This window comes from Bacillus sp. TL12, assembly GCF_022625245.1.
Taxonomy (GTDB): domain Bacteria; phylum Bacillota; class Bacilli; order Bacillales; family Bacillaceae_G; genus Bacillus_A.
Genome location: NZ_JAJJBY010000021.1, coordinates 1 through 83,615, shown reverse-complemented (window position 1 = coordinate 83,615; position 83,615 = coordinate 1). Strand labels below are relative to the sequence as shown.

Annotated in this window: 89 protein-coding genes, 1 pseudogene, 1 riboswitch and 1 other annotated feature; of the genes and pseudogenes, 27 read left to right on the top strand and 63 right to left on the bottom strand. The window is 36.5% G+C overall.

Annotated features, from left to right (window positions below; genetic code table 11):
* Positions 1 to 187: 187 nt before the first annotated feature.
* Positions 188 to 346 (top strand): YqbF domain-containing protein, encoded by a 159-nt coding sequence (locus tag LOK41_RS18540; RefSeq protein ID WP_174102422.1) that lies wholly within the window; start codon positions 188 to 190, stop codon positions 344 to 346.
* A 116-nt stretch (positions 347 to 462) separates the two neighbouring features.
* Here LOK41_RS18540 and LOK41_RS18535 read toward each other — a convergent pair whose 3' ends face one another.
* Positions 463 to 1,263 carry a nucleotidyltransferase domain-containing protein gene (locus LOK41_RS18535; protein ID WP_241817765.1) on the bottom strand — a complete coding sequence of 267 codons (801 nt, stop codon included), beginning with the start codon at positions 1,261 to 1,263 and terminating at the stop codon, positions 463 to 465.
* 90 nt (positions 1,264 to 1,353) lie between these two features.
* A complete protein-coding gene (locus LOK41_RS18530) occupies positions 1,354 to 1,662 on the bottom strand; it encodes a YuzD family protein (RefSeq protein WP_017150168.1) in 309 nt (102 codons plus the stop codon).
* Between the two features lie 208 nt (positions 1,663 to 1,870).
* Between LOK41_RS18530 and LOK41_RS18525 the strand changes: the two genes are divergently transcribed.
* Positions 1,871 to 2,107: a NifU family protein gene (locus tag LOK41_RS18525; protein WP_000431179.1), complete on the top strand. Its 237-nt coding sequence runs from the start codon at positions 1,871 to 1,873 to the stop codon at positions 2,105 to 2,107.
* Positions 2,108 to 2,197: 90 nt separating this feature from the next.
* Here LOK41_RS18525 and yutH read toward each other — a convergent pair whose 3' ends face one another.
* Positions 2,198 to 3,199, bottom strand: a complete 1,002-nt coding sequence (gene yutH / locus LOK41_RS18520; protein ID WP_241817764.1) for a spore coat putative kinase YutH — start codon at positions 3,197 to 3,199, stop codon at positions 2,198 to 2,200.
* A 119-nt stretch (positions 3,200 to 3,318) separates the two neighbouring features.
* Between yutH and LOK41_RS18515 the strand changes: the two genes are divergently transcribed.
* On the top strand, positions 3,319 to 3,810 hold the full coding sequence (locus tag LOK41_RS18515) for a phosphatidylglycerophosphatase A family protein (RefSeq protein WP_174102418.1): 492 nt from the start codon (positions 3,319 to 3,321) through the stop codon (positions 3,808 to 3,810).
* Between the two features lie 395 nt (positions 3,811 to 4,205).
* On the opposite strand, the gene LOK41_RS18510 is transcribed toward LOK41_RS18515, so the two are convergent.
* The 3 genes from LOK41_RS18510 to LOK41_RS18500 all read right to left on the bottom strand — a co-directional run bounded on the left by LOK41_RS18510 (position 4,206) and on the right by LOK41_RS18500 (position 8,450).
* Positions 4,206 to 4,691, bottom strand: coding sequence for a GNAT family N-acetyltransferase (locus tag LOK41_RS18510; protein ID WP_241817763.1), 486 nt, complete (start codon positions 4,689 to 4,691; stop codon positions 4,206 to 4,208).
* Between the two features lie 413 nt (positions 4,692 to 5,104).
* Complete coding sequence (locus tag LOK41_RS18505) at positions 5,105 to 7,678, bottom strand: FtsX-like permease family protein (RefSeq protein WP_241817762.1); 2,574 nt, start codon at positions 7,676 to 7,678, stop codon at positions 5,105 to 5,107.
* Positions 7,662 to 8,450 carry an ABC transporter ATP-binding protein gene (locus LOK41_RS18500; RefSeq protein ID WP_241817761.1) on the bottom strand — a complete coding sequence of 263 codons (789 nt, stop codon included), beginning with the start codon at positions 8,448 to 8,450 and terminating at the stop codon, positions 7,662 to 7,664. Before LOK41_RS18500 ends, LOK41_RS18505 begins: the two co-directional genes overlap by 17 nt.
* Positions 8,451 to 8,668: 218 nt before the next feature.
* Here LOK41_RS18500 and LOK41_RS18495 point away from each other — a divergent pair, with 218 nt between their 5' ends.
* Positions 8,669 to 9,253, top strand: coding sequence for an NAD(P)H-dependent oxidoreductase (locus tag LOK41_RS18495; RefSeq protein WP_241817760.1), 585 nt, complete (start codon positions 8,669 to 8,671; stop codon positions 9,251 to 9,253).
* Positions 9,254 to 9,515: 262 nt separating this feature from the next.
* Here the strand turns inward: LOK41_RS18495 and gabP are convergent, their stop codons facing one another.
* The 8 genes from gabP to LOK41_RS18455 all read right to left on the bottom strand — a co-directional run bounded on the left by gabP (position 9,516) and on the right by LOK41_RS18455 (position 18,742).
* Positions 9,516 to 10,925: a GABA permease gene (gene gabP, locus LOK41_RS18490; RefSeq protein ID WP_277818681.1), complete on the bottom strand. Its 1,410-nt coding sequence runs from the start codon at positions 10,923 to 10,925 to the stop codon at positions 9,516 to 9,518.
* 385 nt (positions 10,926 to 11,310) lie between these two features.
* Positions 11,311 to 12,657 (bottom strand): aminotransferase, encoded by a 1,347-nt coding sequence (locus LOK41_RS18485; RefSeq protein ID WP_481748824.1) that lies wholly within the window; start codon positions 12,655 to 12,657, stop codon positions 11,311 to 11,313.
* Positions 12,658 to 12,697: 40 nt separating this feature from the next.
* Entirely contained in the window at positions 12,698 to 14,155 is a 1,458-nt protein-coding gene (locus LOK41_RS18480) for a CoA-acylating methylmalonate-semialdehyde dehydrogenase (RefSeq protein WP_241817758.1), read from the bottom strand.
* Between the two features lie 165 nt (positions 14,156 to 14,320).
* Entirely contained in the window at positions 14,321 to 15,907 is a 1,587-nt protein-coding gene (locus LOK41_RS18475) for a PucR family transcriptional regulator (protein WP_241817757.1), read from the bottom strand.
* Between the two features lie 142 nt (positions 15,908 to 16,049).
* Complete coding sequence (locus LOK41_RS18470) at positions 16,050 to 16,580, bottom strand: iron ABC transporter substrate-binding protein (RefSeq protein WP_241817756.1); 531 nt, start codon at positions 16,578 to 16,580, stop codon at positions 16,050 to 16,052.
* A gap of 148 nt (positions 16,581 to 16,728) precedes the next feature.
* Positions 16,729 to 17,493, bottom strand: coding sequence for a TIGR01457 family HAD-type hydrolase (locus LOK41_RS18465; RefSeq protein ID WP_241817755.1), 765 nt, complete (start codon positions 17,491 to 17,493; stop codon positions 16,729 to 16,731).
* Positions 17,494 to 17,592: 99 nt separating this feature from the next.
* Positions 17,593 to 18,225, bottom strand: coding sequence for a helix-turn-helix transcriptional regulator (locus LOK41_RS18460; RefSeq protein WP_241817754.1), 633 nt, complete (start codon positions 18,223 to 18,225; stop codon positions 17,593 to 17,595).
* 76 nt (positions 18,226 to 18,301) lie between these two features.
* The gene (locus tag LOK41_RS18455; RefSeq protein ID WP_241817753.1) at positions 18,302 to 18,742 is read right to left on the bottom strand and encodes a DUF86 domain-containing protein; all 441 of its coding nucleotides are present in this window, start codon (positions 18,740 to 18,742) and stop codon (positions 18,302 to 18,304) included.
* Positions 18,743 to 18,889: 147 nt separating this feature from the next.
* Here LOK41_RS18455 and glpX point away from each other — a divergent pair, with 147 nt between their 5' ends.
* Both glpX and LOK41_RS18445 read left to right on the top strand, forming a co-directional pair.
* On the top strand, positions 18,890 to 19,861 hold the full coding sequence (gene glpX / locus LOK41_RS18450; RefSeq protein ID WP_241817752.1) for a class II fructose-bisphosphatase: 972 nt from the start codon (positions 18,890 to 18,892) through the stop codon (positions 19,859 to 19,861).
* Between the two features lie 16 nt (positions 19,862 to 19,877).
* The gene (locus LOK41_RS18445; RefSeq protein ID WP_003208880.1) at positions 19,878 to 20,144 is read left to right on the top strand and encodes a DUF3055 domain-containing protein; all 267 of its coding nucleotides are present in this window, start codon (positions 19,878 to 19,880) and stop codon (positions 20,142 to 20,144) included.
* Between the two features lie 151 nt (positions 20,145 to 20,295).
* On the opposite strand, the gene LOK41_RS18440 is transcribed toward LOK41_RS18445, so the two are convergent.
* Entirely contained in the window at positions 20,296 to 20,472 is a 177-nt protein-coding gene (locus tag LOK41_RS18440) for a hypothetical protein (protein WP_241817751.1), read from the bottom strand.
* A 394-nt stretch (positions 20,473 to 20,866) separates the two neighbouring features.
* On the opposite strand from LOK41_RS18440, the gene LOK41_RS18435 reads away from it, so the two are divergent.
* Entirely contained in the window at positions 20,867 to 21,367 is a 501-nt protein-coding gene (locus LOK41_RS18435) for a S4 domain-containing protein (protein ID WP_174102406.1), read from the top strand.
* Positions 21,368 to 21,403: 36 nt separating this feature from the next.
* Here the strand turns inward: LOK41_RS18435 and LOK41_RS18430 are convergent, their stop codons facing one another.
* Positions 21,404 to 21,706 carry a YutD family protein gene (locus LOK41_RS18430; RefSeq protein ID WP_174102405.1) on the bottom strand — a complete coding sequence of 101 codons (303 nt, stop codon included), beginning with the start codon at positions 21,704 to 21,706 and terminating at the stop codon, positions 21,404 to 21,406.
* Between the two features lie 118 nt (positions 21,707 to 21,824).
* On the opposite strand from LOK41_RS18430, the gene LOK41_RS18425 reads away from it, so the two are divergent.
* Positions 21,825 to 22,403 carry a YhcN/YlaJ family sporulation lipoprotein gene (locus tag LOK41_RS18425; RefSeq protein ID WP_241817750.1) on the top strand — a complete coding sequence of 193 codons (579 nt, stop codon included), beginning with the start codon at positions 21,825 to 21,827 and terminating at the stop codon, positions 22,401 to 22,403.
* 40 nt (positions 22,404 to 22,443) lie between these two features.
* Here the strand turns inward: LOK41_RS18425 and LOK41_RS18420 are convergent, their stop codons facing one another.
* Complete coding sequence (locus tag LOK41_RS18420; RefSeq protein WP_241817749.1) at positions 22,444 to 23,178, bottom strand: MerR family transcriptional regulator; 735 nt, start codon at positions 23,176 to 23,178, stop codon at positions 22,444 to 22,446.
* 451 nt (positions 23,179 to 23,629) lie between these two features.
* Between LOK41_RS18420 and LOK41_RS18415 the strand changes: the two genes are divergently transcribed.
* The 4 genes and pseudogenes from LOK41_RS18415 to LOK41_RS18405 all read left to right on the top strand — a co-directional run bounded on the left by LOK41_RS18415 (position 23,630) and on the right by LOK41_RS18405 (position 25,704).
* Positions 23,630 to 24,409 (top strand): YhfC family intramembrane metalloprotease, encoded by a 780-nt coding sequence (locus LOK41_RS18415; RefSeq protein ID WP_241817748.1) that lies wholly within the window; start codon positions 23,630 to 23,632, stop codon positions 24,407 to 24,409.
* 91 nt (positions 24,410 to 24,500) lie between these two features.
* Positions 24,501 to 25,046 carry a histidine phosphatase family protein gene (locus LOK41_RS18410; protein ID WP_241817747.1) on the top strand — a complete coding sequence of 182 codons (546 nt, stop codon included), beginning with the start codon at positions 24,501 to 24,503 and terminating at the stop codon, positions 25,044 to 25,046.
* Positions 25,042 to 25,208: pseudogene (locus tag LOK41_RS29135) on the top strand (YoaP domain-containing protein); the annotation flags it as partial. The gene LOK41_RS18410 and the pseudogene LOK41_RS29135, both read left to right, overlap by 5 nt.
* Positions 25,209 to 25,227: 19 nt before the next feature.
* Complete coding sequence (locus tag LOK41_RS18405; protein WP_241817746.1) at positions 25,228 to 25,704, top strand: YbaK/EbsC family protein; 477 nt, start codon at positions 25,228 to 25,230, stop codon at positions 25,702 to 25,704.
* A gap of 205 nt (positions 25,705 to 25,909) precedes the next feature.
* On the opposite strand, the gene LOK41_RS18400 is transcribed toward LOK41_RS18405, so the two are convergent.
* Complete coding sequence (locus LOK41_RS18400) at positions 25,910 to 26,239, bottom strand: DMT family transporter (RefSeq protein WP_241817745.1); 330 nt, start codon at positions 26,237 to 26,239, stop codon at positions 25,910 to 25,912.
* A gap of 59 nt (positions 26,240 to 26,298) precedes the next feature.
* On the bottom strand, positions 26,299 to 27,195 hold the full coding sequence (gene lipA, locus LOK41_RS18395) for a lipoyl synthase (protein WP_000166377.1): 897 nt from the start codon (positions 27,193 to 27,195) through the stop codon (positions 26,299 to 26,301).
* A gap of 190 nt (positions 27,196 to 27,385) precedes the next feature.
* Between lipA and LOK41_RS18390 the strand changes: the two genes are divergently transcribed.
* Positions 27,386 to 28,384, top strand: a complete 999-nt coding sequence (locus tag LOK41_RS18390) for a M23 family metallopeptidase (RefSeq protein WP_241817744.1) — start codon at positions 27,386 to 27,388, stop codon at positions 28,382 to 28,384.
* 72 nt (positions 28,385 to 28,456) lie between these two features.
* Here the strand turns inward: LOK41_RS18390 and yunB are convergent, their stop codons facing one another.
* From yunB to LOK41_RS18375, 3 genes are all read right to left on the bottom strand, one after another.
* The gene (gene yunB, locus LOK41_RS18385; protein ID WP_241817743.1) at positions 28,457 to 29,194 is read right to left on the bottom strand and encodes a sporulation protein YunB; all 738 of its coding nucleotides are present in this window, start codon (positions 29,192 to 29,194) and stop codon (positions 28,457 to 28,459) included.
* Between the two features lie 248 nt (positions 29,195 to 29,442).
* Positions 29,443 to 29,745, bottom strand: coding sequence for a YunC family protein (locus tag LOK41_RS18380; protein WP_026594181.1), 303 nt, complete (start codon positions 29,743 to 29,745; stop codon positions 29,443 to 29,445).
* 67 nt (positions 29,746 to 29,812) lie between these two features.
* Complete coding sequence (locus LOK41_RS18375; protein WP_347269334.1) at positions 29,813 to 31,204, bottom strand: bifunctional metallophosphatase/5'-nucleotidase; 1,392 nt, start codon at positions 31,202 to 31,204, stop codon at positions 29,813 to 29,815.
* Positions 31,205 to 31,591: 387 nt separating this feature from the next.
* Here LOK41_RS18375 and zwf point away from each other — a divergent pair, with 387 nt between their 5' ends.
* Both zwf and LOK41_RS18365 read left to right on the top strand, forming a co-directional pair.
* The gene (gene zwf / locus LOK41_RS18370; protein WP_241817767.1) at positions 31,592 to 33,067 is read left to right on the top strand and encodes a glucose-6-phosphate dehydrogenase; all 1,476 of its coding nucleotides are present in this window, start codon (positions 31,592 to 31,594) and stop codon (positions 33,065 to 33,067) included.
* A gap of 28 nt (positions 33,068 to 33,095) precedes the next feature.
* A complete protein-coding gene (locus LOK41_RS18365; protein WP_241817742.1) occupies positions 33,096 to 33,707 on the top strand; it encodes a cyclase family protein in 612 nt (203 codons plus the stop codon).
* Between the two features lie 192 nt (positions 33,708 to 33,899).
* On the opposite strand, the gene gndA is transcribed toward LOK41_RS18365, so the two are convergent.
* Positions 33,900 to 35,309 (bottom strand): NADP-dependent phosphogluconate dehydrogenase, encoded by a 1,410-nt coding sequence (gndA, locus tag LOK41_RS18360; RefSeq protein WP_241817741.1) that lies wholly within the window; start codon positions 35,307 to 35,309, stop codon positions 33,900 to 33,902.
* Positions 35,310 to 35,638: 329 nt separating this feature from the next.
* Here gndA and LOK41_RS18355 point away from each other — a divergent pair, with 329 nt between their 5' ends.
* The 3 genes from LOK41_RS18355 (at position 35,639) to LOK41_RS18345 (ending at position 39,361) form a co-directional block, all read left to right on the top strand.
* Entirely contained in the window at positions 35,639 to 36,370 is a 732-nt protein-coding gene (locus tag LOK41_RS18355; RefSeq protein ID WP_241817740.1) for a GntR family transcriptional regulator, read from the top strand.
* Complete coding sequence (gene gntK, locus LOK41_RS18350; RefSeq protein WP_241817739.1) at positions 36,363 to 37,898, top strand: gluconokinase; 1,536 nt, start codon at positions 36,363 to 36,365, stop codon at positions 37,896 to 37,898. The genes LOK41_RS18355 and gntK overlap by 8 nt, the downstream gene beginning before the upstream one ends.
* Before the next feature lie 116 nt (positions 37,899 to 38,014).
* The gene (locus tag LOK41_RS18345) at positions 38,015 to 39,361 is read left to right on the top strand and encodes a GntP family permease (RefSeq protein ID WP_241817738.1); all 1,347 of its coding nucleotides are present in this window, start codon (positions 38,015 to 38,017) and stop codon (positions 39,359 to 39,361) included.
* On the opposite strand, the gene LOK41_RS18340 is transcribed toward LOK41_RS18345, so the two are convergent.
* Complete coding sequence (locus LOK41_RS18340; protein ID WP_241817737.1) at positions 39,354 to 39,698, bottom strand: transposase; 345 nt, start codon at positions 39,696 to 39,698, stop codon at positions 39,354 to 39,356. The genes LOK41_RS18345 and LOK41_RS18340 overlap by 8 nt on opposite strands.
* A gap of 304 nt (positions 39,699 to 40,002) precedes the next feature.
* Here LOK41_RS18340 and LOK41_RS18335 point away from each other — a divergent pair, with 304 nt between their 5' ends.
* Both LOK41_RS18335 and LOK41_RS18330 read left to right on the top strand, forming a co-directional pair.
* Positions 40,003 to 40,332 (top strand): PadR family transcriptional regulator, encoded by a 330-nt coding sequence (locus LOK41_RS18335; RefSeq protein WP_241817736.1) that lies wholly within the window; start codon positions 40,003 to 40,005, stop codon positions 40,330 to 40,332.
* Entirely contained in the window at positions 40,332 to 41,057 is a 726-nt protein-coding gene (locus tag LOK41_RS18330) for a VanZ family protein (protein ID WP_241817735.1), read from the top strand. Before LOK41_RS18335 ends, LOK41_RS18330 begins: the two co-directional genes overlap by 1 nt.
* Positions 41,058 to 41,221: 164 nt before the next feature.
* Here the strand turns inward: LOK41_RS18330 and sufB are convergent, their stop codons facing one another.
* From sufB to LOK41_RS18255, 15 genes are all read right to left on the bottom strand, one after another.
* A complete protein-coding gene (gene sufB, locus LOK41_RS18325; protein WP_001118827.1) occupies positions 41,222 to 42,619 on the bottom strand; it encodes a Fe-S cluster assembly protein SufB in 1,398 nt (465 codons plus the stop codon).
* Between the two features lie 48 nt (positions 42,620 to 42,667).
* Complete coding sequence (gene sufU / locus LOK41_RS18320; protein ID WP_000009522.1) at positions 42,668 to 43,099, bottom strand: Fe-S cluster assembly sulfur transfer protein SufU; 432 nt, start codon at positions 43,097 to 43,099, stop codon at positions 42,668 to 42,670.
* On the bottom strand, positions 43,089 to 44,309 hold the full coding sequence (gene sufS / locus LOK41_RS18315; RefSeq protein WP_174102388.1) for a cysteine desulfurase SufS: 1,221 nt from the start codon (positions 44,307 to 44,309) through the stop codon (positions 43,089 to 43,091). The genes sufU and sufS overlap by 11 nt, the downstream gene beginning before the upstream one ends.
* On the bottom strand, positions 44,309 to 45,601 hold the full coding sequence (gene sufD, locus LOK41_RS18310; RefSeq protein WP_241817734.1) for a Fe-S cluster assembly protein SufD: 1,293 nt from the start codon (positions 45,599 to 45,601) through the stop codon (positions 44,309 to 44,311). Before sufD ends, sufS begins: the two co-directional genes overlap by 1 nt.
* Before the next feature lie 15 nt (positions 45,602 to 45,616).
* Positions 45,617 to 46,402: a Fe-S cluster assembly ATPase SufC gene (gene sufC, locus LOK41_RS18305; protein WP_017153244.1), complete on the bottom strand. Its 786-nt coding sequence runs from the start codon at positions 46,400 to 46,402 to the stop codon at positions 45,617 to 45,619.
* A gap of 236 nt (positions 46,403 to 46,638) precedes the next feature.
* Entirely contained in the window at positions 46,639 to 47,445 is an 807-nt protein-coding gene (gene metQ, locus LOK41_RS18300; protein ID WP_241817733.1) for a methionine ABC transporter substrate-binding lipoprotein MetQ, read from the bottom strand.
* 128 nt (positions 47,446 to 47,573) lie between these two features.
* Positions 47,574 to 48,386 carry a methionine ABC transporter substrate-binding lipoprotein MetQ gene (metQ, locus tag LOK41_RS18295; protein WP_241817732.1) on the bottom strand — a complete coding sequence of 271 codons (813 nt, stop codon included), beginning with the start codon at positions 48,384 to 48,386 and terminating at the stop codon, positions 47,574 to 47,576.
* 22 nt (positions 48,387 to 48,408) lie between these two features.
* The gene (locus LOK41_RS18290; protein ID WP_241817731.1) at positions 48,409 to 49,074 is read right to left on the bottom strand and encodes a methionine ABC transporter permease; all 666 of its coding nucleotides are present in this window, start codon (positions 49,072 to 49,074) and stop codon (positions 48,409 to 48,411) included.
* Complete coding sequence (locus tag LOK41_RS18285) at positions 49,067 to 50,092, bottom strand: methionine ABC transporter ATP-binding protein (RefSeq protein WP_241817730.1); 1,026 nt, start codon at positions 50,090 to 50,092, stop codon at positions 49,067 to 49,069. The genes LOK41_RS18290 and LOK41_RS18285 overlap by 8 nt, the downstream gene beginning before the upstream one ends.
* Positions 50,093 to 50,414: 322 nt before the next feature.
* Positions 50,415 to 50,524: riboswitch (SAM riboswitch) on the bottom strand.
* Between the two features lie 125 nt (positions 50,525 to 50,649).
* Entirely contained in the window at positions 50,650 to 50,994 is a 345-nt protein-coding gene (locus tag LOK41_RS18280; RefSeq protein WP_241817766.1) for a hypothetical protein, read from the bottom strand.
* Between the two features lie 151 nt (positions 50,995 to 51,145).
* Positions 51,146 to 51,454, bottom strand: a complete 309-nt coding sequence (locus LOK41_RS18275; RefSeq protein ID WP_241817729.1) for a thioredoxin family protein — start codon at positions 51,452 to 51,454, stop codon at positions 51,146 to 51,148.
* A 3-nt stretch (positions 51,455 to 51,457) separates the two neighbouring features.
* Positions 51,458 to 51,802 carry a toprim domain-containing protein gene (locus LOK41_RS18270; protein WP_000263236.1) on the bottom strand — a complete coding sequence of 115 codons (345 nt, stop codon included), beginning with the start codon at positions 51,800 to 51,802 and terminating at the stop codon, positions 51,458 to 51,460.
* Positions 51,803 to 52,021: 219 nt separating this feature from the next.
* Positions 52,022 to 52,405, bottom strand: a complete 384-nt coding sequence (gene gcvH / locus LOK41_RS18265; protein ID WP_174102381.1) for a glycine cleavage system protein GcvH — start codon at positions 52,403 to 52,405, stop codon at positions 52,022 to 52,024.
* Between the two features lie 41 nt (positions 52,406 to 52,446).
* Positions 52,447 to 52,812, bottom strand: a complete 366-nt coding sequence (locus tag LOK41_RS18260) for an arsenate reductase family protein (protein WP_241817728.1) — start codon at positions 52,810 to 52,812, stop codon at positions 52,447 to 52,449.
* A gap of 308 nt (positions 52,813 to 53,120) precedes the next feature.
* Positions 53,121 to 53,648 (bottom strand): hypothetical protein, encoded by a 528-nt coding sequence (locus tag LOK41_RS18255; RefSeq protein WP_174102379.1) that lies wholly within the window; start codon positions 53,646 to 53,648, stop codon positions 53,121 to 53,123.
* Positions 53,649 to 53,790: 142 nt separating this feature from the next.
* Here LOK41_RS18255 and LOK41_RS18250 point away from each other — a divergent pair, with 142 nt between their 5' ends.
* Entirely contained in the window at positions 53,791 to 54,438 is a 648-nt protein-coding gene (locus LOK41_RS18250; RefSeq protein WP_241817727.1) for a phosphatase PAP2 family protein, read from the top strand.
* Between the two features lie 82 nt (positions 54,439 to 54,520).
* Here the strand turns inward: LOK41_RS18250 and LOK41_RS18245 are convergent, their stop codons facing one another.
* From LOK41_RS18245 to LOK41_RS18165, 17 genes are all read right to left on the bottom strand, one after another.
* Positions 54,521 to 55,534 carry a PTS sugar transporter subunit IIC gene (locus tag LOK41_RS18245; RefSeq protein ID WP_241817726.1) on the bottom strand — a complete coding sequence of 338 codons (1,014 nt, stop codon included), beginning with the start codon at positions 55,532 to 55,534 and terminating at the stop codon, positions 54,521 to 54,523.
* A gap of 20 nt (positions 55,535 to 55,554) precedes the next feature.
* Positions 55,555 to 56,505: an L-lactate dehydrogenase gene (locus LOK41_RS18240; RefSeq protein WP_481748823.1), complete on the bottom strand. Its 951-nt coding sequence runs from the start codon at positions 56,503 to 56,505 to the stop codon at positions 55,555 to 55,557.
* A gap of 217 nt (positions 56,506 to 56,722) precedes the next feature.
* The gene (locus tag LOK41_RS18235) at positions 56,723 to 56,971 is read right to left on the bottom strand and encodes a spore coat protein (RefSeq protein WP_174102375.1); all 249 of its coding nucleotides are present in this window, start codon (positions 56,969 to 56,971) and stop codon (positions 56,723 to 56,725) included.
* A gap of 13 nt (positions 56,972 to 56,984) precedes the next feature.
* Positions 56,985 to 57,170 (bottom strand): hypothetical protein, encoded by a 186-nt coding sequence (locus tag LOK41_RS18230; RefSeq protein WP_006096499.1) that lies wholly within the window; start codon positions 57,168 to 57,170, stop codon positions 56,985 to 56,987.
* A gap of 205 nt (positions 57,171 to 57,375) precedes the next feature.
* Entirely contained in the window at positions 57,376 to 59,727 is a 2,352-nt protein-coding gene (locus LOK41_RS18225; protein ID WP_241817725.1) for an immune inhibitor A domain-containing protein, read from the bottom strand.
* Between the two features lie 408 nt (positions 59,728 to 60,135).
* Positions 60,136 to 61,563, bottom strand: coding sequence for a S8 family peptidase (locus tag LOK41_RS18220; RefSeq protein ID WP_241817724.1), 1,428 nt, complete (start codon positions 61,561 to 61,563; stop codon positions 60,136 to 60,138).
* A gap of 69 nt (positions 61,564 to 61,632) precedes the next feature.
* The gene (locus LOK41_RS18215) at positions 61,633 to 62,070 is read right to left on the bottom strand and encodes a thiol-disulfide oxidoreductase DCC family protein (protein WP_241817723.1); all 438 of its coding nucleotides are present in this window, start codon (positions 62,068 to 62,070) and stop codon (positions 61,633 to 61,635) included.
* The gene (locus LOK41_RS18210) at positions 62,033 to 62,974 is read right to left on the bottom strand and encodes an HTTM domain-containing protein (protein WP_241817722.1); all 942 of its coding nucleotides are present in this window, start codon (positions 62,972 to 62,974) and stop codon (positions 62,033 to 62,035) included. The genes LOK41_RS18215 and LOK41_RS18210 overlap by 38 nt, the downstream gene beginning before the upstream one ends.
* Before the next feature lies 1 nt (position 62,975).
* Complete coding sequence (locus LOK41_RS18205) at positions 62,976 to 63,560, bottom strand: DUF5819 family protein (protein WP_241817721.1); 585 nt, start codon at positions 63,558 to 63,560, stop codon at positions 62,976 to 62,978.
* 69 nt (positions 63,561 to 63,629) lie between these two features.
* The gene (locus LOK41_RS18200; protein ID WP_241817720.1) at positions 63,630 to 63,968 is read right to left on the bottom strand and encodes a hypothetical protein; all 339 of its coding nucleotides are present in this window, start codon (positions 63,966 to 63,968) and stop codon (positions 63,630 to 63,632) included.
* 43 nt (positions 63,969 to 64,011) lie between these two features.
* Positions 64,012 to 64,350, bottom strand: a complete 339-nt coding sequence (locus LOK41_RS18195) for a hypothetical protein (protein ID WP_241817719.1) — start codon at positions 64,348 to 64,350, stop codon at positions 64,012 to 64,014.
* A gap of 603 nt (positions 64,351 to 64,953) precedes the next feature.
* Positions 64,954 to 65,640 (bottom strand): CPBP family intramembrane glutamic endopeptidase, encoded by a 687-nt coding sequence (locus tag LOK41_RS18190; RefSeq protein ID WP_241817718.1) that lies wholly within the window; start codon positions 65,638 to 65,640, stop codon positions 64,954 to 64,956.
* 111 nt (positions 65,641 to 65,751) lie between these two features.
* Complete coding sequence (locus tag LOK41_RS18185; protein WP_241817717.1) at positions 65,752 to 65,940, bottom strand: hypothetical protein; 189 nt, start codon at positions 65,938 to 65,940, stop codon at positions 65,752 to 65,754.
* Between the two features lie 457 nt (positions 65,941 to 66,397).
* On the bottom strand, positions 66,398 to 68,182 hold the full coding sequence (locus LOK41_RS18180; protein ID WP_241817716.1) for an acyl-CoA dehydrogenase family protein: 1,785 nt from the start codon (positions 68,180 to 68,182) through the stop codon (positions 66,398 to 66,400).
* A 66-nt stretch (positions 68,183 to 68,248) separates the two neighbouring features.
* Complete coding sequence (locus LOK41_RS18175) at positions 68,249 to 68,401, bottom strand: hypothetical protein (RefSeq protein WP_241817715.1); 153 nt, start codon at positions 68,399 to 68,401, stop codon at positions 68,249 to 68,251.
* A 91-nt stretch (positions 68,402 to 68,492) separates the two neighbouring features.
* Entirely contained in the window at positions 68,493 to 69,668 is a 1,176-nt protein-coding gene (locus tag LOK41_RS18170) for an acetyl-CoA C-acetyltransferase (RefSeq protein ID WP_241817714.1), read from the bottom strand.
* 21 nt (positions 69,669 to 69,689) lie between these two features.
* The gene (locus LOK41_RS18165; RefSeq protein WP_241817713.1) at positions 69,690 to 72,071 is read right to left on the bottom strand and encodes a 3-hydroxyacyl-CoA dehydrogenase/enoyl-CoA hydratase family protein; all 2,382 of its coding nucleotides are present in this window, start codon (positions 72,069 to 72,071) and stop codon (positions 69,690 to 69,692) included.
* A 238-nt stretch (positions 72,072 to 72,309) separates the two neighbouring features.
* On the opposite strand from LOK41_RS18165, the gene LOK41_RS18160 reads away from it, so the two are divergent.
* Together LOK41_RS18160 and LOK41_RS18155 are read left to right on the top strand one after the other, a co-directional pair.
* On the top strand, positions 72,310 to 72,456 hold the full coding sequence (locus LOK41_RS18160) for a YuzL family protein (protein ID WP_174102368.1): 147 nt from the start codon (positions 72,310 to 72,312) through the stop codon (positions 72,454 to 72,456).
* 413 nt (positions 72,457 to 72,869) lie between these two features.
* Positions 72,870 to 73,709, top strand: coding sequence for a D-alanyl-D-alanine carboxypeptidase family protein (locus LOK41_RS18155; RefSeq protein ID WP_241817712.1), 840 nt, complete (start codon positions 72,870 to 72,872; stop codon positions 73,707 to 73,709).
* A gap of 23 nt (positions 73,710 to 73,732) precedes the next feature.
* Here the strand turns inward: LOK41_RS18155 and LOK41_RS18150 are convergent, their stop codons facing one another.
* Complete coding sequence (locus LOK41_RS18150; RefSeq protein WP_241817711.1) at positions 73,733 to 74,650, bottom strand: proline dehydrogenase family protein; 918 nt, start codon at positions 74,648 to 74,650, stop codon at positions 73,733 to 73,735.
* A gap of 486 nt (positions 74,651 to 75,136) precedes the next feature.
* Here LOK41_RS18150 and LOK41_RS18145 point away from each other — a divergent pair, with 486 nt between their 5' ends.
* Positions 75,137 to 75,664, top strand: a complete 528-nt coding sequence (locus tag LOK41_RS18145; protein ID WP_241817710.1) for a GNAT family N-acetyltransferase — start codon at positions 75,137 to 75,139, stop codon at positions 75,662 to 75,664.
* A gap of 268 nt (positions 75,665 to 75,932) precedes the next feature.
* Here LOK41_RS18145 and LOK41_RS18140 read toward each other — a convergent pair whose 3' ends face one another.
* On the bottom strand, positions 75,933 to 76,178 hold the full coding sequence (locus LOK41_RS18140) for a YusU family protein (RefSeq protein ID WP_174102364.1): 246 nt from the start codon (positions 76,176 to 76,178) through the stop codon (positions 75,933 to 75,935).
* Between the two features lie 115 nt (positions 76,179 to 76,293).
* Positions 76,294 to 76,596, bottom strand: coding sequence for an MTH1187 family thiamine-binding protein (locus LOK41_RS18135; RefSeq protein ID WP_241817709.1), 303 nt, complete (start codon positions 76,594 to 76,596; stop codon positions 76,294 to 76,296).
* A gap of 188 nt (positions 76,597 to 76,784) precedes the next feature.
* Here LOK41_RS18135 and LOK41_RS18130 point away from each other — a divergent pair, with 188 nt between their 5' ends.
* Both LOK41_RS18130 and LOK41_RS18125 read left to right on the top strand, forming a co-directional pair.
* On the top strand, positions 76,785 to 77,414 hold the full coding sequence (locus LOK41_RS18130) for an adhesin (protein WP_241817708.1): 630 nt from the start codon (positions 76,785 to 76,787) through the stop codon (positions 77,412 to 77,414).
* Positions 77,415 to 77,549: 135 nt separating this feature from the next.
* Entirely contained in the window at positions 77,550 to 78,308 is a 759-nt protein-coding gene (locus LOK41_RS18125) for a TrmB family transcriptional regulator (protein WP_241817707.1), read from the top strand.
* Positions 78,309 to 78,332: 24 nt separating this feature from the next.
* Here LOK41_RS18125 and LOK41_RS18120 read toward each other — a convergent pair whose 3' ends face one another.
* Positions 78,333 to 78,509: a hypothetical protein gene (locus tag LOK41_RS18120; protein ID WP_241817770.1), complete on the bottom strand. Its 177-nt coding sequence runs from the start codon at positions 78,507 to 78,509 to the stop codon at positions 78,333 to 78,335.
* A gap of 74 nt (positions 78,510 to 78,583) precedes the next feature.
* Positions 78,584 to 79,756, bottom strand: coding sequence for an MFS transporter (locus LOK41_RS18115; protein WP_241817706.1), 1,173 nt, complete (start codon positions 79,754 to 79,756; stop codon positions 78,584 to 78,586).
* Positions 79,757 to 79,981: 225 nt separating this feature from the next.
* On the opposite strand from LOK41_RS18115, the gene LOK41_RS18110 reads away from it, so the two are divergent.
* Complete coding sequence (locus LOK41_RS18110) at positions 79,982 to 80,230, top strand: PepSY domain-containing protein (protein ID WP_241817705.1); 249 nt, start codon at positions 79,982 to 79,984, stop codon at positions 80,228 to 80,230.
* Positions 80,231 to 80,343: 113 nt separating this feature from the next.
* On the opposite strand, the gene LOK41_RS18105 is transcribed toward LOK41_RS18110, so the two are convergent.
* A complete protein-coding gene (locus LOK41_RS18105) occupies positions 80,344 to 81,657 on the bottom strand; it encodes an APC family permease (RefSeq protein WP_241817704.1) in 1,314 nt (437 codons plus the stop codon).
* Between the two features lie 65 nt (positions 81,658 to 81,722).
* Positions 81,723 to 81,960 (bottom strand) — a binding site (T-box leader).
* Positions 81,961 to 82,217: 257 nt separating this feature from the next.
* On the bottom strand, positions 82,218 to 83,054 hold the full coding sequence (locus tag LOK41_RS18100) for a hypothetical protein (RefSeq protein WP_241817703.1): 837 nt from the start codon (positions 83,052 to 83,054) through the stop codon (positions 82,218 to 82,220).
* Between the last annotated feature and the right edge of the window lie 561 nt (positions 83,055 to 83,615).

Here is an 83,615-nt window from a genome sequence, read left to right as displayed (position 1 = left end):
ATATCAGGTGAACTCTTTTTTTATTACTAACTAAATATCTCTAATCAACAGCATGCCTTATCTGTTAATCACTTACAACTTTCACTACCAAAATCCTTGATTCACATTCCATGTATCTAAATCCATTTTATGGATATTATAGTAATAAATCTTTAATTTGTATCGTTCAATAACGGAGGTATGCATAATGTATTATGTTAAATTAATTAAAGGGCAATCCTTCTATGCTTTTGATCATCGTTTCTTATTAGATCAAGAAGAGCAAGTTACACAAAGGATTTTTAAATACCTGTGCAAAAATGAGTTTTTTGAAGTACGTAAAGACGAGGATATTTCCACAGCGTAATAGTGACTAGCTAAGTAGTGTGTACGTTAAGAACCTTTATCTACAAATCGACCTCTGTAGTATGTAGTAACTACAGAGGTCTTAATATTTTATCTCTTTAATAAATTTTGCATAAACTAAGCCTCCCACTTCCTCCGGCACTCCTTTATCCCACTAAGCAAATACTTCTTCGTCATATCTGCCCGTTTCCAAATGGAAATCGTTCGTTTCATCGCCTTATTATGACGTATCCGCTCTACCTCTTGTAACAAAGGCATCCATTTTCCAGAGGACGATTCCATCATATATTGTAATCCTTCATCTTTCGAAACAATCGTTTCATGCTCTAACGTATACAAAATACGGCCCATTGTGACAACAGCTGATTCTACCCATTCTTCGATTAGAAACAAGTATGGTTTTGACGCCTTTTCACTCCAGTACTGCTCTACGTTATATTTCATTGTTTCTACAACCTTACTCCATGGGACCTCAAACGGAAGTTCACTTGCTTCTTCTCCGGTCACAGTAATTCCACGGTTCTTCAGCGTCCACCATGTCACATCATTCACATCCCAGTGACCTACGTTAACTTTCCCGTCAGCACAATAGACATACTGCGGTATCTCTTGGTTTCGCTTCCCTAAATCAGCAAACGAGATATACATACCGTCCATCCGTTTTCCGAGCTTACTTTTACTCAATCTTTTATGTAAGTCACTTATTTGCAACTTCTCAAATTCACTGACTGTCTCTCTCGTTACCGTTACAAAATCAACATCACTCGTACCAAACTGGAATGCCCCTAGAGCGATTGAACCGTATACATATACCCCTACCAATTGTTCATTAAAAAATATGTCTTGCAGTCCATTCACATATTGATCCATTAGGTCCTTTACTTCTTTTGGTAATTCTTGTTTCACTATACCCTCCACATCCATCCCCCTTAATAAAATTACCTTTAATAACTATTTTTTCCATATAAATATATAAGAAAAGCCTTTGCAATCACAAAGGCTTCTATATTATAAATATTTCTCAATTTCTTCATATACGTCTTTCAAACGAGGATTTCCTTCTCCAACGATTTCACCGTTTACAAGCACAACTGGATAAAATAAATCCTCTTCAATTACACGCTCTGCAAAAGCTTGCTTCTCAGCATCTTCTTGCTCTTCTTGAATATCAATGTATTCAAACTTGAATTTATCATCTTGTCCTTCATATTTGCGACCAATTGCCGCTTGTAGCCATTCAAATGTTTCCGTTGAAGACGGCATTCCAACGCAGCTCGCACAAATTACTTTTGCCCCATATACTTGAACATTAACCATTATTTCTCCCCCACTTCTCTGTTCTAACAGTACACCTAGATGACTTACCTTATAAGCACATCTCTTTACAAGTTTAATTCTTGTCCCCTATACTGAAAAAACACGTTGTAAACATGATACAAAATTTTGACAATAAAACAAGAACAGAAAAAATAGATTTTCCCCTGTATCTTGATTATAATAAAATGGATGAAAGGAGTCGATAAAAATGGAAAACCCAAATATGCAAGAACAAGTACTAGAAGTATTAGATAAATTACGCCCGTTCTTACTTCGTGATGGCGGTGACGTTGAGTTAGTAGATATTGAAGAAGGTATTGTAAAACTACGCCTTATGGGTGCATGCGGTAGCTGCCCAAGTTCTACAATCACACTAAAAGCTGGTATCGAACGCGCACTACTTGAAGAAGTACCAGGCGTTATCGAAGTAGAACAAGTATTTTAATTTGAAAGCGGAAGCGGCTCGTTTAGAATCGCTTTCACTAAATATTTATAAAAAAGAGACCAACATTGGTCTCTTTTTTATAAATTTCTATTAAGACAACCAATCCAATTTTCGAATCCCAAGCTTATCGACAGGCAAACGTAAGAGTTCATAAAAATGCTTCATAAATTGCTCTGAACGGTTCACATCGTGTAAAATATCTTCTAAGTGATCTCGGTACATACTTTTTTGTTCTTCATTTTCCGTCAAATAGTACTGTTCTACCGTTTCAAAGTAGCGAAGCGGAAAGAGAAGACGCGCAAATAAGAGACGCCACCCAAAAGAAGAAAGCGGATAATTTTTCTCATAATCTGTTACAAACTGAAAAATTGTTTGTTCCCAATCTTGCTTCTTTTCCATCGATACATATCGAATCCATTCTGCCAAATCTCTACTTGGATGATCATATACCCAATCGATGGGAATTTTTAATTTATTCGTTTGTTGCCATAATAAAGGGGTGAAACGTTCTTGGCAGATCGTTGCCGCATCAGCAAGCTGAGGTGTATCATCTATTTCTGTATCAACGACATATTGAATGGCATTTTCAGCAATGCCTAAATAATATGGAAAAGACTCCATAAATAGTTGATCAAATACATCTGACGGCTGATTCATAAGTTGTGATTGCCAAAATCGCTCTAATTGATCCAGCCTTTTTTCCCATAATGCCTTCCATTCACCGATGCGACTTAGTTGTTCTATTTCTTCAGGAAAAAAAGCGCCGCGTTTATGGAATAAGGAAAGCTCGCTACCTAACGAAGTAGCATGTCGATCGAGCAAACGCATACCTTTTAATAAACAGTAATTTTTTTCTTCTATCTCACTTACATAGTAGCCGTGCACTGTCGGAACAAAAGTCGCTACAGTAATATCCCCTTGCTGGTTCATATAATCGCTTAATTTTTTCATTTCAACGAGTACATCTTCCTCCATATTCCCAATCGGAAGAAGTACATAAATTTTATTGCGAATCCAAAAGCTTTTATAGGGGCCAAGGGGGATTAATTCTTTGACATGCATTTGATAATGCTCATAAATATGCTGAATCATCATAGTCGCCACCTATGGTTTTTCTTTATATATATGAGCTTGTGCTCGCCTTTCATTCCTATGCACATGATAAAGCAACAAAACGTATACAAATAATAAAAAGAAAAAAAGGTGATAACATGAAAAAATCAAATCAACTACAAGAAAGAGCATTACAACTACTACAAGAACGCGGTGTAACAATCGATGATATTGCGGAACTTGTTCATTTTCTTCAAAAGAAATACCATTCAAAATTAGAGATGTCCGAATGTCGTTACAATGTAGAACGTGTATTATCCAAACGCGAAGTACAAAATGCACTCATTACAGGAATTGAATTAGACGTCCTTGCTGAAAAAGGAATGTTAAGCAAACCATTACAAGATATCGTAAAGCGCGATGAAGGCTTATATGGAGTCGATGAAGTAATCGCACTTTCAATTGTAAACGTGTATGGCTCTATCGGTTTCACAAACTTTGGATACATCGATAAATTAAAACCAGGTATTTTAGAATACTTAAATGATAAATCATCTGGAAAAGTCCATACATTCCTTGATGATATTGTGGGCGCAATCGCTGCCGCTGCATCTAGTCGCTTGGCTCATCGCGCTGAGCATGCAGAATGAGGTAAAACCGTAAACAAAAGAACCCATCTCTTTGTAAAGAGGTGGGTTCTTTCGTTTACATAAATTGTAATTCGTCATACAATTTATGTAAGTTCGAATATTAAAAAGGAGTGTGTCCTGATGTCTAAAAAACAAATCTTTTCTTGGCTTTCTCTACTTTTCGCGTTGGTTGCCTTCAGCACATTCTTTCTATGTCTCTCATGGTCAGGGCGCCTTACCCCTTCACTAGAAGCCACCATTATTATAAGTAGTATCTTATCTATCCTTTTAGCACTCATTGGAGAAAAAGGATTGGTTCGTGCAATAAGCGGAACATGCTCTTTCGCAATACTCTCTTACATTATTTTTTTCGGTTATGTTATACGCTTAATTTGGACAGGGCCATAAAAAAATTGTTAAAAACGAGATTCATCTAAATCATACTCCATGAGCAGGAACTCTCTTCCCCTGCTCATAAACGAAATCTTCTTTCGAAATCCAACATTCTCATACAATGCAATCGCCCTTTTATTAAAAGTAGCAACACTTAAACGGATTCTTTTCGGCTGAAACTCTTTCAAAGCAAATTGGAGGCCAACTTGAAAAAAAGACTTCCCCATCCCTTTCCCTGTTAGCCCTGGCTTCATACCAAGTCCAATATCCACGGTATCTTCTCCTACGTATAACTTTGCAGCCCTTCCTCCTGGAACTTGTGCATTTTCTCCAAAACAAAAGTAGCCAATTAGTTCTCTATGCTCATTACAGCAGCCATAGTATGTTCCACCTAATAGTTCTTCTATTACCTCTTTACTTCCCGAAAAGCTGTATAACGAATACGGTTCCTCATACTGCCACGTATTGATTTCTTTTGCTTCTGCCCCTGTTAGTTTGTGTATATCCATCTCTCTTCTTCCTTTCTAAAACTACTTACTAACAAAGTTCTACATAAATCCCGAAATTCACCTTCTATTTTTGAAAAGTTTGTAAATTTTTAAAATACAAAATCAGAAAACTTTTTCTACATTCGCGATATCGAAAAAACAACAGATGAAACGTTGTATAACACTTTATCCCGCACTAACGGGCAGTAATACTCCCACCTCAAAATCCGGCGGGAGCAAAGAAGTTAGGTGGGAGATAAACTGCCCGTAAAGGCCCGATTGGTTCAACTAATAATCAGTGGGGAATGAGGAAAACCCCCACTGATTAAAGTTTCACTTTATTGAATGAACTTCCGACGTGGATAAAAGAAGCAAAGGAGAAACGAGTTTTATTATAAACATACTAAGAAAGACCGCTGTAAAAGCGGTCTTTCTTACGCTGATAATTCTTTAAGCGTGTCACTTAGTTTAAATCTTCTTAACTGGAATGAAGCAATCATAGCTGCACTTGTTCCGAGTATAACACTTGCTATTGCCAGTAATAGCACTTGATTATATGGAATTGTAATAACTGTTAATTCTAAACTTGATAATACAATATAACTGAAAATCACTCCGCCTCCAATACCTATGATTCCAGCTATCGCACCAAGCAATGCACCTTCTAACCACACAATTCTTCGCATTTGCTTAGGGATCGCTCCTACGGCACGAATCATACTAATCTCAGCACGTCTTTCATGTAAGCTTGCAACAATCGCATTCATTAAGCCAATACCTGAAATAATGAAGATGATTACTACTAATAAACGAATTAACATAACCATTTGAGATAAGAGCTGCTCTTGTTCTTTTAACAAATCGGTACTATTTATAACCTCGACATTCTCTTTCCCTTTTGTTATCTGTGTTACTTTCTTCTTAATTGTTTCAAAAGGTACCTTAGAGTCCGTCATAATTTGAATCGATTCATAGCCTTTTATACTAAACATATTCCGTGCCCATTCTTCATTTACAAAAACGTAAGAACCTCGAAGTCGTAAGTCTTTCTCTATAATAGAAACAACTTGAATTTGCTGTTTTTCTTTCCCTTTTCCCTGTACTTCGATTGTGTCATGTAATTTAACCCCTAAATTTTTTGCTGTATCTTTTGTAATGACTCCTTCACCATTTCTTAGTGGCGTACTCAAGCTTTGTCCAGAAATAACTTTCATCTGTGTTACTTTCTGAAATGAAGTAATATTAGTACCTACAACTTCCATTGCTTCATAATCATACTTATTTTTCCTCATAAACTCGTACCATTCTTGATTTGCCTTTTTAAAGTCATAATTTACAAGTTTAGATGTGAAGTCAGGGGCTGCTCCGACAATTTCTTTTACTCCTTCAACCTTTTGTATCTTTTCTAACCAATGAAATGGTAGACTTTCAATCCCTTGTGATTCCATTGGAACACGAATGACTAAATCTGCTGGTAAATTCTTTTGTAATCCTTTTTTCGTTCCTTCATACATCGCATTCACATACATCGTTCCAACTAGCGATAACATAAATCCAAATGCTAGAATCGCGACTGACACCGCTGCCTTTTTACGATAACGAATCACATTTCTCCCACTAATCGTTGTCTCAATACGAAATATCATTTGAAATGATTTTGCAATAACTGGCGTAATAACACGAATACATAACGGAATTGCAAACAACAAACCTACTGCAAATAACAGTGCTCCTATCGCACTTGGATTAAAACCAATATATTCTTCAGTAAATCCACCACTTAAACCAATTCCAGCACCCACTATTAAAATAACGAGACTGAAAACACTCCATTTCCGTTCTTTCTTTTGATTACTTGGAATTCCTGGTCTTAATGCTTCAACAGGAGGGATTTTTCTTACCATAAATGCTGGTATGATCGCACCTACTACAGACATGACAATTCCTAATAAAAATGTAATGAGTAAAATCTCACCTGAAATAGAAAACGCTTCTTGACCTGTACTTTCTACATTCATCCACTTGTTAATAACAGAAGCTGCGAACTGATGTGTACCAGCACCAAGAACAACTCCTGCCAATGAACCAATCGCTCCAATACATAACGCTTCTAATAAAACAACAAGAATGACCTGGTTTGGATTACTACCAAGTGCACGTAATAACGCCCATTGCTTAAAACGACTCCTTACAGATAAGAAGAAACTTCCCATAATTAAAAGCGCTACAACAAATAAAGCAATCCCGCCTAAGCTAAAGATTAATGGCTTCATCACATTTAATCTTTCAAATGCTTTATCTACATATGTACGCTGATCTATTTTGATATTTTCTAATTTCTTATTGACATCATTAGCAATCATTGTCTTTACATTAACATCCGATGTTTTTACTTGAACAAGATTAAATTGATTTTGTAAATTTAATTCCTTTTGCATCCAAGCAATCGGAAAGTATGCACTATGCCCCATTGCTGCCATCAATGGTGGATTCAAAACCCCTACAACTTTAACACTTTTTTCACCATGCGGTGGGAAAGGTAGGCGAATCATATCTCCGACTTTTATATTTTCTCTATCTGTATACCCTTTTGTAAGTGTTACCTCCGCTCCTTCTTTCGGGTATCGCCCCTCTATAACTTTATAAGCATGCATATCTGGAGAACCTTGTTCAACGCCCCAGTAAGACGGTTTGCCAGAAAGCTCTTTATGATTTTGTAAAGGATAAGGAATAAGTACTTTTGATATTTTTTCTACACTTTCAAGACCATTCAGCTCTTTTAAATTTTCATCTTTTAAGTACATATCATTTTTGATGTAACCAAATTGCAAATTATAATCCCCGTAGCGACTTACAACTTGCTCTTTAACACTTTGTTCTACAGATTGGTTCCCAAGTAGAAGCATCGTTGCTAACATAACACCTAGTGCAGCACCAAGAGCGATTAACATGTTCCTTAGCCAATTCTGTCTAATAGACTTGGCCGCATATTTAATTATCCAAGACATCGCTCTTATCACCTACCTTAAAGTGTCTATTCATAATGTCTTGAATGTGTGTGACTTGCTGCGGCATATGGCGGAATTTCCACCCCTTACTTTCTATATGTTCATGGATAACTTCACCATCTAATAAGAAAATAACTTTATCTGCATGAGCAGCTACAAATGGATCATGCGTTACAACAACAGCTGTTTGTCCTAATTCATCACAAGCATTCCGAAGAGCTGCAATGATATTTTTGCTATTTTCAGAATCTAATGCCCCTGTTGGCTCATCTGCTAATATAATCGCTGGTTCATTCGCAAATGCCCTCGCAATCGCAACCCTTTGCTGCTGACCACCTGATAATTGCGATGGTAAATGTTTTTCCTTTCCTTTTAAACCAACAAGCTCTAATAACCGATTTGCTGCCGTAGTAGCTTTCTTCTGCGGGACATTATCTAGTAATAACGGTAATCCGACATTTTCTTCTGCATTAAATACAGGTATTAAATTAAACTGCTGAAAAATAAAACCGATTTGATGTCTCCGAAACAACGCGAGTTCTTTTTCTTTTAATGATGAAATTTCTGTACCATCTACTCGAATGCTTCCCGCCGTTGGAATATCCAAACCTCCAAGCAACTGTAAAAGAGTTGTTTTCCCCGACCCACTCGCTCCCATAATGCAAACGAAATCACCTTTTTGAATTTTAAGATGAATTCCCTTTAATATCTTTACTTTACTATCGCCAATCTCAAAAGATTTTTCTAAACCTTCAATTTCAATGATATCCATTTCATATCCCCTTCTTTTTCTATTTTTCTATCTATATATTCTAGTTAGAACTCGAAACCCCTACTATTATGTATTTTTTTGTCATATATACTATTTTTTTGATTTTAGAAGATAAATTGTTTGACTCTAAACAATAAAGTAACCATAATGGTTACACGAATAATTTATTAAAAAATTTGAACAAACTATCAACATATCCACAAATAGGAGGAACAAAGATGAAACATTTAATCGTTTATGCACATCCAAATCCACAGAGCTTCAATCATGCGATTTTAGAAACTGTAAAAGGTGAATTAGAAGAAAAAGGTCATGAAGTACGCGTTCGCGATTTATTTGAATTAAACTTTAATCCAGTATTAAGTGCGTCTGATTTCGTTTCATTTTCAAAAGGAAGTACGCCAGCTGATATTCAAGCAGAACAAGAACACATTACTTGGGCTGACAGCATCACATTTATTTATCCAGTTTGGTGGGCTGGTCTTCCAGCAATCTTAAAAGGATATGTTGACCGCGTGTTTAGCCACGGCTTCGCCTATGCTTACGGTGAAAATGGTATCGAAAAATTATTAAGTGGTAAAAAGGGATTATTATTATCCACAATGGGGAATTCAAAAGAAGCTTATACAGCAAGCGGTATGTTTGATGCGATGAAGAAAACAACTGATGCTGGAATCTTTGATTTTACAGGAATCGAAACGTTAGAGCACACATTCTACACAAGTGTTCCTGCTGTGGATGACGATGTGAGAAAACAATATCTTGAAGAAGTGAAGGAAGTTGTAAATCGTTTGCTAGTGTAAATATAGTTTTTAAATTAAAACGACACTCACAATGAGTGTCGTTTTAGCATCCACATATAGCTAGTACGAACAAGAAAAATAGAATAATGACGAGGGATATTCCGAGGTTAAATTTAATTGTATAATCCATATCCTTCTCCTTCTCTATTTCCATGCAAATCCGTTTTTATTTTCCAACACATGAGTCGCTACTATAAAAAATAAAAGGTTACCTACACTCGTTCTCTCCTCTTATTTTCAATCGGTATATAATAAACGATAATTATGTGTTAATTGTTTCAGAATTTTTTATTTCGCTAGCATCTATTTCTGTTTCACTTACTTTGTTTTTGTTGAAAAGAAAATATGAACCTACAACCATAATAGCAATGAGCATAGTAAGCGCTAATTGGGAACGCATGGATTCAATAAACGCCATAGCCACTAAAATAGCAACAATACCTAGTATCGTCACATAGGTCAGATAAGGAAATAACCACATTTTAACCTTAAGTAATTCAGGATTTTTACGTTCTACCTTTTTGCGCATCCGTAAATGTGAAAAGGCGATGACGAGATAAACCAATAATGCAATTCCTCCTGAAGCATTAACTAAAAATAAGAACACTTTATCTGGAGAAATGTAATTAAAGATTACACCTATATAAGCAAAAAACGTTCCAAATAAAACAGCATGAACCGGTACACCATTTTTATTTAACTTTAAGAATGCTTTTGGCGCATCTCCTGTTTTAGCCATTCCATATAACATACGTGAGTTCGTGTATAATCCAGAATTCAAACAAGAAAGGACAGCGGTTAATACGATAAGATTCATGATTTGAGCTGCTGCTGGTATCCCTACATGTTCAAGAACAGCGACAAATGGACTTTTTAAAAGATTAGCGGAATTCCATGGGAGCAATGTAACCACAACCGCAATCGAACCAATAAAAAATACAAGAATTCGCCAAATGACACTGTTAGTAGCAATTCGAACTGCTTTTGACGGCTCAGCCGATTCACCCGCAGCCATAGCTACAATCTCAGTACCCATAAAAGAAAAAATCACAACTGTAATCCCCAAAAGGATCGTACTGATTCCATTTGGCATAAATCCGCCTTGACCAGTCAAATTAGAGAGTCCTGGTGCTTCAGTTCCTGGCACTAGCCCGAAAATAACAGAAAGGCCAAGACCAAGAAATAAAATAATGGCTACAACTTTAATAAGTGAAAACCAATACTCAAATTCGCCGAATGATTTGACAGAATAAATATTAGTGAGGGTTAATAACACCGTTAATATTAGGCTCAAAAGCCAGGCTGGAATATCCGGAAACCAATATTGAATATTTGCCGCCCCCGCTGTTGCTTCAATAGCAATAACAATAACCCAAAAGAACCAATATAACCAACCTATAGTATACCCAGCCCATGGCCCAATCGCTTCACGTGCATAAGTAGAAAAAGAACCACTAGTCGGATTGCTGGAAGCCATTTCTCCTAGCATTCTCATAACAAAAACAACAAGCAGTCCAGCAAGTGCATAAGATACGATAGAACCAGGCCCGGCAGAATGAATAACCGCACCGCTTCCCATAAATAACCCTGCCCCTATAACTCCTCCGATAGAAATCATAGTAATATGACGAATTTTCAAATCCTTTTTTAAGTGACTCTCGTTATGGTTCAATATTTCACGCCCCTTTGTTACATACTATTTTTCTTCCAAGTTAACTGATTCGATTTTTTCAATATCAAAAAATATTCACGAATTATTTGTTATAGAAGGTATACTTAGATATTCATCGACAGTATAAACATTGTACACATCAAAGCTAATTGAAATATAAACGAATTAAAAATAACTAAATATTCAATCAATTATAATCAAAAAAATATTAACACAGCAAAGTATATATTGAAACCTGAATCAGTGGAGACTCCCTCTCCACTGATTACCAATCCCGACAAACCTAGCTTTGACAGATCTTTATCTCCTCTATAGCGTTTGTCGCATAAAAACAAATATATATTTTTCAGTTATTTTCATTGAATCGCTGCTTCATTTTGGAATATTATAACTGAATTATAGCTTCCTTTATAGTTTTGACAATAAAGGAAAAGTCATCCTCTGTAATACTTAATGGTGGAGAAAGTTGTAAAATATTATTGTATCCCGCAACTGTGTCACCATTTTTACCAATGAGGAGACCTTTTTCTTTACAGATGCCCATAACTTTATTTATCTTATCAACAGCAATCGGTTCTTTCGTTTGCTTATCTTCCACTAGTTCAATACCTAAAAGAAGCCCTTTCCCGCGAACATCTCCTACATTAGGATGCGCCTTTATATCCTCTAGTTCATGTAATAACCGTTCACCTAGTTTTCTAGAGCGTTCGATAAGATTTTCATTTTCCATAATTTCTAAGTTCTTTAAAGCTAATGCGCAAGCGGCAGGATTTCCTCCGAACGTATTCACATGACGGAAGCGATCATAATCCTCACTCCCTACATAAGCTTCGTAAATCTCTCTTCTAACCGCTGTTGCCGACAACGGAAGATATGCACTTGTAATACCTTTCGCCATTGTAATAATATCCGGCTTGATGCCATAGTGCATATACCCGAATGGTTTTCCGGTCCGTCCAAATCCGCAAATAACTTCATCACAAATGAGTAGTGCACCATGTTTTTCACAGATTTCTTTTACTCTAGTCATATATCCATCGGGAGGCATTAAAATTCCCCCTCCAGTAATAATCGGTTCCATAATGACCCCGGCTACTGTTTCGCTTAACTCCCATGTCATGACACGATCGATTTCCTCGGCACTTGCTAATGTATTTACATCATCTGGATTACGGTACGTATCTGGCGGTGCTACATGAAGAAAACCTTGCCCCAATGGCTCATATTTATACTTTCGTTGCGCTTGACCAGTTGCCGCTAGAGCTCCCATTGAATTACCATGATAAGCGCGATAGCGAGATATAAACTTATAACGTCCATGATTACCCTTTTGATGGTGATATTGACGGGCAATCTTAAATGCGGTTTCATTCGCTTCTGATCCACTGTTAGAGAAGAAAATCACGTAATCATCGCCCAGCCATTCATTCAACTTTTCGGCCAATTTAATGGCTGGAATATGACTTTGTGATAAAGGGAAGTATGGCATTTCTTCAAGCTGTTCAAAAGCCGCTTTCGCCAGTTCTCTTCGGCCGTATCCAACGTTCACACACCAAAGGCCGGACATACCATCCAAATAACGATTTCCATCAATATCCGTTACCCATGCTCCTTCTGCTTTTGTGATAATTAAATTCGATGAGTTAGGAGCTGCTCCCCTCATCGCATGCCAAAGATACTTTTCATCCGTTTTTTGTAAATCCTTTGTTTGTTCCGTTGTTTGCACAATCATCATCCCCCATTCCATCTAGTTATGAGTTTAATTTACTTGTTTAATAACGAGCAGTAAGCATTTTCTTACGAGTATAAAACTCTACGCCATCTTTTCCATTTGCATGTAGATCGCCATAAAAAGATTTTTTATAACCTGAAAATGGGAAGAATGCCATCGGAGCCGGTACTCCAAGATTAACACCAAGCATCCCTGCATCAATTTCTTCACGGAATTCACGAATTGCTTTCGCGCTATCACTATACAAACACGCACCATTTGCAAATTCAGATTTATTTGTAAGTTCAATTGCTTCCTCTAAGCTTTTTACTCGAACAACGGATAATACAGGAGCAAAAATTTCGTCTTGCCAAATTTTCATTTCTGGTTGTACGTTATCAAAAATTGTAGGTCCCACAAAATACCCTTGCTCATTTCCTGCATCTTTTCTTCCATCACGTATAAGTGAAGCCTCTTCATTTTCACCTATTTCAATATAGTGGATCGTACGCTCTTTATGGGACTTACGAATGACTGGTCCGAGGAACACGTCTTCCTCTATACCATTTCCCATTTTAATTTCATCAGCCGCTATCTTAAGCCTATTTATTAGCTCATCTGCAATATCTCCAACTGCAACGACAACTGAAGCTGCCATACAACGTTCACCTGCTGATCCAAATGCAGCACCGATAATATTGTTTACAGCGTTATCCAAATCAGCATCTGGCATAACAATAGAATGGTTTTTTGCTCCTGCAAGAGCTTGTACACGTTTGCCGTTAGCCGCTGCTGTTTTATATATATACTCCGCTACAGGTTGAGAACCAACGAAGGATACCGCCTTCACATCCTCATTATCAAGAATGCCATTCACAACATTATGCGCACCATGTACTACATTTAATACGCCATCTGGAAGACCTGCCTCTTTAAACAGTTCAGCTAAGCGATTAGCCAACAACGGTGTTCTTTCAGATGGTTTTAATACAAACGTATTTCCACATGCAATTGCGAGTGGGAACATCCAGCATGGAACCATCATAGGAAAGTTAAATGGTGTTATTCCTCCAATTACTCCGATTGGATAACGATACATCCCTGACTCAACACCAGTAGCAATATCTGGAAGCTGTTCTCCCATCATTAAAGTTGGTACACCTGCGGCAAATTCAACACATTCAATTCCCCGTTGTACTTCGCCGTAAGCTTCCGTATAACTCTTCCCATTTTCTAAAGTAATGAGTCTAGCTAACTCTTCCCATTTTTCAACTAATAGCTGTTGATAGCGAAATAGAATACGAGCACGCCGAGGTACAGCAACCTTTCTCCATGTTTTAAATGCTTCTTTAGCGGTTGCAACAGCTCTATCTAAATCTTCTCTATTTGAAAGCGGTACACGAGCAATAACCTCTCCTGTTGCTGGGTTTGGTATTTCTTCAACCTGCTTGCTTGTTGATTCTATCCACTGTCCACCGATATAATTTTTTAATGTCTGTACATCTTTTGTTACTGTCATAGTGAATCCCCCTATTCTGAAATAAACACCCCTATGCGTTTATTATATTAGTAAGAGAAAGCGCATTCAGTAGACAATATGTAAATTTATACACATAAATTTCACTACATTTTGTGTAACATAAAATGAAAAAGAAACCACAAAATAATGGTTTCTTCTTTATCTTTATTTGGAAGCAAATAAATATTCATGCGCAGTAATGGCAAATTCTATCGCTTGTCGTTTATAAGGATTCATAAAATCTTTTCCTAATAGCTCTTTTAACTTTTGGAGTCGTTGATAAAGGGTCTGACGAACAATATATAAACTAGTTGCAGTTTCTTGCTTAGAACCATTGCATTTCAGATAGACTTTTAATGTTTCCATTAACTTTCCATTATTTTGCTGATCATAAATCAGTACAGGCTCTAAATAATCAGAGATAAAATCGGCAAGTACTCCTTGTTCGTTTGCAATTGATATAAGCCGAAAAATATATAAATCTTCATAAAAGTAACTAAAGCACTCCTTTGGCATTTTCTCTTGAATGATTAACGCCTCTTGTGCCGTGTGATAACTCTTCTTTACATCACTTAACTGATCACTAAACTTTCCAATACTAAATTTAATTTGGGCGAACTTTTGATCCTCAACCAATTGGTTTAGTATATCATTTATTCCCGCTTCGATTCTCGGTCTCCAATCATGATTTTTTCGCTTGTTTAACAATATAAAAATCATTTGATTTTTCCTTATAGTAGATAAAAGAAAGAATCCATGTGATTGAAAAACGGTGCGAAAAAGTATTTTTAAATGGGTAATTTCTGAGTTCTCCCCCTCTAATTGATCAACTTTAAAGAGCAAAACAACACATCCATTTGGATGAAGAGTAGAATCAAAATCAGAGAGGTATCTGTATAGTCTCTCTTCACTATGTGATCCTTCTAACCATTTTTGAATCCATTCTGTTTCCTTCGTCTTTCTACGTTCTTCAACATATAATACACGTAACATGTTTTGTGCTAATGCTGTAACACTACGCCCTAAAATAAGTGATTCAAACTCTGTAATTGGATCTGATTCCGAAATTATAATTAAATCGGCGAATTTTTGATTCAAGGCTTGTATAGGTTGACTTACAATATTCATATTCCTTTCTATATTTTTCTCTTTCAAAATTTGAAGAATTTTATCCCGTTCTTTTGATGTTTTTTTTGATATCATTTGTGTTTCACCTTGATTTGGAATAAACAGAACTGTCATTTTCAAATAATTATGTAGTAACTTTAAGATTTTCTGCTCCGAATTCGATGTAAGAAGTAGCTGATTTAACTGATGAGAATACTCTTCCAAATCCGAAATCATCTGGTAATGTTTTTTTATTAAAAGAGTATGTAAGTCTTGTGTAATGTCAACAAATCGCACCTTATTATCAAAAGCAATTAACGGAAAATCATGTTGATTAGCTAATTCTATAATTTCTTCTGGAATGCTCGGTATATATGTTCCTAATTCAATACAAAGTCCAGCCGCCTTAGAATCTATAAGCTGTTTAAAAAATGAAAGAAACATCGCTTTATCTTCTTTCCATCCAATCCCTGTGGAGAGAATAAGTTCATTTCCATTTAAAAGCTGTTCAATTTGATCTATTTCCATAACATGAACCCATTTCACAGTTTTATAAAGTCCAGATTTTCCTGCCACTACTTTTGCATTTCTAAAATTTCTATTCCCTAATATCTCCAGTACCGATAATTTAATGTTAGAGTTCATTGTTACTTTACACCTCTTTAAGTCTTAAACATTTTTTATTCTCTAATAAAATTCTACGTTTCTCTTATAATACATGTTTTCAAAAATATTAGGAATTTTCAAATACAAAATTTTAAAAATCCACCTTGTGAGGTGGATTTTTTCATTTTATGGTAAGCTTAGGAAGATATCTTTGTAGAATGTTTTCTAGTTCACTCATATCTTCTTGCCTGATGAGTAAGTTCACATTATCATGCCACTTTTCTTGCCCACGATATAAGAAGATATTTTCTTTCGGATTTTCCCATGTGGATGTTTTATAACCTTTTAATTCTGCATAAGAATAGTAATTCATCCCATCAATAACTCCCTTTTCATACACCTTGACGTCTTTAATTAGATGAATCACGAAAAGCATCATAAAACAAATCGCTACCATGTAAGCTCCTATTTTGAGTAAAAATAGTTCGAAGCTATCAATTTCTCCATCTATATACCGAACGTATGTGAGTATAAGTTGTATAAAGAAATAGGCTGGACCAAGCAATGTGAACCAACGGCTTTTTTTACGTGGATAAGTAGCGATGAGCTCTCCAATACCATCTTGCACACTTTTTATTTTATATATTTTCCATATGGCAAAACCTAAAATACACAACGCTAAAACAAGGATAATAATAGACATTATATACAATTCAATCCCTCCTATCTCTATTGCATATAGCTATCAATAACATAACCACTTTATATACTAATAAATTAATTTTACCTTTTATATCCATATATCAAATATGCAATTATGCATAAAAAAACAGGCAACCTAAAAGATTGCCTGTCCACGATTACATTTTCTCAATCCACTCCGTTAAGTTATACACAACATGTGTTGGCTGCACATCATATTCTGTTAACTTCTCCACAGATGTGACTCCAGTGTGGACAAGGAGTGTGTGCATACCAGCGTTTATCCCTGCTAAAATGTCAGTATCATAGTTATCCCCAACCATTAAAGCTTCTTCTTTTGCTATGCCAAGTACTTTTAATGCTTGCTCCATAATAATGGATTCTGGTTTGCCGATGAAAATTGGTTCTACACCTGTGGATACTGTAACAACAGATGTTAATGAGCCGTTCCCTGGTAATAAACCGCGCTCAGTTGGAATGGCAATGTCTCCATTTGTTGAAATAAATGTCGCGCCATTACGCACTGCAAGACAAGCTTTCGCTAGCTTTTCATATGTAATTTCGCGATCTAATCCCACAACAACGAAGTCAGGATTTTCATCCACAAGCTTAAATCCTTTTTCCACAAGTGCATCATGCAACCCTTCTTCACCAATCATATAAACAGACGCATCTTGTTTACGTTCATAAATAAAGTTCGCTGTTGCCATGCTCGTTGTAAATACTTGTTCTGGCTTAGCTGGAATATCGAAACGAACAAGCTTTTCGGCTACTTGTTCTGGTTTACGAGTTGAATTATTTGTTACAAACAAATAAGGGAGACCGCGCTCCTGCAAGGCTTTTACAAAATCACTCGCTTCTTCAATTTGTTCTTCACCGCGATACATTGTACCGTCTAAGTCGATTAAATAACCTTTATACATCTATGTCCCTCTCCTTTTGTCCTATCGTTCATACACTTCTTATATTAACCACTTTTCCCAAAGAAAAAAAACGCTTCTTCTAAAAGCGTCCCATAACGTTCATTTTTTCTCTTGTATGTGATACGAACAGTGACAGTCACCATCGCACATATTTGATAATACCTTCACATTTCCATCAGAAAACAACCGCTTATACATCTTTTCTTCCTCTAAACAAAGCTGTGGATATTTTTCAGCAACAGCCTTTAATGGACAATTTTGTTTTTGTAATATGTATGAGTTTTCTTCCTCCTGCTTCACTTGTACCATATATCCATTCTTCTCTTGAATAACGGCAACTTCCCGAAGCTTCTGCCATACATTTTCTTGGCGACTGATTCGCTGTTGTAATTGCTCCTCCATCCGATTCGTCCTGGTCTTTAAGATAGCATTTACAAGTGTTTCATCACCAATTTTCTCTAAATCCTCTAACACACCTAAAGCAAATTGCTTATAATCTTTTGGAAATAAATCTTCTCCTTTTTGACTTAGGCCGTATACATATGTTGGTCTTCCCACATGTTGACGCACCATTTTGGATTGAATAACTTCTTCTTTCTCAAGCTTACTTAAATGCCGACGTACTGCCATCTCCGTAATCTCTAAAGATTCAGCTAATGATCCAACGGTTTGTTCACCATTTCTTTTTAAGATCTGCACAATCTCTTCCTTTGTTGTACGAGCTTGCCCCATTGCTCACCCCTTCTTCCTATTGACCTATGCTAAAAAGTAGAAGATCCCCAAAAGGTAATTGGGGATCTTCTTACATTTATTCTGCTACGAATGCAGATACAGGTCCTAATTCCTTTTCTAAATAACGACGAATATTCGCAGGGTATTTCTGTACCACAGCGAGTTGTCTTTGAATCGTTGTATATAATTCCTCATGGTTCATTTGAATATAATCTTGCATAAGCATTTTACGAAGAAGAATCACCTCTTTAATTCCTTTTCCTTCTTCATCACTTATGACTTTTTCATCCATTAAAATATCAATAATATCTTCATAACTTCCTGGATCACGCATAATAAATCCATCTATCATTGCATTTCCAACATCTAATATGCAATCCATGATAAGATGCGACATACGCTCTAATGCGTAATATTCAAAAGGCGTTTCATATTGCTGCTTCTCTTGAAATGTATCTACTGCTTGTTCTAAACATGTTAACATTTGTTCTATTTTTTTTCTGTCTACAAAGTACATGAATGTCACCCACCTAGAAATAAAAGCATTTATATTTCAATTGTAACCGTTTCCCTTGAAAAAATCGACAATTTTTCGAATTCACCTTTTCCTCGTTATTTGTTATAGTTATAACTGTATGATTTTTGAAATTGGAGGAATGTCACCTTGGAACGTGAACTCGCATTAGAAATTGTCCGTGTAACAGAAGCAGCAGCCTTGGCATCCGCGCAATGGATGGGCCGCGGAAAGAAAAACGAAGCAGATGATGCAGCAACTACAGCTATGCGCGATATGTTTGATTCAGTAAACATGGCAGGTACTGTTGTAATTGGTGAAGGAGAACTTGATGAAGCACCAATGTTATATATTGGTGAGGAACTAGGAACAGGTAACGGTCCAGAAGTTGATATTGCCGTTGACCCACTAGAAGGTACAAACATTGTTGCAAAAGGTCTTGCAAACGCAATGGCAGTTATCGCAATCGCAGATAAAGGAAACCTTCTTCACGCTCCGGATATGTACATGGAAAAAATCGCGGTTGGTCCAAAAGCAGCTGGTAAAATTAGCTTAGATGATCCAATTGAAAAAACAATTGAAATTGTAGCAAAAGCAAACAATAAAAAAATTCGTGACCTAACGGTTATCATCCAAGAACGTGAACGTCATCAAGATATTATTGACCGTGTTCGTGCAAAAGGTGCACGTGTAAAACTATTTGGTGATGGTGATGTTGGTGCGTCAATCGCAACAGCTCTTCCTGGAACAGGTATCGATTTATTCGTTGGTGTTGGCGGCGCTCCAGAAGGCGTTATCTCTGCAGCAGCACTAAAATGTCTTGAAGGCGAAATGCAAGCACGCTTAGTTCCAATGAATGAAGAAGAAGAAGCACGTTGCCGTAAAATGGGATTAGAAGATCCTCGCCAACTTCTTATGTTAGATGACTTAGTATCTGGTGATGACGCAATCTTCTCAGCAACAGGCGTATCTGCTGGCGAGTTATTAGATGGTGTAAAATTCCTTGGCGGAGATTTAGCAGAAACATATTCTATCGTTATGCGTTACAAAACAAGAACAGTACGCTTTATTAAAACGCATCACCATTTAGATCATAAGCCTCACTTAAACTTAGATATTTAAAAAAGGAGCCATGTGTATGGAAGAACGTTTCTTTCTTTACGACGACACAGTCGATACAAAAACACGTTTCGTTAGCTTTATGGGAGAAAATGAGCGTCACGATTTAGCGCTTTTATATTCCGATCGTCATTACGGTAAAACAATTGTCCTTGATATGCAGCGTAATAAATTCGCAATCATTGGTACTGACGATTTAAACGAACCAGGCTACTTAGAGCACGCTTTTTCTGTCTCTGAAGAAATTGCAGAAGAACTACGCTCATTCTTATTCGAACTTATATAAAGTGAAACTTTAATCCGTGGGAGGCTTTATCCCCCACGGATTATTAGTTGAACCAATCGGGCTTTTACGGGCAGTTTATCTCCCACCTAAGCTTTTTGCTTCCTCTAAATTTCAAAGTAGGAGTATTACTGCCCGTTAATGCGGGGTAATATTATGCACCAGCTATTACAGTAGCTGGTGTTTTTATATATAAATACAAATTGAAAAACTGACATACAACCATTTTTTTAGGTGGGAAGAGAGCGTCCAGCGATGGATAGAAGCGGTCAGTGCCTTTTTTGGCCCCATGCCTAGTGAGAACAAAAGGAGAAAGTTCTTTTATTTTCATAGCCGCGACTTAGGTGCTTGAAATCGACATGGATATATGTTGGAAAATTAAGTTGATATATGTAATGAATTTTGAATATTCTATCTTTTGTGTTATACTTATGAGCAAATCTATTTGGAAGAAAGGACGTCTACTACGTATGCCGACATTTACTTTGTAATGGATCAGCAATTGAATAGCATTACTCTCAAAAAAGCTATGCGCTTTATCAAGGGAGTAGTCTGTTCATTTCCCATTACAAAGGAACGTAACGCATCTGTAGTATGATGTTGTACGGAGGTTCCTCTTAAGGGAACCTCTTTTTATTTTTATCTATTTCTTCCCTATTCATACTGCAAGACATCCAAATAGCTGTATTACGTTCCTTTACCCAATATATACGAGGTGAAGGAAAATGCAGAAAGTACAACTTTCTTGGAATTTATATGAAAATGAATTTGAAACGACAATCGAAAAACATTGTAAAAATTGCGGGCATACCACCCTTTTTATTGATACAAATATTCGCAGGCATAACGCAAATGGAAAGAACATTTACCGCTTTGCTATTTATAAATGCCCGAAAGGCCATACGTGGAATAAAAAACTTCACATTTATAAATCGTTTTCTGATCATGTGGAAACGATTGATGTATTTCAAAAAGATGAAAACGAAATGACCTCTACCATTTCCATTATGCAATATAAAGAAAATGGTACTACAGAAATAACCATTGTATTAGAAACAGTCCTTGGCTCCCATCGCATTGACAAAGCTTTATCAACATATATTTCAGATTGGAGTCGTACTTTGATTGTAGACAGAATAAAGAACGGACACATTCAGTTAAACGGACAGAGAATGAAACCAAATACAATGCTTTCTGAAGGTGACCTTATTTCAATTTGCTTGTAAAAAAACTCCTCTTACATCTACGTAAGAGGAGTTTTTTTACTTCTTCACTTTTCGCAATACAAAGTGTGCACAACCAAAATTACAGTACTCATATAAGTACTCCGATAAAGTGCTAATTTTCGTATCATATGTCGCACGTTGATTACTATCATCAAAAAATCCGCGTAATCTGAGTTGATCGTATCCCCAGTCACCAACGATATAATCATATTTATTTAAAATTTCTGCGTAGCGCTCTTTAAATGCTTCTTCACGAAAACCGTCACGATAGTCTTTAATTACTTCGTACTGAACATTATTGATGTTTACCGTAGCATGAATCTCTTGCTTTTGCTCCATCACTAACTTCCTTTCTAAGCATTCTTCTTTTTATCGTATCACAAAGCCTAACAACCAACAATTTCAAATACAAAAAATTGAAAAGTAGTACATGCTATGGAGAAGGAGGTGATACATCGTGAAAAAACAAATAATACTCTTTCTTCTCACCCTTTCCTTATTTGCAGGTTGCCAAACAGCAAATAAAGCAGAAATGGAACGTGAGGAAGGCAGCCGTGTTCTTGTTTCCAATAAAAACGACATGTATCATACAGAAAATACAAACACAAGGCTCACGAGAGTCGGCTACTCCTCTAAACAAAAAGACGAGGTATCTAACAAACAAGTAGGCGCAATTAACCGTGAGAAAGTAGCAGAAATGATTACAAACATGACCGTACAACTCCCTGACGTCACAAATGCCGCTACGCTTGTAACTGATGATGAAGTATTTGTTGTATACCGCCCAAATACTTCAGACCCTGCGTTAGTAGCAGATCAAGTATATAAAACGGCCCTATCCATCGTTCCTCGCTATTATAAAGCATATGTATCAACAGACCAAAAATTGATTACACAAATTCAAGGGCTGCAATCTGGTACATTAAACAATAAGGAATATGAGCAAAGCCTTGATATGTTAAAACGCGAAATGAGCAAAAATCCGCATTTAAATAATAGTCAAAATGCTACACTAAATGACATGATTAAAAAATAAAAAAAGATGGCGGCTGCCCACTTAGGGCAACCCCATCTTTTTATTTTTTACGGTTATCTGCGTATATTGCCATTGCATCACACATAAACTGTGCTAATCCTTCTCCAAACTGATCAATATTTTTTGTAAAACGTTCATCATCGACATACATTTGTCCTAACCCTTTAAACGCCTCTAATGAATATTGACCAAAGTTTTGCAAATAATCATACCATACTTGGATCGCTTCTTGTGCCTCTTTAGAATCAGGTGCACCGTGCCGAAGTGTAGCAAGATTTCTATAAATGTTATTAAACTCTTCTTGCTTTTCCTTAGACATACCAGTAGCTGCTTTATTTGCCTTATCCACAGCTTCGTCTCCCCATCGTGCACGTGCTTCCTCTTCATATGGGTTATGACTAAAATCAAATCCTTCAAATTTTTCTTTATTCGTCATTTCAATCTCTCCTTTTGTATGCAGAATCGTCTTATCAATTGTCGCAATCACTTTATCTAGTCGAGTGCGCTTTTCAAGTAACATTTTCCGGTGCAACGTAAGCGCCTCTTGCCTGTCAAAAGAAGGACTATTGATAATTTCTTTAATCTTCTTTAAAGGGAAGCCAAGCTCTTTAAAAAATAAAATTTGCTGTAATAGCTCTAAGTTTTCATTGGAATACAGACGATAACCGGACTCTGTCGTTTCGTCTGGGGTTAAAAGCCCAATTTCATCGTAATGATGTAGTGTGCGCACACTAATACCAACTAAATCGGCTACTTCTTTTACTCTCATTGTCATTATTTCGCCTCCCTTAATACATACAATAAAGTATTACGCAACGTGAGAGTCAACAGAAAAAATCCTTTTTTAATACCTATATTTTTGTTAAGGTAAACGATTCCCCTAATTCCCTGTATAATATATATAAATCCATTTTGATTTGCTGGCATATAAGTTTCGGCTATGAAGAAAAAAGGTACTGACTGCTTCTACGCACAGATTGATGCTCTCTCCTATCTAAGAAGAAGGGGTTATGTTGTTTTTATCCATTTTGTTTTTCCACCATATCATTCGTGGCTATGAAAACAAAAGAAGATCTCCACTCATTTCCTCCTATTGTTCTTATATGACATGGGGCGAAAAAAGGCACTGACCACTTCTACGCATGGTCGGATCTCCTCTCTCCCCTAAAAAAGGGGTATAATTTAGATTTATATAAGAGTACATACATTAGAAAGTGGTGAAAAATATGATTTCAAATGCGGTAATTACTAGTATGATTTTGCAACTGACGATTTCGGTTCTCGTCCCCATTATCGTGCTTATTTATTTTCGAAAAAAATATCATATAAACTGGAGAGTTGTTGGTATTGGTGTTCTTATCTTTATCGGATTTGCGCAAATCCTTGAAACACCTTTTCACGTATTTATGCTTGGGAACCCTACGACATCTGAGTTATTAAAAAATCCATTTCTTTATGCCCTATACGGTGGACTCACTGCCGCTATCTTTGAAGAAGCAGGGCGATTCATTGCCTTCTTCTACTTACTGAAGAAATTCCGGGAATATAAAGATGGTTTAGCGTACGGAATTGGACACGGAGGAATTGAATCTATTTCAATTGGAGCGCTAGCTAGTCTGCAAACTCTATACTTTGCTATTTCAATTAACAATGGGAGTTTTTCAAAACTTATTGAAAAGGCCCCTCAACTCAGTCAATTGCAAGATTTATTACTTAGTACTCCTTCCTATCTCTACCTACTTGGTGGCTTAGAAAGAATCTTAGCTCTTGTCTTACAAATCGCCTTCTCAATGCTTGTATTATACGGCGTTAAACATAAGAAATATATTTTTGTTATATATGCCGCCTTGTTCCATGCATTTATAGACTTCTTTGCAGCTCTTTATCAGAAACAAGTTATCAATATATTTGTTGCAGAAGGAATTACTTTTATTTGTGCAGTTGCCCCCTTCATTCTCATTCGTAAAATGAAAGACAAACTGACAATTGAACCAGAAAAAAACTAAGCCTACTTGAGCTTAGTTTTTTTGTATAGAGGATTTTTTTTCCTTTTTGTCGAAGTATGTATCGTCAACTTGAACAAATGAGGGATGAATTTTGAAAAAGGTTATTGTTGTACGTCACTGCTCAGCTACTGGACAAGAGAGAAATGCAGCGTTAACAATTGCAGGCGAGGAACAGGCGCAATTCCTTGCTGATGTTCTTATGCAGAAGAACTTGCAAATAGAGTCCATTATTTCAAGCCCTTTTACCCGAACGATTCAATCTATTGCACCATTTGCATTGCGCGCAAATTTGCCAATTAAAGAAGACGAAAGATTAGCAGAGCGCATATTGAGCAATGCTCCATTAGACGATTGGCTACAAAAACTAGAATATACGTTTACAAATATAGATATTGCCTTTTCAGGTGGAGAGTCAACAAAGCAGGCGATGGACCGCGGTGCATCGCTTATTCAAGATATTTTACAACAAGAACAACAAGTAACATTACTTGTTACACATGGAAATTTATTAACACTCCTTTTAAAATACTTTGACAATCGGATTGGTTTTAGGGAATGGCAGAACTTAAGCAACCCTGATATTTATGAAATTACAATCGATGAACAAACGACAATCCACAGATTGTGGGGGACATAATATCCCTTTTGAATGCATTCAGTTGACATCGCGAGAAGATGCACAACATGCTCCTTGTGCCTTCACAACATACGGAGCTTTTTACAATGGGAAATTTTGACACATGAAATTTTAAGTGCGAAAAAATTTGAAAAAGTGATGTTGAATATGCAACAAATATAGAAAGGGGTATCACCAAAATATGTACGAAGAAATTATCTCTTTATTACATAAAACAAATGCTTCCTACGAAAAATTTGAGCACGAACCTGTTCTCGATTACGAGACAGATCGAGTCGTTCGTGAACGTCTCGGCTTGCAAGGGGCTCCAAGTAAAAGTTTATTTTTAAAATCAAAATCTGGATCCTATTACGTGTTCTTCACACTGGAAGGAACTCGTTTCGAGAGAAATGAAATGAAAGAACTCACTGGAGAACGCCTATCAATTTGTTCACCTGATGAACTAAGGGAACAAACAGGCTGTATTCCCGGATGCGTGGCACCATTTGGTTATTCACAGGATGTAACGATTATTGTGGATCATTCCATCTATGTCTATGACAAAATTTTAATTACACCTGGTGTTCCAGAATTTACAATTGAATTATCCACAGAAGAATTAAAAAAGATTTTATCCACATGTCAAAATACTGTTTTAGAATATAGAAAAACAAATTGAAAAATCCAGGTAAAACATTTCTTTTAGATGGGAGAGAGCGTCCTGCTGTGGATAGATGCGGTCAGGACCTTTTTTCGCCCATGCCATGTGAAAACAAAAGGAATTAACAAGTGGAGATTCCCCTTTTATTTTCATAGCCACCGCTTGTGTGTCAGCAAATCCATATGAATTTATATCGAAAAGAGAGCTAAATTTAGCTCTCTTTTTAGTGAGCACCCGATCCCGACATATTCAGTACGATAACCCCACCTATAATAAGAGCAATTCCAAGAGCAGTTTGCCATGTGAAGACATCTTTCCAAATAAGTACACCAATTAATGCTGTTAAAGCTGTTCCTACTCCTGACCAAATGGCATAAGCCGTACTCAGTTGGATGTGTTGCAGCGATTTTGACAGAAAGAAAAATGCTGAGGCAAAACCTAATACTACTCCTATGCTTGGAAGCACTTTTGTAAAACCATTTGATACCTTTAACATCGTTGTCCCAAATACTTCACTTACAATCGCAATCGCTAAAAATAAAAAAGCCTTCATAAGATTCCCCCTAAAAAAGAATCCCTCTTAGCATTCTCACTAAGAAGGATTTTTTACAATTATTTTGCTGCTGCCGTATTTTCTTTCGCAGAACGTACTTGCTCATCTGCATGATAAGAAGAACGAACAAGTGGACCAGCTTCACAGTGGCTAAACCCTTTGCTAAGTGCAATTTCTTTTAGCTCTGCAAATTCTGCCGGTGTGTAGTATTTAATAACTGGTAAATGCTTTTTAGATGGTTGTAGGTATTGTCCAAGCGTTAAAATATCCACATTGTTCGCACGTAAGTCGTCCATTGCTTCAATTAAATCTTCTCTTGTTTCACCTAGTCCCACCATAATGCTAGATTTAGTTGGAATATCGGGTTGCATTTCTTTTGCACGACGTAAAAACTCTAATGAACGAGGGTATTTTGCTCTAGCGCGAACTCGGTCAGATAATCGACTTACTGTTTCAATGTTATGGTTCAAAATATCTGGTTTTGCATCCATTAACATTTTTAGGTTTTCCTCTACCCCGCCCATATCAGATGGTAACACTTCAATAGACGTGAATGGATTTTTACGGCGAACAGCGCGTACTGTTTCAGCAAAAACAGCTGCTCCGCCGTCTTTTAAATCATCACGTGCAACCGCTGTTATAACAACGTGTTTTAAGCCCATGTGTACTACAGAATCTGCTACACGTTCTGGCTCTTGTAAATCAAGCTCTGTTGGTAAGCCTGTTTTAACCGCACAAAAACGACAAGCACGTGTACAAACCGCACCTAAAATCATAAATGTTGCTGTTTTTCTTACTGCCCAACATTCATGAATGTTCGGGCATTTTGCCTCTTCACAAACGGTATGAAGCTGCTTAGAACGCATCATTTTCTTTAAGCCTGTATAGTTTTCATTTGTATTTAACTTAATTTTCAACCATTCGGGCTTGCGCTTATATTCTGTTTGTTTTGTCATGTTATCAACTCCGCACAATATGAAATAGTTTACCGTGTTCGCTTCTTTCAATGTAACATATCTATTCTAACGTATGAAAGCGATTTGCTCAAATGAAGATTCCAAGAATTTTTACCAATGATTTACTATAATGAAATATCTCGTATATCCCACACTAAAAAGAGTGATGTTGTGAAAGGAGTTTATTTTCATGCTTCGAAAGATTGCCCTATTTCTTTCTATTTGCTTTTTTCTCGGGCAAGGTATTGCCTATGGTGAAGTGGATCAAAATCAAATTTATGAACAGCGCATGACATTATATAAGGAAACTGAACAAAATACTAATATCCCATGGTATTATGTAGCCGCAATTGATCAATATGAACGTAACATTCGTAGCGTAAGAAAAGATATTCCGAAAAAACCTGATGCCGTCATATCCATTTACTTTAAACCAGAAATGTGGTCTGGCCCTGCCAATGCCACTTATAATGATACATTGCCCCATACGATTTCTCTCTTTGGCGGGATTGGTTTAGATGGCGATAAAGACGGATTTTCAAATGCAAATAACGACCGAGATCTTTTACACACAATGGCAACTATTATAAAGAAGCAAGGGACTTCAGAAGACCGTATTAAAATTATGCTGTGGGAATATTATAGACGCGCAAAAACGGTTGAATTAATTACCGAGTATGCTCGCATCTATAAGCACTATGATCGCATTAACTTACAAGGAAATGCTTTTCCTCTTCCTGTTTATAGCGATAATAGCTACCGTAGTACATTCGGTGCTGGTCGCAGCTTTGGCGGAAGACGTATTCATGAAGGCACCGATATTTTTGCAGGACATGGCGTACCAGTAAGGTCTACCTGCTATGGCATTATCGAAACAAAGGGCTGGAATCGCCTCGGTGGCTGGCGCATCGGTATTCGCGATTTATATAACAATTATCATTATTACGCACATTTAGGCGGATTTTCGAAAGACATACAACTTGGGCAAATTGTCGAACCAGGAAAAGTCATTGGCTTCGTTGGTAACACAGGCTACGGCCCTCCTGGCACATCTGGGAAATTCCCTCCGCACTTACACTTTGGTATGTATAAAGACAACGGCTATACAGAATGGGCTTTTGATCCATATATGCATTTAAGTTTGTGGGAGCGAAAAGAACGCGCGAATTTAAAAAACAACCGTAGCTAATTGCTACGGTTGTTTCCTTTTAGATTCTATAATGTTTTTTCAAACTTACTTATCCGTAATAGTATATATCTGTTAATCATCCGCTTTCTTTCCTTTACTATCTGGCACAACAACTCCACCGCTTCCATAATAAGATGGTACCTCTCCTTGTACAATTCGTGTCGCAATTGGGATATGCTGTTTTACCTTAACTTCTTTTGTGTGAAAGGGAATAATCACCTGCAGCGTCACATCAACTTCCATGACCACTTCAATTGCCGTATTGTTAATGCCGTGCGGTTTTACATTTTGCTTAATATCCGTATTCACATGGCCGATTGTTGTAAAATCAATCGGAATATCTGGTCCTAAATTACCAAGGAGTGCATTATCCGTTATACGTCCAAGAGGAACAGACATCGACACCCCGGTCTCTTCTGGAAGACCGAGCGCCTTCATATCCCCCTTCTCCACTTGATGCAAATATTTCTCTATGTATGCAGTAGTTGATGTTAAAATCTCATTTACTTGCTTTGTATTTAAATCGATTGTGGATACTTTTCCATTCTTATCGTTTTGTACTTTCATTAATGAATCCACATCAAACCCTTCCTTAAGCCGATCCTTTACCGCCTTCGTCATGACAACCGTTGCCATTTTATGTGTCTGCACTTCCCCATACTTAATCAATGTCGGCTGAATACTTTTATTCACAATCCAGAAACCTTGTAAAGTTAACAATAAAAAAATGATAAATGAAATGAGTAGTACATGCCGAAAAGGAAGCGGCCCTTTTCGAAACCGCGAAGCTTTTGGACGAAATGTACGCATAAGAAAACCCTCCTTCTATTATCATTTCTATGCAAGAAAGAGGGACGATATATATAAATCCAATTTGATTTTCTAACATATACATTGTGGCTATACAAAATAAAAAGAGACTTCCACCCATTCTCCTTCTGTTTTCACATGGCATGGAACTAAAAAAGGAACCGACCGCTTCTATCTACCGGCGGATCCTCTCTACTACCTAAAAGGAATGAGTTTATGTCGGTCTTTCAATCCGTATTTATATATGCTTATATCATTTTTAATAGTGCATCTTTTCCAATTGTTCCTGCTGGAATGCCTAAAGCCTCGGCCCCAGTCGTAACCGATTCAAGCGGTGCTTCAAGCAGCTGTTCAATTGTTCTCACACCAACTGCGCGACCAGCAATAATTCCTCGGTCTCCTAATTTCTCATTTAAGAGACCGACATCTAAAGCGCCACACATAATATATCCTTTATCGCTCATAACAGCCAGCAAATTTGTTTTTGGGAGCTTTACACTAACCGCTATAAACGTATAGTTATCAATTATAATCGGTTCCACATTCACCATAGTTCACACACTCCTCTCTTTCTTATCTTTATGAAAAGAGAAAAATGAGTGTTACAGGTTAACTAGCCTATAGTTTAATGGAAGATGTATAAGTTATTAACATCTCTGTTAACACATCTCGTAACAGTTCTGGCATATAATATTGTTTTTCAGAAAGTGTGGATAGTTCTGGGTATAAGTACCCGAACGTAAACATATCAATCGTTCCAACAGTATATATGCGATCTAATTCTAAAGACTCCCCATTAATGAGCACATCTTTAAGCAAAATTTTATTTCCAGGAATCGTATCCGGAATAACTTCTATACCATCATAAATCATTTTCCCCATCACTTTCCCACGGAAACCGAGCCCTTTTACTTCAAGCTCTTCCATACTGGGACGACGTGCTTTTAAAATAACTTCCCGTAATGTTTTTCCTTTTACTTTTATTGCACATGGATTAATTGGATGTGGACAAATGCGGTGGATATCGCCTCGTGTGACAATCCCTTCTTTTAACCCTTCTAATAATACCCCTGCATTCACCATGCCAACTTCAGCATTACACCACTCTTTTAATGCGCTTGCCAGTATACTAGAAAATGGTGTTTCCTTAAACCAATCAATTGGTAAAGGTTCCTTCAGCTCAACCACAGGTTCTGCCATTATATTTTCACTTTCTTTTTGCAACATTTCAATTGTGGATAACGGTTTACTATAAGCACTTAAACGCTCTGTTTTAATCGCTCTACCATCCTTTTTCAACAACTGCCCTGTTTCCTTATCCACAGTAAGCTGAACATGGCCGACGTAACGCCCCCACTTTTCACAACAACAAAGCAAAGTTCCATTCACGAGAACACCACGCTCAAACAGATGATGTGTATGTGCTCCTAAAATTACATCGATATCATAATTCTCCGCCATATACTCATCGGCAGTTTTCCCAAGATGAGAAAGTACAACTGTAATATGCGCTTTATCTCTTACTTCTGCTAAAATGGATTCTAAATGCATCATCGGATCTTCAATATGCCAATCTAACATTTTATAGAACTCCGGATAGGCTACTGTTAAACCGATCAAAGCTATCGTAATTCCTTCTGTAGTTGTATGAAGTTTATACGGCTTCGCCCAAGTAGGACGCACGCCCTCTTTTTCAAATAAATTCGCTACGAGCACCTCAAATCCAGCATGATCATATAAATGGTTTAAATGCTCCTTCGCTAATGTAATCCCTTCATTATTTCCAATCGTTACATAATCATATAACGCCTCGTTTAATAACTTCGTATTCCCCAGTCCATTTGTCGCTTCCGTAATACTATGAAAACGATCCACGTGATCGCCGATATCTAACGTTAAAACAGACTCCCCAGCTTCCTGTCTTCGCTTTTTCTCTTCGAGTACAAACCGAGAAATTTGTGGCCAATTTTCAAAATGACTATGTATATCGTTTGTATGATAAAGGTGGATGATTGTTTCTTTATTGATATCCAGAGAAAAAAACCTCCTCTCAGTTCCTTACTGCATTTTACGCTATACGCGTGCAATAATCCTGTAAATACTTTTCGCCTTTTCTTGCTATTTTACATTGTACTGCGATTTCATGAAAATAGAAAAGATTCCGGGTTAAAAACTAAGTAGTTCTTGTGGAAAAAATTTAAAATAACACATAAAAGTAAGCTTCAAATATCCCCCAACTACAATTTTTAAATAACCTATGAGATAATCTCCTTACATACTACATATTGTAGAGATGTTTTCTTTCAAATTGTGTTAAAATTTTGTGTGATACTATTCAATATACATTAATAAAGGTGAGGGTACCCAGTGAATAATAACGACAATACATATTGCACTATGGTTATATTTGGAGCAACAGGAGATTTAGCGAAGAGAAAATTATTCCCTTCTATATATAACCTATATAAAAAAGGACAGCTCTCTAAAAATTTTGCTGTTGTTGGTGTAGCGAGACGTGAATGGAGTGACGATGTATTTCGTGAAAATGTATTATCCTCTATTCAAGAGTCAAAAATTGAACCAGGGAATGATTTAGATGAATTTTTAACTCATTTCCGCTACTTAGCGTTTGATGTTACGAATACTGCTTCATACCAAGATTTGAATGCATTAATTACTAACCTTGAAGAACAATTCCATATTCCAGGAAACAGAATGTTTTATATGGCGATGGCTCCTGAATTCTTTGGAACAATTGCTTCTTACTTGAAATCAGAGGGCGTGACAAATTCAAGCGGCTGGAATCGATTGATTATTGAAAAGCCTTTTGGACATGACTTGCCATCCGCGCAAAAATTAAATGAAGAACTTCGTCACGCATTTGCAGAAGATGAAATTTATCGTATTGATCATTATCTAGGAAAAGAAATGGTTCAAAACATTGGCGTTATTCGTTTTGCAAACGCAATATTTGAATCATTGTGGAATAATAGATACATCTCTAATATTCAAATTACATCCAGTGAATCTTTAGGTGTAGAGGATCGTGGAGGTTACTATGACAATTCCGGTGCCTTAAGAGATATGGTACAAAACCATATGTTACAAATGGTTGCTTTACTGGCAATGGAACCGCCAATTCGTTTAACAACAGAAGAAATCCGAAGCGAAAAAATTAAAGCATTACGTGCACTTCGACCAATAGCAGTAGAAGAAGTGGATCAATATTTTGTGCGAAGTCAGTATGGTACAGGAACAATCAACGGAAAAGAAGTTCCTGGGTACAGAAGCGAAAATAAAGTGGATCCAAACTCAAGAACGGAAACATTTGTGGCGGGTAAATTATTAATAGACAATTTCCGCTGGTCTGGTGTGCCGATCTACATTCGTACAGGTAAACGCATGCAAGAGAAATCAACAAAAATCGTTATTCAGTTTAAAGAATTGCCAATGAATTTATATTCTAAATCAGAAAACAGCGTTCATCCGAACCTGCTTATTATTCATATTCAGCCGGATGAAGGAATTTCTCTTGTTTTAAATGGTAAGAAAATCGGTACTTCTGAAAAGACGACACCATTTAAACTTGATTACTGCAATGACTGCGTAGACAGAGTAAATACACCAGAAGCTTATGAGAAGCTGCTATATGATGCAATTCAAGGCGATGCAACAAACTTTACTCACTGGGATGAAGTAGCTTTATCATGGAAATTTGTTGATGTTATTTCTAAAGCATGGAAGCAGGATGTATCAACCGATTTACTTACTTATGAATCAGGATCAATGGGACCTCAAGCTTCTGATGATTTGCTTGCAGAAAACGGCTTCCATTGGTGGCCAATTTCAGATGATAGTGACTACTCAATCTAATCATAGCAAAGGCGAAAGGAGAATTTTTATGAAGAAAGTATATGACATTACAGTACCTATTTACGAAGGAATGCCTGTATATAAAAATAAACCGGAAAAACAGCCTCAACTTTCTAAAGTTACAAACGGCCATGTAACAGAATCCACATTAAAAATGGATGCTCATACAGGAACGCATATTGATGCGCCTTTGCATATGATCAATGACGGAGACACGTTTGAAACACTTGATATCGAGAAATTAGTGGGCGAAGCAAAGGTTTTTGACCTGACACATGTTGAAGGCGGCATTACTGCTGAAGACCTGAAAGATTTTGATATTCAAAAAGGGGATTTTGTATTACTTAAAACAAAGAACTCCTTCGATGAAGAATTTAACTTTGATTTTATTTATTTAGCTGAAAGCGGTGCGAAGCTGCTTGCTGAAAAAGGCATTCGTGGTGTCGGTATTGATGCATTAGGTGTTGAACGTGCACAAGAAGGCCATCCGACTCATAAAACACTATTTGCACACGATATTATTGTAATCGAAGGATTAACATTTAAAGAAGTAGAAGCAGGAACATACTTTATGGTCGCAGCTCCATTAAAACTAATGGGTACAGATGCAGCACCAGCGCGTGTGTTATTATTTCAATAAAGTGAAACTTTAATCAGTGGGGGTTTTCCTCATCCCCCACTGATTATTAGTTGAACCAATCGGGCCTTTACGGGCAGTAATACTCCCACCTAACTTCTTTGCTTGCACCGAATTTTGAGGTGGGAGTATTACTGCCCGTTAATGCGGGATAAAAAAATGGACCAAGATTTCAATCTTGGTCCATTTTTTATTTTATATCCATTTCGTATGGAATGTACCTTCTTTATCTACTCGTTTATACGTATGTGCTCCAAAATAATCGCGCTGCGCTTGTAACAGGTTTGCAGGTAGTGTTGCAGTACGATAGCTGTCATAGTAAGAAATCGCCGCTGAAAATGCAGGTACCGGAATACCTTGTTGTACAGCCAATGAGATAATTTGACGTAATCCGCCTTGGTATGACTCCACAATTTCTTTAAAGTATGGGTCAAGTAAAAGGTTCGATAAGTCAGTGTTCTTCTCATAAGCTTCTTTAATGTTCTGTAAAAAGGCTGCACGAATAATACATCCGCCTCTCCAAAGCATAGAAATGCTGCCAAAATCAAGGTTCCAGTCATATTCCTCAGAAGCTGCCTTTAATTGCGTGAATCCTTGCGCATAAGAACAAATTTTACTCATATATAAAGCTTGGCGCACTGCTTCAATTAATTCTGCTTTTTCAATTCCAAGCGCTGGTTTATCTTTAGGGCCAGATAATAATTTACTTGCATGCACACGCTCTTCTTTTAAAGCAGAAATACAACGTGCGAATACAGATTCTGTGATAATCGGAAGAGAAATACCTAAATCAAGTGCACTTTGGCTTGTCCATTTCCCTGTGCCCTTTTGTCCCGCAGTATCAAGAATAACATCCACTAATGGCTTTCCAGTTTCTTCATCTTTCTTCGTGAAAATGTCTGCTGTAATCTCGATTAGATAGCTGTTCAGTTCGCCCTTATTCCATTCAGCAAATATTTCGTGAAACTCTTCTGCAGTCAAATCAAGTGTTTGTTTCAAGAAGAAATATGCCTCACAAATTAACTGCATATCTCCATACTCAATACCATTGTGAACCATCTTTACATAGTGACCTGCTCCATCCGGTCCAATATAAGAACAGCAAGGTTCACCATTCACTTTTGCAGAAATATTTTCAAGCATACCTTTCACTTTTTCATATGCATCCTTCTGTCCGCCCGGCATAATAGACGGCCCCTTCAATGCACCCTCTTCTCCGCCTGACACACCTGCACCAATGAAATTGATTCCTTTTTCGGCAAGACGTTTATTTCGGCGAATTGTATCGACAAAGTATGTATTACCGCCGTCAATTAAAATATCACCTTTATCAAGGTAAGGAAGCAGCGAATCAATTGCTTTATCTGTAATTTCCCCTGCGTTAACCATTAATAAAATTTTTCTAGGTGATTCAAGTGCATTAACAAACTCTTCAACCATATGAGTACCGACCAAGTTTTTACCGCTGTTTTCCTCAATGATTTCATTTACTTTTTCCTTTGAAATATCATATAGGGCAACAGAATACCCTCTACTCTCAAAATTAAGTGCAAGGCTTTTTCCCATAACGCCCACACCAACAACTCCAATTTGTTGCTTTGGCATATTTCATCTTTCCTTTCTATGCTGCATGTTGTCTTGACTATATTATAATATATAAGCCTAAGTGAAACTTTAATCAAGTAATATATTTTGTTAATTTTAATATGAGATTCAGTCGAGATCTGTAAACCTAGATCATAAGGACATTGCAACGATTTTTCCTTCAGTGAGGGTTTTCTTCATCCCCCCTTAAACCAGGCTATGCCCTGCACGTTTTGAAGGTTGGATTTTATTACCGATTTCCCCATAAAATAAAAGCGCTTGCATAATTAAAAATCCGAGTTATAATACTTGTATACAAGTATACTTGATTAACATAAGAAGGTGAAGTTATGGCGGAATCAATGGAATTTCTTTATCCTGGAAAATGGCTTTCAAAAGCTTCTACTGGTGATCGTGTTGCAAGCGAACTGAGAATGCGTATTATTTCAGGCAAAATTGAAAGCGGTACCATTCTATCGGAAAATAAATTAGCTGCCGATTTTTCTGTAAGTCGGTCACCCGTTCGTGAAGCACTAAAAGTATTGGCTTCTGAGAATATCATTCGCTTAGAAAGAATGGGTGCCGTTGTCATTGGTTTAACCGAAAAAGAAATCGAAGAAATATATGATGTCCGTTTACTCATAGAAACGTTTATCTTTGAACGGCTTGTAAAGATGGACACGAATGAGTTAGTAAGGGAACTGAATAAAATTATGGAAATGATGAAAATCGCCATCAAATATCATGATGCTGATGAGTTTTCTTATCAAGATGTCTTATTCCATGAAACGATTATTCGCGCCATTCAGCATTCCTATATCTTGATGATTTGGAATAATTTAAAGCCTGTTATGGAAGGCTTCATCCTTTTATCAATGCGTACCCGTTTCAAAGAAAAGTACGAAGACTTTGAACGGATTATCAAAAATCATGAGCTTTATATAAAAGCAATCGAATCAAAAGATCGAGCCCTCATGATTGAAGCCTTACATCAAAACTTTGATGATGTTCAAGGGAAAGTTGAAGACCTCTGGATGTCACAACAAATGTTATCTAAAGGAGTAGAGCAAGAACATGAATAGCTATATGTTAGGTATAGATATTGGTACAACAAGTACCAAAGCAGTATTATTTACTGAAAAAGGCGAAGTCATCCAAACAGAGAATATTGGTTACCCACTTCGCACACCGGATATATCCACAGCGGAACAAGACCCAGAAGAGATTTTTCAAGCTGTTTTGCAATCGATTTCAAATATAACGAAACATCATTCAGATAAAAAACCATCGTTTATTTCATTTAGCAGTGCCATGCATAGTGTCATTGCCATGGATGAAAATGACCAACCGCTGACACCTTGTATCACCTGGGCAGATAATCGCAGTGAGGCCTGGGCACATAAAATCAAAGATGAACTGAATGGTCATGAAGTTTATAGAGGAACAGGTACACCTATTCACCCCATGTCACCATTAAGTAAAATTACTTGGATTGTGAATGACCATACTGAAATCGCTGTTAAAACGAAAAAATATATCGGAATCAAAGAATATATATTTAAAAAATTCTTTGATCAATATGTTGTCGATCATTCCCTCGCTTCATGCATGGGTATGATGAATTTAAAAACACTAGATTGGGATGAAGAAGCTTTAAAAATTGCTGGTATAACACCTGCTCAATTATCTGAACTCGTACCAACTACCAAAATATACAGCAACTGTAATCCAGATGTAGCGAAAAGAATTGGTATCGACCCACAAACACCGTTTGTCATTGGTGCTAGTGATGGAGTGCTTTCGAATCTAGGTGTGAATGCAATTAGAAAAGGCGAGATTGCGGTCACAATCGGGACAAGTGGTGCCATTCGAACCATAATTGACAAGCCGCAAACAGATAAAAAAGGAAGAATATTCTGCTATGCCTTAACGGAAAAGCATTGGGTAATTGGTGGACCGGTAAACAATGGCGGAATGGTCCTTCGCTGGATTCGCGATGAACTTGCCTCATCAGAAGTAGAAACTGCGAAAAGACTAGGAATTGATCCATACGATGTATTAACGAAAATTGCTGAACGTGTGAGACCTGGTGCAGACGGATTATTATTCCATCCATACCTCGCGGGTGAACGTGCGCCATTATGGAATCCAGATGTACGCGGCTCATTCTTCGGTTTAACGATGTCACATAAGAAGGAACATATGATTCGCGCAGCCTTAGAAGGCGTTATTTATAATTTATACACTGTATTTTTAGCATTAACCGAATGCATGGACGTTCCTGTAACTAGGATTCAAGCAACAGGAGGTTTCGCAAGGTCTGACGTTTGGCGACAAATGATGTCCGATATTTTCGCATCTGAAGTCGTTGTTCCAAAAAGCTACGAAAGTTCCTGTCTAGGTGCATGTATATTAGGTCTCTATGCCACGGGAAAAATCGATTCTTTTGAAATCGTTTCCGAAATGGTTGGCAGCACCTACAAACACACACCAAAAGAAGAAGCAACAAAAGAATACAGACAATTACTACCGATATTTATCAATCTATCAAGAGCATTAGAAGACGATTATACACGGATTGCCAATTATCAAAGAAGCTTAATAAAGTGAAAATTTTATCAGTGGCCCCCCACTCCTCATCTCTCTTTGAATCTTGAGGTCGGGGCTTACTGCTCAAAAATAAGGGGATAAACACAAATAAAGCTAATATTAGGGGGGAAGTTACGATGCCATTAGTCATTGTAGCAATTGGGATTTTAGCATTACTTGTATTAATCATGCGCTTTAAATTAAACACATTTATTTCATTAATTATTGTATCGTTCGGTGTTGCTTTAACACTTGGAATGCCACCAGAAAAAATTGTAAAAACCATTGAAGCAGGTTTAGGCGGCACACTTGGCCATTTAGCACTCGTTTTTGGACTTGGTGCGATGTTAGGCAAATTGCTCTCAGATGCCGGGGGCGCACAACGCATTGCTATGACTCTTGTGAACAAATTCGGTAAAAAGAACATTCAATGGGCTGTCGTGACTGCCTCATTTATTATCGGTATTGCATTATTTTTTGAAGTAGGATTAGTATTATTGATTCCGATTGTATTTGCCATTTCAAGAGAACTAAAAGTTTCGATCTTGTATCTCGGTATTCCGATGGCAGCAGCTCTATCTGTAACACACGGATTTTTACCGCCACATCCAGGACCAACCGCTATTGCTGGTGAACTTGGTGCAAACATTGGTGAAGTATTACTTTACGGTTTTATTATAGCTATTCCAACAGTTATTTTAGCTGGACCTGTATTTACTAAAATTGCGAAAAAGCTAGTACCTGAAGCATTCAAAAAAACCGGTAATATACGCTCTCTAGGTGAACAGAAAGTATTTAAACTTGAAGATACGCCTAGTTTTGGAATCAGTGTTTTTACCGCTTTACTACCTGTTATTTTAATGGCAATCGCTACGATTATTACTTTGCTGCAAAAAACAATGGGATTTGAAGATAATAGTTTACTAGCAGCTATCCAGTTTATTGGGAATGCGGATACTGCTATGTTGATATCCTTATTAGTTGCTATCTATACAATGGGATTAGCAAGAAATATTCCAATCAAAAACGTGATGGAATCTTGTACAACAGCTATCTCAAATATTGGGATGATGCTCTTAATCATTGGTGGAGGCGGAGCCTTCAAACAAGTATTAATTGATGGCGGTGTTGGTAACTATGTAGCCGAATTATTCAAAGGAACTTCATTATCACCAATCTTGCTTGCATGGATTATCGCTGCCATCTTACGTATTTCCTTAGGATCTGCTACAGTTGCTTCATTAACGACTGTCGGTTTAGTGATGCCAATGTTAGGTAACACAGACGTTAACCTTGCTTTAGTTGTCCTTGCAACAGGAGCTGGTAGTTTAATTGCTTCACACGTGAACGATGCTGGTTTCTGGATGTTCAAAGAATATTTTGGTTTAAGCATGAAGGAAACATTTGCAACATGGACCTTACTTGAGACTATCATTTCCGTATCCGGATTAGGATTTACTTTATTACTAAGCTTATTTATATAGTTACTTTTTGAACTCCACGGTAACGGGCGAAACGTAAACCGTGGAGTTCTTTGCTTTTGGAAAAACTAAGTTCCACAGTCGAAGATCTCACGAACCGCAAAATTTTTCCTCTATAGGATAAGCGCTGAATCCTCAATCTATGGTAGGTTTCCTCGTGGACAGAGATACGTAAAACGCGATCCGTTTTTTCCGCATGAGGAAAAACACCTAAAAACCATCTATATGTAGCGTTTTGTTTGACTTGTTTACATGTGAAACGAACGGAGCGGAACCCTTCAACATATTGAATCAACAAAATTTTTACGATAATGAGTGGATCTACAGAAGGACGCCCCACAGGAGATTAATAGAAGGGTTTCACTAATTTATAAACAATATTCCAATTCATTTCTTTTTCAATACGAACCAAATGATGGTCTTGGTCATACATAGCTTCATAAAATTTACGGTTTTTTGTAATCTCGAGATTTTGTTGATTATAAAACATAAAAAACGCCACCTTTCTTCTTATTCTTCTAAAAAAGGAGACGTTTTTAAAGTGTTTTATTTAAAAATCGTATTGGCAGAGTTGTTTTTCAACACTCTACTTGTAACACGACATATGTCGTGTTACAATTTCATTATAAGGTGGTGACCATAAAATGGATAAAGAGATATTAAAAGGAAGTATTGATATTTTACTTCTTTCTATCATTAGACAGCATGACACATACGGCTATGAAATCATTCAAAAATTAAAAGAGAACAGCAATGATTTATATAATATGAGCCAAGGTACGCTCTATCCAGCCCTAAAACGCTTGGAGCAAAAAGAACTGATTAGCTCTTATTGGGGAGAGTCTGAAACTGGTATGAAACGAAAGTTTTACAGCATTACTGCAAATGGCAAAAAGGTATTAGCGGAAAAACTCACAGCATGGGATTCTGTTACAGCTTTAATTAAAGTTTGCGGGAAGGGAGCTTTAAGTTGATGACGATTGAGGAATACATAAAGCTTATTATAAAAGAAACACACTTACCAAAAAGTGAAAAAGAAGAACTATACCTTGAACTATACGACCACCTGACAAGCCTACAACAAGAGTTTATCCATCAAGGAACATCAGTAGAGGAAGCAACGCAATTAGCCATTCAAAATTTTGGAGAGGCCAATGTATTAGGAATAGAAATTAAGAAAGTGATGAGTCCTTCTCATAAATACATAAAGTGGCTTGGCTGGGGACTGTTTGTTCCCTATTCATTCATCTTAGTATTTCAACTTTTATTAAGCAGACCGCTTTTTGATTACTTCCGCAATGTAACATACTCCTTAGAAACAGGTAACTGGAATGCGATTAACCATCTAGTAAATGTAATTCCTTTTGCAAGCACATTCAAATATATTATAAACTTCAATCATTATAATCTAGATATATGGCTCATGAACACGATAGGGAATATTTTAATATTTATTCCTTTCGGTTTTTTCATTCCTCTCTTATTCCCGAAAATAAACAACTGGAAGTTAACTTGCAAACTTTTTATTAAGATCGTTTTCTTTATCGAATTACTGCAATTATTAACTTTTACTGGTATCTTCGATGTAGATGATATTATTTTGAACACCACGGGCGGATTAATCGGCTATAGCATTTACATCGGCATGAAAAAATTATGGATTCGCTATAAACGCATCAATAAAGCCACCTCATTTTGATGATGAGGTGACTTTTTATGTGTCCAATATGGTTGAAGGGTCTTTATATCGTGTCGAAGCGCCGATAAATGATCCATTTGTGCCGATATATCGTAAAAAACGCTGACATATTTGCCGCCAATAAAAAAAGCGCCCTGCTAAGCAGGGCGCTTCCACTTTAAATATTAACCAATAGAACCTTCCATCTCAAACTTGATTAGGCGGTTCATTTCAACTGCGTATTCCATTGGAAGTTCGCGAGTAAATGGCTCGATGAAGCCCATTACGATCATTTCTGTAGCTTCTTGCTCAGAAATACCGCGGCTCATTAGGTAGAATAATTGTTCTTCTGATACTTTAGATACTTTCGCTTCGTGCTCAAGTGAAACGTAATCGTTTTTGATTTCGTTGTAAGGAATTGTATCAGATGTAGATTGGTTATCCATGATTAACGTGTCACACTCGATGTTAGAGCGAGAGTTTTTCGCTTTTGGTCCGAAGTGTACGATTCCACGATAAGTTACTTTACCACCATGTTTTGCAATCGATTTAGAAACGATTGTTGAAGATGTGTTTGGTGCTAAGTGAATCATTTTCGCACCAGCATCTTGGTGTTGGCCTTTACCAGCAATCGCGATAGATAATGTTAAACCACGAGCGCCTTCGCCTTTTAAGATAACTGCTGGGTATTTCATCGTTAATTTAGATCCGATGTTACCGTCAATCCATTCCATCGTTGCGTTTTCTTCACAAACCGCACGTTTTGTAACTAGGTTGTATACGTTGTTCGCCCAGTTTTGGATTGTAGTGTAGCGGCAATATGCATCTTTCTTAATGATGATTTCTACTACCGCACTGTGAAGTGAGTTAGTCGTGTAAACAGGTGCTGTACAACCTTCTACGTAGTGTACGTGTGCGCCTTCGTCTACGATAATAAGCGTACGCTCGAATTGTCCCATATTTTCAGAGTTAATACGGAAATACGCTTGAAGTGGTGTATCAACTTTAACACCTTTTGGAACGTAGATGAATGATCCACCAGACCAAACTGCAGAGTTTAATGCAGAGAATTTGTTGTCTGTTGGTGGGATTACTTTTCCGAAATGCTCACGGAAAATGTCTTCGTTCTCTTTTAATGCGCTATCTGTATCTTTAAATACGATTCCTAGAGCTTCTAGGTCTTCTTTCATGTTGTGGTATACAACTTCAGATTCGTACTGTGCAGATACACCCGCTAAATATTTTTGCTCAGCTTCTGGAATACCTAATTTATCAAATGTAGCTTTAATTTCATCAGGTACTTCATCCCAAGACTTCTCAGATTTCTCAGATGGTTTTACGTAGTACGTAATTTCATCGAAATCTAAGTCATTTAAATCGCCGCCCCATTGTGGCATTGGCATTTCGTAGAACTTATCCAGTGATTTTAAACGGAAGTCTAACATCCACTGTGGTTCTTCTTTCATACGTGAAATCTCTTCAACGATCTCTTTTGTTAAACCGCGTCCAGCACGGAAAATCGAAACGTCTTTGTCCTTGAAACCATATTTATAATCGCCGATATCTGGCAGTTGCTTCGCCATGTTGGTGTGTCCCTCCTTAGATAACCTCGTTTTTAGGAACCTTTAACATTACTTATCTTCGTTTAAGCCCTTTTCTAACGCTTTCCACGCTAATGTTGCACATTTAATACGTGCTGGGAACTTGCATACGCCTTGTAATGCTTCAATATCTCCTAAATCAACGCTGTCATCATACTCTTTTCCTAGCATCATGTCAGAGAAAATTTTAGAAAGCTGAAGTGCTTCTTCAATTTTCTTTCCTTTTACTGCTTGTGTCATCATTGAAGCTGAAGACATTGAGATTGAACATCCTTCGCCTTCAAACTTCGCCTCTTTTACAATACCTTCTTCTACTTTCATCGTAAGTTGAATACGATCGCCGCAAGTTGGATTGTTCAAGTTAACAGTAACACTATCTTCTAACACGCCATGGTTACGAGGATTTTTGTAATGATCCATAATAACTTGACGATATAACGTATCTAAATTATTAAATGACATTTGTGAAATACTCCTTTGTCTTGATTAGCGATTCAACAAATGTATCAATTTCTTCTTTTGTATTATATAAATAGAAGCTCGCACGTGCTGTTGAAGAAGCTTTTAACCACTTCATAAGCGGCTGTGCACAGTGATGTCCTGCGCGAACCGCAATACCTTCTACATCTAATACCGTTGCTACATCGTGAGGATGTACGTCTTCGATATTAAATGTAACAAGACCAGCGCGATGCTTTGGACCATAAATTGTAACGCCATCTACTTCTGATAGTCTTTCTAAAGCGTATTGCGCTAATTCATGCTCATGCTTTTCAATATTATCAAGACCGATTTCTTCTAAGAAATCAATTGCCGCACCAAGTCCGATTGCATTACCAATAATCGGTGTACCTGCTTCAAACTTCCACGGAAGCTCTTTCCAAGTAGATTCTTGTAAATCTACGAAATCAATCATTTCGCCACCAAATTCAATTGGCTCCATATTGTTCAGCAATTCTTTCTTACCATATAATACGCCGATACCTGTAGGTCCGCACATCTTATGAGCAGATAATGCGTAGAAATCACAGTTTAAATCTTGTACATCTACTTTCATATGAGGTGTACTTTGCGCACCATCAACGACCATGATTGCACCGTTTTGGTGTGCGATTGCTCCGATTTCTTTTACAGGGTTAATCGTTCCAAGTACGTTAGACACATACATGATAGAAACGATTTTTGTATTCGGTGTAATTGTTTGACGAGCATCTTCTATCGAAATTGTCCCATCTGGTTGAAGTGGAAGATATTTTAAAGTTGCGCCTGTTTTCTTCGCAACTTGTTGCCACGGAATGATGTTACTATGGTGCTCCATGTAAGAAATAACGATTTCATCGCCCTCTTTTACATTTTCAAGACCATAGCTAGCCGCTACTGTATTTAATGCAGTTGTCGTTCCGCGCGTGAAAATAATCTCTTCCATTGATTTCGCGTTAATAAACTTGCGAACTTTCTCACGTGCACCTTCATACGCATCGGTAGCTTTCGTACCGAGCGTATGAACACCGCGATGCACGTTAGAATTGTATTCTTTATAATAACGTTCTAACGTTTCAATCACTTGAATTGGTTTTTGAGAAGTTGCTGCACTATCGAAATAAACAAGTTGTTTGCCGTTCACTTTTTGATCAAGAATTGGAAACTGTTTGCGTATTTCATGAATATTCATTAGCGAACTTTCCTTTCAATTACCTCAACAAGCTGTGCTTTTACTCCTTCAATTGGAAGCTCATTTACTACAGGTGCTAAGAATCCATGGATGACTAAACGTTCTGCTTCGCGTTTTGGAATACCACGGCTCATCAAGTAGTATAGTTGTACTGGATCTACGCGACCTACTGAAGCCGCGTGACCTGCCATTACATCATCTTCGTCAATTAAAAGAATTGGGTTCGCATCACCACGAGCTTTTTCGTCTAACATAAGAACGCGAGAAGATTGTTGTGCATTTGATTTAGATGCACCGTGTTCAATCTTACCAATTCCGTTAAAGATAGATGTTGCACTATCTTTTTGTACACCGTGTTTTAAGATGAAACCTTCAGAGTGTTTACCGAAGTGAACAACTTTCGTTGTAAAGTTTTGTGTTTGGTTACCACGGCCAATTGTTACTGTTTTCGTATCAGCAAATGATCCGTCGCCCATTAAGTTCGTAACGTTCTCTGAAATTGTGTTTCCATCATTCATAAGGCCTAGAGCCCAATCAATGCGGCCGTCGCGTCCTACAATGCCGCGGCGGTTAACGTAAGTTGTTACGTCTTTTGCTAATAGATCAACCGCACCGAATTTCACTTGTGCGCCTTGTTCCACGATTACTTCTGCTACGATATTTGCAATACCTTTAGCATTTTCATTTGCAACGTAGTTTTCTACATAAGTTGCAGTACTGTTCGCATCAGCTACGAATAATACGTGGTTATATACGTTAGCTTCTTCGCCGTCTACTAAGAATACAGCTTGAAGTGGAGTTTCAAGAACAACGTTTTTCGGAACATATACGAATGCACCGCCGTTGATTAATGCAGCATGAAGTGCTGTTAAACGATGCTCGTCTACCTTCACACCGTCTTTCATTAAGTACTTTTGTACTAATTCAGCATGCTCAGTTGCAGCTGTTACGATGTCTGTAAAGATAACACCTTTTTCTTTTGCTTCGTCTGCTAAAGAAACGAATGCAGTAGTACCAGTGCGTTGTACTAATACGCTGTTATTTTCATCGATTAAGTTTTTCACTGCTTCTGGAAGTTCAGTTAAAGAACTTACAGACTCTTGCTTAGCAGTTTGACCTTTTCCGATAAAGTCCCATTTATCGATTTTTGTTTTATCAGGCGTTGGCATTGGAAGTTCAGTTGCTTGTGCAAGAGCTTGTAAGCGGAACTCAGTCAACCAAGCAGCTTCGTTTACTTCGCTAGCGCGCTGACGGATTGTTTCTTGATCGAAAGGTAATGTACCGATTGTCATGTTTATGCTCCTCTCTTACGCTTCTTGCTCTGCTGTTTCGTCTTCAATACCTAATTCTTTTTTAATCCAGTCGTAACCTTCAGCTTCTAGACGTTGTGCAAGCTCAGGGCCACCAGATTTAACAATACGACCGTTCATCATAACGTGAACGAAGTCTGGAGTGATGTAGTTTAATAAACGTTGGTAATGCGTAATCATTAGGCAACCGAACTCTTCGCCGCGCATTTCGTTAATACCTTTAGATACAACTTTTAGTGCATCGATATCAAGACCAGAGTCGATCTCATCTAAGATTGCGATTTTTGGCTCGATCATCATTAATTGAAGAATTTCGTTACGTTTTTTCTCACCACCAGAGAAACCTTCATTTAAGTAACGTTGTGCCATTTCTGGATCCATTTCTAGGAATTCCATATTTTTATCTAATTTACGGATAAATTTCATAAGAGAAATTTCATCGCCTTCTTCGCGACGTGCATTAATTGCAGAACGTAAGAAGTCAGCGTTTGTTACTCCGCTAATTTCACTTGGATATTGCATTGCTAGGAATAGACCCGCTTGTGCGCGCTCATCTACTTCCATTTCTAATACATCTTCACCGTCGATGATGATGCTCCCTTCTGTTACTTCATATTTTGGGTGACCCATAATTGCAGAAGATAAAGTTGATTTACCCGTTCCGTTAGGTCCCATAATTGCGTGGATTTCTCCACCTTTTACTTCAAGGTTTACACCTTTTAAAATTTCTTTCCCATCGATTGATACATGTAAGTCTTTAACCGTTAATGTAGAACCAGCCATCTCAATACCTCCATTAATCCTCTATATACATTTTAAAAATTCCTAAAACATTCACATTCTCATTTTATTCTCATTCTAATTTTATATCAAATAAAATAATATCGCAAACGCTGAGAAAATGTAACAATTTTTTCACAAATGTATATAAGTATTTCCCTCACATCCTATTATGATACACCTTTCTTCTTATTTATATAAAGAAAAAAGGGCTGGAAATTTCCTAGCCCCTTTCATGCCTACTCATTTACCGGGAGTACCGCTCCCTTATATTCTTTATTAATAAAATCTTGAATTTCTTTTGAATGTAACACTTCTACTAATTCCTTAATTTCTTTTTTCTTTTCATCGCCTTTACGAACGGCAATAATATTTGCATACGGAGAATCTGATCCTTCAATTGCAATTGCATCTTTTGTAGGATTTAATTTTGCGTCAATTGCATAGTTTGAATTAATGAATAAAGCATCACCTTCATTATTTTCGTATAACTTTGGTGAAAGCCCTGGCTCAACATCTGTTTTAAACTTCAAGTTCTTGGGATTCTCCACAATATCTTTGACTGTCGCCTTAACGATATCTACACCATCTTTCAGTTTAATGACGCCACCTTTTTGCAATAATGCAAGCATACGGCCGCGTTCCGCTACGTTATTACTCATAATAACAGTCCCACCATCCGGAAGGTCTTTTAAACTTTTATATTTTTTAGAATAGATTCCCATTGGCTCTAAATGGATTTTCCCTGCATTTACAATTTTATATCCCTTTTCCTCGATCTCCTTATCTAAATAAGGAATGTGTTGAAAATAGTTGGCATCAATGTCTTTATCGGCTAACGCTTTATTAGGTAACACATAATCTTGGAATGTTTTAATTTTTAGTTTGATTCCTTTTTTCTCTAATATTGGCTGTGCTTTTTCTAAAATAACAGCATGCGGCACATTAGAAGCTCCAACAACCAGTGTACTTTCATCTTTCCCACCGCAAGCTGCTAACGCAAGTGCAAATATTGTTATAAAAACTGATAGTATGATTTTCTTCATATGACGGCACCTTCTTTTTTGTAATTTTCAGAATAAATATCGTATACGGATCTTTTTCTTATCATTCGATTTCTTACTTCCAAAAGGAAAAATAAGAGCTGGCATTTACCAGCCCTTATGAAAAACAATTATTCTTTCACAGGAACAACTGCCCCTTTATATTCTTTATTAATAAAGTCCTCAATCTCTTTAGAATGTAACACTTCTACAAGTGCTTTAATTTCTTTTTTGTCCTTATCACCTTTACGAACCGCAACTACGTTTGCATACGGAGAGTCATTTCCTTCGATCGCAATCGCATCTTTCTCTGGGTTTAATTTTGCGTCAATCGCATAGTTTGAGTTAATTAAAACCGCATCGCCTTCTTTATTGTTATACACTTGTGGCAATAAGCCAGGCTCAATATCTGTTTTAAACTTCAAATTTTTTGGATTTTCCGCAATATCTTTTGTAGTCGCTTTAACAGGGTCTACACCATCTTTAATTTTTAAAACGCCCTCTTTTTGTAAAATCGCTAAACCACGTCCATGGTCGGCAACAGAGTTACTCATAATAATTGTCGCTCCGTTTGGAAGTTCTTTTAAACTTTTATATTTTTGAGAATATACACCGATTGGTTCTAAATGAATTTTCCCTGCCACTTCAAACTTGTAGCCCTTATCTTTAATCTCTTTCTCTAAATACGGAATATGCTGGAAGTAGTTCGCATCTAACTCTTTATCTGCTAAAGATTTATTTGGCAATACATAATCTTGGAATGGTTTGATGTCCAATTGGATACCTTTTTTCTCAAGTAACGGTTTTGCTTTCTCTAAAATCTCAGCGTGTGGTACATTAGAAGCTCCGACAACAAGTTTTTTTTCATCTTTATCTTTCCCACCACAAGCAGCTAGCCCAAAAATTGACGTTGTAATAAGTGCTGTAAGTAATAATTTTTTCATTTGAAACACCCTCCCATTTTAATTATCGTTTATCAATTCGAATTGTTACACGATCACCAATCCACTGAATTAAAAATACAACGAGTAATACACAAATTGTTGCAACGATTGTTACATCGTTATTCCCACGCTGAAATCCTTCTAAATAAGCAAGTGTACCAAGACCACCAGCTCCGACAACACCAGCCATTGCTGTATAGCCTACAAGTGCAATTGTCGTTACTGTAATACCAGAAGTTAACGCTGGTAATGATTCAGGAATCAATACTTTCCAAATAATCGTACTCGTTTTTGCTCCCATTGCTTTTGAGGCTTCAATAACCCCTTTATCAATCTCGCGAAGTGCAATTTCAACCATCCTTGCATAAAACGGTGCCGCTCCAATGATTAAAGCCGGAAGTGCTGCACTTGCTCCAAGAATTGTTCCAAGGAGAATCTTCGTAAATGGAATTAATAAAATAATTAAAATGATAAATGGAATGGAACGAAAGATATTTACAAACGCTCCAATTACAGTATGAATCGCTTTGTTTTCCCACAAGTTATCTTTAGATGTCATAAAGAGTAATAATCCTAAAATAAGGCCAAAAACAAATGTAGCAAGCGCTGCGATTGCCGTCATATATAATGTTTCACCTGTCGCTTCTAGCATTTTACTCCAATCAACGTTCGCTAATAACTTATCCATGTGCAATCACCTCCAGCTCTACTTGTTCTTGATGGATTCCTGCTATCGCTTGCTGGATTGCTGCTTCTGAACCATTTAAGTGCACAATTAAATTCCCGTAAGATCCATTGTTTGTTTGAGCGATATTCCCTTGCAAAACACTTACTTCTAGATCCTCTCGCCTCATTAACCTTTGAAGCACCGGGCGTTCTACAGAATCTCCAATAAACTGTAAACGAATGACTTTTCCATCTGGATATTTTTCTAATAAGCTCTCAATCGTTTCATTTGTATCTTCAGAATCCGTAAGCTGTTGTACAAAACGTTTTGTAATCTCCTGCTGCGGGTCACGGAATACCTCTAGAACAGGACCACTTTCTACAATTTTTCCTTTTTCCATGACCGCAACGCGATTACAAATCTTGCGAATTACATGCATTTCATGTGTAATCAGCACAATTGTTAAGCCAAGTCGTTTATTAATATCTAATAGTAAATCTAAAATTTGATCTGTTGTTTCTGGATCAAGTGCTGATGTCGCTTCATCACATAAGAGCACTTTCGGATTGTTTGCTAATGCTCTTGCAATCCCAACGCGCTGCTTTTGTCCACCGCTCAATTGAGATGGATATGCATCGCCCCTTCCTTCCAATCCAACCAGATGAATCAACTCATCCACACGCTTTTTTCGCTGCTCTTTATCGACACCTGCAATTTCAAGTGGAAAAGCGATATTTTCACGTACAGTTCGTGACCAAAGTAAGTTAAAGTGCTGAAAAATCATTCCGATTTCTTGTCTTGCTTTTCGAAGTTCATTTCCAGTAATTGCTGAAATAACACGATTCGCTATCGTAATCTGTCCAGAAGTTGGTTTCTCTAATTGATTAAATAATCTAATTAAAGAACTTTTACCAGCGCCACTATATCCGATAACACCAAAGATCTCGCCTTTTTCTATTTTTAAATTGGCATCATCTACAGCAGTGACATCACCGCTTTTTGATTTATATATTTTCTTTACGTTTTCCAATAAAATCATGATGTTCACCCCTTTTTGAATTAAAAAGCGCAAGCGGCTTGCTCAGAACAAGAGGACGCCCGAACCCCTGACGTAGAGGCGCTCTTTGCCTCATAGGAAGGGGTGAAACGACCGACTGTTCTAGCCGTTGGAGCTGGATTGCATAAAAAGCGCAAGCGGCTCGTTTAGATTTACTCCACAATTTTTTATTTTTCATGCAAGAAATCTATCGCTATCGCTCCTCTTATTATTCGAATGTCCTCCTCATTCAAACAACAAAAAAACCTTTCTGCTTTTAGAATGAGCAGAAAGGTTTATATGCGTATATCAACATGATCCCTTCCTCTCATCTCTCAAAGCATTTGCTTTGCAGGAATTGGCACCATTTCAATATAAAAATTGACGGTTGCCGGGCTTCATAGGGCTCAGTCCCTCCACCTCTCTTGATAAGAGAAATCAGATTTAATTTTCGTCTGATTTAAAATTTATGAAATTGTCTATATTTTATGAACTAAATTGTATCAACATACATCCACTATGTCAACAAAAAAATTCTTAAAAAACGAAACTTCAGACTATTAAGCACCTACTGGCATTGGCTTACATATATGAAATACAGATTCTAATAATAACATCGTACGATACGTTCCGTTATATTGCACACGTCCGCTGTGTAATAGTGTTTGCAACCGAACCTTTCCAGTAACTAATCGTCTTAAATCTTCTTCCTGAAAACAAATAAGTTGCTCCGTTCCCTGTGTCTCTTTCAAAAGCTGTATATACTCTCTTGAAATTTGAAGTGAGCAATACTCATCTCCAAAACGAAAATTAATCGTTTTTTCTCCTTGCCGAAGAAGCGGTTCTAGATGATATTGGCTATTAGCATACGTTACAAATGATTGAAGCAACGAATATAATCCCATTCTAGTCACATCCTTCATCTCACTTTCTACTAATACCATTCCATCTTCCCAAACAGCAATCCTGTTACTTTCTCTCGACAAATAACGTATCCCTTCTATCGTTCAGGCATATTTCCCAAGAAATATGTCGAGGCGGCAAAAACTTTGCCGCCTACTGTAATTCTGTATATAAATATTCCACCGAATGAAATGCATATATTTTCTTCACAAGTGTTCCAAGCTCAAATATGAGTAAACAAGGTACACTTTCTATCTCATACTCTCGCGCTAAATGTGGCGCATAGTTTAAATCCAGCATTCCTATTTCCAACTCAGATATAGTCGCTTCTACCACTGTTAACATCTTCTTTGCTAATTGACATGTTCCACACATTGGTGTATATACATATAACACTGTTTTTTCTTGGTCTGCTATTAGAGCTGTAGCTTCAGCACTTGTCCAGTCAATCACTTCTATCATTCCTTACCGTAAATATTCTGTATAAACGTCAATGTCAGCTCCCCATAATACGTTCGCTAAATGATTAGAAGGAGCAGTCGCCACTTCACGGTACGAACGATCGATGTAAATATGCTCGGCCTGCGGGAATTCTTTTCGAAATTGTTTTCTAAGTTTTTCACCTGCAGCATCAGCATCCACTAGCACATATACTTCTTTATCAAAAAACTGATCAATGAGCTCATCCATTTTCGACAAACCAATTGTACCATTTGTACAAACAATTTCCACTGGTTCACGAATAATAGATTCAATCTTTCTTCTATCTGATTTTCCTTCGACAATAATGACTTTCTCTACATAGACCATATGTCATCACCCGATCACCATATACTATAAAACAACCTTACTTTAGTATATAGTATATTCGATATTTTCATGTTGTTTCCTGTTTATTTTTGCAAAGAAAAGCGGGGCGGCTCGCTCAGAATGTGAGGGGGATGGAGCTTCTGGCGTAGAGGCGCTCTTTCGTTCCACAATACAAAACAAAAAGGACAGCACACAGGCTATCCTTTTTGTTGACTAGAATTAGTCTTGGTTTGTCATTTCTGCATATTTTTCTGCAGATAATAACTTTTCTAATTGGCTTTCATCAGAAAGTTCAATTTTAACCATCCATGCACCTTCGTACGGAGATTCGTTAACAAGCTCCGGTTGGTCACTTAATTCTTCGTTTACTGCTACAACTTTACCACTTACAGGTGCGTATAATTCAGAAACTGTTTTAACAGATTCTACGCTTCCGAATGGCTCGTCAGCTTCAAGTGTTGCACCTACTTCAGGAAGTTCAACGAATACGATATCGCCTAACTCGCTTTGTGCAAAATGAGTAATACCGATAACAACTTGGTTGCCTTCAGCTTTTACCCATTCGTGTTCTTCAGAGTAACGTAAATGATTTGGAATGCTCATGACTGTACCTCCAGTGAATGTATTAATTATGTAAAAATACCTTATTGGTACTTTTTCCACACACTTTCAAACTGCTCTTCGTTAAAACCAAGTGTTACATTCGTGCCATCTGTTACGAGTGGACGTTTAATCAACATGCCATCAGATGCTAAAAGTTCGAACATTTCGTCCTCACTTGCTTCCTTTAACTTATCTTTTAAGCCAAGTTCACGGTAACGCATTCCACTTGTATTAAAGAATTTTTTTAATGGCAATTCACTTTTCGCATGTAAATTACGCAAATCTTCTTTTGACGGTGGATTTTCAACAATATGAATCATTTCATATGCTACATCGTTTGCCTCAAACCATTTTTTCGCTTTTTGACATGTGCCACACTTTGGATATGAATAAAATGTTACTGTCATAAATTCACCTACTTTTTGCTAACCTTTATCTTTATCATATAGAAAACGTTTTATTATTTCAAACGATTCTTTTCTAAACTTTGACTTATTTCGTCACAATTTTCGTTTGTCCTGCAAATTTTCCTTATTTTCCGCCATTTCTATATATAAAATTTTTTTCCTCTCATTTCGTTTTCATATAAAAATCGAACATATATATTAAACAAACGTTTGATTAGTAGATTAGCTACTCCAAAAGCGAACATACGTCTTAAACAAACGTTTATTTAAAAAGAAAAAAATAAGAAGCCCTCTACAAAGGCTCCTCATTATCTATTCAAATAATCTGCAATTGTTTGAAATACTACGATATACATATTATGAATACTTTCGTCTGCATTACCACCGTTCGTTAAACCAATTCCCCATTGTTGTCCTTCGCCACTTCCAATATTTGCGAAACCTTGCGTGTACATAGCATTTGCATCTTTCGGCGCGTTATTATACTCCATATTCTTTTTAAGAAAAATCGAATACGATTTATCTTGTAAGCCAATAAAAAACACTGGTTTCTTTAACGATAAAAACAAGTCTTTATATTGCTCTTTCGACGCTTCTTGAAAGTACTCTTTCATTATAAGAAAACCATCTACTTCTCCGGATTTCTTTTTCATTTCGTTTAATTTTATGTTTTCAAACTTTATATTTCTAAACGTATCTTTCGGATTTTCACCAACAACTCCAATTACGAGTGCTCTCCCGTTATATTCTAATTTCTCTCCTTCTTTATCCTTTGCACATCCAGCACCCACTAGACATAACAATATAAAAACGAAAAAATAAAAGAAACGCTTCATTTAGCACCCTCCCCTTCTTAAGTCAAGTGACAAAAATGTAAGGTGAATTCAAGAAAATGTAAGTAAAATCGATAGCTCATTTAGAGTTTCTATATTATAATCAACTGGGTTTACTTACATTACTAAATACTAGGAGATACTCATGAAAAAATATAAATTTTCATCTTTTGTTCCATTAAGTTATATACTTCTACTCGTACTCGTAAGTCCCCTGTACGATGTATTAAATAAATCTATTGTTCACGCTGTAAACGTTACAACTGTAGTAGATGATTGGATTCCGTTTGTAAAAGCATTTATTATTCCTTATTTGCTGTGGTTTCCATACTTATACGGTGCACTTATTTATTACTGCTTTGCTGATCGAAAGCAATATTATGTCACTTTAAGTAGTGTAATTCTTGGAAAGCTTGCTTGTTTTTCTATTTATTACTTTTGGCAAACGACTGTACCGCGTCCAACCGTCGTTGGAACAGACGTATTTTCTGAACTAGTTCGCTATATTTATAGTATTGATCAACCCGTAAACTGTTTCCCTAGCATTCATGTGCTTACAACATTTGTCATTATGTTAGCTGCCTTTAAACGACGAGAACAACATGTTTTTGAATATTATATTCTTACTTTCTTTGGTACACTCATCATTTTATCAACGCTATTTACGAAGCAGCATGCATTCGTAGATGCCGTTTCTGGAATAACGCTAGCAAGCATACTATATTTTGGTATTCAGCTAGTATTAGTAAAAGAGACGGTGACAGTACCGGTAAAACAAAATCATAAAATGTAAACAAAAAAGCAGACTGTAGCTTCTTCAGTCTGCTTTTATCTATTGTAAAGGAGATTTTCAAGTGCAATATGTTGTTTGGCGATTAAGATTGTGGCACAGTCATATCGCCTGAATGAATGCGACCTGCTTTTTTTAGTGCGATGTAAATGATATAAGAAACAGCTACTGGAATTACGATGTAAGTGATAACCATCGCTGGAATAACACCGAATCCTTGGCTGGAAATTAAATTAATTGGTGCAATCAGAGAACTTAATCCAAGACCTGCGATTTCTTTACCTGCTTCCAGATGGAAGATAAGGGCAGATACAGGGCCCACAATGGCGCTGGCGACGACAGTTGGGACGAGAATCATTGGATTTTTAGTAATGTTCGGCAGTTGTACTTTCGGAGTACAAAGTGCTTGTGCTAAAATACCACCTAAATTGTTTTCTTTTGCGGAGATAACAGAGAATCCAATAAATTGAGCGACGCATCCTGCAAGTGCTGCACCGCCTGCAACGCCGTCTAGGCTAAGTGCAATCGCTAAAGCTGCTGATGACGCTGGTGAGATTAGTAACAGTCCCCAAACAACCGCAAGTACGATAGAAGCAATAAATGGACTACCAGCTGAACTATCTTTAATAAATGCACCAACTGTATTTAAAACAGGACTAATATTTTGAGGTAACCAAATGCCGACTATACCAGAACCTAATATTGCTGCAAATGGAACAAGCATCATATCTAAAGCTGTTTTTCCGCTTAATCGTTTACCGATATAAACTGCTAAAGTTGCAGTTAAAAGTGCACCGATTGGTTCACCAGTTTTAATGATTAGACCAGCTTCAGTAATCGAAATGGATCCTGCTCCAATCGCTCCGGCAACCATCGCTGAGAAAATAACAAGTCCGTTTGCTCCAAGCATGAAAGCAATTCCTGCTCCAATTGCTGGCGCCATCAATGATTTTGCAACAACTCCAATTGTAATTAACATCGGAATATCAACGATTCTTCCTATATTTTCGATAAGTAAACCAATTCCAAGGGATACGAAAATACCTTGTGCTATTCCGGCAGAACCTTTAAAAACACGAGACATTATATATTCCTTCATCTGTTTCACCTTCTCCTAGTTTAGTAACCGATTGTTTTCATATAGTCACGTAAAATATCATTTGATTGTGCAAATCGGCCTTCTTCAGCTTCTGTTAAGTTTAGTTCAACGACTTCTTTCACACCATCTCTTGTAATGATTGCTGGTACACCTGTGCAAATATCATATTCACCATACTCACCATCTAAAATGGCTGAAACAGCAATTACACGGTGATCATCATTAAAGATTGAGCGTGCGATATAAGCTAGTGAGTTACCAATGCCATAATAAGTAGTTCCTTTACGTTTATAAATTTCCCAACCAGCTTTTGCAGTTTTTTCTACAATTTCATCTAAATTAATTTCGCCAAAACGCTCTTTTTGTTCATCTAAAATTTGCAGGAATGGTTTACCGCCGACTGTAACATGAGACCAAGCAACCATTTGTGAATCGCCATGCTCACCTAATGAGTAACCGTCAATACTACGAGGATCCACTTCAAGCATTTCAGATAAAATTGTTCTTAAACGTGAAGAGTCTAAAGATGTTCCTGTACCAAGCACACGCTTTCTTGGTAATCCAGACAATTTCCAAACTTGATAAGTAATAATATCAACTGGGTTTGATGCGATTAAGAAAATGCCATCAAATCCACTTTCCATTACACCTGCTACAACACTTTCCATAATATTTGCGCTTGCTCCTAGAGTATCCAAACGACTTTGTCCTGGTTTTGGGGCTGGACCTGCTGTAATAATTACAATGTCCATACCTTTGCAGTCTTCATAACTACCTGCATATACTTTTGTTCTTGTATTTGTAAAATTAATGCAGTGTGATAAATCCATCGCTTCTCCAACTGCACGTTCATGATTTATATCAATTAATACTAACTCTTCGCAGACGCCTTGATTCACAATTGAATACGCACAGCTTGATCCTACTAATCCAGTACCAATAATTGCGATTTTTCTTGTGTTTTTATTCATCAGAATCTCTCCTAAGTCATTATGTAATATTTGTTCTTTACACTCTTCATTATAGAGATTCTCACTATAGAAACCATGGATACTTTGTGAAACACGCTACTCTGTTTTCGTCATATTTGTTACAACTGGAAAAATATTTTATACATCTTTATTGACATATATATAAATAAAAAAGCGAATGAATATCAGATGATAATTCACTCGCTTTTTTTATTCATTACTGTGCGCTTAATTGACTTTTCGTTTGCTGAATAACCGCTGGATTTGCAGGAGCAGCTGGTTTATAATGCCCTTTTTGCAATGCATATTTATATACATTACGTTGTCTCATCTCATCCTGGTTTCGAATGTGAATCAGTGTTTGATGTAACTGTTCGTTATTTGACTCTGCTATGTAATTCGCATAACTAGTCAAACTAGCATTTAGTTCCGATAAATAATCGTTTACCATATCTTTTTCATTCATAATCGATACCCTCCTAGCCTAAAAAGGACATTAATTGTTGTTTTGTATTTCTTGCCGCTTGTGCATCTTGCTGCAGCATTTGCTTCAATTGAGGATCTGTACACTGCTGTGCATACTGGTCTAATTTGTTCGCAACTGTCGCATGTCCCCCAATAAGATGACGTAAATTTTCAAGCTCAAGCTCTGTTAAATTTGGCATAATAATTCCCTTCCTTTCTTTGGTCATTCATCATTTAGTATTTATTTATTTTTGGATTATATGCACGAAAAACCTTAGAATCTCTTCTAAGGTTTTTCTCAAATCCTCATAAAAAACAATTCAACATTCCGATTAATGTTTCATTACATAACATCCGAACATATAAATAAACACTAATGATAGTAATGCTTCAAAAAATAAATGATTAACGTCGGAGCCAAATCGCTCCCGCAGAATAATCTTCTGCTTGACCAACCACCTGAAACTTTAGCCCTAAATTTGGAATATTACGACCTGCATCTGGAATTATACTATTATTATATCTCTTGGAATCATCAAACACCGCTACACCCGGTAATGCCTGATAATTAAATACACCATACCCACTTTGAAGTTGCCATGGTCGTGTTTGTTCCAGAGAAAAAGCTGCATCTGCAATTTGGTAGTTTGTTTTGGCAACAACTGATTTTCCAGATGTAGTCCCAACAATTGCTTCAGGGTGAGAATCTACCACACCTAGAAATCCATCACCCGGATGCTTTCCAACCCAATTATCTGTGAAACTATCATCTGCATACCATACAACCAATCCTTTATTGTATATAGCTCCCTTGCTAGCTTTTAATCCCTTATCTGCTCCTGAATAGTTTCTCCATTCTAAATAATAATTATGTTTTTTCTTTTCAAAACCGTTAGAAATAACAAATCCATTTAAAATACATTTTGAATCTCCTTCGGCATCATCAAAGAAAACAATCTGATTATCCACAGATAATCTTAAATTATCAAATCTAAAACCATTCATTGTCTGTTCACTATCTGTTATATACTCAAACTGTAACTTTACTTTTTGTCCTTTAAATTGATTTAAGTCATAAGACTTGTCAATCCACGTATTGTTTGTTGTGTCTTTACCATCTACAACGTCTTTGTTACCAATTTTATCAATTAATGCTTTCCTTCCATCTTTCGTTATTACGTATACATTTAAAAAATCATAGTTAGTTTCAATTTCATAGAATGTTTTATAGTCAAATTTTATACTTGTTGCCTTTGTTAAATCAAATAGGGGTGTTTCTAATGTAGTATGCAAATCGTTACCTTTCATACTATAATAGTATTTTTTACCAAATTTAGGTAGTGTGTTTTCTACATCTTTATCTGGTAAATTTATACGTATAAGGCCTGGACGAACTGACTTTGTAACACTTTGATCTAAATAGGTTGCATAACCAATTCCTTTTTTCAGGTTATCATAATCTATTTCAATAATATTTGCCCAGTTCCCCCCCATATTCTTTTGAAGAAATTCCTTATTTTGAGGTGAAAAACTAGTAGGTTCTGTACCCGCAACACGTCCAGTCCAACTTCCACCACTCATAAGAGACCAAGCTTCCACTGGTGATCCATTTCCTGTGTAATTTGTATCATACTCATCTGGTAGTCCTAAATCATGACCAAACTCATGTGCAAATACCCCAACAGCCCCGTCTTCTGGTTCTATTGTATAATCATAGGCTGCTACAGCGCCACCCCAGTAAGGAGCAGCTGTCTTTGTACCTTCAATTGCATAGGGCATTATATCTAAGTTAGAGCGGTGTGACCATATAGCATTATCACCCAGTTTCCCCCCACCAGCTTCTTGTCCAACACCTGCGTGTATTACCATTAAATGATCAATTACACCATCCGGTTCATTTAGATTTCCATCTCCATTCATGTCATAGCGATCATATTGGTCAAACTGTGATAAATCTAATCCTTTTTCTGCCGCTACTTTCAAAGCTTCTTTTACAAGATCACGCGGACCTAAAGGCCCTTTATTATCACGCCCATTCTTGTCATCGGCCCCATAATCTGCAGCTTTCCCTGGAACTGTAAGCCATTCTGTTACATATCCCTCAATGTCATAACTTCCACCAGATTGCTCTTGATAATATTGCTTAAACGTTTGCACTTTTGCATTATTGTATAAAGTATATGGCTCATTTCCAAATAACATCTTTTGATAATGCTCCCTACTAAAATCCTGTGAATACATATATCCTGCTTTTTGATCAATGTTATTATGCTTAAAATCATTAAATTCAACAAGTAATACAAGTACTTTATCAGTACGAACTGGGCCATTATATGCCGCCTGCTTTGCAGGAGCCGTAGGAACTTGTTTATTCATGTTTTTCTTACTAGTAGGTGGTACCGGAAGAGGTCTTTCATTTTTTATTTTTTGCTGCATTTTCTTTTTTTCATTCATAGTCACTTCTTTTTCTTTTTTTATAAAATCAGATACCTTCTCTGAATAGTTATAAGAAATGCTTTCCTTCCTTAGCGATTCGCCTCTTTTTTTATCTATGTAATTCTCAACTACTTTGGCTGTTTCTTCTTTGGAAGCATTTTCATTAATTATCCCTCGTTCTTTTAATGCCTCTCCTAATCGATCTTCATTAATTACATTATCATCCATTTGAATTGTTGATAATGTTTTGTATACTTGATCTGACTTTTCAGCATAAGTTACATGTGATTGTGTTATCAATATAAATGTGCAACTTAACATTAGTGTAAATGTTAACGATAAAAAAACCTTAATTATTTTTCGGAAATTCACTTTATTATCTCCCTAGTCTCTATTAATTTATTACATAAAAAAACTGTGTTAAAACCCATGTCTAAGGACATGGGTTTTAACATTTGCATCTTCGGTTATATTCCATATTCATATAAGGAAATAACTTTCTGTTCATTGGCCGTTTCATTTCTTAAAACCGATATTATAAATAAATCATGTTATCTTAACTGAACACAGGCAGTAACCCAACTGCACCATTCAGAAAGAAACAATACAAATATGTACATAGAGGACAACTTCATGTAAAGAATAGTCATTCACTAGAAATGCCGTCACCTCACTGATTAAAAATTTTCTTTTTTAAGATGGGAATAATCCATACTCTCACTTTAATAATTATTTACTTAACGCTTTATATATGTTAAGAGTCCCTTTCCCAAATAAATCTGTATTATATGGATCTCTATCTACACCATATTTATAAAGAAATTTAATCGCTTTTTTAGGTTGGTTTTTCAATTGGTTTTTATCAATAATTAATGCCAAAGCTCCTGACACTTTAGGAGCTGCCATAGAATTTCCATATCCATAAAAGTATCCTTGATCTGGTATAGTACTAAGTATACGTTCTTTCTTATACATTTCTTGTTCTTCCCAAACCTTCTCTCCATACTGTTCTAGCAATCTAGTATCTCCACCTTGAGTAGCTATATCAATGAAATTAGCTCCATAGTTAGAAAATAGAGAATGTTCATTGGATGGACTTACAGATGCAACTGTAACTACACTAGGTAAACTAGCTGGAATATCAAGGATTTTCCCTTTTATTTGTATCCCATCATTTTTAAGTTTTTTTCTAAAAAAATCATACATTTGTTGCTTATTATTTACATTCAGTGAATCGTTCCCTGCGGCTGCAACTATAACACTTCCATGTTTTTCTGCAAATTTAATAGCATCTTTATAAGCTTTAATTTCTGCTATATTATTTTTTGATTCTTTATTGTTTGAAAGAGCTAATCCATTTATTAAGTAGTCACCTAAACTCACATTAATTACGTCCACATCATCTTTTGCAGCTTCTATTATGGCCTTTATAATCCATAATGACTCTGCATTTTGTTCGCCAAATACCCTATATGATTTAATTCCTATCCCTGGTGCAATCCCTTTCAAATTACCATTAGCAGCAATTTGCCCTGCAACATGAGTACCATGCCCTAATTTATCGGTTAATAAATCTAACTCCCCAGTTTCTTCGACTTCTTTACCTCTGAATCCACCCTTAGGAACTAAATTCTTCGATCCTGATAGAACATTATCTTTTAAATCTGAGTGGTTTATGTCCAAACCAGAATCAATGATTCCTACAGTAACATTTTTTGTTCCTGAAAATATTTTATAACTCTCACCATTATTCGTAACTTGTTTCATATCCCACTGTAGATCCCATAGTTTAGATGGGAGAGGTATATTTTTAACTTCATCTTCTTGTAATGATGAACTCACAGATCTTAATGAAAGGTTAAAGTTTTCGACTAATGAACTCGAACCTATTTCTTTTATAATCGTTTCTGTTGTTTTTACTTGTATAATCCCAAGTTCTTCAATTGAATATATAACTTGTGCCTTATTTTTTTGTGCTAGATTTATCAACTCACTATAACTCTCACCATGTCTTGCTTGTATTGTATAAAAATTTTCTTTTTCTTCTGCACTAGTACAATTTGAAGGCATTAAAATTAAAAGAAATACGAACATAGAAATAAATAATGGTATAGTTCTATCATTTTTTTGAGGAAATATCACTAAACTTCTCTCCATCTCTTAGTACTTATAAAAAGGAAATTTCAATAATAATTATAAAAAACTGATAATTATAAATTCTAATATTCAATTATCCCTCTTGTTATACAGGTCAATATAGCAGTTATCTTCAGTACATTTATTAACAGGGACTATTTTTCTGTTTTTAGCAATAATTGAATATACAATATTTCCTATCCTAGTAATTTTAGATATGTAAAGAATAGGAAGGATTAACCAATACCGTGGAATTCTTTTCGACACTTCAATTACCACATCTATCCCTTTATATATTTTTTTGTTTTGATGATCCATAGCATGTATATATTTATTTAATTCTTCAATTTCTATATTTAATTCCATCTGATTCTCTTTTTCACGAAAAGATTTAAATTGTAATAAATTATAGTGATCTTTTTCTTTCCAACTACCTACTATTTTATTACAAAAGATACAATAACCATCAAAATATATGATTATTTTGTTTTTAGGAAGCATTTTGTTCCACTTTTTTTGAAGATGCATTATTTTGAAACCTTCTTTCTATAAAGTTTTTCAAAACTATATAAAACTTTTTATATTCCTTATCTGTTAAGAAAAGAAGATCTAAGGCAATCATTATAAGCCCAAACTGCACAAGCCCATTTAACACAATAACACCAAAATGAAATGAAATAGACCCTATAAGAATAGGTATTTTTAAATATTTATTAAACACAAGTAAGGGGAAAAATAGTTGCGTTAAAATTGCACTATAAGCCGCTAGAGTTAGAAGTACTGGTGAATTAATAATAAATTGTGCAAGTACTGGTTGTGTGAATTCATCAATTTGTAATATGTAATATAACGCTGTCCCATGGTACCACATATGCCCTTGTGATTTAGCTAATCCAGCAAAAAAGTAAAGAACACATACCTGAAATAGACATAAATATAGCGCAAAATTATGAATCATATTTGAAAACTGATTCATCTCTGTAGATTTTTCTTTCATAATAGAAAAATATCTATTTACTTCTGCAAACATTAGAAAGAATAAAATAATAGTTAAAACATTGTTTCCTCCATCTAAGACTGTAGGGTTCCTAACATATAATGAATAAACCATTATAAAATTCAAAATACCTGTCACTCTAGTTTTTATACCCAATAAATATAATGTATTTATTATTATTCCTATTAAATATAGAATATTAAAATATAGAATTGAATTATTAATAGCATAAAGGGAAAAACCTTCTTCTATAAAATTTACAGGAAAGAATGAATCTGGCCCCCAAACTTCATACCTTTTAGAAAAATACACTAAATAAGTAATAGCTACATGAATTCCTACAACTATCCTTAAAATACTTGCTCCAATTAAATAATGTTTACTTGATTTAGTATATTTATAAAAATTTTCAAAAACCTTGATACAATCATTCATTTTAATCACCCGGCGTTAATATATTTTTAATAGGTAATGTGACAAATTTCTTTTTAACCTTACCTTTTTTTCCGTATTCAGGAAATTCTGTATTAAGCATTCTTACTTCTATCTTTTCAAATTTATTACCATATTCTTTTACTAAAACACGTTTCGAAACATCATAAAGAATATATAAATCCACATTATTTTTTGTATTATACTCTTTAAAGAAATCTTTATTTTTTGCGAGGCCTTCCTGAACATTAGATCCTGCATTGCGTACTCCAGAAAGTGTTAATCTATTTATATCAAGTCTATTTTTTTGTAAACCGTTTGTGAAAGTCTTTGTATAATTAATCCAATCTGTTGTTTTTTCATTTCCATTGGAATCCTTATACACTCCTCTCGTTATAATATCCATATTCGTACTAATAGGATCAGGAGCAAATAGTTGCCAATTTTGGGCGAAAAGAGGTTCCATATAACTATTAATAATATTATTTAATTTTATTTTTACTGGATTTACCGGAGAATTGTATAGTAATGTCATTGTCATATGAAAACTCACAAATATTACTACACATATAAATGTTATTTTTTTCAATTAATATCACTCCTACTTAAAAAGATAAAAGTTTAGGGATATCCTAAACTTTTATCTTTTGAAATCGAATTATCTTCCAAATTCAGCAACATCGATTGCTGGTGCATGACCACCAACCATTCCTCCAGCAGATGCATAACAACTGGAAGAATAACCACCAGATGATGACGAACCAATACCATTCGTTGCTGCATTTAGTGCTGCAGATCCAGCAACTCCTTTTGCAAAACCTTTAGCAAATTTACCTAACCATCTTGGTTGTACACCTTCATTATTATCTTCTACAGCAGTAGAAATTTCTTCTTTTGCAAATGATTTCGAAGAATCACTTGCCGCACCTATAACAGATGTTCCTAATAACCCTAAACTTAACCCTAAAGTACATGCGATAATTGGTAATTTTTTCATTATAATTCCTCTTTTCTAAAATAATATATTTAATATTCTGTTTTTATATTCCGAATTCAGGGATATCCGCAGCTGGTGCATGACCACCAACCATTCCTCCAGCAGATGCATAATTTGTACCTTTAGAACCATTTGTACTCCATGCTTTTGATTTAAGAGCATTGGAATCAGCTAACATACCACCAACAAATCCTCCAACAGCACCTGCTACCTTAGCTGCCCATCTTGGTTGTACACCTTCATCATTATTCTGTTCAACAGTAGAAATTTTTTCTTTTACAAATGATTTCGAAGAATCACTTGCCGCACCTACAACAGATGTTCCCAATAAACCTAAACTCAACCCTAAAGTACATGCAATGATTGGTAATTTTTTCATCATCAAATTCTCTCCTTTTTAATAATTCTTATATTTGGAATTAGTGTTAATTCACAAAAAATAATATAACATATACCAATATATCTTTACATATAAATTAATAGAATATGAAATATTGCATATTCTGTTAATTTATATCATTTTCTTCTAATTCATATACTTAATTGAAACTCTCAAGATACATCTATGATTTTACAGAAACATATCTCCCTCAACTGTAAATTGGAATACCCCATATTTTTAAAAAAATCACAGAAAATAAAGCATTCGTTGCAAACTTCAACAAGCCTACAAAAAATCGCGTTTTCCTCCATTAGTTAATCTCTAAAGTTGCAACTTGCTTTACGTACTCTATAACAACTAGATAAAAAAGGATTTGTACTAAAAGTAATTACTCCTAGTACAAATCCTTTTCACTTCAAACCTATTGCCTTATATAACCTTACAACCTCTTTTTCTCACAGAGGAAATCACTAGGACAATGTATGTGTTTAAAACTTTTTTAGACACCTCACACTTGATCCAGCTCACTAAAAATTCAAAAATCCATCAACATCACTTTTATCCAACAGTTAATCTCATTCTTAGTCTTTAGTAAAGCTCCCCCTAACTTATTATTACAAATAAATTATGAAAAGAATGTAAAATAATCACAGTCCATAAAGAATTAACTTCTTTATATATATAGCCAAACAAAAGACCTAAAGAAAATATGTAAAAATGATACCATAAATCGAATAATTCACCACTATAAAACCAAGCTGGGTAGTGAACAATTAAAAATAAGAATGCGGTAATGACATTTGCCCTTAAGAATGTGAATCTTTTCGTTAATTCATTCAGAATAAACCCACGAAATACAATTTCTTCCGTCAATCCTGCTATTAAAAACACATTTAAATAGTTGTTACTATTTGAAAAAACATTAAAAGTTTGCTGTTTGACAACATAAACTTCAATAATAAATCGCAGCCCCATCAACAAAGAAAGGAATACTCCCCATGAGCATCCTTTGAAAATATTTATATTTAGTTTCATATAATCCAAAGGTTTCTCATGAAGAAAACCTTTGATATAGACCAAAACTGGAATAATCCATATTGTTATCTTAAAAAAAGCAGAAAAAAAAGGAACTATCTGATCATTAAACCCATAAATATATTGAATTAACCATAATTCTTTTAATGTCCACGTACAATAAAAGAAAAATAGATATCCTATAAAATATATACTTGTTTTTTTATTATTTGAATATAAATTCACACTTTTGTTCATAAACTGAATTCCTTTCATTCAACAAGAACTATTAAAGAATACATACTTAGAGCTTATGGCGTCTCTTTATTCACAATATAATTTTTCAAATTAATAAGGAAGTACAGCCTCAATAACCGTACTCCCTTATTAATCTTTTTTCTTATTCTTTTTTATTTTTTTTACTTCAGCTAAATCAATAAGGAACATGATAATAAATGTTAACATCAAACCAAAGTTCCACCACGAAAAATTGTCCTCAACAATTAGTCCTTGAAAAAACTTAATCGAAAAACCTATAATACAAAACACATAAAAACAAATCCTAAATATCCCCATTTTCTCCTCCTGCTATTGTTATGAATTAAACAAGGCTACGTACCTAAATTAATATATAAAAATTTTTCACAATGCCCCCCTGAATAATTGATAGTTATGCTTAGCCTACTATCAGAAAGTAAACTCTGTAAGACTCATTGTTTTTAGAACATCAATTGTAATACTTAAAATTCTTATATTATCATTATATGAATTAAATTTAACAAGAACAATCTATTTCGATATGCAATATTTCATATATTTATACTCAATTATATACGGAACTACTAACTTAGTTTCGATAGCAATACAAGAAAGCCCCCCACTGCTCTCCTAATAAATCATACGATTTTGTTTATAATAGTATTTTTTCCGTTCTAACATAAATTTAGTCATAAAAAACTGCACCTCCAATTGTAGACTGTGTCTAACAATTAGGGTGCAGTTCACAAACTTGACTGCTATTTCACATATACAATTAAACTGTATAACGCTCATCTTCTAAAATCTTCGCTGCAATTTCACGCTTCTTCGGAATTACGTTAAGCGGCGTGTGGCGTGTGAATTTGCGAAGCGCTGATAACATCATGCGCAGCATATCACCATTTTCAACTGCGATAATTGTTTCTTTCGCGTCTGCTTCGATTTGGTTGAACGCTTCTTGGCAGAATACTTCAGTGTATAATACTTTTTGTTTATTCTTTTCAAGACCAGTCGCTTTAATTGCTTTTTCTGTACGAAGAACAGCTGATTCCATTGCATATAAGTTGCTTACGATATCAGCGATGTTAACAAGAACTTCTTGTTCTTTATCCAATGCTTTACCGTATTTTTGAACAGCTAATCCAGCTACCATTAAGCCGATTTTCTTCGCATTATTTACTAAATATTTTTGAAGTGCTAATGGCTCATCGCCTACTTCTTCAGGCATCATCATCATTAACTCTTCTTGTAATTTTTGTGCTTTTTGAAGAAGTAGTAATTCACCTTTCATTGCTTTACGTAAGAACGTACCTGGTACGATTAAGCGGTTAATTTCGTTCGTTCCCTCGAAAATACGGTTAATACGAGAATCGCGGTACATTCTTTCAATCTCGTACTCTGCCATAAATCCGTAACCACCATGGATTTGAACACCTTCATCTACTACGTAGTCTAATACTTCAGAACCGAATACTTTATTTAACGAGCACTCAATTGCATATTCAGCAATAGAAGCTGCGACCGCTTTACCGTCTTTTACTTGCTCTTCTGTTAATGTACTCATATGGCTTTCAAATAAGCCTACTGTACGGTATACGGAGCTTTCAGCTGCATAAATTTTCGCTGCCATATTCGCTAATTTTTCTTGAATTAATGGGAAGCGAGCGATTGGTTGTTTAAATTGTTGACGTTGATTTGCATATTGTGCTGAAATTTCTAACGCACGTTTAGAAGAACCAACTGTACCAACACCTAATTTATAACGACCGATATTTAAAATGTTAAAGGCAATAACATGACCTTTACCAATTTCACCAAGTACATTTTCTTTCGGAACAAGTGCATCTTCTAAAATTAATGTACGAGTAGATGAACATTTAATACCCATTTTCTTTTCTTCTGGACTTGTAGATACGCCAGGATATTCTTTCTCAACGATAAATGCTGTGAAGTGCTCGCCATCAACTTTTGCATATACAACGAATACATCAGCAAAAGCAGAGTTTGTAATCCATTGTTTCTCACCATTTAATACATAGTGTGTACCTTCTGCATTTAAACGAGCTGTTGTTCTTGCGCCTAATGCATCAGATCCAGATCCTGGCTCAGTTAATGCGTATGCAGCTAATTTTTCACCAGTTGCTAAGGCAGGTAAATATTGTTTCTTTTGCTCTTCGTTACCGAATAAAACGATTGGCAGGGATCCGATCCCAACATGAGCACCATGTGTAATTGCGAAGCCGCCAGCACGAGAGAATTTCTCTGCGATTAATGCTGAACTCACTTTATCAAGACCAATTCCGCCGTACTCTTCTGGTACGTCAGCTCCTAGTAAACCAAGCTCGCCAGCTTCTTTTAATAAGCGAACAGAGCGATCAAATTCATGTTGCTCTAAATATTCAAGCTCTGGAAGAACTTCATTTACGATAAAGTCCTCTGTTGTTTTCGCTATCATTTTATGCTCATCGCTGTAATCCTCTGGTGTAAATACTTGATCAATCGTAATCTCATCAACTAAAAAGCTTCCGCCCTTAACTGCGCTTCCTACTGTTTTCTCCATGAAAATTTCCTCCTTCATATTTTCATAAGCCGCTTCTCTCATTTTGAAAGAAGCTGGCTTTCCCTTTTATTTTTTATACCCTTTTGTTGCTCCCATTCTTTTATTTAATCCAGTTCCAGCGGCTAGAACAGTCGGCCATTTCGCCCCTTCCTCCGAGGCAAAAAGCGCCTCTATGTCAGGAGCTCCAATGTCCTCTTGTTCTGGACGAGCCGCTTCCACTTTTTATCTAATCTAGTTCCGGCGGCTAGAACAGTCGGTCGTTTCACCCCTTCCAACGCCCTCCTGTTCTGAGCAAGCCACCTGCACTTTTTTATAGTAATTCAAACACCCCAGCAGCTCCCATGCCGCCGCCAATACACATTGTTACAATACCGAATTGCTCGTTGCGGCGTTTCATCTCATGAATAAGAGATAGTGTTAATTTTGCTCCTGTACAACCAAGTGGATGTCCAAGTGCGATTGCACCACCGTTTACGTTTACTTTTTCTTCATCTAAACCAAGTTCACGAATAACTTGAATCGATTGAGATGCGAATGCTTCATTTAACTCGAACAAGCCAATATCAGATAGCTCTAATCCTGCTAATTTTAATGCTTTTGGAATTGCCGCAATTGGTCCGATTCCCATTACTTCTGGCGGTACACCAGCTACCGCGAATGAACGGAATTTTGCAAGCGGCTTCATACCATCACTCACTGCTTTTTCACGGTCCATTAGAAGAACGGATGCTGCTCCATCACTCATTTGCGAAGAGTTACCAGCAGTTACAGAACCGCGAACGTTAAATGCTGGACGTAATTTCCCTAAGATATCTAATGTCGTATCTGCTCTTACGCCTTCATCTTGTGAGAATGTAATCATTTCTTCTTGAATTTTATTATTTGCTCCAACAGTTCGAAGCGTTACATCGACAGGCACTGTTTCGTCAGCAAATTTCCCTTCAGCTAATGCCTTCGCTGCGCGCTGATGACTTCTTACCGCAAATGCATCTTGCTCTTCTCGGGAAATTCCATATTTCACAGCAACTTGCTCTGCTGTATGACCCATGCCCATATAATATTCTGGAGCCGCTTCTACAAGTCGGCTATTCGGACGAACGACGTGCCCCATCATTGGAACTAAACTCATCGATTCAGCTCCGCCAGATAATACAGCTTCAGAATGACCAAGCATAATGCGCTCTGCACCGTAAGCGATACTTTGCAGTCCTGAAGAACAGTAACGGTTAATTGTAATAGCCGGAACATCGTAAGAAAGTCCTGCTAATCCGCCGATATTACGCGCCATATTTAATCCCTGTTCTGCTTCTGGCATCGCACAACCAAAAATTAAATCATCAATTGGCCCTTCATAGTTATTCGCACGCTTTAACGTTTCTTTTACTACTAATGCTCCTAAATCATCAGGACGAACTGTTTTTAATGAACCTCTCTTTGCCTTACCAATTGGCGTTCTTGCTCCCGCAACAATGACAGCTTCTCTCATGAACGATATCTCCCCTCGTTATTAGTTACGTAATGGCTTTCCTTTTACAAGCATGTGCTGCATTCTTGCTTGTGATTTCATCTCACTTACTAAGCTAATAAATGCTTCACGTTCTACATCTAATAAGTATTGCTCATCAACTTCTGTTCCGTACGGCACTTTTCCACCAGCAATGACATATGCGAGCTTTTTCGCAATGTGTAAGTCATACTCGGAAATGTAACCAGATAAGTGCATTGCTTCTGCTCCAAGTAAAAGCGTCGCATATCCTGTCTCACCAACAACCGGTATCTTTTTACGAATCGGTGCTTTATAACCCGCTTCATATAAAGCAAGAGCTTTTTGTTTTGCATCGTATAGTAAGTGATCACCATTCATACTAATACCATCTTTATCGCCTAAGAAGTTGCGAGAAACAGCCTCTTGTGCAGATGTTGAAACTTTTGCCATCGCAACTGATTCAAACACTTTATTCGCAACTTTTTGTAGGTCAAACTCTACACCGTTTGCCATCTTGTTTAAATGTTTAATATATAGTTCTTTGTTACCGCCACCGCCAGGGATTAAACCAACGCCAACTTCTACTAGTCCCATGTACGTTTCGCTAGAAGCTTGAATGCTAGCTGCTGGTAAACAAACTTCTGTACCACCGCCAAGCGTCATACCATATGGCGCTGCAACGACCGGCTTAGAGCTGTACTTAATTTTTGTCATCGCATCTTGGAAGTTTTTCACAACCCATTCAATTTCAAAGTAGTTGTCATCTTGCGCTTCCATTAAGATCATCGCAAGGTTTGCACCAACGCAGAAGTTCTTCGATTGGTTTCCGATAACAAGGCCTTTGTAGTTCTTTTCAACTTCATCAACAGCGTAATTAATCATTTGTGTAATATCTATACCGATTGCATTGCTCTTCGAATGGAATTCTAAGCAAAGGATGCCATCTCCTAAATCGATTAAGCTTGCACCGCTATTTTTCTTTAGTACGCCATTTTTCTCTTTTAATTGTTTAAGAGAAATTGCTTTTTTATTGCGTTCAATCAATTTGTATTCGCCGTTATCGTAGTAATAGCTTTCGCCGTTATCATGTTTATAGAAAGTGCTAAACCCTTTCTCTAACATGTCTTTCACCCATGCCGGAATAACTTTTCCGTTCTCTTCCATCTTCTGAACGGATTTTTCTACGCCAATTGCATCCCAAATTTCAAACGGCCCTTGCTCCCAGCCAAATCCCCATTTCATCGCTTGGTCAATTGCAACAATATCATCTGCAATTTCTTTATGAAGCTTTGCAGAATATAGAAGGGTTGGCGTGATAATATTCCATAAAAGCTCTCCTGCACGATCCTTCGCGTATACAAGCGCTTTCAATTTATTCGCTAATCCTTTTTCTTGTTTACTTAACTCTACAGAAGCAGCTTTTAATTTTTTACGAGCTCCATACTCCATTGTTTCAGGATTTAACTCTAAAATTTCTTTTCCTTGTTTTAAGAAGAAGCCTTGGCCTGTTTTACTTCCAAGCCATTTTTTATCAAGCATGTCATGCATGAAAGCTGGTACTTTAAATACATCGCGCTCTTCTTCTTGTACATTTTCATATACATTGTTCGCAACATGAACGAATGTATCTAAACCAACAACATCTAACGTGCGGAACGTTGCACTCTTCGGACGACCAATTAACGGACCTGTTACAGAATCAACTTCCCCAACGCTATAACCGCGCTTAATCATTTCTTGCAATGTTACAAGTAATCCGTACGTACCGATGCGGTTTCCAATAAAGTTAGGTGTATCTTTTGCGATAACAACGCCTTTTCCAAGAACGTCTTCACCAAATAATTTCATAAAGTTTAACACTTGTGGATCTGTTTCTTTTGTCGGTATAATCTCTAGAAGTTTTAAATAACGTGGTGGGTTAAAGAAGTGCGTTCCTAAGAAGTGTTTTTGGAAGTCATCTGAACGACCTTCTGCCATTTTTTCAACTGAAATACCTGATGTATTTGAGCTCACAATCGAGCCAGGTTTACGAACAGCATCTACTTTTTCAAATAGTTTCTTTTTAATATCTAAGTTTTCAACAACAACCTCAATAATCCAATCTACATCAGCAAGACGCTCAAGGTCATCTTCTAAATTCCCTGCTTCAATCAGCGCTAAATTATCTTTCACCGTAAGAGGAGCTGGCTTTTGCTTTACTAATTTTTGCAGTGCCCCGTTACTAAAACGATTTCTCACACTTTTATGTTCTAATGTAAGCCCCTTCGCTTCCTCTTCTTTCGTAAGCGCCTGTGGCACAATATCAAGCAGTAATGTTGGTATACCGATATTGGCTAAATGTGCAGCAATCCCTGAGCCCATTACGCCAGAACCGAGAACAGCAGCCTTTTTAATTTGGAACATTCATTTCTCCCCCTATTCTTGAATGAATGCTCATTCAATTTTTCGACATAAGTCGCAATCAATGAGTGAGCCTCTACTAATAAATATATGATATAGTTTAAATTTTCGCAATATATTTATTGATAAAATTTTCTGAAATAAATACTTTTCTTTTATTCGGTTACCCTATAACTGTGTATTTTCGCGATAAAATACGCTTTTTCCTTTTTTAGAATTTGACGAAAACGGAGGAATATATATGGGAAAACTTAAGAAAGACCCTTCAAAAGCAGGTGTTAGCGCAGCAAGTGTAACAGGAAATGCAGGACCAGTAGATCGCGGTATCGAAAAAGGCCGCCAAGGTAACAACCAGCAATACAAAAAACATAACATGGGTGAAAAATAACGCTATATGTGTTTGTTCAAAAAGGAGGATAAAGAGAACCGAGCAGTTCGAGGCGCGGAAGCCGGGAGGATACGGAGTGTAGGTGAAACTACATGAGTACCGGACTGACGACGTAACGAAGAAATGTGAAAGCTATCTTTACCGGACTTTTTGAACTTCCGCTATATGTGTTTGTTCAAAAAGGAGGATAAAGAGAGCCGAGCAGTTCGAGGCGCGGAAGCCAGGAGGATACGGAGTGTAGATGGAACTACATGAGTACCGGACTGGCGACGTAACGAAGAAATGCGACAGCTATCTTTACCGGACTTTTTGAACTTCCGCTATATTTTTGGGCAGAGAACGTGGCATAATGAGTAGTGGGCTGCTTCTCTGCCCAATTTATTTGTATACATAAGTAAAAGAGGGACTAAGTAATGAAACGAACAATAATCATGATTGTGATGATTGCTACACTGTTTACAAGTATGATCTTCTGCTCTTATGCAAACAGGCAAAAAGACGTAAGAGCTAATCAGCCTGCTATTACAGGCAAATACGCCATTACAATTGATGCCAATACTGGCGAAACTCTATATGGAAAACGTGAACAAGAGCGCTCTTATCCAGCAAGTATAGCAAAGATGATGACAACTCTTCTATTATTAGAGAATGTGAAAAAGGATGAAGAAATTACAATCACAGAGAACGCGATAAAAACAGAGAGTCAAAGTAAGAAAATTAAGCTTCGTGCCGGCGAAAAATTAAAAAGAGATGAAGCGCTGAAACTGATGCTCATCATCAGTGCCGATCCCATTTCTGAATCCATTGCGGAACATATTGCAGGATCAAAAGAGGAATTTGTAAAAATGATGAATGCGAGGGCCAAAGAGCTCGGAACAAAGCATGCGACTTTTAAAAATGCGAGCGGAGCTGATGCAATGGGCAATAAAGTATCCCCTTATGACATCGCAATCATTACAAAAGAAGCATTGAAGTATCCGATTGTGCTAGATTATATGAACACAACGCGCACAACATTACATACTTCACAGCGGTCTCCAAAAATCGCAAACTATGGCCGCGAAGAACTTTACGATGACCCATATGCAATTGGAAGTAAAAGTGGTTTATCTGCTTTAGGAAAATATACGGTCGTAACAGTCGATGAAAAAAATGGTAAACGAGTTATTAACGTTGTACTTTCTTCTACTCGTACTCAGTTATATCCAGATACGAAAAAGATGGCACATTACGCATTCAAGCAATTAAAATAACCAAGGAGTATTTTTCTCCTTGGTTATTTTTTGATCATTCCTTTTAAAACGAACGCAACGTTTGCTGGGCGTTCTGCTAGGCGACGCATGAAATAGCCGTACCAGTCATTTCCATATGGCACGTAAACACGCATTTTGTAGCCCTCTTTTACAAGCTCAAGTTGACGTTCTGTACGAATACCATATAACATTTGGAATTCAAATTGATCACGTGAAATATTATGTTCTTTGGCAAGTTTCTTCGTATATTCAATAATCGCCTCATCGTGTGAAGCAATAGCTGTATAGTTTCCATTTAATAAATGCATTTTAATAATTTTTTTATAATTGTCATCTACATCTTTCTTGTCCGGGAACGCAACTTCTTCAGGCTCTTTATAAGCACCTTTTACAAGACGTAAATTTGGGCTATATGCATTTAAATCTTCAATATCCTTTTCTGTACGATATAGGTACGCTTGAATAACAGTACCGATATTATCGTATTCGGATTTTAATTGCTTAAAGATATCAATTGTTTTCCCGCAACGCGTATAGTCTTCCATATCAATCGTAACAAACACACCGTTTTCTTTTGCAGCTTCTAAAATGCGGCGCATATTATTCATTACGATTTCATCTGAGATATCTAATCCCATAGAAGTCATTTTTAAAGAAAGCTGTGAATCAAGTTTTTCTCGTCCAATTGCGCGAATTGCTTCAATCGATTGGCTCGCCATTTCATTTGCTTCTGCTTCATTATCAACGAACTCACCTAAATAATCGATTGTTACACAAAGGCCTTGCTTGTTCAATTGTTTAATAGCTGCAGCAGCTAAATCAATTGTCTCCCCTGCGACAAAGCGCCCTGCACCAAAGCGTAAACCGTACTTCTTAGCCAGTTTTGTTAACGCTTTATTTTTTGATAGAAAAAGAAACGAATTGCGCATTAATTGTTCCATGTAATTCACCCCTATGACTGTACTTTATCTGTTTTTTACCCCTCTTCAAAATTATATCATTGTTTAAAATTATTTGATACAAATAATTATTTAGATAATTTATAAAATACTATAAAAATGTTTAAAAGCCTATAATGTCGCTTTTAAATATCTAAAAAAATTTTTCGACATTTAAAAAGAAACTAGAAAAACAAGTGAGTAACTAGCCTAAAATAAAAATTCGACAATACTCATCACATCTCTTACTTCTCTCTATAAATTATATAAAGATATTAATATGACTGAAAATGAATACAAATATAAGACCTTGCATGTACTGAATTCCCACCTATAAAAATTAAGTAGTGTAAAAGGTAAGAGAAGATTTCTGTTGAAATAAGCATAGAAAGTATAAAAACATAAGATCCCAGTTTCACTTAAAGGTACTCCCTTGCATAGCACATACAATTTTGTCGGGATGGAAATTTATAATTTGGAGTGTGAAAAATGACAGAAAAAATGAGTGCACAACAAGTTCAGATTAAACCTTGGAACGAAGCCAATCTTACTTTACTTCGTCTTATGAATACATCTGAGATGTTAGAATACCTAGGAGGTCCTGAAACCGAAGAACAACTCCTTGCTCGCCACGAACGGTACCTTAGGATTAGTAGACTTGGGACCGGACGTATGTTTAACATCGTCCTACTCCCGCAACTCGAAATTGTTGGTAGTGTTGGCTATTGGGACAACTACTGGCAAGAAGAAACCGTGTACGAAATTGGATGGAGTGTCCTACCAGCATTTCAAGGTAGAGGAATCGCAACAAAAGCCATTGAACAAGCTATCACTCATGCTAGAATGGAACAAAAGCACAGATTCATTCATGCTTTTCCTTCCATCCGTAATCCTGCTTCAAACGCTATTTGCAAAAAACTCGGCTTCTTATTTATTAGTGAGTGTGATTTTGAATATCCGCCAGGGAGTATCATGCAATGCAATGACTGGCGTTTAGAAATAACTCCGACACTATAAAGCAATTCCTTTATAGATAGTTATTTTGTTGGATAAAGTGAAACTTTAATCAGTGGGGGGTTTTCTTCACCCCCCCACTGATTATCAGCCCTCACCAATCGGGCTTTTATAAGCTGTTTATCTCCCACCTAAACTTCTTCGCATTTTCTTAAGTTTTGAGGTGGGAGTATTACAGCCCGTTAATGCGGGATAAATTAAAAGCTTGAGGTCTATTCACCCTCAAGCTTTTTTTAGTAGCCATTCACATACTTTTCCAAGTTATCAGCTCTTATTTATCTTTTCGATGTTCTTCATTTAGTCTTTTAATATCCGCAATTAAGTTCACCATTTCTTCTTTTCCATCTGGATACGTCTCATTCCAATGCTTAACTAAAGCTGGCATCGTCTTGGCAATGTAAGAGTACAGCGCCCACTTTTGCACCTGTTCTTTTCGTTCTTGACTGCTTTCTCCTAGCAATAATTCCGTATACTTTTCAAGTAAACCATCAAACTGCTCATTAAATTTGTTGTTCATCTTTTCTGCCTCCTTCCCGCACCTTCACCATCCATAATAAAAAAGTGTATCACGGCCACCACTGTCTTGCCTAATTTATCCATACAAAAAAGCAGCGAAATCCGCTGCTTTTCTCTTATAATTTCGAACGAACAGAATTTAATTTTTTCTCCATCGTACTTTCTTTATCACGACGGTCATCAATACGAATTGTTGTCGCTACACGCTTTGCACCTTTTGTATATGGTACCTCATGCATTTGTTGAATCACCTCGAGTAATACAGGAAGCTCTCCTTCAATTACTGTATTCATCGGTGTTAATTGATACTTCACGCGATCCGCATTTTTCTCTAACACTTTTTGTACTTCTGCTACGTATTCACTTACGCTTGGATTACCTGTTCCAACTGGAATAATCGATACATCAACAATTGCCATGATCGTTTCCCTCCTATATTTGCTTCATTTCTATTGTACAAAACTCTCTCCGACTTTACTAACCATAACTATACTTTTAATTTATTTTTCATAATATGCTTATTCGCAGTAATCCTTCTCCATCTGTTGTGCATATATTGATGTTACCCTTTTTTAATCACCTTATCCTTTTGAAAGGAAGTGGACACATGAAAAAGTTGTTTCTTACTTTATTAGCTATTCCTCTTCTATTTGGAACAACAGCGTGCGACATATGGCAGAAGGATCCAAAACCAGTGGAAAAACCTGAACCGAAGCCAGAACCAGCACCTAAACCAACCCCAATGCCTAGTCCAACCCCACAACCTACCCCAACTCCGCCACCTAATCCAACTCCACCACCAGCTTCAGTAGATACAGCACAAATTATGCAAAAGCTAGTAAATGCAATTAACTCAGTTGGCAGTTCAAATGGCATTAGCATTAGCAACGTTAAACTCTTTACGGAAACAGCACAAATCGCAACATATAACGGAATATTTAATACCAGATTTGGATTAGGTGTTTCCATTTATAAAGCAACTGGTGGTATTGCCGCTGTTGCTATCGCCGGGTCCGGTACATCTAAAGAAGAAATCGATGCCTTTTATTCTACAATAAAGACTGTTATTCGCTCTATTGATTCATCTCTAAGCGAGCAAGATTTAAATACCATATTAGAAAAACTCGGTTCAAAAGATTACTTTCAAACAAAGCAGTTCTCAACTCAAGCAATTAACGGTACATTAACTGTTACTGAAAACAATGGTGCACTTATGTTCAAGGCACTTCATAATTAAATAGACAAGAGAGAATAGGGTCCATTCGGGCTCTATTCTTTCTTTTTCCTGGTTAAAAACTGAAGCACTTGTGTAAATGCATATACTTCTTTATTCTTAGTATAGATATAGAATCTATCTTGTTCGGGAGGCATTATGTTACAAAAATTCGGTTTCTCACAATATGAAAGCCAGGCATATGAAGTCGTAGTCTCAAGCGTTGAGCCACTAGATGCAACAACCATTGTAAAACATTCAGGTGTTCCAAAGGCAAAAATATATGAGGTATTAGCGCGCCTCATCGATAAAGGAATGGTCATGGATTCCGTCTCAGAAAAGAAAAAGTTATATACCGCCCTGCCACTAGACCTTGCTATTCAAAAATTAACGACAGAGTTTCAATCAAATATTAAAGAACTTCAAACAAACATTTCAAAAAGATCCTTCACAGATGACCGCGTTTGGAGTTTAAAAATGCAATCTTCTATTCAAATACAAAGTAAACAATTAGTAGAAGAAGCGAAACACTCTATCCGCATTTCTGCTTGGAATGATACATTTTTGGAGTATCTTCCTTTACTTGAAACAAAAGCAACACAAGGCGTTGATATTGAGGCACTTGTAGTCGGTAATGTAGAAACAAAACTTGAAAACGTTCATTTTCTTATCCCAACGGAAGAACCTAATGCACTAGAACGCTACTTACTTCTTATTATTGATGATCGTGAAATTTTATTTGCTGGGGTAGAGCAAGAATCATGGCAAGCAATGAAAACAATGTCCCAGCCATTCGTGAAGTTCTTTACAGAGTTCTTCTATCATGATGTTGCTCTTGCAAAAATTACACAGAAGCATAACGATCTTTTTATGAATGATGAAGAGATACGAAGCATTTTAATGAAGTTGAGATATTAAAAATAGCAAAGGGCAGCTCCTTTGCTATTTTTCGTTTTGCTGCTTTATCTCCTCCAGCAATCTGATGATCTTTTCATTTTGTTTTAATTGCTCTTCAGAATTGATATACATAAGCCGAATCCATCGAAAAACGAATACAATTAAAAGAATAGGGATTAACGCCAAAAAAGTTCCTATACTAGATGCCATTGTGTTCATCATATCTATCACTCCTTTTTAGTGAACTTTCTATTAATTAACAATATTTTACATAATCCCAACAAAAAAAGAACCTATCAAACGATAGATTCTTTTTTTGCCACATGAGTAGATTGTCCTCTCGTAATTGAGAAAATTGCACAAAGTAATGCTAAAATCACAAAACCGCCGCCTACCCAAGCATTATATATAACAGACGATTGTTCAATAACAGCTCCGCCCACTGTTGAGCCAAGTGCGATACCTAAATGAAGCGCTGAGTTATTTAAACTTTGTTGAATACCAGCTGATTCCGGTGCAATTTCAATTAAATAGTTTTGCTGGGCTGGTGAAATCGCCCAGCTTAACATGCTCCAAAGTCCCATCATGATGATAAATAACGGGAATGAGAATGTCATCATCGGCAAGATAAAGATGGCACATGCAAAGACGATAATAATAGAGATAATACTTTTCTTTGATCCCCATTTATCTGCAAGCCAACCACCAAATCCGCCGCCGATTACTGCTGCAATACCAAAAATAAAGTAAAACACGCTAATCCAGTTTGCTTCCACATGCATCACATCTTTTAGAAACGGTGTTAAATATGCATACAGTGTTAAATGCCCTGTTAAAAATAAGAACGATGTTAACTGTGCACTCACGATTTTTTTATCTTTCAAAGTAGCAATTTGTTCTCTTACAGACAATACAGCTACCGGTGGAACCTTTATTAAAAATAAAGAGATACTAGCAATTGCTATAACCGTTAATACCGAAATTAAAACAAACGGCGCACGCCATCCGTATGCATTCCCAAGTACAAGACCTAATGGTACACCAAGTACAAGCGACCCACTAATCCCCATGAAAATAATTCCGATTGCACGTGCACGGAAATGAGGTTCTACTACACTAGATGCTAATGTTACAGATAACGCGATAATAAGTGATCCACTTGCCGCACAAATAACCCTTGAGAACATTAACATTCCGTAATTCACACTAAATGCTGAAATGATATTACCCATTAAGAAAATAGATAATGCCCCGATATATAATGTTTTCTGCTCAATTTTCCCTGTCACCGCTAATAAAATAGGTCCCGATAGAGCAAATACAACCGAGAATATTGTAATAAGTTGACCTGCCGCACTAATAGATACACCTAAATCATTTGCTACTAAATCGAGCGTTCCTCCAATAATTAACTCAACCGTCCCGACTACGAATGCCGCAATGGCTAAAATATACACACGAAAATTCAAGTTTTTCCCCACACTTTCTCTCGTTCACTTTTGGTTACTACAACAATAGTAACCAAAATAACAAAAGCAATCAAGTGTAAATTCTCCTATATGCATTTAGAAATTTTTCACAAATAAAATGAAGAACAAAAATAAGGAAAGATGAAATGGAATTTATCTATTTGCACCACTGCCTTGTCTAATACATATGGATAAATAACATGATTAAATGAGGGGGGTTTTTCAATGTATAGAAATGCCTATCATGGTAACCCAGCACCTATGTTTAGACAAAGAATTACTCTGCAACAAGCAAAAGAAATCGCCCTAAAACAAATACCTGGGCAAATTCTACATGTAGACATGGATTTAGAACATGGGGTCTTAGTTTATGAAATATTCATTTTGACACCACAAAACAGATTATTCGAGGTAGAAATACTCGCAAAAACAGGAAAAATCTTAAAAATCGAAGAAGAAAATGATTTTGACTAAAACCAAATATTTTCAAGACGATGAAACTCTTACCTCTCATGAATAACAGAATAAAAATAATAAAAAAACGCATGAATGCTCCATGCGTTTTTTATCTATATCATCCTCATTCTTTACACTTGAGTTTCTTTTTTCTTATTTAAATACCAGTAAATTGGTAGTCCTGTAAACACCATACCAATTGATAAGAAACAGCTTACTGGATCATTAATAATCGCACTTCCAATTACGAATAATGACCCTAAAATCGCTAAAATTGGTACGATTGGGAATAACGGTACGCTGTATGCACGTTCTTTCCCTTCATTGCGTTTTCGTAAAATGAAGACACCGATAAATGTCATTACATAGAAAATATAAATGATAAATACGGAAATCTCAGATAGCTTATTCGGATCACTAATAATCATTAAAATAATTCCTAATATAATTTCAAAAGTAATTGCATTTGCAGGTGTTTTAAATTTCTCATGAGCTTTTGCAATAAACTTAGAAAATGGAAGTTGTCCGCGTTCTGCCATTGACATTGGAATACGCGGGAATGTTAAAATCTTTCCGTTTAAGCAACCGAAAATAGAAATAATAATACCGATACTAATGATTTTTCCGCCATATTCTCCAAGGAGCATACCTGCCGCTGTCGCTGTCGCATTTTCCCCAAGATCTACAATCTTCGCTGCTGGTAACACGTTTAATAATGCCAAATTAATTAATACGTAAGCAGCTGTTACAATTAAAATTCCTACCGTCATTGCCTTAGGTAATAACTTAGTTGGATTTTTCATTTCACCGCCGATAGAGGCAAGTAAAATCCAGCCATCATACGCAAATAGCGTTGCTAAAATCGCCATCCCAATACTTTGATTTTCTGATATTGGTACAACTACATTAAAGATATCACTATTCCCTTTCCAAAAACCTAACACAACAATTAATACGATTGGAATCATCTTTCCAACTGTCGTAACGGTTTGGACAATCCCCCCATATTTTGTTCCAATACTATTTACAACACCAAGAAATACAACTGTTCCAATTGCTATCGGTAAATTCCATAATTTATCTAAATAGAAAAAGTTAACCACTAAAGAACTAAAATACAAACCTAATGTCCCAATAATAGCTGGACCATATACAATTGTTTGCATCCAGCCGGATAAATATCCCCAAAAGCTCCCATAAATTTCCTCTAAATACGTATACAATCCACCATTTTTCGGAATTTGCGCTCCAATTTCAGCTACCGTTAAACCACTAGCTAATGTTAACAATCCACCAATTACCCAAGCGAGAATTGCCATATTAGAACTCCCTGAGTAATCTAATACGCTCCCTGGCTTCATAAATACACCAGACCCAATAATAGTCCCTACAACGATAGATAGCGCTACAGTTAAACCAATTTTGTTTTTCTCATCATGATGCATGCTGCGTATCCTCCTTCCAATTCTAGTGTGATACAAAAATGAAATAAAAAAACACTCCTCCCTAAAAAAGGGACGAGTGTTATATTCGTGGTTCCACCCTTGTTTAATTGATAAAATAAAACACACTTCACCAATTTCTCAAGTCTAGATAACGGTTTTTGCCGGCAAGCAATTACTAGATGTTCATTCACTGCTGCAGTTCAGAGGTGGTAATCCATTTCTTCGTATTAGGAAGCTCACAGCCAAAGGCTTCCCTCTCTGAGAATCGTAAAAAATTGATCGTGTCCTCATCATCACTTCTTGATGTCGAATTTTGTAGTTATTGTTCATTATATTGAATTTTTAGAAATAATCAATATATATTTTTATATAACATATAAAAAATATGTCTTCTTATATTATAACAGAACCTCATATATTTCTCTAATTTCCGATAAAAAAGGACAGATTTCTTCAAGAGAGAAATCTGTCCTTAAAACAAGCTTTTTAGTGTTTCTTTCGGTTGCCCAGACGAAAGAAACTTCTATCAATCGTTTTTATACTTTCTTTATTTCAATTCGTTACTCGCCTTTTTCATTAAAAAATTTGCGCTCTTTACTTGGAAAATCAACACCTAACTCAGTCAATTGTGCTTTTGCTTTGTCCATAATTGCTTTCGCCTTTTCCTTTGTCGCATCATCTAGGTTTGCAAACATTTCTTCTCGCTTCTCTTTTTCAGGAAGGTTTACACCTAATTCCGCTAACTTCTCTTTTACTTGTTCATGCGTTAATGTTCCTGCTTTCTTTTGCTCCATAATCGCTTTTACTTTTTCTTTTGTAGCATCATCCAGGTTCGCAAACATCTCTCCTCGTTTCCCTTTTTCCGGAAGAGTTACACCTAATTCCGTCAATTTCTCTTTTACTTGCTTATGTGTTAATGTACCGGATTTCTTCTGCTCCATAATTGCTTTTACTTTTTCTTTTGTAGCGTCATCTAGGTTTGCTAGCATTTCACCACGCTTCCCTTTTTCCGGAAGGTTCACACCTAATTCCGCTAATTTCTCTTTTACTTGGTCGTGCGTTAATGTACCGGATTTCTTCTGCTCCATAATCGCTTTTACTTTCTCTTTCGTTGCTTCATCAAGATTCGCAAACATCTCTTCTCGCTTCCCTTTTTCCGGAAGAGTTACACCTATTTCGGCTAATTGCTTTTTGGCGTTTTCCATAATCGTTTGTACTTTTTGTTTTGTTGCTTCATCTAATTTTTGATTCTGATTTCCTTTTGTCGTTTGTTCCGCCTCTGATGTAGAATTGGCATCGTTCGTTGCCGCGAAAGCAGGAACACCTACTCCTCCGATGATTCCTAATGATAAGGCTCCGGCAGCTACTAAATATCCAACTGTTTTTTTCTTCTTCATAGAAAATTTCCTCCTTCATCTTTTCAAAAACATGTACACTTTCGTATACAATGCATATAGTAAAGTCGGTTTCTTAACTTTTCCTTAACTACTTCTAAAAGAAATTCTAATTATACATATGGTAGCAAACCTTAATTAGAGTAGCTTTCTCATGCCATGCTAAAAAGGAAATGTTACAAAACTATAAGAAGAACCATGATGAACTGCCAAGGCTAGTTCATATAAAGTGAAACTTTAATAAGTGGGAGTTTTCTTCATCCCCCACTGATTATTAGTTGAACCAATCGGGCTTTTACGGGCAGTTTATCTCCCACCTAACTTCTTTGCTCCCGCCGAATTTTGAAGTGGGAGTATTACTGCCCGTTAATGCGGGATAAAATGGTGAATGAAATTTTATCGACGATTTTTCAAATATATCGACCATTTCCCACAATATATCGGCGTAAATTTGAATATATCAGCGATTCGACAAAGGATATTGACCAACCGACAAATAACAACAAAAAACAAGAGCCTCCTAGCTCCTGTTTCCCAACACATCAAAAAAGCCACTCCTAAATT

Excerpts from the sequence above, each read along its gene's own strand:
- gndA (WP_241817741.1), bottom strand. The coding sequence starts at position 35,309 with ATGCCAAAGCAACAAATTGGAGTTGTTGGTGTGGGCGTTATGGGAAAA.
- LOK41_RS18150 (WP_241817711.1), bottom strand. The coding sequence starts at position 74,650 with ATGGAACAATTAATGCGCAATTCGTTTCTTTTTCTATCAAAAAATAAA.
- LOK41_RS18240 (WP_481748823.1), bottom strand. The coding sequence starts at position 56,505 with ATGAATAAAAACACAAGAAAAATCGCAATTATTGGTACTGGATTAGTA.
- LOK41_RS18145 (WP_241817710.1), top strand. The coding sequence starts at position 75,137 with ATGACAGAAAAAATGAGTGCACAACAAGTTCAGATTAAACCTTGGAAC.
- sufC (WP_017153244.1), bottom strand. The coding sequence starts at position 46,402 with ATGGCTGGTTCTACATTAACGGTTAAAGACTTACATGTATCAATCGAT.
- LOK41_RS18180 (WP_241817716.1), bottom strand. The coding sequence starts at position 68,182 with ATGGAGAAAACAGTAGGAAGCGCAGTTAAGGGCGGAAGCTTTTTAGTT.
- LOK41_RS18280 (WP_241817766.1), bottom strand. The coding sequence starts at position 50,994 with ATGGGATTATATTCGTTGCTTCAATCATTTGTAACGTATGCTAATAGC.
- LOK41_RS18210 (WP_241817722.1), bottom strand. The coding sequence starts at position 62,974 with ATGAATGATTGTATCAAGGTTTTTGAAAATTTTTATAAATATACTAAA.
- LOK41_RS18465 (WP_241817755.1), bottom strand. The coding sequence starts at position 17,493 with ATGTATAAAGGTTATTTAATCGACTTAGACGGTACAATGTATCGCGGT.
- gcvH (WP_174102381.1), bottom strand. The coding sequence starts at position 52,405 with ATGAGCATTCCAAATCATTTACGTTACTCTGAAGAACACGAATGGGTA.
- LOK41_RS18345 (WP_241817738.1), top strand. The coding sequence starts at position 38,015 with ATGCCATTAGTCATTGTAGCAATTGGGATTTTAGCATTACTTGTATTA.
- LOK41_RS18275 (WP_241817729.1), bottom strand. The coding sequence starts at position 51,454 with ATGATAGAAGTGATTGACTGGACAAGTGCTGAAGCTACAGCTCTAATA.
- LOK41_RS18220 (WP_241817724.1), bottom strand. The coding sequence starts at position 61,563 with ATGGAGAGAAGTTTAGTGATATTTCCTCAAAAAAATGATAGAACTATA.
- LOK41_RS18440 (WP_241817751.1), bottom strand. The coding sequence starts at position 20,472 with ATGAAAATAAAAGAACTTTCTCCTTTTGTTCTCACTAGGCATGGGGCC.
- LOK41_RS18250 (WP_241817727.1), top strand. The coding sequence starts at position 53,791 with ATGAAAAAATATAAATTTTCATCTTTTGTTCCATTAAGTTATATACTT.
- LOK41_RS18435 (WP_174102406.1), top strand. The coding sequence starts at position 20,867 with ATGCAGAAAGTACAACTTTCTTGGAATTTATATGAAAATGAATTTGAA.
- zwf (WP_241817767.1), top strand. The coding sequence starts at position 31,592 with ATGGTTATATTTGGAGCAACAGGAGATTTAGCGAAGAGAAAATTATTC.
- LOK41_RS18155 (WP_241817712.1), top strand. The coding sequence starts at position 72,870 with ATGAAACGAACAATAATCATGATTGTGATGATTGCTACACTGTTTACA.
- LOK41_RS18335 (WP_241817736.1), top strand. The coding sequence starts at position 40,003 with ATGGATAAAGAGATATTAAAAGGAAGTATTGATATTTTACTTCTTTCT.
- LOK41_RS18290 (WP_241817731.1), bottom strand. The coding sequence starts at position 49,074 with ATGGATAAGTTATTAGCGAACGTTGATTGGAGTAAAATGCTAGAAGCG.
- LOK41_RS18185 (WP_241817717.1), bottom strand. The coding sequence starts at position 65,940 with ATGGGGATATTTAGGATTTGTTTTTATGTGTTTTGTATTATAGGTTTT.
- LOK41_RS18365 (WP_241817742.1), top strand. The coding sequence starts at position 33,096 with ATGAAGAAAGTATATGACATTACAGTACCTATTTACGAAGGAATGCCT.
- LOK41_RS18445 (WP_003208880.1), top strand. The coding sequence starts at position 19,878 with ATGGAAGAACGTTTCTTTCTTTACGACGACACAGTCGATACAAAAACA.
- LOK41_RS18415 (WP_241817748.1), top strand. The coding sequence starts at position 23,630 with ATGATTTCAAATGCGGTAATTACTAGTATGATTTTGCAACTGACGATT.
- LOK41_RS18420 (WP_241817749.1), bottom strand. The coding sequence starts at position 23,178 with ATGACAATGAGAGTAAAAGAAGTAGCCGATTTAGTTGGTATTAGTGTG.
- LOK41_RS18485 (WP_481748824.1), bottom strand. The coding sequence starts at position 12,657 with ATGATTGTGCAAACAACGGAACAAACAAAGGATTTACAAAAAACGGAT.
- yutH (WP_241817764.1), bottom strand. The coding sequence starts at position 3,199 with ATGATTCAGCATATTTATGAGCATTATCAAATGCATGTCAAAGAATTA.
- LOK41_RS18245 (WP_241817726.1), bottom strand. The coding sequence starts at position 55,534 with ATGAAGGAATATATAATGTCTCGTGTTTTTAAAGGTTCTGCCGGAATA.
- LOK41_RS18120 (WP_241817770.1), bottom strand. The coding sequence starts at position 78,509 with ATGATGAACACAATGGCATCTAGTATAGGAACTTTTTTGGCGTTAATC.
- LOK41_RS18405 (WP_241817746.1), top strand. The coding sequence starts at position 25,228 with ATGTACGAAGAAATTATCTCTTTATTACATAAAACAAATGCTTCCTAC.
- LOK41_RS18195 (WP_241817719.1), bottom strand. The coding sequence starts at position 64,350 with ATGATGAAAAAATTACCAATCATTGCATGTACTTTAGGGTTGAGTTTA.
- LOK41_RS18105 (WP_241817704.1), bottom strand. The coding sequence starts at position 81,657 with ATGCATCATGATGAGAAAAACAAAATTGGTTTAACTGTAGCGCTATCT.
- LOK41_RS18390 (WP_241817744.1), top strand. The coding sequence starts at position 27,386 with ATGCTTCGAAAGATTGCCCTATTTCTTTCTATTTGCTTTTTTCTCGGG.
- LOK41_RS18190 (WP_241817718.1), bottom strand. The coding sequence starts at position 65,640 with ATGAAAGGAATTCAGTTTATGAACAAAAGTGTGAATTTATATTCAAAT.
- LOK41_RS18255 (WP_174102379.1), bottom strand. The coding sequence starts at position 53,648 with ATGAAGCGTTTCTTTTATTTTTTCGTTTTTATATTGTTATGTCTAGTG.
- LOK41_RS18110 (WP_241817705.1), top strand. The coding sequence starts at position 79,982 with ATGTATAGAAATGCCTATCATGGTAACCCAGCACCTATGTTTAGACAA.
- LOK41_RS18515 (WP_174102418.1), top strand. The coding sequence starts at position 3,319 with ATGAAAAAATCAAATCAACTACAAGAAAGAGCATTACAACTACTACAA.
- LOK41_RS18330 (WP_241817735.1), top strand. The coding sequence starts at position 40,332 with ATGACGATTGAGGAATACATAAAGCTTATTATAAAAGAAACACACTTA.
- LOK41_RS18200 (WP_241817720.1), bottom strand. The coding sequence starts at position 63,968 with ATGAAAAAATTACCAATTATCGCATGTACTTTAGGGTTAAGTTTAGGG.
- LOK41_RS18215 (WP_241817723.1), bottom strand. The coding sequence starts at position 62,070 with ATGCATCTTCAAAAAAAGTGGAACAAAATGCTTCCTAAAAACAAAATA.
- gntK (WP_241817739.1), top strand. The coding sequence starts at position 36,363 with ATGAATAGCTATATGTTAGGTATAGATATTGGTACAACAAGTACCAAA.
- LOK41_RS18510 (WP_241817763.1), bottom strand. The coding sequence starts at position 4,691 with ATGGATATACACAAACTAACAGGGGCAGAAGCAAAAGAAATCAATACG.
- LOK41_RS18135 (WP_241817709.1), bottom strand. The coding sequence starts at position 76,596 with ATGGCAATTGTTGATGTATCGATTATTCCAGTTGGAACAGGTAATCCA.
- LOK41_RS18235 (WP_174102375.1), bottom strand. The coding sequence starts at position 56,971 with ATGAATGAAAAAGATATGGTAAACGATTATTTATCGGAACTAAATGCT.
- LOK41_RS18500 (WP_241817761.1), bottom strand. The coding sequence starts at position 8,450 with ATGGATATCATTGAAATTGAAGGTTTAGAAAAATCTTTTGAGATTGGC.
- LOK41_RS18460 (WP_241817754.1), bottom strand. The coding sequence starts at position 18,225 with ATGGGGCAAGCTCGTACAACAAAGGAAGAGATTGTGCAGATCTTAAAA.
- LOK41_RS18495 (WP_241817760.1), top strand. The coding sequence starts at position 8,669 with ATGAAACATTTAATCGTTTATGCACATCCAAATCCACAGAGCTTCAAT.
- LOK41_RS18170 (WP_241817714.1), bottom strand. The coding sequence starts at position 69,668 with ATGAGAGAAGCTGTCATTGTTGCGGGAGCAAGAACGCCAATTGGTAAG.
- LOK41_RS18165 (WP_241817713.1), bottom strand. The coding sequence starts at position 72,071 with ATGTTCCAAATTAAAAAGGCTGCTGTTCTCGGTTCTGGCGTAATGGGC.
- LOK41_RS18140 (WP_174102364.1), bottom strand. The coding sequence starts at position 76,178 with ATGAACAACAAATTTAATGAGCAGTTTGATGGTTTACTTGAAAAGTAT.
- LOK41_RS18285 (WP_241817730.1), bottom strand. The coding sequence starts at position 50,092 with ATGATTTTATTGGAAAACGTAAAGAAAATATATAAATCAAAAAGCGGT.
- LOK41_RS18260 (WP_241817728.1), bottom strand. The coding sequence starts at position 52,812 with ATGACAGTAACATTTTATTCATATCCAAAGTGTGGCACATGTCAAAAA.
- LOK41_RS18270 (WP_000263236.1), bottom strand. The coding sequence starts at position 51,802 with ATGGTCTATGTAGAGAAAGTCATTATTGTCGAAGGAAAATCAGATAGA.
- LOK41_RS18160 (WP_174102368.1), top strand. The coding sequence starts at position 72,310 with ATGGGAAAACTTAAGAAAGACCCTTCAAAAGCAGGTGTTAGCGCAGCA.
- metQ (WP_241817732.1), bottom strand. The coding sequence starts at position 48,386 with ATGAAAAAATTATTACTTACAGCACTTATTACAACGTCAATTTTTGGG.
- LOK41_RS18475 (WP_241817757.1), bottom strand. The coding sequence starts at position 15,907 with ATGAACTCTAACATTAAATTATCGGTACTGGAGATATTAGGGAATAGA.
- LOK41_RS18430 (WP_174102405.1), bottom strand. The coding sequence starts at position 21,706 with ATGGAGCAAAAGCAAGAGATTCATGCTACGGTAAACATCAATAATGTT.
- LOK41_RS18530 (WP_017150168.1), bottom strand. The coding sequence starts at position 1,662 with ATGGTTAATGTTCAAGTATATGGGGCAAAAGTAATTTGTGCGAGCTGC.
- sufB (WP_001118827.1), bottom strand. The coding sequence starts at position 42,619 with ATGGCGAAGCAACTGCCAGATATCGGCGATTATAAATATGGTTTCAAG.
- sufS (WP_174102388.1), bottom strand. The coding sequence starts at position 44,309 with ATGAATATTCATGAAATACGCAAACAGTTTCCAATTCTTGATCAAAAA.
- LOK41_RS18230 (WP_006096499.1), bottom strand. The coding sequence starts at position 57,170 with ATGCCAAATTTAACAGAGCTTGAGCTTGAAAATTTACGTCATCTTATT.
- LOK41_RS18455 (WP_241817753.1), bottom strand. The coding sequence starts at position 18,742 with ATGTACTTTGTAGACAGAAAAAAAATAGAACAAATGTTAACATGTTTA.
- LOK41_RS18125 (WP_241817707.1), top strand. The coding sequence starts at position 77,550 with ATGTTACAAAAATTCGGTTTCTCACAATATGAAAGCCAGGCATATGAA.
- LOK41_RS18400 (WP_241817745.1), bottom strand. The coding sequence starts at position 26,239 with ATGAAGGCTTTTTTATTTTTAGCGATTGCGATTGTAAGTGAAGTATTT.
- LOK41_RS18525 (WP_000431179.1), top strand. The coding sequence starts at position 1,871 with ATGGAAAACCCAAATATGCAAGAACAAGTACTAGAAGTATTAGATAAA.
- LOK41_RS18225 (WP_241817725.1), bottom strand. The coding sequence starts at position 59,727 with ATGTTAAGTTGCACATTTATATTGATAACACAATCACATGTAACTTAT.
- LOK41_RS18380 (WP_026594181.1), bottom strand. The coding sequence starts at position 29,745 with ATGGTGAATGTGGAACCGATTATAATTGATAACTATACGTTTATAGCG.
- sufU (WP_000009522.1), bottom strand. The coding sequence starts at position 43,099 with ATGTCATTTAATAATTTAGATACGTTATATCGTCAAGTTATTATGGAT.
- LOK41_RS18480 (WP_241817758.1), bottom strand. The coding sequence starts at position 14,155 with ATGACAGTAACAAAAGATGTACAGACATTAAAAAATTATATCGGTGGA.
- lipA (WP_000166377.1), bottom strand. The coding sequence starts at position 27,195 with ATGACAAAACAAACAGAATATAAGCGCAAGCCCGAATGGTTGAAAATT.
- LOK41_RS18355 (WP_241817740.1), top strand. The coding sequence starts at position 35,639 with ATGGCGGAATCAATGGAATTTCTTTATCCTGGAAAATGGCTTTCAAAA.
- LOK41_RS18100 (WP_241817703.1), bottom strand. The coding sequence starts at position 83,054 with ATGAAGAAGAAAAAAACAGTTGGATATTTAGTAGCTGCCGGAGCCTTA.
- metQ (WP_241817733.1), bottom strand. The coding sequence starts at position 47,445 with ATGAAGAAAATCATACTATCAGTTTTTATAACAATATTTGCACTTGCG.
- LOK41_RS18505 (WP_241817762.1), bottom strand. The coding sequence starts at position 7,678 with ATGTCTTGGATAATTAAATATGCGGCCAAGTCTATTAGACAGAATTGG.
- LOK41_RS18130 (WP_241817708.1), top strand. The coding sequence starts at position 76,785 with ATGAAAAAGTTGTTTCTTACTTTATTAGCTATTCCTCTTCTATTTGGA.
- LOK41_RS18540 (WP_174102422.1), top strand. The coding sequence starts at position 188 with ATGTATTATGTTAAATTAATTAAAGGGCAATCCTTCTATGCTTTTGAT.
- yunB (WP_241817743.1), bottom strand. The coding sequence starts at position 29,194 with ATGCGTACATTTCGTCCAAAAGCTTCGCGGTTTCGAAAAGGGCCGCTT.
- sufD (WP_241817734.1), bottom strand. The coding sequence starts at position 45,601 with ATGACAATCGGTACATTACCTTTCGATCAAGAAACAATCCGTCAGCGC.